Origin of the sequence: Curtobacterium sp. NPDC087080, assembly GCF_044745105.1 — a bacterium.
GTDB lineage: Bacteria > Actinomycetota > Actinomycetes > Actinomycetales > Microbacteriaceae > Curtobacterium.
This window is the reverse complement of sequence record NZ_JBIUZP010000004.1, coordinates 169540-281862: the sequence shown is the minus strand read 5'-3', so window position 1 is coordinate 281862 and position 112323 is coordinate 169540. Positions and strand designations below refer to the sequence as shown.

Here is a 112323-nt window from a genome sequence, read left to right as displayed (position 1 = left end):
ATCAGCGCGTGCTCGTCGAGGTCGAGGCAGACGGCGACGGCGAGCATCACGACCGCGTCGTGTGCAGCGACGAGCAGGCGTTCGGGGCCCTCGAGCCGGTCGACGTCCGTCAGCACGGTGCGGAGGCGGAGCATCACGTCCGCCCAGGACTCGCCGCCGGCGGGGCGGTGGTAGTACTTGCCGAGCCACTGCCGTCGGCGTTCCTCGTCCGGGTAGCGGTTCCGCACGCCGTCGCGGGTGAGCAGGTCGAGGACACCGAGCTCCCGGTCACGGAGCCGCTCGTCGACCCGCTTCGGCGGTTCGGTCAGCCCGCCGGCGTCGAGCGCGATGCCGATCGTCTGCTGCGCCCGACGGTAGGGCGAGACCCACAGCGCCACCGGGACGTCGTCGACGCCGCGGTCGGCGAGCTCCTGCCCGAGCGCTCGGGACTGCTCCTCCCCCAACGGACTCAGCGGGACGTCGGCGTCGCGGTGGTCGACCTCGATGACGTCGGCGCCCGCGGCCTCGGCCCTCGCAGCGGCGACGTTCGCGGTGGACTCCCCGTGGCGGACGAGCCAGATCTCGGTGACAGCCATGAGCGCGACGCTAGCCACGGTGTCCTGAACCGGTTCCCGGCCCCGACGTCCCCGCGGGGGGATGTCCTGATCAGATCGTCAGACCACGCGCGCTGCGGACCGGTCGGGCTCGGCAGGGCAGCCCCGCGGCCCGCAGTCGGAACGAGAGGGCGTCGAGGTCCCACAGGTCACGCCACTCGAGACGGACGATCGCGCGGACGGCCGGGTGTGCACTCAACCGCTCGTGGCGGCGTTTCTCGTCGACGATGACCTGCGCAGCGGTCCTCCCGTTCCGGTACCGCTCTTGCGAGTACTTCACGCGTCCGTCGACCTCCACGATCACGCCTTGCTCCGGGAACCAGAAGTCGACTTCGTGACGGTGCCCGTCCACGTCGAACCGTTGCTGCAGGACAGGAGCTGGCAACCCGAGCTCCCAGAACACTACGCGAGCAAGCGACTCCGCCGGGGATCCTGATCGAGGGTCGGCGAACTCGATCGAGCGAGCGGCGAGAGCTCGCCCTCGGTGGTGGGGCAGCCCGCCCAGGGCGCGGTGGACGTCGTCCTTCCGCAGCCCCTGCCGGAGTGCCGCGTCAGCGAGCACGACAACGGTCCGCACGTCCCCCTGCAGTGCGACGTCGGCGACGGTCCTCGCGACGGACGTGAACTTCAAGCCCGCGTGGCCGATCCCGTCACCGGGTTGCACGGGTCTGGTGTGGAGGACGAGACCCTTCGTCCCGCTGCGGTACTGGGTCTTGGGAACGGTCAGGTGCACGTCCTCCGGCCAGCCGTGGAGCCAGGGCAACCCGTGCACCGCGACAGCGGAGACGTGCGAGCCCACTGCTGCGACGCTCCGACGACCGAGCCTCGCGAAGACCCGTGTCACGTAGCGGCGTCGAGGCCCTGCAGCGTCCCACTCGGCACCGCGCACGAACGCGTTCGGTCCGACGCGCACGAGTCGGTCGGGACCGTCGTCGGCTGCCCGGCGGCGGAGCGTCGCTCCGGAACGTCCGGCGTCGTTCGTGCAGGTGGCGCGGTAGATGGCGAGGGGCACTTCCATGTCTCCCACCGTGGTGAAGGGCGGGACTGCGCAGGCGAGCGTGCTCGCAGAATGTGGACGAGCCTCCCGACCGCTGCGCCTGTGCAGGACGTTCCTTCGAGCCCATCACACGCGCAGTACGAGGCAGGACCGCGCATGAGGAGCGGGAAGGAACGGCTCCCTATGCGCAGTCCGGTTTGCCACGCGCGGATCGGCCTCCTACGCGCGAAAGGTCAGCCCAGCCAGCGCGCGACGCGGCGCCGGGGGAACGCACCCGTGCTCCCCCGGCGCCGCAGCCTCGCCGCCGACCCCGCTGCCCCGGGGCCGGCGTGACCTCAGGCCCGCCGCACCCGCAGCGTGACGATCTCGAACGGGCGCAGCGTGAGCACGACGGGCTCCCCCGCGAGCCACGAACCCGACTCCGGAGCCGACCCCGACCCGAGCGGCCGCTCGAGCAGGTCCACCGCCTCCACCGCGTCGACGTCGAACCCGAACGACACCCCGACGTCCGACGCCCGACCGCCCGACGCCTCGTAGAGCCGCACGACGACGTCACCCGAGCGGTCCTCGGCCAGCTTCACGGCCTCGACGAGCACCTGGGGCGAGGACACGACGACCAGCGGCGACACGTCGGCCGACCCCGACCCCGGCACCGGCACCGGCACCGGCACCGGCACCGGCACCGACCGCACCGGCAGGTTCAGCCGGTACCCGGAGTCCGCCGCGTCGAGCACCGACTCCCCCGTCCGCAGCACCGTCCGGAACACGTGGTGCCCCTGGTCGGCGTGCGGGTCCGGGAACGTGGGTGCGCGCAGCAGGGACTCCCGCACCAACGTCGTCGTCCCGCCGTCCGGACGGGTCGAGCGGGTGATGTCGTGCCCGTACGTCGAGTCGTTCGCGACCGCGACCCCGAACCCGGGCTCCGCGACGTGCACCCACCGGTGCGCGGAGGTCTCGAACCGGGCCATGTCCCACGACGTGTTCTGGTGCGTCGGCCGGTCGATGTGCCCGAACTGGATCTCGCTCGACGCGACGGACGCCCGGACGTCGAGCGGGAACGCGAGCTTGAGGAGCTTCTGCCGCTCGTGCCACTCGACCTCGGTCTCGATGTGCAGCTCGGGCTGCCCCGCGGTCGCCGAGTACCGGGTGGTCACCGACGACGAGCCGAAGGGGCGCGTCACGACGAGCGCATCGCCGACCACCTCGACGGAGGCCGCCGTCAGCACGGTCCCGCTCCGCTGGTAGGCGCGGTCGATGTCCCACGCCTCCCACTGGTTCGGGGTGTCCCGGAACACCGTGTACTGCGCGGCCGCAGCGCCGGGCGCGATCGCGTCGCGTCCGGTCGCGTGGTCGACGAACGACACGACGTGCCCCTCCCCGTCGACGGTCGCGGTGACGACACCGGTGTCGAAGACGAAGTGGTCACCGCTCCGGACGGGAGGCACGGCCTCCTCCGCCGACGCCGCGGAACCACCCAGGGCGGTCACCCCGCCCGCAGCCACCGGCGAGGCGTTGAAACGCACGACGGTCCCGACCTCCGCGCTGCCGCCGGTCCCGACCGGACCCGGGTCCTGCGGAGCGTCGAGCGCGGCCCCGCCGTCCCCGGCGAAGGCGGTCGCGGACGCCCCGACCCCGGCGAGCGCCCGTGCCCCACCGCTCGCGAGTGCGGTGGTCGCCGTGCCGATGAGCTCCTCGAGGACCCCTGCGACCCGGGCGTACTCGGCCTCGGCGTTCTCGTAGACCCACGCGATCGACGACCCCGGCAGGATGTCGTGGAACTGCTGCAGGAGCACGGTGTGCCAGACGGACTCGAGCTCGTCGTACGGGTACTCGGCGCCGAGTCGCACTGCTGCGGTCGCCGCCCAGAGCTCGGCCTCGCGGAGCAGGTGCTCGGAGCGCCGGTTGCCCTGCTTCGTGCGGATCTGCGACGTGTACGTGCCGCGGTGGAACTCGAGGTACATCTCCCCCGACCACACGGCGGGTTCGGGCAGCACGCGCTCGAGCTCGTCGAAGACCTGGGCGGGTGTGCCGAGGTCGACCCGGGGCGAGCCGTCGAGGTCGTGCTGGCGTCGGGCTGCCGCGACCATCTCGCGGGTGGGGCCGCCACCGCCGTCGCCGAAGCCGTACAGGAGCATCGAGGTGTTCGCGACGCCGCGCTCCTTGTTGCCCCGTTCGCCGCGGTGCAGGTCCGCGGCGGAGACGTCCGAGTTGTACGTGTCCGCCGGGGGCAGGTGCGTCAGGACGCGGGAGCCGTCGATGCCCTCCCAGTGGAAGGACGTGTGCGGGATGACGTTCGTCTCGTTCCACGAGGGCTTCTGCGTGACGAACCACCTCGAGCCGGCCGCGCGGACGATCTGCGGCAGGGCGCCGGTGTAGCCGAACGAGTCGGGCAGCCAGGCCTCGGGGGTGTCGATGCCGAACTCCTCGAGGAAGAGCCGCTTGCCGGCGACGAACTGCCGCGCGAGGGCCTCGCCCCCGGGCAGGTTCGTGTCGGACTCGACCCACATGCCGCCGACCGGGATCCACCGCCCCTCGGCGACGCGCTGCTTGATGCGCGCCCAGATCGACGGGTAGCCGTCACGGATCCACGCGTACTGCTGCGCCGACGAGCAGGCGAAGGTGAAGTCGGGGTCCTGGTCCATCAGGTCGAGCACGTTCGAGAACGTGCGCGCGCACTTGCGGATCGTCTCGCGGACGGGCCAGAGCCAGGCGGAGTCGATGTGGGCGTGCCCGACGGCGACGGCGCGCCCGGCGGACCCGGCCGCCCCCACGGCGAGCAGCGGCGCGAGCACCTCACGGGTCGCCGCAGCGCTGCCGGCGACGTCGTCGGGGTCGAGGGCGTCCGCCGCACGCTCGAGGCCGCGCAGGATGTCCGCGCCCCGGGTTCCGTCGGTCGGCAGCTCGGCCATGAGTCCGCGGAGCACCCAGACGTCCTGCTGGAGTTCCCACACGGTGTCGTCCCGCTCGACGAGCTCCAGTGCGCGGAGGCGGTAGATCGGTTCGGTGCCCGCCGTCGAACGCGACCCGAGCGGGGTCGCCCCCTGGAAGTCGTCGCCGCCGATGTCCGGGTTGGACGCGGCCTCGACGTACAGCTCGAACGAGTCGCCGGGGCCGACCTCGACGGGAACGGTGTCGTTCCGCGGCTCGATGCCCTTGATGGTCGAGCCGTCGGTGCGCCAGGCGAGCCCCTCGGCCTGGAACCCGGGCTGGCGCTTCGAGAAGCCGAGGTCGACGCGGAGCTCGACGGTGGTGCCCGGGTCGACCCCGAAGTCCTCCGGCACGGTGCCGCGGACACGGAACCAGGTGGTCCCCCAGGGCCGACCACCCCAGGCCTCGCCGACGGTGAACGGCGTGTACTCGGCGGCGACGGCCTCGGCGAACGGCACCGGTTCGTCCGGCACCTGCCAGGCGTCGACGGTGACCGGGGCCGAGCGACGGTGCACGGCGGGGTCGATGCGGTCGCGGACGAGGCGGGCGATCCGAGCCTCGACGAGGGGTTCGTCGTGGTGCATGGAGGTGGTTCCTTTCCAGCAGGGACGGTCCGTCAGCAGGACGGCCGTCGGCAGGGACGGTCGGGCGCGGGAGGCCCGGAGAGCGTGGGTCGGGGTCAGCCCTTGATGCCTCCGGCGAGGGCGTTGCCCCCACCGAGGCCGCGGGACACGAGCACGTAGAGGGCGATGACCGGCACGGAGTACACGATCGAGAACGCGGCGAGCTGCCCGTACGCGACGGCCCCGTTCTGCCCGAAGAAGTTGAAGATGCTCACCGCGGCGGGCACCTTGTCGGGCGAGAGCAGCAGGACGAACGGGACGAAGAAGTTCCCCCAGGCCTGGATGAACACGAAGATGAACACGACCGCGATGCCGGGGCGCATGAGCGGCACGACGATCCGCGTGAGCGTGGTGAACATCGAGGCGCCGTCGGTCCACGCCGCCTCCTCGAGGGAGATCGGCACCGAGTCCATGAAGTTCTTCGCCATCCAGATCGCCATCGGCAGCGAGGTCGCCGCGAGGAAGAAGATGCACCCCCACACGTTGTCGATGAGGTTGAGCGACACGAACAGCGCGTAGACGGGCACCATCATCGCGGTGATGGGCAGGCCGGTGCCGAACAGGATGCTGTACAGGAACGGCTTGTTCACGCGCATCTTGTATCGGGACAGCGGGTACGCGGCGAGCAGTGCGAACACCACCGTGACGACCGCCGTGCCGCCGGAGAGCAGCAGGCTGTTCGCGAGCGGGATGAACGACAGCTCCGGGGTGAGCACCTGCGTGAAGTTGTCGAGCGTGAACTGCGTCGGGATCTTCACGGACAGCGACGCCTGCGTGTCCACCGAGGCGAGCACGAGCCAGAGCAGCGGCACGGCGAAGCACACGGCGATGACGAGCAGCACGACGTTCGACACCCAGCGCATGGTCCGGCCGCGCGGCGAGGTCATGTGCAGGGCGCCCGGCGCGGTCACGGACCGGGTGACGTCGGACACGGGACGGTCAGCGGTGAGGGCCATGGTCAGTCCACCTCCGGCTTGAGCGCCCGGATGTAGATGATCGAGAACACCGCACCGACGACCAGCAGGATGGTCGCGATCGCGGTCCCGAAGCCGAGCTGCGAGAACTTGAACGCCTCCTGGTAGGCCAGGATCGGCAGGGTCGACGAGTTCGTGCCGGGGCCGCCGCCCGTCATCACGAAGATGAGGGTGAAGACCGACAGCGTCTGCAGCGTCGTGAGCATGAGGTTCGTCGAGATCGACCGGCGGATGACCGGCAGCGTGATGTAGACCAGGCGCTGCCACCCGGTCGCCCCGTCGACCTCGGCGGACTCGGTGATCTCCTCGGGGACCTCCGACACGGCGGCGGAGTACACGAGCATCGAGAACGCGGTCCCGCGCCAGATGTTCGCCAGGATCACGGCGAGCATCGGGTACGTGTAGAGCCAGTTCGCCCCGGTGATCCCGATGGACGCCAGGAACGTGTTGAGCGTGCCGGTGTCGTTGAAGAACGCGTAGGCGGCGAACGAGGCGACGATCTCGGGCAGGACCCAGGCGGCCACGACGAACGTGCCGACGATCGCGCGGACGACCTTGTTCGCGCTGCGCATGAGGAAGGCCAGCCCGAGTCCGAGCACGTTCTGCCCGACGACGGCGGACGCCAGCAGGAACACGATCGTGAGCACCACGGACTTCGGGAAGTCCGGGTCGCGGAACAGCTCGACGTAGTTCGCGAAGCCGACGAACTGCTGGTTCGCGGCGCTCGCGCCGGTCAGGGCCGAGTCGGTGAACGACCCGTAGAACGACGAGATGACGGGGCCGAGCAGGAAGACGACGAGGAGGACCACCGCGGGGAGGAGCGGGACGACCCGCGTCGCGTTCCGCAGCGGTCGCCGCTTGCGCGGCACGGGAGGATCGGTGCGCTTCGGCGCACCGGGCGCCGACAGCGTCGGCGCGAGGGGGGTGCTGGACACGGGGATGCCTTCCGGGTGCGGAGGGGTTCCGAAGGTGGGGAGGGACGGTCTGGAGGCGCGGCGCACGACGTGAGCCGTGCCTCCAGACCGTCAGGTGGTCGCGCCGCTAGCCGGCGTCGACGGTGTTGTCCTTGCCGACGACCTGTTCGACCGACTGGTCGTAGACCTTCGCGGCCTCGGCGGGTGTCTGCTGCCCGGTCATCACCGACTCCATCGCGACCTGGATCGCGTTGGAGACCTGCGAGTAGTCACTCGTCGCCGGACGGAAGTTGGTGTGCTCCACCAGGTCCGAGAAGAACTTGAACGTCGGGTTGGCTCCGGTGTACGCCGGGTCCTCGGCGACGTCCTTGCGGACGGCGATCTGACTGTTCTCGGTGTCGTACTTCAGCGAGCCGTCCTTGTCGAGGAAGGTCGTGATGAAGTCGAACGCCGCCTGCGGGTTCTTCGACTTCGAGCCGACCGCGAGCGTCCAGCCGCCGGACATCGAGTTGTAGCCCGGCTCCTGGCCGTTCTGCGTCGGGAACGCTGCCTGGCCCATGACGTCGTTCCACTCCTTCCACGGAGCGGTGCCGGACTCGAGCCACGTGCCGGACTGCCACGAGCCGTCGAGGTCGATGGCGAGCTTGCCCTCGGGGAGCCACGTCTGCGCGATCGTCGTGCCGACGTTGGTGTCGAGCGCCTGCTGCGGGGTCGGGCCGAGACCGCCCTGGTAGACCTCCTCGACGAACTTGAGCGAGTCCTCGAACTGCTTCGAGCCGACGACCCACTTCTTGTCCTTGTAGAGCGTGTTGCCGTCGCCGTCCGCGCCGTACAGGAGCATCTCGAAGCCCTGCATGGTCGAGGCCTCGCCCTGCGCCTTGCCGGAGTAGATGTTGAACGGGATGACGTTCGGGTCCTTCTCCTTGAGCGTCTTGGCCGCGGCGAGCACGTCGTCCCAGGTCTTCGGCTGCCACGGGACCGGCAGCCCGGCCTTGGCGAAGAGGTCCTTGTTGTACCAGAGCGCACGCGTGTCGGTGCCCATCGAGACGCCGTAGATCTTGCCGTCGTCACCCTGGCCGGCCTGCTTCGCGTTGTCGTAGAACTGGTCCCACTCGTCCCACTTGTCGACGTACTGGTCGAGCGGCAGCAGGTACCCGGCCTCGGCGTCGGACTTGATGAGGAAGGTGTCCTCGTACATGACGTCGGGGGCGGTCGCGGGCGCCTTGTTCATGAGCGCGAGCTTCGTGTAGTAGTCGTTGCCCTGCGCCTGGATCGGGACGAGGGTGACCTTCTTGCCCGGGTTCGCCTTCTCGTACTCGGTCTTGACTTCCTTCATCTGGGCGTCGAGCTGCTGGAAGGCGCCGAACTTCTGGTACGCGATCTTGATCGTGTCGCTCGAGGCGGACGACGAGCTGGAACAACCCGCCAGCCCGACCGCGGCGACTGCCACGGCTGCGAGGCCGGCGATGATTCGGGTGCGGCGTTTCATCGGTGCTCCTTTGCACGGGATGTCCGCGGGCTCCGTCACCCGCGCGCAGGATTAGTACAACGGATGGACTTATTCGTGTCAAGCACTTTTCGTCACGGGTCGGCAACGGTCGCGGGCGCGCGCCTAGGGGGTCGATCCGCGCGTAGGAGGACGATCCGCGCGTGGGAGGACGGGTGGGACGACCCCCTACGCGCGGAAGCGCTTCCCACTGCGCGTGCGATGGGAAGGAACGGGCAGTGAGCCCGGGTCAGGCGATGGGAGTGGCGCCGCCGATCACCGTGATGCCACCGGACTCGGGCACGTCGACGAGCAGCACGCTCGGACGCCCGACGTGTCGACCCTGCCGGATCACCACGCGGCTCCCGGGCGACACCGCTCCGACCGCGCGCAGGTACGCGCCGGTCGAGGCAGCGGCGGAGCCCGTCGCCGGGTCCTCGGTGATGCGGCCGGCGGGGAACAGGTTCCGCGCCTCGAACTCGAGCGGGCCCGTGCGGTGCAGGACCGTGACGGTGCCCTCCCACCCGTACTCCCGCTTCAGTGCGGCGAGCGTGGCAGGGTCGAACCGGAACTGGTGGAAGAGCTCGAGGTCGGCGAGCACGACGACGGGGTGCCGGTTGCCGGCGGAGGACTCGAGCACGGGGAACCCCTCGGCGACGTCGCCGTCGACCAGGCCGAGCACGGCGGCGAGTCGCTCCCACCGCACGGGGTCGATCGGCCGGGTGTCGGGCTCGACGCTCGTCATCGCGACCTGCACACTGCCGTCGGGTGCCGTCGTGGCGTCGACCGCGATGTCCCCGGCCGCGGTGGAGAACACCCGGGAACCGGTTCCTTCGCGCTCGGCGAGCACGACGGCGGTGGCGACGGTGGCGTGACCGCAGAAGGGGACCTCGGCGGCCGGCGAGAAGTAGCGCACCCGAACGCCGTCCGGGGTCCGGGCGACCACGAACGCGGTCTCCGGGTACGCCACCTGCTGGGCGACCGCGAGCATCTCGTCGTCGGTCATCCCCTCGGCGTCGAGCACGATCCCCGCGGGGTTGCCGCCCCCGGGCTCGGCGGCGAATGCGGTGTAGCGGAGGACCTCGGTGCGCATCCACCGACGCTACCGCGGGACGCCGACGCCCCCGCCGACACCGAGGCCCTGCGGGACGCCGACGCCCCCGTCGTCCGGGCGGACGACGGGGGCGTCGGGGTGCGGGCTCCGCGGGTCAGGCCTGCTCGACGGCCGCCCGGCGACGACGCGCCACGAGCACACCGGTACCGGCCGCCAGGAGCAGGAGCGCCGCCGCGATCCCACCGCCCAGCTCGGCACCGGTGACGGCGAGCGCACCCGTCACGGGGTCGACCCGGACGTCCGTCCAGCCGATCAGCGTGCCGTCGAGGGCGGCGACCACGATGCGGTGCTGCCCGGCCGGGACGTCGGCGGGGACGACCACCGTCACCGTGCCGTCCGCGGCGACGACCGGCGTCCCGAGGAGCCGTGGCTCGGAGAACAGCCAGACCGCGACGCGCTGCCCGGCGACCTGCGTCCCGACGGAGATCGTCACCGAGGAACCTGCACGGACCTCCGCCGGTGCCGACACCGAGCCGCGGTTCCCCGCGGTGAGGGTCGAGGCGTCCGGCGCGACCGGCACCGCCGGAGCGACCGGGGCGGAAGGAGACGGGGTCGGGGTCGGCGTGCTGCCACCCGCACCGGGGGGCGGGGCCGGGGTGCTGCCGCCGTCACCCGGAGCAGGCGTCCCGCCGTCACCCGGCGCAGGCGTCCCGCCGCCACCGTCGCCCGGCTCCGTCGTCGCGTCGCACGGGTACGTCCCGGTGCGCAGCGAGGACCCGTTCGTGTCGTTGTCGTCGGCGTAGTAGGTCGCCCGAGCACCGTCCACGCAGCGGCCCGAGATCGCGAAGCCCTCGTTGGCGAGCGTCCGGTCGGCGTTCGCCGGCGCCTCGTACAGCGACGCGAGCGTGAAGGCGCCGTCCTGCACGTCGAACAGCGCCGTGCGCCCGGAGCACGCCTCGTCGCAGACCACCCACAGGGCGTCGAGCGTCGGGTCGAACTGCACCTCGGCCACCAGCGAGAACGGGCTACCGATCGTCGCGACGCGCTGGAACGACCCGTCGGCCATCAGCGCGTAGGCGTAGGCGCTCGCGGTGCCCTCGACCCCGACGACGAAGAGTCCGTCACCGTGCCCGGGGTAGGACGCAGGGGCATAGGCCGCACCGGTGTGCTGGTCGACGAAGCCGCGCGCCGTCAGCCAGGCGTCCGGCACCCAGGTCACACCCTCGAGCCCGGCGTTCGCGCCGAGGCCCGGGAAGTCCGCGGCGAGGTTCCACTCGTCCGTGGCGCGCAGGACCGACTCGGAGCCGTCGGTGGTCGCGAAGCGCAGCACGGCGGGGCGGCTCACCTTCGACACGTCGTTGTCGCGCTCGGTCGACACGTACACCGCGCCGGGGTCGTCGGCCGTGACCGTGACGCCCTCGGCGTCGGGCGTCCCGGTGCCGTCGGCGTACCGGAGGTCGACGCCCGCGGCGTTCGTCGGGGCCCACCCGCCGCGACCGTCCGAGGCCAGGTGGTACAGCAGTCCGTCACCGTTCTGCACCGCCCAGAGCTGCCCGTCGCGCGAGGTCGACGAGGTCGTCCAGTCGAGCCCGCTCAGGTCACCGGTGAAGGTGTCCTCGGCGTCGAGCACCGTCTCGTCCGGTCCGCCCGGCCAGGCCTCGGCGGTCACGACGCCGGCGAAGTGGTTCGCCGCACCCTTCGTCGGTTCGGCGGTCGTGGCGAAGTCGCCGGTGCCGTCCGGGTTCCGGCCGTACGTGGTCGTGGCGTGCGCCGTCCACGAGTACTGGTCGACGAGGAGCCCGCGGGCGTCGGAGAGCCGCACACTGTCGGCCTTCCCGAGCCCGAAGTCGAACCCGGAGCCGGAACCCGTGCCCGTGCCCGTGCCTGCCTGCGCCTCGTCGAGCACCGTGAAGCCGCCGGCCGTGACCGTCGTGCCGGCCGGGATGGTCCAGGCATGGTCGTCCTCGCTGTCCTGCAGCACGTACCCGCCGAGGTCGACCGTGGTCGACCCGACGTTCGTCAGCTCGACCCAGTCGCCGGGGGTACGGTCCTGCGACTCGACCTCGTTGATCCGCACGGGCGAGGAGCAGTCGTTCGGGGCGCCCTTCGTCGACGCGGTGGTGTCGACGAGCGTGCCGGAGCCGTCCGGGCAGCTGCCGTACGTCACGGCGGCGTGCGCCGTCCACGCGTACCGGAGCGTCAGCGTGCCGGAGGGGTCGTAGAGCCGGACGGCGTCGGCACCGCCGAGCCCGAAACCGAAGCCCTGGCGGGTGGTGGTCTCCTCGTCGAGGACGAGGTACCCGCCCGCGGCGACGATCGAGCCGGCGGGCAGCGTGTACGCCGTGTGCTTCGCGTCGGAGTCGAGGAAGCGCCAGCCGCTCAGGTCGACCGGCGCAGACGAGGTGTTGACGCGCTCGAGCCAGTCGTTGTCGTCGCCGTTCGACTCGACCTCGTTGATCGCGAGGCCTGCTGCGGGACCGCTGGTGACGCGGGTCCCGACGGTCGGGTCGTCGTCACCGACCGCGGCGACGGCGGGGGTGGCGGTCAGCACGCCGGCGGCGAGGGCGATGCCCGTCGCGAGGCCGGCGGCGAGGGCGATGCCCGTCGCGAGGCCGGCGCCGAGCCGCAGGGCAGGGGGGCGCATGCAGGGTCCTTCTCGGGGAGGTCAGGGGGGACCTGCACGACTGTTCAGCATCCCGGCGTCCGGGCGGTGGCGACCAGGTGAACGACCGGTGCCGCGTCCTCCCAGCAGGCGTCGGGAGGATGGGACGGACCACGCGAGCGCGTTCGGTCGGAGAGGGAACCGTGACGGACGACACCAGCAAGACCGCACTGCAGTCGATGATCGAGCGGGCCGGACGGCTCACCGCAGAGGAGGCCGAGGCCCTCGACGTCGCCTGGAAGGCCGACGAGCAGATCGTGGTGCCGGTGTCGAGCGCGTCGCTCGCGGTCCAGGGCGGCGCGGACGGCCGGATGGTGACGAACGCCGACCTGCTCGCCGCGTGGCAGCACGCACTCGACGCCGCAGGCACCGCCGGCCGCGTCGACGAGATCGAGGCCGCGCAGGAGGCCGGACGCGCGGTGAAGCACTCCGACGCGCACCTCCGCGACCGCGCGGGGGCCGAGGAAGCCATCCGCTCGGCGGTCCTCGCGACCGGCGTGCGGGACCTCCTGTCGGACGACGAGTACGACACCCTGACGGCGGTCTGGCGGACGGTGCTCGGCGCCGCCTGACGGACGGTGCTGCCGATCAGTCGGCGGGGCGGACGGGAGGCGCGGGGCGCGCCGGCACCGCGCCTCCCGTCAGCGCCGGATCAGCAGCGCGCTCGCACGCGGTGACAGCGCCGCGTCGAGCACCAGGCACGCGGCCCCGACCGCGGCCACGTCGGCACCCCGCCCGCTGTCCACGACCGCGATCGGGTGCTTCGGCACGAGCAGGGGCGATCCCGTGATCGCCTCGCGAGCGGCCGGCAGGGCGACCGGGGCGATCCGTGACCAGAACGGCCCGCCGAAGACCACGCGGTCGATGTCGAGCAGGTTGACGATGACCACCACGGCCCGGCCCATCGCGGTGCCGGCGTCGGCGGCGAGTCCCGTGGCGACCTCGTCGCCGGACGCGATCGCGTCGCCGAGGGCCTCCCAGGCCAGCTGCACCGCGGTGACGTCGTCCGCCGGAGCACCACCGGTCAGGTGCAGCCCGCGGTCGCGTGCGACCTCGACCAGTCGTGCCGGAGCGACCGCTGCGCCGACCTCACCACGGGGACCGGATCCGTCCGGGGTCCCGGCGAGCGCTCCCTGGTCGACCATGATGTGCCCGGCGTCGCCCGCGTTCGACCCGACGCCGCGCACGGGTTCGTGGTCGACGACGAGTCCGACGCCGAAGCCCGTGCCGAAGTAGACGAAGGCGAAGTTCCGCGCCGAGGACTCCCCCGCGAGGAACATCTCGCCGACGACCGCCGCGGTGACGTCCTTCTCGAGCAGCACCGGGAAACCGGTCGCCTCGGCGAGCGCGTCGCGCAGCGGCACGTCCCGCCAGCGGGGAAGGAACGGCGGGTCGAGCACGACACCGGCGTCGACGTCGATCGGTCCGGGGCTCGCGATGCCGACCCCCAGCACGCTGTCCACCGCGACACCGGCGTCCGCCACCAGACCGTCGACGGCGGTCGCGATGGTCCGGACGACTTCGGCCGGGTCGTCGGCGGACGGGGTCGACGTCGTGGTCTCGGCGACGACGCTGCCGGCGAGGTCGAGGAGCACGTACGTCACGACCGCCGGGTCGACGTGCACCCCGACCGCGTACCGGCTCGCGGCCTCGAGCCGCAGGATCGTCCGGGGCTTCCCCCGTCCGGCGACCACCGTGCCGGACTCGACGATCATGCCGGCCTCGATGAGGAACCGTGTGACGTTCGACACCGTCTGCGCGCTGAGGCCCGTGCTCGCGGCGAGCTCCACGCGGCTCAGTCCGTCCGGCGAGCGGCGGACGGCGTCGAGCACGACGGTGCGGTTGAAGCCGCCGATCGACGGCAGGTTCGCCCCACGCCGATGCTCCGCCATGCCGTGACCCTACCGCCGCCCGCGCACCCGGACGGCGCGCACGCAACGGTGCTGCAACGGTCCGGGCGCCCTCCTGGCACCCGGACGGGGTGCACCGCTACCCTGAGCGGCATGACGGACCTCCGCCTCGAAGCCCTCTCCGCGTCGACCGCCGCCGCGGCCAACTCGCTGACGCTCAAGCCCGGGCAGGAGCAGTTCGTGCAGCCGACCACGTACGGCGTCGCCGAGTCCGACGTCAAGCCGAGCTCGGCGTGGACCCGCGTGGTGCTCGACGGGGACCGCGTCGTCGGGATGATCATCGGGACCTTCGACGAGGACAACAGCGAGGAAGAGCTCCGCAGCGCGATCTGGCGCGTGAACGTCGCCGCCGACGCACAGGGCCGTGGCGTCGGACGCTTCGCGGTGCACGGCCTGGCGGACGAGGCGCGGAGCCGCGGTCTCGAGCGGCTGACCGTGGTCTACGAGCCCGGCGGCGACAGCGGGCCCGAGGCGTTCTTCCGTGCCCTCGGGTTCGAGGTCGTGCGCGAGACGCAGTACGGCGACCACTACGCCGTCCTCGCCCTCTGACCCCTGGTGGACGATGCCGACTTCGGGGCCGCCGTCGCCGAGGTGGTCCGGCTGATCCCGGCCGGGCGCGTCATGACGTACGGCGACGTCGCCGCCGCGCTCGGGTCGCGGGCGTCGCGCGCCGTCGGCAAGGTGATGGCCCACGAGGGCGCCGACCTGCCGTGGTGGCGCGTGGTCCGTGCCGGCGGGCTGCCGCCCGTCCGGCACGAGGCCCGGGCGCTCGAGCACTACCGCGCCGAGGGCACGCCACTGGTGGAGCGGTCGTCGGCCGCGTCGGGCACGTCGGCCTGGAGGATCGACATGCGTCGCGCTCGCTGGTCCCCCACCACGGACGCCGACGACCCGTTCTGAGCGCTCAGTCGAAGCGCGCGCCCTTCGGGCTCGACGGCAGCAGGAACAGCACCAGCAGCACGAGCGACCCGATGCCGAACACCACGTGCAGGAACTGCCAGAAGCCGGACAGGTTCGCGTCGTGCAGTCGCCGGGCGCCGAGGGCGAGCGACCCGATCAGCGTCACGAGCCCCCAGAGCACGAACAGGTACGAGCCGACCGGGTTCTCCAGCACCGGGGTCCCGGGGGTGAACACCTGCGGGACGAGCTGCAGCACGAGCCCGACCACGAAGGACGTCAGCCACCACCACCAGAACTCCGAGCGCGAGGCCCGTCCGGTGAACACGGTGTACTTCCGCCAGAACCGTCGGACCGCCTCGGTGAAGGGTGCCCCGTAGAAGGGGTCGCGCAGGGCGACGCCGCCGGGCTGCACGCTGTCGTTGCTCATGGAGTCAGCAAACCACGTGCAGCCCGGTCCGTCAGACGAGCGAGTCCCGCCAGGCCGCGTGCAGCTGGGCGAACCGGCCGGTGCCGGCGATCAGGTCGTCCGGCGTGCCGTCCTCGACGATCCGGCCGTACTCCATCACGAGAACCCGGTGGGCGATCGCGACGGTCGACAGGCGGTGCGCGATGATCACGGCCGTGCGGTCGGCGAGCAGGGTCTCGAGCCCTTCCTGCACGAGCCGCTCGGACGGGATGTCGAGCGACGCCGTGGCCTCGTCGAGGATGAGCACCTTCGGGTCGGCGATGAACGCCCGGGCGAACGACAGCAGCTGCCGCTGTCCCGCGGACACCCGGCCACCGCGCTTGTTCACGTCGGTGTCGTACCCGTCGGGCAGGGCCTCGATGAACGCGTGCGCACCGACCGCCTTCGCCGCGCGGACGATCTCGTCGCGCGTCGCCCCGGGCTTGCCGAGCGCGATGTTGTCCGCGACCGACCCGGAGAACAGGTACGCCTCCTGCGTGACCATGACGATCGCGCGGCGCATGTCCTTCGGGTCGATGTCCCGCAGGTCCACGCCGTCGAGCCGCACGGAGCCCTTCGACGGGTCGTAGAACCGCGCCATGAGCTTGGCGAGCGTCGACTTGCCGGCACCGGTCGACCCGACGAGCGCGATGGTCTGCCCCGCCGGGATGTGCAGCTCGAACTCGGGCAGCACGACCTTGTCGGCGTTGTACGCGAACTCGACGTCGTCGAAGTCCATCGCACCGGTGGCGTCCGGCAGCCGCACGGGCTTCGCGGGGTCCGGCACCGACGGGCGTTCCTCGAGGACGCCGGAGATCTTCTCCATCGCCGCCGAGGCCGACTGGTACCCGTTGTAGAACATCGCGAGCTCCTGCGCCGGGTCGAAGAACCGCTTGGCGTAGAGCGCGACCGCGAGCAGCGCGCCGACCTCGAGCGAGCCGCCGACGATCCGGAAGCCGCCGACGATGACGACCGCCGCGAGCGTGGCGTTGCCGATGAGCACGAGCACCGGGTCGAAGGTCCCGAACAGGTTGAACACCTTCGTGTTCGCCACCCGGTAGTCCTCGACGTAGCGGCCGTACTCGTCGCGGTTGCGGGACTCCTTCCGGAACGCCTGCACCGCCCGGATGCCGGTCATCGTCTCGACGAAGTGCACGATCACCCGGGCCGACGTGACGCGGGTCGCGCGGAACAGCGTCTGCGAGTTCGTCTGGAACCAGCGGATCAGGAACCACAGCGGCACGAGCGACACCGCGAGCACGAGGCCGGAGGTCGGGTCGAGCACCACGAGCGCGATGCCCGTGAACACCATGTACAGCACGCCCTGGATGAGCTGGTTCAGCCCGGAGTCGAGCAGCTCGCGGATCGAGTCGAGGTCGCTCGTCTGGCGGGAGATGATCCGACCCGACGTGTACGTCTCGTGGAACTCGAGCGACAGCCGCTGCGTGTGCAGGAACACCCGCTTCCGCAGGTCGAACAGGATCGCCTGGCTGATCCGCGCCGCGAGCACGGTGTACCAGGCGGTGAGCACCGCGCCGAGCACCGCGACGACGATGTACGTCGCCACGACGCCGAACGCCGGCACCCAGTCGTTCTGGTCCATCACCCGGGGCAGGGCGTTGTCGATGCCCCACGCGATGAGGGCCGGTCCCGCGACGGTGCCCGCGGTGGAGACCACCACGACGACGCCGAGCAGCACCAGACGTGCCTTGAGCGGGGCCGCGAGCGACCCGAGCAGGGCGAGGGAGCGGCGCCGCAGGCGCTTGCTCTCCGCCTTGCTGAAGTCCTCGCGCTCCTCGCCGCGCACGCCGAGCGTGGTGACCGCGGCGGTGACGGGGCCGGCCGCCCTGGTGGCGGAGGTCTCGTCGAGGACGGGATCGGGGCCTCCCGGCCCGGCTGCCGTGTCGACGGGCGGTACCTGGTCCTGCTGGGTCATGCCATCGCCTCCTCTCGGGCGGGTGCGTCGTCCTCGTCGAGCGAGGAGATGACGTAGCGGTAGTGCTCGTTGGTGGCCATCAGCTCCGAGTGGGTGCCGACGGCGGTGATGCGGCCGCCCTCCATGAGCGCCACGCGGTCGGCGAGCGTCACGGTCGAGGGGCGGTGGGCGACGATGAGCGACGTCGTGTCCGCCAGGACGCGGCGGAGGCCCGCCTCCACCCGCGCCTCGGTGTCGACGTCGAGCGCCGACAGCGGGTCGTCGAGCACCAGGACCGACGGTCGGGCGGCGATCGCCCGCGCGAGCGCCAGGCGCTGCCGCTGGCCACCGGAGAGCGACAGGCCCTCCTCGCCGACGCGGGTGTCGACGCCCTCGGGCAGGTCGTCGACGAAGGACGCCTGCGCGATGTCGAGGGCCTCGCGCATGATGCGCTCGGCCTCGTCGCCGGACAGGTCGGGGCGACCGAGCAGCACGTTGTCGCGGACGCTCGTCGAGAACAGGGTGGCGTCCTCGAAGGCGACCCCGACGTGCCGGCGGAGCTCGGCGCGGGTGAGGTCGCGGACGTCGACACCGTCGATCGTGATCGAACCGCCGGTGACGTCGTACAGCCGGGGCACCAGGGACAGCAGCGTCGTCTTGCCGCTGCCGGTCAGGCCGACGAGCGCCATGGTCTCGCCCGGCTGCAGCTGCAGCTCGACACCGTCCACCAGGTCCGGGTACTCGTCCGTCGCGTCCTGGTACCGGAAGTGCACGGCGTTGAACGACAGTGCGCCGTGCGGCTCGTCGATGCGCTTCGGCGACGCCGGGTCCTGGATCGTGTTCTCGGAGTCCATGACCTCGAAGAACCGGTCGACCGCGGTGCGGGTGTCGAACGTCATCGACAGGAAGAACCCGATCGACTCGATCGGGAACCGCAGCACGGTCGCCGTCGCGAAGAACGCGAACAGCTGCCCGACCGTCAGCTCGCCCTGCGACGCCAGCCAGATGCCGGCGAGCAGGCACAGCGCGAACGCAACGTCCGGCACGAGCAGCAGCCACAGCCAGATGCTCGCGATGGCCTTCGCTTTCTCGATCTCCGTGCCGCGCAGCGCCTCGGCCTGCTCGCTGAACTCGTCGAGCTTGAAGCGGCCGCGGCCGAACGCCTTGAGCACGCGGATGCCGTGCACCGACTGCTCGACGCTCGTCGCGAGGTCACCGACCTGGTCCTGGCTGCGGCGCGCGACGACGGAGTACTTCCGCTCGAACAGCAGGCCGTTGATCCACAGCGGGATCGACGCCACCAGGAAGATCAGGCCGAGCAGCCACCCGAAGGTGAACAGCACGACGAAGCCGACGGCGATCGTGACGATGTTCACCACGAGCAGCACCACGCCGAAGGCCAGCCAGCGGCGGATCAGCGACAGGTCGGAGACCGAACGGGAGAGCAGCTGCCCGGACTCCCATCGGTCGTGGAACGCCACCGGCAGGTCCTGCAGCTTGGCGTAGAGCGCGTTGCGCATGCTCGTCTCGATGCGCGTCGACGGGCGCATCACGAGCCGGCGGCGGGACGCGATGAAGAAGGCCTCGAGGGCGCCGAGTGCGAGCACGCCGAGTCCGGCGGGCCAGATGAGCGCGGCGTCGCGCGAGGAGAGCGGCCCGTCGACGAGCCACTGGAGCACGTACGGGATCGCCAGCGCGACGAGCGAGGCGCCCATCGCCGCGGCCATGCCGCCGAACAGTCGCCAGCGGTACGGCTTGACGTAGGGCCAGATGCGCCCGATGGCGCGCAGGGTCGAGGGGCGGTCGGTGGAGGGGGTCGCCTGGTCGGGCGGTGTGGACATGCGGTTGCGTCCTCGTGCGTCGTGCCGCGTCCGCTCGGTCGGGTCGTCCGTCCCGCCGACGGGTCACGTCGGTGGGTGGCGGTCCGGCCGGGAGGCGCGGCGTGGCAGTGCGGTGGTCGTCGGCCGGGCGCGTGGTCGCGCGCCGTCGCCGTCACTCACGTGACGTCGACCGGGCCGGAGGGCACCGGGGACACGGGTCCCCGGGTTCTCAGCAGGTGGTCCGCGCTCGCCGACGGGGTCGTCGGGCGCGAGGCCGTGGGAGGGGCCTGGCTAGACGGCGGCCGCGCCCGGGTACCGGAGCGGCAGGGCCGCTCGGGTCCGGGGGCGCGGAGCGGGAGTGGTCCCCACGAGGGACACGAGACCCGTCCGGGCAGCCGTCGCCACTGTTCCGGTCGTCGCGTCCATCGTCACTCCAGTCGTCGTCTTCGTCACCGTTGTGTCCGCGGGCACGGCCGATCCGGTTGCGATCGTCCGGTGCGGTGCGGAGCCTTACAGACTATTCACAGTCGCTGGTGTCGCGCAATGGTGCCGCCGTTGTTGGACGCCGTCGATCGGAGCGCGGCCGGCGTCCGGGGGCTCAGTCGTTCGTGGGCTCAGTCGTTCGGGGACTCGGTCGTCCGGGGGCTCAGTGGAAGAAGTGGCGCTCGCCCGTGAAGTACATCGTCACGCCGGCCGCCTGCGCTGCCGCGATGACCTCGTCGTCACGGACGCTGCCGCCCGGCTGGGCGACGGCACGGACACCGGCGTCGAGCAGGACCTGCAGGCCGTCGGCGAACGGGAAGAACGCGTCCGACGCCGCGACGCTGCCACGGGCGCGGTCACCGGCGCGGGTCACCGCGAGGTGGCACGAGTCCACCCGGTTGACCTGGCCCATACCGACCCCGACGCTCGCGCCCTGGTCGGCGAGCAGGATGGCGTTCGACTTGACGGCGCGGCTGGCCTTCCACGCGAACGCGAGGTCCGCCAGGGTCGCATCGTCGGCCGGCTCCCCGGACACGAGCGTCCAGGTCGACTGGTCGAAGGCGGTGAAGCGGTCGGCGTCCTGCACGAGGAAGCCGCCGGAGACCTGCTTCAGCTCACGCGTGGCGAGCGCGAAGTCCGCCGGCAGCGTGAGGAGCCGGATGTTCTTCTTCTGCGACAGGACCTCGAGCGCCTCGGGGTCGAACGCCGGGGCGACGACGACCTCGGTGAAGATGTCGCGGACGGTCTCGGCCATCTGCTTCGTGACCGGGCGGTTCGCGGCGATGACCCCGCCGAAGGCCGACAGCGGGTCGCAGGCGTGCGCGGCCGCGTGCGCCGAGGCGATCGGGTCGACGGCGTCGTCCGGGGCGATCGCGATGCCGCAGGGGTTCGCGTGCTTGATGATCGCGACGGCGGGGGTGTCGAAGTCGTACGCGGCCCGGACGGCGGCGTCGGCGTCGACGTAGTTGTTGTACGACATCTCCTTGCCGTGGAGCTGCGTCGCCTGGGCGATGCCCGCCCCACCGGCGGTCGTGTAGAGCGCGGCGGCCTGGTGTGCGTTCTCGCCGTAGCGGAGCGTCGCGGTCAGGCCGGCCTCGATCCGGAGGGTCTCGTCGAACGTGCCCGGCGTCTCGAGGTCGCCGTCGACCGTGGGGGCAGCAGCGTGGTCCGCGACGGCAGCTGCGTGCGGCGCGACGACGTCGGTCGCGAAGTACGACGCGACCGCTGCGTCGTAGGAGGCGGTGTGCGCGAAGGCCTGGGCGGCGAGGCGCTTGCGGAGCTCGAGCGTGGTGCCGCCGGCGCTGACGGCCTCGACGACCTCGGCGTAGGACGACGGCGAGACGACGATCGCGACGTTCGGGTGGTTCTTCGCCGAGGCACGGACCATCGCCGGACCGCCGATGTCGACGTTCTCGACCACGGTGGCGCTGTCGGCGCCCGAGGCGACCGTCTCGACGAACGGGTAGAGGTTCACCACGACGAGCTCGAACGGCGCGATGCCGAGGTCGGCGAGCTGCTGCTCGTGCGACTCCAGCCGCAGGTCGGCCAGGAGCCCCGCGTGCACGGCGGGGTGCAGGGTCTTCACGCGACCGTCGAGCGACTCCGGGAACCCGGTCACGCTCGACACGTCGGTGACGGTGTACCCGGCGTCGCGGATCGTCTGTGCCGTGCTGCCCGTCGACACGAGCTCCACGCCCGCGTCGGCCAGGGCACCGGCGAGTTCGAGCAGGCCGGACTTGTCGCTCACCGAGATGAGCGCGCGCCGCACGGGGACGACGTCGCGGTGGCGGTAGAGGCTGGGGTCGGCGGCGTGCACGCTCATGCGCTCGGGGTGCCCTTCAGGTCGGTGGTGCCGTTGGCGATGTCGAGGATGGTCTGGATGAGCAGGCGGCGCTCGACCGGCTTGATGCGGTCGTGCAGCGTCGACTCGGTGTCGCCCGGCAGCACGGGGACGCGCTCCTGGGCCAGGATCGGGCCGGTGTCCACGCCGTCGTCGACCTGGATCACGCTGGCGCCCGTCTGCTCGACCCCGGCCGCGAGGGCGTCACGGACACCGTGGGCGCCGGGGAACTCGGGCAGGTACGCCGGGTGCGTGTTGATGATCGCGGGGGCGAACTCGGACACGACGGCGTGCGGGAGCAGGCGCATGAGGCCGGAGAGCACGAGCAGGTCGGGCGACCACGGCCGGATCTGGGCGGCGAGCTCGGCGCCCCACTCGTCGCGCGAGGCGAACCGGGAGAACGGCACCGTGAAGGTCGGGACCCCGAACTCCTCGCCCAGACCGAGGCCCTCGGCGTCGCGGTCGGCCCCGATCGCGACCACGCGGGCGGGGTACTCGGCGTCGGTCGTCGCCTCGAGCAGGGCTCGGAGGTTCGAGCCGGTACCGGAGATCAGGACGACCAGTTCGAGCACGGGGACCAGCCTAGCGGCGGTGGGGCGAGCGCTACGCGTCGTGCTTCGGCCGGCGCCACCAGGGCAGCTCGTCCTCGGCGATCTGGTCGGTCTGGTCCCACGGCGACCCGGAGCCCGTGGGGGCCGGTGCGGCGGATCCGGGTGCGGCGCGCTCCCCGCGGGAAGCCTCGGTGTCCGCTGCGTCCCGGACACCGTCGGCGTCGTCGCGCCCGGCGACGAACTCCTCGGTGCTCCACGGGAACGCCGGCTGCTGTTCGGTGCCGGGGGCGTGCGGCAGCGTCTCGTCGCGCTCCGATCGCCCGGACTGCCGGGACTGCTGGGACTGCCCCGAGGGGTCGTGCGACGGGTGGTGGGCCGGGCCGCCGACCCGGTCGCGCAGCTCGCCGGCACGGGCGCGGACGTCACCGGCGGCGCTGCGCAGTCGGTCGCGCAGGCTGCTGGTGCCGCTCCGTGCCGGCTGCGTGCCCGGCGTCGGTGCGGGGGCGACCCGTTCCGCGGCGACGGCGTCCGTCCGGGCCCAGTCGGGCAGGGGGACGTCGTCCGGCTCGGCCGCAGGAGCACGGTCGGGCTCGGCAGCACGGCCGGGCTCGGGAGCACGGCCGGCCACGGGAGCTCGGCCGGGCTCGGGCTCGGAGACCGACGCCGGAGCACGGCTGTCGGTGGACCCGCCGGCGGGCCCGTCGGTCCCACGGGCACGGTCGATCCGTGCAGCCACCGTCGGCGTCGACGCGGGCTCCTCGTCCTCGATCGTCTCGGTCGGCTGGTCGTCCCCGCGGTGCGACCCGGTCGCGGACGCCGGGGTCGCGTGGGTCGCGGAGTCGTGCGCCTCGTGGACCGTGAACCGGTGCGTCGCAGGCACGTGGCCCGCTCCGGCCTCGTCCAGCGCCGCGACGAGCGAGCCCGCACGGGCGTCCTCGGCGGTCGCCTCGGCAGCGGCGTCCTCGGCCTCGACCCAGCGCTCACGACCCAACGACCGCTCGGGCATGCGCACCAGGTCGCTCCCGACGGCCAGTGCGACCGCGGCGGGCAGCCCGACCTCGAGCGCCGCGAAGAGTCCGACGAGCAGTCCGTCCGGCCCGGCCTCGGCGAGCCGACCGGGGCCGAGCGAGCCCGAGGTCAGGCCCGTGGCGACGCCGGTCAGCACCCCTGCCACGACACCGGTGGCGACGCCCGCGAGCGCGCGGCGGAGCGGGGTGTCCTCGTGGCCCAGGGCCCGGACGAGCGCGGGGCGCATGAGGCCGCCGACCACGAACCCGGCGACGACGGGCACGAGCACCCCGAGCAGTCCGAAGGTGTGCCCGGACGCCGGCAGCGCGCCGAACACCGGGACACCGGGGATCGGCCCGAGCGACGTACCGATCGGCGAGACGCTCGACCCGGTGCCGATGGCGAAGCCCGGACCGACCAACCACGCGACCGCCCAGCCCACGAAGTCGGGCAGGAACGCGAGCTGCCCCACGGTGAGCGCGATGCCCCCGACCACGCCGGCGTGGGAGCGCTCGTACAGCGCGATGACCTCGGCGAACGAGGTGACGAGCAGGAACGCGACGACGATGCCCGCGGCGGCGACCACCACGGCGGTCACCGCGGTGCCGGCACGGAGCGCGAAGCCGGCGACGGTGCGCCACAGCGCGGGGATCCGGTCGACCTGGTCGAGCGCCCGTCGTGTGAGCGGGTCGGCCGGCAGTCCACGACGGACCCGGCACACCTCGCTCGTCACCAGGGCGGGGACCGCGAACCAGAGCGCGGGCAGCACGACGGCCTGCCACACCACGGGGTCCGAGGCCGCCGACGTCGACGAGAGCGCGACCGCGAGCCCGAGCAACGCGACGGCGGCGGTGCCGACCAGCAGCCCGGTCGTCCGGTGTTCGGTCTCCGCGAACCGGCGACCGGCGCGCCCGCCGAGCCAGGCGGTCACGACCGCGAAGCCGAGTGCTGCGAGCGTCACGTGGATGGGGTCCGCCGCCCCGTCGACCCCGGAGGCCCCGGCGACGTCGCTGCCGAGCCGGAACGTCACGTCGACGCCGTGGCCGACGAGCCAGACGCTGCCCGCGGCCTTCCAGAAGACGTCCCAGTCGATCTGCAGCCCGTACTCGAAGCCCCAGAGCAGGGTCAGCGGCACGAGGGCGATCCCGACGCCCACGCCGACCGTCACGATCGCCTCGACGGCGGCCAGCAGTGCGGTTCCCAGGCGGTTCATCGTGGTCAGGGTACGTGCCGTCCCACGGTCGCCGAGCGAGCCGCGCGGCACCTGTGGAGACTGACCGACCGTCCACAGCAGGACGGGAGGCACGGTGCCGACCGGCACCGTGCCTCCCGTCCGTCGGGTGGTGCGGACCGCTACGCCGTCGCGGCGGCGACCACCTCGCGCAGCAGCGCGGCCGTCTCGGACGGCGTCTTGCCGACCTTCACGCCCGCGGCCTCGAGCGCCTGCTTCTTCGCCTCGGCGGTCCCGGCCGATCCGGACACGATCGCGCCGGCGTGGCCCATCGTCTTGCCCTCCGGCGCGGTGAAGCCCGCGACGTAGCCGACGACCGGCTTGGTGACGTGCGCCTTGATGTAGTCGGCCGCACGCTCCTCGGCGTCGCCGCCGATCTCGCCGATCATGACGATCGCGGTCGTCTCGGGGTCGGCCTCGAACGCGGCGAGCGCGTCGATGTGCGTGGTGCCGATGACCGGGTCGCCGCCGATGCCGATGGCGGTCGAGAAGCCCAGGTCACGCAGCTCGTACATCATCTGGTAGGTCAGGGTGCCCGACTTCGACACGAGACCGATCGGACCCTTGCCGGTGATCGTCGCCGGGGTGATGCCGACGAGCGACTCCCCGGGGGTGATGATGCCGGGGCAGTTCGGGCCGATGATGCGGGTCTTCCCGCCGAGGGCCTTCGCGTGCGCCCAGAACTCCGCGGAGTCCTGCACCGGGATGCCCTCGGTGATGACGACGACGAGCGGGACCTCGGCGTCGATGGCCTCCATGACCGCGTCCTTCGCGAACGCCGGCGGGACGAAGACGATCGAGACGTCGGCACCGGTGGTGTCGATGGCCTCGCGCACCGAGCCGAACACGGGCAGCTCGACGTCGCCGTGCGTGACGGTGGTGCCGGCCTTGCGGGCGTTCACGCCGCCGACGACCTGCGTGCCGGCCTTGAGCATGAGCGCGGTGTGCTTGGTGCCCTCGCCGCCGGTGATGCCCTGGACGATGACCTTCGAGTCCTTGTTGAGGAAGATCGACATTGCTCTGGTGCTCCTTACGCCGCGGCCGCGGCGAGCTCGGCGGCCTGCTCGGCCGCATCGTCCATGGTCTCGGCGACGGTGACGAGCGGGTGCGCCGCCTCCGCCAGGATCCGGCGACCCTCGTCCACGTTGTTGCCGTCCAGGCGCACGACGAGCGGCTTGGTCGCCGCGTCGCCGAGGATGCCGAGCGCGGCGACGATGCCGTTCGCGACGGCGTCGCAGGCGGTGATGCCGCCGAAGACGTTCACGAAGACGCTCTTCACCTGCGGGTCGCCGAGGATGACGTCGAGGCCGTTCGCCATGACCTCGGCCGAGGCGCCGCCGCCGATGTCGAGGAAGTTCGCGGGCTTCACGCCGCCGTGGCGCTCACCGGCGTAGGCGACGACGTCGAGCGTCGACATGACGAGCCCGGCGCCGTTGCCGATGACGCCGACCTGGCCGTCGAGCTTGACGTAGTTGAGGCCGTGCTGCTTCGCCTTGGCCTCGAGCGGGTCCTCGCTGGCGGTGTCCTCGAGCTGCTTGTGGGCGTCGTGGCGGAAGTCGGCGTTCTCGTCGAGCGAGACCTTGCCGTCGAGGGCCAGGATCTGCCCGTCGCCGGTGCGGACGAGGGGGTTCACCTCGACCAGGGTGGCGTCCTCGCCGGCGAACACGTCGTAGAGCTTCACGAAGACGTCGGCGACCTGGTCCTGGAGCTCGGCGGGGAAGTTCGCCTGCCGGGCGATGTCGAGTGCGGCTTCCTTGTTGATCCCGGTCAGGGGGTTCACCTCGACGCGGGCGAGCGCCTCGGGCTTCTCGACCGCGAGCTGCTCGATCTCCATGCCGCCCTCGACGCTGACGAGCGACAGGTACGAGCGGTTCGCGCGGTCGAGCAGCACGGAGAAGTAGAACTCCTCGGCGATGTCGGCGCCCTGGGCGACCATCACGCGCTGGACGGTGTGGCCCTTGATGTCGAGACCGAGGATCGCCTGCGCGTGCTCGTACGCCTCGTCCGGGGTCTTCGCGACCTTGACGCCGCCGGCCTTGCCACGACCGCCGACCTTCACCTGCGCCTTGACGACGACCACGCCGCCGATCCGCTCGGCGGCCGCCTTCGCCTCCTCAGGGGTGTCGGCGGTGATGCCCTGCAGCACAGGGACGCCGTAGGACTCGAAGAGGTCCCTGGCCTGGTACTCGAAAAGATCCACGCTGTTCTTCTTCCCGCACGGTTCGTGCGATCGGCATCGGTCATCGGGTCGCGCACTCAACGTCGAGGGTCGCTCGATGTCGAGACAACGGCCGCGACCACCCTAGCGCCGCCACATGGACGGCGAGCACGTCCGTCCGGGCGTCGGTCACGAGGACGTCGACACGTCAGCCGGGAGGCACGCCTCACCCCAGTCACGTCCCTCCCGCTCCCGGTGGCCGGGGGACGCAGTCGCCGGATGGTCGGCCAGGCGGCTCGGGGCACGGTCGACGGGTGCAGAAGGAACTCCGTACCCGCGCCGCCGACGTCTTCGGCTGGGACCTCCACCCCGAGCAGGAACAGGTCGTCGACGCCGTCCTCGGCGGTCGCGACGCCCTGGCGCTCATGCCCACCGGCAGTGGGAAGTCCGCGATCTACCAGGTCGCCGCGCTCGCCCTGGAGGGCCCGGTGGTGGTCGTCTCCCCGCTCGTCGCCCTGCAGGAGGACCAGGTCGTCGGCATCGAGGACCACCCGGACGCGCCCCGAGCCGTCACGATCAACGCCACCCGCGGCGCCCGCCAGCTCGAGGAGGCCTGGGACGCCGTCGCCTCGGGCGAGGCACGCTACGTGTTCCTGGCGCCGGAGCAGCTGGCGAAGGACGAGGTCGTCGACCGCCTCCGTGAGGTCGGCGTCGCACTGGTCACCGTCGACGAGGCACACTGCGTGTCGAGCTGGGGCCACGACTTCCGGCCGGACTACCTGGTCCTCGGCGAGGTCATCGAGCGCCTCGGGCGGCCGCCGGTGCTCGCGATGACCGCGACCGGGTCGACGCCGGTCCGCACGGAGATCGTCGAGCGGCTCGGCATGCGGGACCCGTTCGTCGTCGCCACCGGGTTCGACCGGCCGAACCTGCGCTTCGAGGTCGTCCGGCACGCCGACGACGAGTCGAAGCGCGAGGCCGTCGTGGAGCAGGTCGTCGGGCTCGAGGGGGTCGGCATCGTCTACGTCGCCACCCGCGCCGAGACCCTGGTGTACGCGGACGAGCTCGTCGAGAGCGGCCGTCGGGCGAAGGCGTACCACGCGGGGCTCCGCGTCCGGGACCGCGAACGGGTCCACCACGAGTTCCTCGACGGCGAGCTCGACGTCGTCGTCGCCACGAGCGCGTTCGGCATGGGCATCGACAAGCCGGACGTCCGCTTCGTCGTGCACGCCGACGTCCCCGAGTCGGTCGACGCCTACTACCAGGAGGTCGGCCGCGCCGGACGGGACGGCGACGTCGGGCTCGCCACCATGCACTACCGCGCGGAGGACCTCGGGCTCCGTCGCTTCTTCGCGTCCGGTTCGCCGCGACCGGCGACCCTGCGGGCCGTGTTCGACGCCGTCCCGGCCGAGGGCTCGGTCGCCCGTTCCGAGCTCGCCGAGCGCTCCGGGCTCGCCGCACGCACGGCGGGCCGCGCCGCCAACGCCCTGGTCGACGCCGGTGCGCTGGACGACGGCGAGGACGGCCTCCGGCGTCGCGCCGACGGACCGACCGACGCGCAGGCCGCCGCCGACCTCGCCAAGGCGCAGGCGAAGGAGCGCGAGGAGATCGAGGAGTCCCGCATCGCGATGATGCGCCGGTTCGCCGAGACCTCGGGGTGCCGCCGGCAGTTCCTCCTCGGCTACTTCGGCGACGAGCTCGCCGAGCCGTGCGGCAACTGCGACACGTGCACGTCCGGCTCGGCCCTCGACGAGGCAGCACACGGCGCCGACGGCGCGAACGACGACGCCTGGCCGCCGGAGTCGCCCGTCGAGCACGCGCAGTGGGGTCGGGGAACGGTGATGAGCACGGAGGACGACCGGTTGACGGTGTTTTTCGAGTCCGCCGGCTACAAGACCCTCGGACTCGCCGACGTCGAGGAGCGGCACCTGCTCGAGCGCGTCTGACGCGACGGCGTCGGGACTCGGGACGGGGAAGGCGCGGTCGCTCGACCACCCGTCGGCGACCGCGCTCCACTCCCCCGAGCACGGCGAGTGTGACCCGCGATCGTGGCCCGCAGGTGACCTGCAGGTGAACGGGACGCGAAACCGGGCGCGGGGTGCGCAGACCGGACGACCGGTCAGGCGGACGGCGTACACAGGAAGGCCCGACGGCCCCGGTGACCCGCTCCGGAGCCCGACCCTCCACGGAAGGACTGCACCATGAGCGACCCCGGCATCAGCCCCGTCGACGACTTCGACGCCCAGGAGCGCCGCACCGACGACGTGGACCGCGAGCACGTGGGCCCGTACGAGGTCGACGAGTCCGAGGAGTCCCTCGAGACCGTCACGAACGACGCCGTCGCCGGTGAGACCGTCGAGCCCCAGCCGGGCGACGGCTCGGACGACGGCCCGACCGGTGGCGCCCCCCGCGAGGGCTCACCCGACCTGTGGGAGCACGACGACGACACCGAGCGTCCGGACCTCGGCGGCGACCTCGGCACGAAGCCCCTCTGAGCGCTTCCCCCGCACGACCCCCACGGAGCACGGCCCGGTACGATCGGGCCGTGCTCCGTGGCGTCCGCGACCGTGTCCGTGCGACGCCCGCGCTGGCCCGGCTCCTCTCGCTGGCGTCCCTGCTGCTCGTCGCGGCGGCGGCACACTCGGGCGCCCGGACGGGCGGGATCGCCTGGCTCCCGCTGCTCGTCGCCGGTGTCGCGCTCGCCCTGGTCACCGGCGCGACGGCGCACCGCTGGCCCCTGCCGGCGATCTGGCTGGTCGTGACGCTGCTCGCAGCCGCGAGCGGCGCGCTCGTCAGCACGGCGTGGCTCGTCGGCGCGCTGATCGGCGGCGCAGCGGCGCTGGCCCCAGCCCTGTTCGCGGACACCGCAGCGCTGCGGCGGGCCCGGCGGTCCGGGTCACGTCCGTGACGCGACGGCCGGGAGGCCCGACCCACCCCTGCCCCGCCGGCCACGGCGACCGGACGGCGGACGGACGCGGCGCGACGGTCGGGCCACGGGCCTCCCGTCCGGCACACGGTCACGTCGCCGACCGCGACCTGCGTCGGTGGCTGGCGGACAGCACGCCCGTCGCGGCCGGGGGCCGCGCCATCCTGCTCCAGATCGCGGACCCGGTCGTCGCGGCGGGCGTCCGACGGCACTCCGACTTCGCGCGCCGACCGCAGCAGCGGCTGGCCCACACCCTGATGTTCGTCTACGCCGTCGTGATCGGGACCGAGGCCGACGCTGCCGTGGCGACCGCGTTCGTGGACCGGGCGCACCGACCCGTCGCCGGCGCCGACGACGTCGACCGGCAGCGGTGGGTGGCCGCGACGCTGTTCGACTCCGCACGACGGGCGCACGAGCTGTTCGGCGACCCCCTGTCGGCCGGCGACGCCGAACGGGTCCTGGCGGCCTACGCCCCGATCGCGACGTCCCTGCGCGTGCCGGCCGACGGCTGGTTCGACTCGGTGGCCGCGTTCGACGCGTACTGGGAGCGGACCCTGCCGACCCTGCGCGTGACCGACGACGCCCGGGGCATCGTGCGCGACCTCCTGCACCCCCGCTCCGCACCGCTGTGGGTGCGCGCCGCGATGCCGCTCGTCCGGATCGTCACCGTCGGCATGCTGCCGGACGCGCTGCGGACCGCGTACGGCTTCCCCTGGGGGCCGCGCGAGCAACGGCGCTCCCGGCGCGCCGTCGCGCTCGTCCGGCGGGCGCGCAGCCTCGTGCCGGGGTGGGCGCTCCGGCTCCCGGGACCGCTGCTGCTGCGGGCGATGCACCGGATCGCGGCGCGGTACGCCCACTGATCCCGACAAGTTCTTGTCACACCGACAAGAAGAGTGGTACGGTCGGGTCATGGCAGTCGAACTCAGCACCTGGGACGCCCAGGGCACACCGACGACACCGACGTTCTCCACGATGCGGTTCCCCGCGGGCGAGGCACACGTCAAGGTCCGGGACGACGCCGACGCGGGGGCGACCACCGAGATCGCGACCCTGCGCGGCACCGGTGGCGACGACCTGATCCTGCTCGGCATGTGGGCGGACGCCGTCCGACAGCGCGGCGCACGCTCGGTCGCCCTCGTCCCCTACCTGCCCGGAGCGCGGCAAGACCGCGGCCTCCCCTTCGGCGCGAAGGTCTACGCGGACGTCCTGAACGGCTTCGCCATCGACCAGGTGATCGCCTTCGACCCGCACTCGCCCGTGATCGTCGGGCTGGTCGAACGCCTCACAGTGGTGCCGAGCGAGCAGGTCGTGCACGACGCGGTCCTCGCCGGGTCCGAATACAGCGGCATCATCGCTCCCGACGAGGGCGCGGTCGCCCGGGCGTCGCTCGTCGCCGAGGCCGCCGGACTCCCCCTGTTCCGTGCCGAGAAACACCGCAACCCGGACACCGGCAAGCTCGACGGGTTCTCGTGCGAGCCGCTCCCCGAGACCGGTCGGCTGCTCGTCGTCGACGACATCTGCGACGGCGGCGGCACCTTCATGGGTCTCGCCGGCGCGACCGGCCTGCCGAAGGAACGCCTGGGCCTCTGGGTCTCGCACGGCGTCTTCTCCGGCCGGGCCCCGCAGCTCGCCGACCACTACGGCGAGATCGTCACCACCGACTCGTACCCAGCACAGCAGCACATCGACGGTCTGCGCACCGTCGAGCTCAGCCCGTACCTCACGAAGGAGATCCGATGACCACCACCACGGGCCTGGAGCCCCGCACCACCACCGCGAGCCCGATCGCCCCGCTGCTCGCCGTCGACGGCTACAAGCACTCGCACCGGCAGGTCTACCCGGAGGGCACGACCCGGATCCTGATCAACTGGACGAACCGCTCGAACGCCCACATGCCCGAGTCGACGCACGCGGTGGTCTTCGGGCTGCAGGCGTTCGTGCAGCGGTACCTGGTCGAGGCGTGGGAGCCGTTCTTCGCCGCCGACGAGGACGAGGTCGCACGGCTGTTCGAGCAGGCGCTGCAGGGCTACTTCGGCCCGAACCACATCGGCGTCGACCACGTCCGCGCGCTGCACCGCCTCGGCTACCTGCCGCTGGAGATCCGGGCGCTCCCCGAGGGCACCCTCGCCCCGATCGGCGTCGCGACGCTGACGGTCGAGAACACCCTCGACGACTTCTTCTGGCTGCCGAACTACATCGAGACCGCCCTGTCGGCGTCGATCTGGCACCCCTCGACCGTCGCCACGAAGGCACTCGAGTACCGCGACCTCATGGAGGAGTGGGCCGAGCGCACCGGCGCCGACCCGGCGAGCATCGACTTCGCCGCGCACGACTTCTCGTTCCGCGGGCAGACGAGCATCGAGTCCGCGGCCGCCGGCGGCGCGGGCCACCTGCTGTCGTTCCTCGGCACCGACTCGATGCCGTCGCTCGACTTCATCGACCGCTACTACCCGGGCGACAACGGCTGGGTGGCGGCGAGCGTCCCGGCGACCGAGCACAGCGTGATGTGCGTCCGCGGCGCCGACGGCGAGCTCGAGACGTTCGCACAGATCCTCGACGTGTACCCGTCGGGCATCGTCTCGGCGGTGAGCGACGGCTTCGACCTGTTCAAGGTGATCACCGAGACGCTGCCGCAGCTCAAGGACCGCATCACGGCCCGCGACGGCAAGCTCGTCATCCGCCCGGACTCCGGCGACCCGGTGGACATCGTGACCGGCACCGTGCACGGCGTCGACCAGGCGGCGCTGACCGACCCGTCGCGCAGCCACGAGGAGAAGGGCGTCGTCGAGCTCCTCGACGAGCTGTTCGGCCACACGGTCAACGAGCGCGGCATCAAGGTCCTCGACCAGCACATCGGCGTCATCTACGGCGACAGCATCACCCTCGACCGGGCCCGCCGCATCTACGAGCGCCTCGCCGCGAAGGGCTACGCGAGCGACAACGTCGTGCTCGGCATCGGCTCGTACACGTACCAGTACATGACCCGCGACAACCTCGGCAGCGCCGTGAAGGCGACGTGGGCCCTGGTGGACGGCGAACCGGTCGACATCCAGAAGGACCCGAAGACCGGCAGCGGCAAGAAGAGCGCGAAGGGCCGCATCGCCCTGCACCGCGACGAGACCGGCGAGATCCGGCAGACCGACCAGGCGACGCCCGACGACGAGGCGACCAGCCTCCTCCAGCCCGTCTGGGTCGACGGTCGCTTCCGGGTGCACCAGTCCTTCGCCGACGTGCGCGAGACGCTCCGCGCCGAGCGTGCGGCCCGCGCCGCCCGTCGGGCGTCGGCGTGACCGACGTCCCCGCGGCGGCCCGCGACCAGCCGCTCATCGCGATCGACGTCGTCCCGGTGTCGTTCACGGTGGCGGAGGGCCTGCGGGTCGCCACCGCGCGTCGGGCGTACGACCCGTACGCCGGCCGGGAGGCACTGCCCGGCGTCCTCCTGGACGCTGCGGAACGCCTCGCCGACGGTGCACGGCGCGCCCTGCGCACGAAGGCCGGGATCGGTACCGGGGCGGTGCGGCACCTGACGCAGGTCGGGGCGTTCGACGGGCCGTCCCGCGATCCGCGGGAGACCGCGATCAGCATCGCGTTCACGGCCGTCGTGCACCCGGTCCCGACGCCGTTCGCGGCGACGGACCCGGGGGTCGTGTCGGGTCCGGCTGCGGGAGCGGGCGGCGGGTCCGCGGTGTGGCACCCGCTCGGCGGGGGCGACCTGGGCCTCCCGTTCGACCACGACGCGATCGTGGGTGCCGCCCTCGACCAGGTGCGGACCCGCCTGTGGCGGGACGTCCCGATGACGCGCGCGCTGCTCGGTGACGTGTTCCCGACCAGCGCGGCAGCAGCCCTGCACGCGGCGCTCCACGGGACCGCTCCGGACGCCGGCAACCTGAACCGTGCGCTCCGGACGAACCCCGCGCTCGCCCGCACCGACGCCGCGTCGACGGCGACCGGGCGGGGCGGGCGTCCCCCGGCGACCTGGACGTGGACCGCCTGAGCGCGGTTGGGTGGAGGCATGTCCAGTTCGCTCTCCGGTGACGACTCCCTGCACCTGCCCGAGTTCGACGCGCCGCCCGCGTCGCCGTTCGACGTCGCCCGCGCCTGGCTCGACGGCGCATCGGACCGCGAGGTCTCCGAGCCGATGTCGATGACCCTCGCGACCGCCGGCGCCGACGGGCGGGTGTCGGCCCGCACCGTCGACGTGAAGCGGCTCGACGACCACGGGCTCGTGTTCGGCACCTCGACGCTCAGCCCGAAGGGCCGACAGCTCGCCGAGAACCCCCACGCGGCGCTGCAGGTGTACTGGCGCGAGAGCATGCAGCAGCTGCGCTTCGAGGGTCGGGCCGTGCAGCTGTCCGACGAGGAGTCCGACGCGCTGTTCGCCGACCGCTCGCCGAAGTCCCGCGCCGCCACCGCGATCGCCGACCAGTCGGACGTGCTCGAACCGCGCACGCTGCAGGACCTGATCGACGACGCGAACGTGCTGCTCGACGAGAGCGACGACGACGTCCCGCGGCCCGAGGGGTGGGTGGCGTGGCGGCTCGAGCCCGACGTGGTGGAGTTCTGGCAGGGCAGCCGCGACCGGATGCACCGGCGGCTGCAGTACGTCCGCGCCGGCGACGGTTGGGACGTGGCGCGGCTGCAGCCGTAGGGCGGCGCGGCGGCGCGCTCGCGGCTGCGTGCCGTGCCGTGCTGCGGTCACGCGCACAACCGGGAGCACCTCGCGCCACGCGATCCGGTGGCGCGACGTGCTCCGCGCTGTACTGCGGCACGTCGAACCACGGGTTCGACGTCGAACCAGGCGGCCGTGCTGGTTCGACGTCGGCAACGTGGTCCGACGTCGGCAACGTGGTCCGACGCCGGGCGCCGGCCTCGCGGTAGCGTCGCCGGATGGGGACCACGCACGCGCTCACAATCCGACCGGCCGAGGTGCGGGACGCCGACGCCATCGCCGCCGTGCACGTGCAGGCGTGGCGCGAGGCCTACGCCCACCTCCTGCCGGCGGAGTTCCTCGCAGCCCTCGACGTCGACGCCCGCGCAGCACGCTGGCGCGGGATCATCGCCGAGCCCGACGTCGACGCGCTCGTCGCCACCGTCGACGACACGGTGGCCGGGTGGGCCTCGGCGGGGCCCGGACGCGGCGAGCGCCCGCGCGACCGCGAGCTCGAGGGCATCTACGTGCTCGCCGAGCACCACGGGTCGGGCGCCGGCCAGGCGTTGCTCGACGCCGCGATCGGTGCGGCGCCTGCGTTCCTCTGGGTCGCCGACGGCAACCCGCGTGCCGAGGCCTTCTACCGCCGGAACGGCTTCGAGCGGGACGGCACCGTCAAGCACGAACCGATCGGGCCGCACGGGCTCGACGCGGTCCGGATGGTGCGCTGAGCACCGCCGCGCTCGCTGCCGTCAGAGCTTCTCGATCGGGGCGATCTTGATGAGGAGCTTCTTGCGACCCGCGGCATCGAACGCGATCTCGGCGATGCGCTTCGCACCCTGCCCGGTCACCGCCGACACCGTGCCCTCGCCGAAGTCGACGTGCTTGATGCGGTCGCCGGCGACGAGCTCCATGTCGCCGTTGTCGCGGACCTGCCCGGACACCCGGTTCGCCCACTCGGTCTTCGGACGGGTCTTCGCCGCCGCGGCCGCACGGTCGTAGGAGCCGCCGGAGAACCCGCCACCACCGCGGTACCCACCGCCGCCACCGCCGCCGCCGAAGCCACCCGGACCGGCACCGCGGCGGGCGTTCAGCGCGCGGGGCTCGGTGCCGCCGCGGCTGTTCGCCATGCCCGGCGACTGCTTCCAGTCGATCAGGCCCTCGGGGATCTCCTGCAGGAAGCGCGACGGCATCGCCACGTTGACGTCGCCGAACTGTGCACGGGTCATCGCGAGCGACAGGAAGAGCGACTTCTTCGCGCGGGTGATGCCGACGTAGAAGAGCCGGCGTTCCTCGGCCGGGCCGCCCGGCTCGTTCGCGGACATCCGGTGCGGCAGCAGGTCCTCCTCGACACCGGTGAGGAACACCGCGTCGTACTCCAGGCCCTTCGCCGTGTGCAGCGTCATGAGCGACACCGTGCCCGAGGAGTCGTCGAGCTCGTCCGCCGCAGCGACGAGCGAGACCTCGGTCAGGAAGTCGGACAGGGTGCCCTCGGGGTTGTTCTTCTGGAACTCCCGCGTCACCGCGACGAGCTCGTCGATGTTGTCGGCGCGTGCGGCGTCCTGCGCGTCGGGCGACTTCCGCAGGTTCTCGAGCAGCCCCGAGCCGTCGAGCAGCTGCGTCAGGGTGTCGACGACCGGTTGGGTGGCGGCGCGCGACGCGACGTCGTCGAGCAGTCCGGCGAACGAGGTGATGGCGTTCCGCACCTTCGGGCCGAAGCCGAGCTCGTCGGCGTGCCGCAGGGCATCGCGCATCGAGGTCTCGTGCTCGTCGGCGTAGCGCTGCAGGGCGGTCTCCGTGACGGCACCGATGCCACGCTTCGGCACGTTGAGGATGCGACGGAGGGACAGCGGGTCGGCCGGGTTGGCGACGGTGATCAGGTACGCCATGGCGTCCTTGATCTCGGCCCGCTCGTAGAACTTCGTGCCGCCGAGCACCCGGTACGGGATCGCCGAGCGGATGAAGATCTCCTCGAGCGCACGCGTCTGCGAGTTCGTCCGGTAGAACACGGCCATGTCCCGGTACGACGTGCCCTCGTCGTGCAGCCGCTGGATCTCGTCGGCGACGAACTGCGCCTCGTCGTGGCCGGTGTACCCGGTGAAGCCGACGATCTTGTCGCCGGCACCGACGTCGGTGAACAGGTTCTTCGCCTGGCGGTCGAAGTTGTTCGCGATGACGGCGTTCGCGGCGTCGAGGATCGTCTGCGTCGAGCGGTAGTTCTGCTCGAGCAGGATCACCTTCGAGTTCGGGAAGTCCCGCTCGAACTCGACGATGTTGCGGATGTCCGCGCCACGGAAGGCGTAGATCGACTGGTCGGAGTCGCCGACCACCGTGAGCGACGCCGGGGCGATCGACCCGTCGGCCTCACGCATGCGGGCGACGTGCTGCCCGGAGTCCTCGAGCTTGTCGACCTGCTCCACGGGCACCGGGCGGGTGAGTTCGCGGATCAGGGCGTACTGCGCGTGGTTGGTGTCCTGGTACTCGTCGACCAGGACGAACCGGAAGCGACGCTGGTAGAGCGCGGCGACCTCGGGGAAGGCACGGAACAGGAAGACCGTCTGCCCGATCAGGTCGTCGAAGTCGAAGGCGTTCGCACGGCGCAGCTCGTTCGTGTAGCGCCGGAACACCTCGGTGAACATGACCTCCTGCGGGTCGTTCGCGTTGATGTTCCGCGCGTAGGTGTCGACGTCCTGCAGCTCGTTCTTGAGCTTCGAGATCTTCGACGACGCGGCACCGACGGTGAGCCCGAGGGAGTCCGCCTCGAGCTCCTTGATGATCCGCTTGAGGAGCGCACGCGAGTCCGCGGAGTCGTAGATCGTGAACGACTGCGGGAACCCGAAGCGCTCGGCCTCGCGCCGGAGGATCCGCACGCACGCCGAGTGGAACGTCGAGATCCACATGCCCTCGGCGGCCTGGCCGACCAGGGCCTGCACGCGCTCGCGCATCTCGGCGGCGGCCTTGTTCGTGAACGTGATGGCGAGGATCTGCGACGGCCAGGCCTCGCGGTTCGCGAGCAGCAGGGCGATGCGCCGAGTGAGCACGCTCGTCTTGCCCGATCCGGCACCGGCCACGATGAGCAGGGACTCGCCGCGGTACTCGACGGCTTCCTTCTGCTGGGGGTTGAGGCCCGCGGTGAACGGGTCGTCGTACCCGCCGGGGCGGTTGCCCGCGCCCGGCTCGGGGGACTGGTCGAAGGGGTCGAGCACGATCGTCATGACCGGGTCAGTCTAGGCGCGCCCTCCGACAGGCGCAGCGGCTGCGATCCGTGGGCCGCTGGACACACTGTGACCCCCCAGGACCGGGGTCGGGTCGGACGGCGGACAGGCTGTCGGACATGAGGACGTGGACCGCAGGTGACGCCGTGGGGCTCGCGCTCCGGAGCTGGCTCTGGATGGCGTTCGTGACGACGCCGGCCACGACCCTGCTCGGCGCGGCGTGGCTCGCGGCTGCGTCCAGCCCACCGGACGTGGGTTCGGCCGCGCTCACGGTGCTGCTCGTCTCGGTCCCCACCGGGCTCGTGTCGCTCGCCGGAGCGGTCCTCGCGATGCCGTTCACCTTCGTGCTGGGTCGAGTGCTCGTGCACGGTCGGGCCCACCGGCTGACGGCGGTCGTCGCCCACGCGGTGCTCGCCGGCGTACTGGCAGCGCTCGGCATGCAGGTCGTGGTCGCACTGTGGAGCGGCTCGTGGACTCCGCCCCTGAGCTGGCAGTTGTTGGTGTCGGTGCCGGCGGGGCTCGCCGCCGTGATCGGCACGGTGCGGCACACCGCGCCGGTCCGGGTGGCCGCGCCGCAGTCCGCAGTGCCCGACGACAGGGTGATCGGCGGCGACGACCGGACGGTGGTCCCGGTCGACGAGGTCCGGGGCCGAGCGACGTCACCCCCCGACGAGTGACCGCGCCCGCACCGCAAGGTCCGGGTGGTCCGCGAACACCCCGTCGACACCCGTCCGCACGACCGAGGTGAACCACCGCTCCCAGTCGCCGTGCGCCGCCACGTCGCCCCCGCGCCGGAGCGGCGCCGGCAGGAACCGGTTCTCCGGGCGGAGCGTCCACGTGTAGACGGCGAGCCCGGCGGCGTGCGCACGCTCCACGACGACGCTCCGGACCGGCCGCGGGTCGTCGACGGCGACGCTGTCGACCCCGGCCATCAGGGTCTTCAGGTCGACGCTGATGCCGTGGAACTCCTCGGCGAACCCGGCCAGCGCGACGTCCGTGCGCTCCGAGGCCCACGTGGGAGCGGACGATCCGTGGGCGGCGACCTCGTCCGCGGCGCTGCCACGGGCCTCCTGGAGGTACACGAGGCGACCACCCGTGCCGAGCGAGCCGAGCTGCCGGAGCACCGTCTTCTCGAACGACTCGATCGTCAACCGGTCGTCGCCGCGCCACCCGGCGTCCCCGAGCGCGTCGTCGAGCAGCTGCGCCATCGGGAACCCGGCCTGCTCGAAGAAGTGCGCGTGCTTGACCTCGGCGACGAGCCCGACCGGGCGTGGAGCCGCGTCGAGGATGCCGAGCAGGTCCTCGAGCCGCAGCACGCCGTCCTCGCCGTCGTGCGCCGCCGACGCCGGACGCAGCTGGGGCAGCCGCGCCCGGACCCGGAGCGTCCGGAGCTCGTCCCACGTGAAGTCCTCGGTGAACCAGCCCGTGACGCTCTGCCCGTCGACGGTCTTCGTCGTCCGGAGGTGTGCGAACTCGGGGTGGTCGGCGACGTCGGTGGTGCCGGACACCTCGTTCTCGTGCCGCAGCACGAGCACGCCGTCCTTCGTCGGGACGAGGTCGGGCTCGATCGCGTCGGCACCGAGCTCCACGGCGAGTTCGTAGGCGCTCCGGGAGTGCTCGGGACGGTGGCCGGAGGCTCCTCGGTGGGCGATCACACGGGTCATGCGCCGAACCGTAGCCGCTCCGCCCTGCCGGCAGGTGTCCCGCTGGTGTGCCTGTGGACACATCCGTTCAGCCCGAGCCCTCCGTTCCCAGCCGGCCCACGGAGGGTCGCTCCGTGACCGTCCGACACCTGTCCACCGCCGTCGAGGCACGCATCGACCGTGCGGCCCGCCGCCTGCTCGACGCCGGGCACCAGCCACACCGCCCGGTGCGTCTCGCCGTCACCGAGTTCCTGGTGTTCGGGGCGAAGCAGGCGTGGGCGTGCACGTTCGGCGCCCTGCTGCTCGCGACGATGGTGGTGGTGCACCTGACCGTGCTGCCCGGCGCGCGGAACGACGTGCTGACGGTGGCCGCCGCGGCGATCCAGGTCGCCATGCTCGTGTTCGGCCTCGAGACCGTGCGGGAGCTCCGGGTGGTGCTGGTCTTCCACGTGGTCGGCACCGTCATGGAGGTCTTCAAGACCCACGTCGGCTCGTGGCAGTACGGCAGCGACGGCTGGCTCGTGGTCGCCGGCGTCCCGCTCTTCTCGGGGTTCATGTACGGCGCCGTTGGGTCGTACATGGTCCGGGTCGTCCGGCTCTTCGACCTGCACTTCGACCGGTGGCCGCGGCAGTGGCTCCTGGTCGTCGTCGCCGCCGGCATCTACGCGAACTTCTTCGGCCACCACTTCGTGTGGGACGCGCGGTACGTGCTGCTCGCCCTGGTCGTGGTGCTCTTCGCACGGACGACGATGCACGTCCGGGTGCACCGCGCGACGCTGCGGATGCCCGTCCTGCTGGCGATGGCCCTGGTCGCGGTGTTCATCTGGCTCGCGGAGGACGTCGCGACGTGGGCAGGGGCGTGGGCCTACCCGGACCAGGCGGCCGGCTGGGAGCCGGTCGCCCCCACCAAGATCGTGGCCTGGCTGCTCCTCATGGTGATCTCGGTCGCGCTCGTCGCGTGGCTGTACCCGCAGGTGCGGTCGGCTCCTGCCGACCCGGCCTGGAGGCACGACCCACCGCCGCCCCGCCGGCGGCCGTCCGGCGGTCGGCTGGTTCACGACGACCTCGGGGCGCGCACGCAGACCACCCCCATAGTGTTCAGCTGTCGGGCCCGTCGGGCTCGCTTCCGCTCGCCGCGAATCCTCAGCCTTCCGCGACGAAGCGCCCCTAGGCTGAGAGGACTCGAATCTCCAAGGAAGAGGACACCATGGCCTTCAAGCCCGGTTTCGACCAGTCCCCCGCCTTCAACGACCAGGGCCGTGGCGCCTGGGGCGCCGGCGCTGGTCAGCAGCAGGCGGGCTGGGGACGCACCCCACAGCAGGGGCAGTACCCGCAGCAGGGCGGCATGACGCCTGAGCAGCTGCAGTACATGTACGACCGCCCGACGGCGAGCCCGGTCGACACCGACCGCATGTCGTACGAGGACACCATCGTCAAGACGCTCCTCGCGTTCGGCGTGCTCCTCGTCGGCGCCGTCGCCGGGTGGAACCTGCCGCCGATCGTCTGGATCGTCGGCGCGATCGTCGGCTTCGTGCTCGCGCTCGTCAACACCTTCAAGAAGAAGCCGTCGCCGGGTCTCGTGCTGGCGTACGCGTTCTTCGAGGGCCTGTTCGTCGGCGGCATCTCCGCCGCGTTCAACGCTCAGTCCGACGGGATCGTCGCGCAGGCCGTGTTCGGCACGCTCGGCGTCTTCGCCGTGACACTGCTGCTGTTCTCGTCCGGCAAGGTCCGCGCCACTCCCAAGCTGACGCGGTTCTTCCTCATCGCGATGGTCGGCTACCTCGCCTTCTCGCTCGTCAACCTCGTCCTGATGTTCACAGGCGTGACCTCGGGCGCGCAGGGCCTCCGCAGCGAGCCGAGCTTCCTGTTCGGCATCCCGTGGGGCGTCCTGATCGGCGTCTTCGTGGTCCTGATGGCGGCGTACTCGCTGATCCTCGACTTCGACCAGATCAAGACGGGCGTCCAGCGCGGTGCACCCCGCATCTACGCGTGGACCGCGGCCTTCGGTCTCATCCTCACCCTGGTGTGGCTGTACATCGAGATCCTGCGCATCCTCGCCCTGCTCGCGAGCAACCGCGACTAGCTCCCCCACCTGATCGACCCGAAGGGCCCCGGCACATGCCGGGGCCCTTCGTCGTGTCCCCGGGCACTGGGCCCCGCCGGCCCTGCCCGTCGCCCTGAGCGGGCCAGATCCGTCACGCTCGACGCGACTCGCGGCATGTCCTGCACGCTCGAGTAAGGCAGCCGCCCGACCGGACGAGCGGGCCAGATCTGTCACGCTCGACGCGACTCGGCGACGGGAACCGCCCGCTCGACGGACCGCACGCGGCATGTCCTGCACGCTCGAGTGCAGCGTCGGACGGGTCGACGGCGGCACGGACGCGACGAGGGCCCGGCACGCAGTGCGTACCGGGCCCTCGGGCGTCAGGGAGTGACTACTCCCACTCGATCGTCCCCGGCGGCTTGCTCGTGACGTCGAGCACGACGCGGTTCACGTCGGGGACCTCGTTCGTGATGCGGTTCGAGATCTTTGCCAGGGTGTCGTACGGCAGACGCGTCCAGTCGGCCGTCATGGCGTCCTCCGAGGAGACCGGACGGAGCACGATCGGGTGGCCGTAGGTGCGGCCGTCGCCCTGGACGCCCACGGAGCGGACGTCGGCGAGCAGGACGACCGGGCACTGCCAGATCTCCTCGTCGAGGCCCGCCGCGGTGAGTTCCTCGCGTGCGATCTTGTCCGCCGCACGGAGCAGCTCGAGGCGGTCCTTCGTGACCTCACCGACGATGCGGATGCCGAGGCCCGGGCCGGGGAACGGCTGGCGGCCGACGATGACCTCGGGCAGTCCGAGCTCGCGACCGACGGCACGGACCTCGTCCTTGAACAGGGTGCGCAGCGGCTCGACGAGCTCGAACGTCATGTCCTCGGGCAGACCGCCGACGTTGTGGTGCGACTTGATGTTCGCCGTGCCGGAACCACCGCCGGACTCGACGACGTCCGGGTAGAGCGTGCCCTGGACGAGGAACTTGACCTCACCCGCGTCCGAGTCCGAGGCCGCTGCGTCCGCGCGGGCCTCGAGCACGAGGGCCTCGGCCGCCGCCTCGAACGTGCGGATGAACTCGCGCCCGATGATCTTGCGCTTCTGCTCGGGGTCGCTGACGCCGGCGAGGGCGTCGAGGAACTGCTGCTCCGCGTCGACCGTGACCAGGCGGACACCGGTCGAGGCGACATAGTCCTCCTCGACCTGCTTGCGCTCGTCGGCGCGCAGGAGCCCGTGGTCGACGAAGACGCACGTCAGCTGGTCGCCGACGGCCTTGTGCACCAGGGCAGCGGCGACGGCGGAGTCGACACCGCCGGAGAGCCCGGCGATGACCCGTGCGGAGCCCACCTGTGCGCGGATCCGCTCGACCTGCTCCTCGATGACGTTCGCGGAGTTCCAGTCACCGGGGAGCCCCGCGGCGCGGTGCAGGAAGTTCTCGAGCACGGCCTGGCCGTACGCGGAGTGCTTCACCTCGGGGTGCCACTGCACGCCGTAGAGCTTGCGCTCGTCGGAGGCGAACGCCGCGACCGGGGTCGAGGCGCTCGACGCGAGGACCTCGAAGCCCTCGGGAGCCTTCGCCACGGAGTCGCCGTGCGACATCCAGGTGACCTGGGACTCCGGCTGGTCGCCGAGCAGCACGCTGTCGGTGCCGGAGACGGTCACGTCGGTGGCGCCGTACTCGCGGAGACCGGTGTGCGCGACCTCGCCACCGAGCGACTTCGCCATGGCCTGGAAGCCGTAGCAGATGCCGAGCACGGGGACACCGAGGTCGAGGATCTCGCCGTCGAGCGACGGGGCACCGTCCTCGTACACGGACGACGGACCACCGGACAGCACGATCGCCGCCGGGTCCTTCTCGCGGACCTCGTCCGCCGTGATCGAGTGCGGGACGATCTCGCTGTAGACGTTCGCCTCACGCACACGCCGTGCGATCAGCTGGGCGTACTGGGCGCCGAAGTCGACGACCAGGACGGGGCGCTGTTCGGTCTCGCTCACCGAGCGGCCTCCTTCTCGCGCTGCTGGGCAGCGGTCAGCTCGTGGTAGGTGTCCATGGCCTTCTGCTGCATGCGGTGCTCGACCACGAAGGACATGAACGGGATGATGCCGCCGAGGGCGATGAGCAGGAAGCGCGACGGCCTCCAGCGCATGATGCTCCACAGGCGGAAGTCCGTGAACAGGTACAGCACGTAGAGCCAGCCGTGCGCGATGAGGATCGCGATCGACAGGTTGAACGTGCCGGGTGCTTCGCCCGCGGTGCCGTTCGGCACGAAGAACGGGCCGTTGCCGAGCTGCATCTCGAGCTGCAGCGGCGTGTACTTGATGATGACCTCGATCACGAGCGCGAGCAGCAGCACGCCGGTGATGTACGCGGAGACGCGGTACCACTTCACCGCGCCCGGGATCTTCGGGATGTCACGCGTGCGGACGGTCAGGGCCATGCAGTCGATCCTACCGTCGCGCCGGAGCGGGCTCGGCGGGCTCCCCCGTGCCCCCGGCTGCGGCGGTGTCCGTGGCGGCGGCAGCCTCGCGGGCGTCCTCCTGCTCGCGCTCCCAGGCGTCCTTGACGAACCGGTACCAGAGGAACACGGCGAACCCGGCGAAGACGACCCACTCGATCGCGTAGAAGAGGTTCAGCCAGTCGAAGCGGACCTCGCGCGTCGGGGCACGGTCGGCGATGGTGCCGAGGTCGGCGGCCTTCGCCGTGGTGCCGTCGGCGACGACGTACCCGATGTACATCCGGTCGTCGAAGGCCTTCCAGGTGTTCACGAACCGGGCTGGCGCCACCGCCGAGTACTCGCCCTTGCTGTAGGCGTCCTGGTCCGGGGACTCCGCCGGGTAGTAGCGGCCCTGCACCGTGAACTCCTGGCCGTCGGTGAGGCGCTCGCCCCCCGCTTCGGCCTGTCGCCGCTCGTCCGACCAGCCGATGACCACCGGCAGGCTCGCGCCGGTCCCGGTGTCGACGAGGTGCCCGATCGCCTGGTAGGTGCCGCCGCCGGACCGCCCGGTCAGGATCGTCGTGTCACCCGCGACGAACGTGCCGGTCACGGTGATCCGCTGCCCGGCGATGTTCTCGGACGCCGCGCGCCCGGGTTCGGTGACGTCGTCGAGTGCCTTGCGGGTCTCGGTCGTGGCAGGCAGGGGCTTGCCGTTCGCGATGCTCCGCTCGAGCTGCCACTTGCCGAGGCCCGCGAAGACCCCCGCGAGTACGAGCGCCAGCAGGAGCAGTGCGATCCACCTCGGTCGTCGGGCTACGGCCCACATCTGTATCAGTACTCCGGATCGCGCTGGCGGACCGGGCGCTTCGGGCGCTCGGCAGGGACGTCGACCGGCGACGTCACGGGTTCGCTCGTCGTCGGCTCCGGTGACCCATTCTCGCGCTCTTCCCTGCCCGCAGCCTCCACGAGGGCGAACTCCTCGGCGAACTGCCGGTCGCGCTCGGCCCGTCGAGCGGCGGCCGCGGCGTCCTGGTCGGCGACGGCGGCCTCGGCGGCGGTGTCGATCGCCTCGTCGAGGGCCGGTCCGGCCGGGATCCCGGCACCGGCAGCACCAGCAGCACCCGGACGGCCCGGGCGACGACCGAGCCGCGCGCGCAGGCGCTGGCGCAGCCGCGCCACCCGGGCCGGACGCACCACGAGGCGGCCGATCCGGTCCGAGTTCACGGCGAGCAGCGGACCCAGGACGGCCATCACGAGGACGTAGAGGCCCGCGAAGGCGGTGATCCGCGCCTCCAGGCCGGCGGCAGCCGACAGCGTCGCGAGGATGAGCGCGAACTCGCCCCGGTTCACCAGGATGACCGCGGTGTTGATGCCCTGCTGGACGTTGAACCCGTTCATCCGGGCCACGAGCTGCCCCGCGACGGCGTTCAGCACGACCGTCATGCCGATCGCGCCGAGGACGGGCCAGAGCACCTCGCCGAAGGTCGACAGGTCGAGCCCGAGGCCGAAGTTCACGAAGAAGAACGCGGCGAACACGTCACGCATCGGCAGGGCGAGCTGCTCGATGCGGTCCCGGTAGCGGGTCGCACCGCAGAGCAGGCCGATCACGAACGCACCGATCGCATCGGTCACGCCGAGCAGGTCGCCGATGCCGCCGAACATCACGGCGAGGCCGAAGAACAGGACCGTGAACAGCTCGTCGTCGCGGGTCGCGAAGATCTTCGACACCCACTTGCCGGCGAACCGGGCGAGCGTGAACATCACGACGAGGAACCCGAACGCGAGCCCGAGCTTGCCGACCACGGCCCACAGGTTCGTGTCGCCGGAGAGCACGACGGAGACGATCGCCAGGTAGATGGCGATGAAGACGTCCTCGATGACGGTGACACCGAGGATCATCGGTGTCTCGTCGTTCGCCAGACGTCGCAGCTCGATGAGCAGCTTCGTCACGATCGCACTCGACGACGTCGCCGTCATGCCCGCGATGATCAGTGCTTCGCGGGTGCCCCAGCCGAGCGAGAACCCGAAGGCGAAGCCGACCCCCATGTTGATCGCGACGTACGTGCCGCCGGAGACCAGGAGCTTGCCGGCGTTGCCGTAGAACTCCTCCTGGTCGAACTCCAACCCGAGGTTGAAGAGCAGCAGGATGAGTCCGAACGTCGCGATCAGCTCGATCGTGTGCGATTCGACGTTGAGGCCGATCCACGGGGTGTGCGGGCTCGCGATGAGCCCGACCACCATGTAGATGGGGATGGCGGGCAGGCCGATGGTCTTGCCCAGTCGTCCGAGGACGTAGGCGATGATGAACAGGCCGCCGATGGTCAGCAGCTCACCACCCAGGTGCATCCGCTAGCTCCCGGGCGGCGCCTCGGCGGCCGCGGCCGCGAGCTGACCGCTGCGGTAGAAGGAGAACGCCTTCGACACCTTCTCGGGTGCACCGGCGACGACGATGGTGTCACCGGGGAACACGACGAAGTCCGGCGAGGGTGCGGGGTTCGCGCTGTCGCCACGGACGACCGCGACGACCGTCAGGCCGATGAAGCCCGAGTCGTGCAGGTCGCCGAGGGGCTTGCCGGCGATGGCGTCCTCGTAGTCGACGCTGAACCAGTCGATCGACAGGCCGGGGATCTCGTCGAGCTTGTCGAGGCCCTCGGTGATCCGGGTGCCGCCGAGCAGTTCGGCGAGCGTGTGCGCCTCGTCCTCGCTGAGACGCAGCGAGACCTTCTCGGACTTGTCCGCGCCGTCCGAGACGTCCGCGAACGAGATGAGGTCGGAGTGCCCCGACCGGTGCGTGATGACACCGCACTTGCCACCGTCGTCGGTGTAGAAGCTGTGCAGCACGCCGACTCCGGGGAGTTTGACGCGATGGACGTCGACCATGATGGCTCCCTTGGTGAGTACCCCGATGATAACCACCGGGGCGCTCGGGCCATTCCGCACGCTACGGTCGTGCGATGGGGAACACACGGGGGGCCGTCCGCATCGTCGTCGCCGTCGTCGGGGTGGTGGTCGTCGCGGCGTACGCGGCGCTGCTGGCCGTCAACGCGCTCGTGCTCGATCCGCTCGCAGCGGTGCCCGAGGCCACGCTGCCGCAGATCCACGAGCGCATCGAGGCTGCGGGGATGTCCGTCGCCGGCGACGTCCGTGGCGTCGTGGTCGTGGCGTCGATCGGGGTGGCCCTGGCGATCGCCGCGGCGGTCGTCGGACTCGCGGCGCGGCTGCCCGCGACGGTGGTCGCGGTGATGCACCTCGGCGTCCTCGCGGCGGGTGCGCCCGCGACCTTCCAGTCGGGCTTCTGGCTCGGCATGGACGTCGCCGACACGTTCCCGACGGGCGGGGGCGCGCACACGATCTGGGCGGGCGTGCTGTACCTGACGAGCCTCGCGGCGTTCGTCGCGATCCCGGTCGTCCTCGCCGTCACGGCCGTCCGGACCCGCAACACGCAACGTCAGCGACAGCTCGCAGCGGGGTAGCGCTGCGAGGATCCGCCGAGGTTGCGTCTTGCGGGAAGAGCGGGACGTGACGGACGGGAGGCGCGGGGCGGGGCCGCCACGCGCCTCCCGTCCGGTGGCCTACCGCGGTTCGCTCGTCTTCTCGCCCTCGACCTGCTCGTCGGTCGCCTTCGCGCCCTCGGCGCCGCTCGAGCGGCCACCACCGACGACGACGTCGTCCTCGTCGAAGCCGAACGCGATGTCCGGCGCCTCGAGACGCACCCGGTCGGCCGACTCGTCGTCGGGCTGCAGCTGCGACTCGCGTTCGGCGGCGACGCGCTTCAGGTAGTTCGACACCTCGTGCTCGGTCGTCTCCTGGTCCCACCCGAGCACACCCGCCATGAGCTTCGCGGCGACCGGAGCCGCCTCCTCACCGCGGTCCCACGCCTCGATCGAGATGCGGGTGCGGCGCGCGAGGACGTCCTCCAGGTGCAGGGCCCCCTCGTGCGAGGCCGCGTAGACGACCTCGGCGCCGATGTAGTCGTCGGCCTGCGGCAGCGGCTCGGCGAGCGACGGGTCCTGCTCGACGAGCTGCAGCACCTCGGTGGCCTGCGTGCCGTACCGGTTCAGCAGGTGCTCGATCCGCACCTTGTGCACGCCGAACTGCCGCGCGGTGCGGGCCCGACGGTTCCACGCAGCCGGGTAGCCCTCGGCGCCGACCAGCGGGATGTCCTCGGTCGTCGAGGCCGGGATCCTGCCGTCCATCGCGGCGACGGCCTCGTCGATGGCGTCCTTGCCCATCACGCGGTAGGTCGTCCACTTGCCGCCCGCCACCACCACGAGTCCCGGGGCGGTGTGCGCGACGACGTGCTCACGGCTGAGCTGCGACGTCTGGTCGGACTCCCCCGCGAGCAGCGGTCGGAGACCGGCGTAGACGCCCTCGACGTCCTCGCGGGTGAGCGGCACGGCGAGCACCTTGTTGACGTGCTCGAGGATGTAGTCGATGTCCGCAGCGGTCGCCGCCGGGTGCGCCTTGTCGAGGTTCCAGTCGGTGTCCGTCGTGCCGACGAGCCAGTGCCGGCCCCACGGGATGACGAAGAGCACGCTCTTCTCGGTGCGGAGGATCATGCCGGTGTTCGACTGGAAGCGGTCGCGCGGGATGACGAGGTGCACGCCCTTCGACGCCCGCACCTTGAACTGCCCACGGGTGCCGACCATCGCCTGGGTGTCGTCGGTCCAGACGCCGGTCGCGTTCACGACCTGCTTCGCCCGGATGTCGAACTTCTCGCCCGTCTGGATGTCGTGCGCGTGCGCCCCGACGACACGCTCCCCGACCTTGATGAACCCCTCGATGCGGACCCGGCTCGCCGCGTGCGCGCCGTACGACGCGGCGGTGCGGACGAGCGACGCGACGTAGCGGGCGTCGTCGACCTGGGCGTCGTAGTACGTCATGCCGCCGACGAAGGCGTCCTTCTTCAGGCCCGGCATGTTCTTCAGGACCTGCTTGCGGCTGAGGTGCCGGTGGTGCGGGACCCCGGGCGGACGACCGCCGGACCAGCTGAAGACGTCGTACATCGCCATGCCGATGCCGATGTAGAAGCGCTCCCACACGCGGTGGTTGAGCGGGTAGAGGAAGCGCACGGGCTTCACCAGGTGCGGGGCGATCCGCTGCAGCAGCAGCCCGCGTTCGATCAGGGCTTCGCGGACGAGCGCGAAGTTCAGCTGCTCGAGGTAGCGGATGCCACCGTGCACGAGCTTCGACGAGCGGCTCGACGTGCCCGAACCCCAGTCGCGGGCCTCGACGATGCCGACGCTCAGGCCGCGGGTGACTGCGTCGAGCGCACTGCCGCCGCCGACGATGCCGCCGCCGACGACCAGGACGTCGAGCTCCTTGGTCTTCAGCGCCTCGATCGTCGCGGCACGTTCCTCCGGTCCGAGCTTCGCGGACGGGTCGAAGCCGACGCTCGCGCTCGGTACGGCGGCACGCTGGGCGCCCTCGACGGTGCTCTCGGCACCTGCGGTCGTCGCGTCCGTGCTGGTCTGCGTGGTGCTGCTGGCTGGCTTGGCCATCGTCGCCTCCGTGCGGGTTGCGCGCACGGAGCCGGCCTCCGCGCACGGGAGCGCCGAGGCGTCACCCGTGCGGGAGCACGGGTGCCACCGTCACTGCTGGTGGTACGGCGCCACGACCACTTCTACTCGCTGGAACTCCTTGACGTCGGAGTATCCGGTGGTGGCCATCGACCGACGGAGCGCACCGACCAGGTTGGCGCGGCCGTCCCACGACGGGGTCGGGCCGTTCAGCACGTTCTCGAGCGGGGCGATCTGACCGACCTCGACACGACGACCGCGGGGCAGCTCGGAGTGGTGCGCCTCGGCACCCCAGTGGAAGCCACCGCCCGGGGCCTCGGTCGCGCGGGCCAGCGCGGTGCCGAGCATGACCGCGTCGGCGCCGACGGCGATCGCCTTGACGATGTCGCCGGCGGTGTCGAGGCCGCCGTCCGCGATGACGTGCACGTAGCGGCCGCCGGACTCGTCCATGTAGTCACGTCGGGCGCCGGCGACGTCGGCCACCGCGGTCGCCATCGGCGCGTGGATGCCCAGGGCTGCGCGGGTGGTCGAGGCCGCACCGCCACCGAAGCCGACGAGCACGCCCGCCGCACCGGTGCGCATGAGGTGCAGCGCCGACGTGTACGTCGAGGCACCGCCCACGATGACCGGGACGTCGAGCTCGTAGATGAACTTCTTGAGGTTGAGCGGCTCCTGGTTCTGGGAGACGTGCTCCGCCGAGACCGTCGTGCCGCGGATGACGAACAGGTCGACACCGGCGTCGACGACCGTCTGCGAGAACTCCTGCGTGCGCTGCGGGCTGAGCGACCCGGCGACCGGCACCCCGGCGGCGCGGATCTCGGCCAGGCGCGCGGTGATCAGCTCGGCCTTGACCGGCTCGGAGTAGATCTCCTGCATGCGCTTCGTGACGTTGCCGTCCGTGAGGGTCTTGATCTCCTCGTAGTACGGCGTCGGGTCCTCGTACCGGGTCCACAGGCCCTCGAGGTCGAGCACGCCCAGGATCCCGAGCTCGCCCATCTGGATGACCGTCGCCGGCGAGGACACCGAGTCCATCGGCGCCGAGAGGATCGGCGACGCGAAGGTGAACGCGTCGATCGACCACTGCACGCTCACGTCGTGCGGGTCGCGGGTGCGCCGCGAGGGGACCACCGCGATGTCGTCGAACGCGTAGGCCCGACGGCCGCGCTTGCCTGCACCGATCTCGACTTCAGTCACCGGGCAAGCCTAGCGGGCGGGGTCCCGGAGTGGGACGGGTGGACGGTGCAGCCGGTGCGGGGCGCAGCAGCCTCGGTCAGCGTCGGGGCCGTGCCCGTCGCTTCCGCAGCGCCCGCAGGACCAGGCCGAGCAGGAGCGCGAGCACGACGAGGACCGCGAGCAGGGCTGCTGCGACCTTCACGAGCAGTGCGGCGCCGACGAAGAGCACGGCGAAGACGACCCAGACGAGGGCGTCGAGCACGAGGGGGCCGGAGGTGCGCACCTGCGTCACGGTAGCCGACGGGCGGGGAGCCGGGGTGTCGGGACGGGTGCGGCGGGGCGGGGCGGGGTCGTGCCTCCCGGCCGGGTGCGGAGCCGGGGTGCTGGGACACGGGCGGCGGGGCGGGGGTGAGACGCCGGCGTCGACGCGAGACGCACCGGTCGACGCGAGACGCACCCGGATCCGGCGGCGTCCGGCGGCGACCGCGGTGTCTCGACGGCACGCCGGCGTCTCGTGGCGACCACGCATGACGCGAGACGCCGGCGTCGACGTCGGCGTCGACGTCGGCGTCGGCACGAGGACGGGGCCGCGCGGCGCATCAGCAGCCAGCGCGGCCCCGTCGGGGTGCGGGTACCACCCCCACAGCAGTACCCGCGGGTCGACCCCGCTCAGCGAGCGGAGTCGACGTCCTTGGCGAGCGTCCCCAGGTAGAGCTCGATGACCTTCGGGTCGTCGGCGAGCTCACGCCCGGTGCCCGAGTACGCGTTCCTCCCCTGGTCGAGCACGTACCCACGATCGCAGATCTGCAGGCAGCGCCGTGCGTTCTGCTCGACCATGATGATCGACACCCCGGCCTTGTTGATCCGGCGTGTGCGGATGAAGGTCTCGTCCTGGCGCACCGGCGACAGGCCCGCGGAGGGCTCGTCGAGCAGCAGCACCTTCGGGTCCATCATCAGCGCCCGGGCCATCGCGACCGACTGCCGCTCACCGCCGGACAGCGAGCCCGCCCGCTGGGTGCGCCGCTGGCCGAGGACCGGGAACAGGTCGTAGATGACCTCGAGCCGCTCGGCGAACTTCTTCGGGCGCAGGTACAGGCCCATCTGCAGGTTCTCCTCGATCGAGAGCGAGGGGAACACGTTGTTCGTCTGCGGCACGAAGCCGACGCCGGCCTGCACGAGCTTGTTCGCCTTGAGGTTCGTGATGTCCTCGCCCTGCAGGGACACCGAGCCCTCGCGGATGGAGACCAGGCCGAACAGCGCCTTGAGGAGCGTCGACTTGCCCGCGCCGTTCGGGCCGATGATGCCGATCAGCTCGCCCGGGTAGCAGTCGAGGTCGCAGCCGTTGAGGATGTTGACGCCCGGCAGGTAGCCGGCCACGAGGTTCTTCGCGGTCAGGACGGGTTCGACGGTGGCGGTCGTCGCGGGTGCGGCGGTCGCGCTCGTCGCGCCCGTCGCGCCCGTCGCCGGACGGGAGGCGCGGCTCGCGTCCGCTGCGTTCGGTGCGTCGGTCATCGGGTCGCCTCCTGCTCGTCCTGCTTGCGGTCGTCCGCCTTCGGGTGGTCGTCCGCTGCTTCCTCTTCGGCCACTTCTTCGGCCAGCTCCTCGTAGGTCTCCTCGGTGAGGAGCGAGTCGTCGCCCAGGTCGGTGTCGTGGTGCGCACCGAGGTACGCGTCGATGACGGCGCGGTCGTCCATCACCGTGTCGGCCGGCCCCTCGGCGACGACCTTGCCCTCGGCCATCACGACGACCCAGTCCGAGATGTGCCGGACCATGTGCATGTCGTGCTCGACGAAGAGCACGGTCATGCCGTCGTCCCGGAGGGACTGGATGTGCCCGAGCAGCGACTGGGTGAGCGCCGGGTTCACGCCGGCCATCGGCTCGTCGAGCATGATCATCGTCGGGTCGGACATGAGCGCACGGGCCATCTCGAGGAGCTTGCGCTGGCCGCCGGACAGCGACCCGGCGTAGTCGTCCTGCTTCTCGAGGAGCTTGAAGCGGGCGAGCAGGTCCTCGGCCTTCGCCGTGATCTCGCGCTCGCGCTTCCGCCAGAGCGCCGGGACCAGGCCGACGAAGAAGTTCTCGCCCGGCTGGTCGCGGGCACCGAGCAGCATGTTCTGCATCACGGTGAGCCGGCTCAGGGCCTTCGTGAGCTGGAACGTGCGGACCATGCCCTTGTTCGCGATGTGCGTCGCGCTCGTCTTCTGCAGCGTGTCGCCGTTGAAGCGGGTCGTCGCACCGGGGCTCGGCTTGTCGAAGCCGGTGAGCAGGTTGAAGAACGTCGTCTTACCGGCGCCGTTCGGACCGATGAGGGCGGTGATGGTGCCGCGCTGCACCTCGAGGTGGTCGACGTCGACCGCGGTCATGCCGCCGAAGTGCCGGGTGACGCCGTCGACCGTCAGGATCGGGTCGGACTTCGTGTGGGTGTAGGTCTCAGACACTGAACGACAGCTCCTTCTTGTTGCCCAGGAGTCCCTGTGGCCGGAACACGATGAGGAGCATGAGCGCGATGCCGACGAGCACGTAGGAGAACTGCTCCGCCTGCTGCGCGTTCATGATCGAGTCGGGGATGAAGTCCCCGGCGAGGGTGCGGACGAAGAGCCGCACGACGAAGAACAGGATCGCCCCGAGCACCGGGCCGAACACCGTCGCGGCGCCGCCGAGGATCAGCGCGGTCCAGATGAAGAACGTCATCGAGCGGCCCATGGCGTCGGGCTGGACGGAGCTCGGCAGCACGTAGATGACCCCGGCGAGCGCACCGAGCGCGCCACCGAAGACGAGCGCCTGCATCTTGTACGAGTAGACGTTCTTGCCGAGGGAGCGGACGGCGTCCTCGTCCTCGCGGATCGCCTTCACGACGCGACCCCAGGGGCTCCGCATGAGCAGGAAGAGCACGAGGGTGAAGAGCGCCACGAGGCCCCAGGCCGCGATGCGGATCCACCAGCCGTTGACCCCGTTGTTCGAGTAGGTGAACCACAGGATGCTCGTGGTGCCGTCGGGCAGCGGGCTGAGCGCGTTGAACGGGTCGCGGTAGGCCGAGCCGGCGATGCCGTTCGAGCCGCCCGTGGTGTTCGTCAGCAGGCTGGAGCGTCCGACCATGCGGATGATCTCGGCACCGGAGATCGTCACGATCGCCAGGTAGTCCCCGCGCAACCGCAGGGTCGGGATGCCGAGGATGACCGCGAAGACGATCGCGACCGCCAGGGCGACGAGCACCGCCATGACGAAGGGCAGGCCGTTCGTGATCGAGATCGCGAAGCCGTAGGCGCCGAGCAGCAGGAACGCCGCCTGGCCCATGTTGATCAGGCCGGTGAGGCCGAAGTGCACGTTGAGGCCGATCGCGGCCAGGGCGAACGCCGCCGTGGTGGGGGCGAGCGCCTCCTGCGTCAACGAGGACAGCAGGTTCAGGATGTAGTCCATGTCGGTGCTCCCTTAGCCGATGCGCTCGGCGCGACCGAAGATGCCCTGCGGCCGGAACAGCAGGATGAGGATGAGGATCACGAGGGCCGTGGCGTACTTGAAGTCGCCCGGCAGCACGAGGTTCGTGAGCTCGACGACGATGCCGATGATCATCGAGCCGACGAGGGCGCCGTACGCGGTGCCGAGACCGCCGAGCGTGACGGACGCGAACATGAGCAGCAGCAGCTGGAGGCCGGTCTGCCAGTTCACGCCGTTGAGGACCAGGCCGAGCATCACGCCGGACAGGCCCGCGAGGCCGGCGGCGAGCGTCCACACGAAGCGGATGACCCGGTCGACGTCGATGCCGGACGCCGCGGCGAGCGCCGGGTTGTCCGACACCGCGCGGGTGGCCCGACCGAAGCGGGTCTTGGCGAGGAACAGGCCGGTGCCGACGAGCACGACGAGCGCGATGCCCATCGCGACGTAGGACTGCACCGTCAGCGTGAGGCCGGCGAAGGTCACGGTCTCGGGGTTGCCCTGCTGGATGCGGACGGTCGAGGCGCCGAAGAAGTACTGGAACGCGTACTGGGCGGCGATCGACAGGCCGATCGTCACGATCATGAGCTGGGTGAGGCTGATCCTGCGGCGGCGCAGCGGCCTCCAGATCGCGGCGTCCTGCAGGTACCCGGTGGCCGCGCACAACAGCGTGACGACGATGCCGGTGACCCAGATGTTCCACCCGAGCTGGTTCGCGAAGACGTAGGCGAGGAGACCGCCGAGCGTCACCTGCTCACCGTGCGAGAAGCTCGACAGGCCCGTCGTGCCGTAGATGAGCGAGAGGCCGACCGAGGCCAGGGCGATGAGGAGCCCGAGTCGGATGCCCGATGCGAGCTGCTGCCAGGCACGCGCGGCGCTGACGCTGCTCGTGTCGTCGCTGGTGGTGGCGCCCTGCTGGTCGGACAGCTGGAAGATCTGCCCGACGTTGGCGTTCAGCGTCGCGTTCACCTTGCGCTCGGCGTCGGCGGCGTTGGTCAGGTACTGCCCCTTCGGCAGCGAGCCCTGGTCGACGCTGACGGTGTACTGCCCCGCCGTCGTGACCGAGACGGACCAGCGGCCGGAGTCGTCGGTGGTCGCGGTCCGGGCGAACCCGCCGGGTCCCGCGACGTCGACGTCGACCCCGGTCGCGGGCTTCCGCTCGGAGTCGAGGATGGTGCCCCGGATGCAGCCGTTCGTCGGACTGACGGTGCAGGGGCCGTCGGACGTCGACGCGCTGCTGCCGGTGCTCGGGCTGCTGCTGGCGGCGGGACTGCTCGTCGCCGCGTCGGCCGCGGGCGACACTGCCCAGTCGACCGCGAAGGTGGCGAGGAAAGCGAGGAAGAGTACTGCGGCGAGGACCAGACGCTTGCGGCGGTCTGGTGCCCCACGGCGGAGCCGGCGCATGAGCGCTGACCCCGGCGGAGTGATGGAACCCACGGATGAGCCTCTCGTTCGGATAGTCGAGGACCATAGGGATTTTTTGTGTCCCCCGTGTTTCCAGCACGTCTCCTGCACAAATCGTGCTGCATTCGTGACCGACACCCCGTGGATCCGCATGAATCCGCCCGTCCGGCCGGTACAGGACTCTCAGGAACGAGTCCGCGGACCGGTCTCGGCCCGCGCGCGGCGTCTGCCGCGCTCCGGCGACCGGGGGACAGCGGAATGGCGCGAGTACCGCGCGCGTTACCATGGCCCATCGGGAACCCGACGACGCGCCCCGGTGCCACCACTTCACCTCGCCCACGAAGGGGACCCATGGACCAGCCGGATCCGTTCGGATTCATCGGACTCACGTACGACGACGTCATGCTCCTCCCCGGGCACACCGACGTCATCCCGAGCGAGGCGTCCACGACGTCCCGGCTCACCAAGCGCATCGACGTGCACGTCCCGCTGCTGTCGGCGGCGATGGACACCGTGACCGAGGCCCGCATGGCGATCGCGATGGCGCGCCAGGGCGGCATCGGCATCCTGCACCGCAACATGTCGATCGAGGACCAGGCCGCGTACGTCGACAAGGTCAAGCGGTCCGAGTCGGGCATGATCACGAACCCCGTGACCACGAGCCCGGACGCCACCGTGGCCGAGGTCGACGCCGTGTGCGGGCAGTTCCGCGTCTCGGGCCTGCCCGTCGTCGAGTCGGACGGCACGCTCGTCGGCATCATCACGAACCGGGACATGCGCTTCGTCGCCCCGTTCGAGATGGCGACGACCCTCGTCCGCGACGTCATGACGAAGGCGCCGCTCATCACCGCGGCCGAGGGCATCGACCCCGAGGACGCCGTCGCGATCTTCGCGCAGCACAAGATCGAGAAGCTCCCGCTGGTCGACGCCGACGGCAGGCTCCGCGGCCTCATCACCGTCAAGGACTTCGACAAGAGCGAGAAGTACCCGGACGCCACCAAGGACGCCGAGGGCCGCCTGCGCGTCGGCGCTGCGATCGGCTTCTTCGGCGACGCCTGGCAGCGCGCCGAGGCCCTGCGCGACGCGGGCGTCGACGTGCTCGTCGTCGACACCGCCAACGGCGAGAGCGAGGGCGTCCTCGACATGGTCCGCCGCCTCAAGGCCGACCCGTCCTTCGCCGGCATCGACGTCATCGGCGGGAACGTCGCGACCCGACAGGGCGCGCAGGCGCTCATCGACGCCGGTGTGGACGCCGTCAAGGTCGGCGTCGGCCCGGGCTCGATCTGCACCACGCGCGTCGTCGCCGGGGTCGGCGTCCCGCAGGTCACCGCCGTGTACGAGGCGTCGCTCGCCGCGCGTGAGGCCGGCGTGCCGGTCATCGCCGACGGCGGGCTGCAGTACTCGGGCGACATCGCGAAGGCCCTGGTCGCCGGCGCGGACACCGTGATGCTCGGCTCGCTCCTGGCGGGCACCGACGAGAGCCCGGGCGAGCTCGTCTTCGTCGGCGGCAAGCAGTACAAGGCGTACCGCGGGATGGGCTCCCTCGGCGCACTGCAGACCCGCGGCGAGAAGACCTCGTACTCGAAGGACCGCTACTTCCAGGCGGACGTCCCCTCGGACGAGAAGCTCATCCCCGAGGGCATCGAGGGCCAGGTCCCCTACCGCGGCTCGGTCGCGAACGCCGTCTACCAGCTCGTCGGCGGCCTGCGGCAGTCGATGTTCTACGTCGGTGGCCGCACGGTGCCGGAGCTCAAGGCCCGCGGCAAGTTCGTCCGCATCACCGCGGCCGGGCTCAAGGAGTCCCACCCGCACGACATCAAGATGGTCGTCGAGGCCCCGAACTACCGAGGCTGACCCCGGTCCTTCCGCAAGACGCAACGTCGGCGGTTCCTCGCAGCGCTACACCGCTGCGAGGGGCCGTCGATGTTGCGTTTCGCGGGGTGTTTCTCCACAGATCCGGCAGCGGCGCCGTGCACGCGACCCTGCACGGCGATGCTCGTCGCCATGGACGAGCCACCACGACTGATCCTCCTCAGCTCGGACGACCGGGAGTCGCAGCACCGGCTCCGTCGCGGGGAGCTGGTCCGGGTGACCCACGGAGTCGCCGTCGACGGATCGGCCTGGCACGACGCGTCGGTGCGGCAACGCGCTCGCATCGAGCTGGAGGCCGTGGTCACCGCCGTCGGCGAGTGGCGCGTCCTGTCGCACCGTTCGGCCGCGCTGCTGTGGGGACTCCCCGACGTCGACCGGCCGGACCGACGGGTGCACGTCACGGACCCCTTGCTCGGGACGACGCACTCGGGCCGACGCGTGGTCCGGCACGCGGCCGACCTCACGGCAGCGGACACCACCACCATCGACGGTCGGCGGGTCACGTCGCTGCTGCGGACCGTCGTCGACCTCAGCAGGAGCACCTCGTACGAGAACGGGGTCGCCGTCCTCGACCACGTCCTGCGCGAGCAGCTGCTCACCGTCGACGAACTCCGTCGCGCCTTCGCGTCGTGGCCCTCGCCGAGGGGCATGACACGGGCGAGACGGGCACTCCGGTTCGCGGACCCACGCTCCGAGTCGCCCGGCGAGTCGGTCAGCAGGGTCCGGATCGAGGACGACGGCTTCCCGCCCCCGGTCCTGCAGCAGGTGTTCGGCCCGTACCGCGTCGACTTCTGGTGGCCGCGCGCCGGGATCGTCGGCGAGTTCGACGGTCTCGAGAAGTACGACGATCCGGATGCCGTCCGACGCGAGAAGGCCCGGGAGCAGACCCTGCTGCTGCGACCGGAGGTGCGTCGCGTCGTGCGGTGGGGGTGGACGGACGTCCGCACCCCGGGACGCTTGCAGACCGTGTTGCGCACCGCGGGCCTCCCGACCGGCGCATGACGGTGAACCCGCGGAACGCAACCTCCACGGCTGCTCGCAGCGGTACAGCGCTGCGAGGAACCGCCGAGGTTGCGTTTTGCGGGGGAGGTCCCGCCGCCTTAGGCGCTGCGCCAGTCGTCGGACGTGATGTGGCTGCCGCCGTGCGGGCCCATCTGCAGCATGCCGCCGTCGACGGGCAGGGACACCCCGGTGATGTACGACGACGCCGGCGACGCCAGGAACGCCACGGCGGCAGCGATCTCCCACGCGTTCCCCGGCCGTCCGAGGGGGACACCGGGACGATCGATGGTGTGCGGGTCCTCGTTCTCCGCACCCGTCATCCGGGTCGCGATCTCCCCCGGTGCGACGGCGTTCGCGGTGATGCCGTGCTCGGCGAGCTCGATCGCGATGGTCTTGAGGAGCCCGCCGAGGCCGTGCTTCGCCGCGTCGTACGCGCTCGACCCGTAGCGGGGCTGGTGCTCGTGGACGCTCGTGATGCCGATGATCCGCCCGCCGGTGCCCTGTCGCACCATGTGCCGCGCAGCTGCCTGGATCGTGACGAACGCCCCGTCGAGGTCGGTCGCGACCGTGTGCCGCCACTGCTCGAGCGTGATGTCGAGGAACGGCGCGTTGTCACCCGTCCCGGCATCCGCCACCACGACGTCGACGCCACCGAGTTGTGCCACGAGCCGATCGATCACGGCACCTGCCTGGTCGAGCTGCGTCACGTCGATCTGCTCGACGAAGGCCTGTCGCCCGGCCTGCCGGATCTCGGCGGCGGTCTCCTCGGCACGCTCGGGCTCGGACAGGTACGTGATCCCGACGTCCATGCCGGCTGCGGCGAGCGCCACCGCGGTGGCCTTCCCGATGCCGGACTCGGCACCGGTGACGATCGCACGCACGGGACGGAAGGTGGTCGTGGAAGCTGCATCGCTCATGGGCCGGACCGTACGCGCGACCGCCGCTGCGACCTCCCGGAACCGCGCCTCGTGCACAGGACACCGTCCGGACGGACTCCTCATCAGGGGTTCCCGTGCGCCTCCTCAGTTTCGTCACGGGTGTGTAACGAAACGTCCAGGTGATGATCTCGGACACACACGCGAAACACTTCGGCCCTAGTTTTCTCGGCAACCCACGTGGAGGAGACCGCGCTCGACCCGATGCGGTTGGGCCTCCGCGCAGAGAAAGGGCTCCACGGATGACCAGAACCACCCGTGCCACCACGGCACTGGCAGTGGCGGGAGCGGCAGCGCTCCTCCTCGCCGCGTGTTCCACCAGCGGCAGCGCCGAATCCACCTCCTCCGCCTCTGCCGGCGGCGCGAAGAAGGACCCGGCGGCGAGCTGCAAGGCCCCCGACACCCCGGGTACCGATGCGCTGAAGATCGGCACGATCCTCCCGCTGACGGGCACCCTGTCGTACCTCAACCCGCCCGCCGAGTCCGGCGTCGGCCTCGCGGTCGAGGACATCAACTCGGCCGGTGGCGTGCTCGACAAGGACGTCAGCATCGACCCCGCCACCGACTCGGGCGACAGCAACGACATGACCGTGTCGAGCTCGGCCGCGACGAAGCTCGTCAACGCGAAGGTGCCGGTCGTCATCGGTGCCGAGTCGTCCAGCGTCACGCTGAACGTCATCGACCAGCTGACGAGCAACTGCATCGTGCAGATCTCGCCGGCGAACACGGCGACCGACCTGTCCGGCTACTCGTCGCACTACTTCCGCACCGCTCCGCCGGACTCGGTGCAGGGCTCGGCCCTGGGCCAGCTCGTCACGGGTGACGGCAACGCCAAGGTCGCGTTCCTGGTCTTCAACGACACCTACGGCACGGGTCTCCGCGACACCGTGCAGAAGGCGATCGAGGACTCGGGCGGCCAGGTCGTCTACGGCGGCAAGGGCAAGGGCCAGGAGTTCCCGCCCGGACAGACGACGTTCTCGTCCGAGGTGACGGCCGCCCTCGCGGCGAAGCCGGACGCCATCGTGGTGCTCGCCTTCGACGAGACGAAGTCGATCATCCCGGAGCTCAAGTCGCAGAACGCCGACATGGCGAAGATCTACATGTCCGACGGCAACACCGCGGACTACTCGAAGGACTTCGACCCGGGCACCCTCGAGGGTGCGCAGGGCACCATCCCGGGTGCCAGCCCGAAGGACGAGCTCAAGCAGCGCCTGTCCGACTTCTACAAGCAGTCCTCGGGCAAGGAGCTCGCCGACTACTCGTACGCCGCTGAGTCGTACGACGCCACGACCCTCGCCGCGCTGGCCGCGGTGAAGGGCAAGGGCACCGACTCGGGCACCATCCAGGCCAACATGGCTGCGGTGTCCGGCGCCGACGGCGGCACCAAGTGCGAGACGTTCAAGGCCTGCAAGGACCTGCTCGACAAGGGTGAGGACATCCAGTACACCGGCCCGTCCGGCATCGGTCCGTTCGACAGCAAGAACGACCCGTCGAGCGCCTACATCGGCATCTACAAGTTCGACGGCGACAACAAGCCCGTGTACCAGAGCGCCATCCAGGGCTCGGTCTCGAAGTAACACCCAGCACGGCCGACTGGGCCCGAGTCTCGCCTCCGCGGAGCCGAGACTCGGGCCCAGCGTCGTTCCTCGGGGTCGGGAGCGCGAGACGTGTCGCGCAACGCGAGACTCGGGTCGGCCCCGTCCGACCTGCGGCAGCCGGACGGGAGGCGCGGATCGCGCCCGTCAGACCGAGCCGGCCGCCGCGGGTGCGAGCGTCCGGCGCCGCGCTGCCCGGGCCGCCACGAAGCTGTCGACCGTCAGGACCACGAGCGCGACCCACACGATGCCGAAGCCGATCCACCGCGCGGGCGGCATGGCCTCGTGCTGCACGACCACCCCGACCAGCAGCTGCATCACGGGCGCGAGGTACTGCGTCAGCCCGAGCGTCGACAGCGACACCCGCCGCGCGGACGACGCGAAGAGCAGCAGCGGCACCGCGGTCGCCGGGCCGGTCAGCACCGTGACGAGCGCGTGCGGCCACCCCTCGCTCGTGAAGGTCACCCCGCCGCCGAGACCCGTGACCCCGAGCACCACGAGCGCCCCGACCGCGATCGGCAGCAGCCACACGGTCTCGAGCGTCAGCCCGCTCAGCGCATCGACGGTGCCGCCCACCCGCTTCTTCACCAGGCCGTAGAGGCCGAACGAGAACGCCAGGGCGAGCGAGATCCACGGCACCTGCCCGTAACCGACCGCGATGACGACGACCGCGACGACGCTGATGCCGACCGCCGCCCACTGCGCCGCACGCAAGCGCTCGCGGAGGACGACGACCCCGAGGGCGATCGTGACGAGCGGGTTGATGAAGTAGCCGAGCGCGGCCTCGACCGTGTGGCCCGTCGTCGTCGCGGCGACGTACACGGTCCAGTTCACCAGGATGAGGACGGCCGCGAGCCCCATCACGAGCATCACCCGACGCTGGGCGAGCAGGGAGCGTGTCCGGAGCCACGACCGGGTGACGGCGATCGCCACCGCGCAGAACACCAGGCCGAAGACGATCCGCCAGGCGACGATCTCGAACGCGCCCGCGGGAGCCATCGCGGCGAAGAGCAGGGGCATGAGCCCCCAGAGCCCGTACGCGACGATCGCCTGGACGACGCCGACGGATGCCTCGCTGCGTGCCGGACGTGCCGGAGTCGCTTCACTCACGGAACCATCCTAGGAAGCTGGTCGGACGCTGCGGAGCGGCACCGCGCCTCCCGGCCGCCGGACGCACGAACGCCCCGCCGGCTGCGAGCCGGACGGGGCGTTCGTGGCGAGAGCTGCTGGTCTCAGTGCTCGATGACCGCGAGGACGTCGCGCGCCGAGAGGACGAGCAGGTCCTCACCGGAGTACTTGACCTCGGTGCCGCCGTACTTCGAGTAGATGACCTTGTCGCCGACGGCGACGTCGAGCGGCACGCGGTTGCCGTTGTCGTCGATGCGACCCGGGCCCACGGCGACGACCTCGCCCTCCTGGGGCTTCTCCTTCGCGGTGTCCGGGATGACGAGACCGGAAGCGGTGGTCTGCTCCGCCTCGACCTGGCGGATGACGATGCGATCCTCGAGCGGCTTGATGGTGACGGCCACGGTGACCTCTTCTTTCTCGGTACTGACTCGGTACAGATGGGAACCGGTTGGCACTACGCACAGGAGAGTGCCAACGACAACTCTAGGGACAGTCTGGCACTCGGTCAATCCGAGTGCCAGCACGTGTCGGGCGTCCCGGCGACCTGGGAGGATCGTCGGGTGGAAGCCGCCGACCTCGCCCAGCTGTTGACCCCCGAGGGGATGGCCCTGCTCGACCGTACCCCCGGTGTCTCGGACGGGGGCGAGATCGTCCGCGTGGTCTCCCGGCTGCGTGGCGAGGGGCACGATCCCGGCCTCGTCGCCGCGGTGCTGACCCAGGCGAAGCTCCGGCAGAAGGCCCGCGCCAAGTTCGGGGACTTCGCCGGGCGGATGCTCTTCACCGAGGCCGGGCTCGAGCAGGCCACGCGGCTGCAGGTCGCCGCGCAGCACGCCGGCCGGTTCGCCGCTGCGGGGCTCACCCGGGTCGCCGACCTCGGGTGCGGCATCGGCGGCGATGCCATGGCGATGGCGGCGCTCGACCTCGACGTCACCGCGGTCGACCGTGACGAGGTGACCGCCGCGGTCGCGACGCACAACCTCGCGCTCTGGCCGAACGCGCGGGTCGAGCTCGGCGACGCGGCATCCTTCGACCTGTCCCGGGTCGACGGCGTGTGGATGGACCCCGCCCGACGGACTGCCGGGCACGCGAACACGAGACGCCTGGCCGACCCGGACGACTGGTCGCCGTCCCTCGACACCGTGTTCGCCGCGGCGACGACGACCCCGACCGGGGTGAAGCTCGGGCCCGGCATCGACCGCGACCTGATCCCGGACACGCTCGAGGCGCAGTGGGTGTCCGTCGACCGCGAGGTCGTCGAGCTCGTCCTGTGGTCCGGCCCCCTCGCCCGCGACGGTGTCCGCCGTGCGGCGACCGTCATCGGCGCGCACGGGATCGCCGAACTCACCGGTCCGGCCGACGCCGAGGACGTCGAGATCGGTCCCGTCGGTGCCTACCTGTACGAGCCGGACGGGGCCGTGATCCGCGCGCGCCTGATCGGGGACCTGGCGCGCTCGATCGACGGGCGCATGCTGTCCGAGGGCATCGCGTACGTCACGTCGGACCGCGCGGTGACGACGCCGTTCGCACAGGGGTTCCGGGTGCTCGACACGATGCCGCTCGACGTGAAGCAGCTCGCGGCACGCCTGGCGGCGGACGACGTCGGCACGGTGGAGATCAAGAAGCGCGGCGTCGACGTGGATCCCGCACAGTTCCGGAAGCGGCTGCGGCTGCGGGGGCGGCGGTCGGTCACGCTCGTGCTCACCCGCCTGGAGGGACGGCACACCGCGCTCCTGTGCGAGCGGCTCACCGACGCGGCCGGCTAGCCCGCGGGGCGGGGCGGTGCGACCCGCCGGGCTGCACGGGCGCCCGCGCGTTCGGCGTGCATCGCCGTCGCGATCAGGTCCGCGGAAGCGACAGACCCCCGCCGGACATCGGCGGGGGTCTGTCGCTCTCGCGGAACTCAACGTGCAGTGCAGCACGGCGCGGGTCAGCGGATGAAGGCACCCGAGTCGTAGTCGTACGGGTCGGAGTACCCGCCGCCGGAGTTGGCGAGCACCACGAAGAACACGATGACGCCGATCAGGGCGATGCCCGTCGCGATCCACCCGACGATGATGCCGGCGAGCGCCAGGCCGCGCCCGGACTCCCCCGTCGTCTTCGTCTTGCCGAGTGCCACGTGCCCGAGGATCGCACCGGCGGGGCCCGCGAGCACCGCGAAGAACGCGAAGACGAAGGTCAGCAGGGACAGGCCGGCGACACCGCTGAACACGATCGACAGGATCGCGAGGGTGTTCGTCTTCGGGCGCTGGGCGTACGGCTGGTACCCGGTCGTGGCGTACGGAGACGCGTAGGGGTTGTTGCCCTGCTGCGGCGCGTAGGGGTTGTGCTGGGGACCCGAGGAAGCGTAGGGGTTGCCCTGCTGCGGCTGCTGCTGCTGCCCGTAGGGGTTCCCCGGCTGCGCGTACGGGTTCTGCTGCTGCGGCTGCTGGCCGTACGGGCTGCCCGGCTGCGAGGACTGCGCGTACGGGTTCTGCTGCGACTGCTGGGGCTGCGCGAACGGGTTCGTGGGCTGGTGCGCCTGGGCCGAGGGCGCGCCCGGCGCCGGCTGCGCGTAGGGGTTGCCCTGCGACGGCTGACCGTACGGGGTGCCCGGCTGCTGGCCGGTCGACTGCGACGCGCCCGACTGCTGCGATGCACCCGACTGCTGCGACGCACCCGACTGCTGGCCGTCGTGCTGCGGCCGGCCGTCGTCGCTCGCGTTCGACTCGCCCGGCTTCGGCCACTGGTTCTGATCGGACACCGTCCACCCCTCCTGGCACCCGGTCGGTCGGTGCCTGCTGAGCATCCTCCCACACGGGCCGGAAGCGGGTTCAGCAGTCGCTCGCCGCCCGGGAGCGCGTCTCAGACCTGGACGGTCGTCACCGGCAGCGTGGAGTCCGCCGCGATGCCGAGGTCGCTCGGGGCGTGACCCTCGGCCACCAGGCGTGCCCCGACCGCAGCGATCATGGCGCCGTTGTCGGTGCAGAGGTCGAACGGCGGGATCCGCAGCGCGACGCCGGCGGCCGCGCAGCGTTCCTCGGCCACGGCTCGCAGCCGAGCGTTGGCGACGACCCCACCGCCGAGCAGCAGTCGGTCGACACCGGTGTCCCGGCACGCGGCGAGCGCCTTCGTGAGGAGCACGTCGACGACGGCCTCGCGGAACGATGCCGCGACGTCGGCGACCGGGACCTCCCGGCCCTCGTCGCGGCACTTCTCGACCCACCGTGCGACCGCGGTCTTCAGCCCGGAGAACGAGAAGTCGTACCGGTGCTGCGCCATGTCCTTCGGCAGCGTCAGGCCCCGCGGGAACCGGATCGCGGTCGGGTCGCCGTCCGCCGCGGCCCGGTCGATCTGCGGCCCGCCCGGGTACGGCAGACCAAGCAGGCGTGCGACCTTGTCGAACGCCTCGCCCGCCGCGTCGTCGATCGTCTCGCCGAGCAGTTCGACGTCGCCGACCAGGTCCCGCACGAGCAGCAGCGACGTGTGCCCGCCGGAGACGAGCAGTGCCACGGTCGGCAGCTCGATCGCGCTGCCGTCCGCACGCAGCACGTCCGCGCCGACGTGCCCGACCAGGTGGTTCACCCCGTAGAGCGGCTTGCCCGTCGCGACCGCCAGGGCCTTGGCCGCCCCCACACCGACCATCAGGGCACCGGCGAGCCCCGGGCCGGCGGTGACGGCGACGGCGTCGAGCTCGTCGAGGGTCACGCCGGCACGCTCGAGGGCCTCGTGCAGGGTCGGGGTCATGGCCTCGAGGTGCGCCCGCGCAGCGACCTCGGGCACGACGCCGCCGTACCGGGCGTGCTCGTCCATGCTCGACGCGATGACGTTGGCCAGCAGCGTGGTCCCGCGGACGATGCCCACGCCCGTCTCGTCGCAGCTCGTCTCGATGCCGAGCACCAGGGGTTCAGTCGCGCTCACCGAGGGTCTCCTGTCCGATCGGTCCGACGCCGCCCGACGCACCGGGCGTGACGGGGAGCTCCGCCCGCATCACCCACGCGTCGACACCGTCGGGCTGGTAGTAGCGGGGACGCACGGCGATCCGCTCGAAGCCGGCCGCGGTGTACATCGCCTGCGCCACGGGGTTGTCCGCACGCACCTCGAGGAACACCTCGTGCACGTCGCGGCGTCGGGCCTCGTCGAGGAGCTCCGTGAAGAGCACCTTCCCGATGCCCCTCCCCCGCTGTTCCGCGCTGACCGCGATCGTCTGGACGTCGGCGACGGGGTTGCCCGCGAGCGAGGACAGTCCCGCGTAGCCGACGACCGTCGGCGCCCCGTCCTCCGTCGTCTCCACGACGACGTAGTACCCGTGCGGCGACCACAGCTCCCCCGCCATCTGCGATGACGACCACGCATCGGTGGGGAAGGACGCGTGCTCCAGGAACATGACGTCGTCGAGGTCCTGCGGAACCGCGCGGCGCAGCCGCAGCCCCTCGGGGAGCGCGGGCAGTCCGGTCACCGGACGACCCGCTTCGGGGCTCCCGGGACGGTGACGTCGGGGTCACGCAGGTAGAGGGGGGTGTCATCGGCGAAGCGCGCGCCGGAGGCGAGCCGGTCTGTGGCCAGCGCCCCGAGCCTCCCGGCCGGGACGGTCGCGACGGTCACGCGGGGCCGGTCGACGGCATCCGGACGGGAGGCACGGATCGCCTCGTCCAGCTCGGCCGGCTTCGCGAGCCCCGGACCGGCGACGCGCGTGCCGGCCTCGTCGTACGCGCTCCAGTAGACCTCACGGCGTCGCGCGTCCGTCAGGACGACGAACGGTCCGTCCTGGTCCTGGTCGGCCGCGATGGCGTCGTGGCTGACGAGCGGCAAGAACGGGACGCCGCGTGCGGCGGCGAAGGTGCGGGCGGCGGCGATGCCGACGCGCAGACCGGTGAAGGGGCCGGGGCCCATGCCGGCGACGACCCCGGTGACGCCGGAGCCGGTGATCCCGGCCTCGGCGAGGACGTCGGCGAGGAACGGGCCGACCACCTCCGCGTGCCGGCGGGAGTCGTCGGTGCTGCGCTCGGCGACGGCGCGGCCGGTGGCCGGGTCGACGACGGCGACGGAGGTACCGGCGGACGTGTCGATGGCGAGGAGCACCCGTCCATCGTAGGCGCGACGCAACCTTCAGCGTCCCACCCGGACGGACCTCGCACCTCTGGGCGACTCGAGCAGGAAGCGGATCGTCGCGAGGGCTCTGTGGTGCTGGAGTTCGTCCGACCTCGACAAGCAGGATTCGAGCATCGCGAGGTCCACAGGATTCGGATCGAGACCCTCCCGATGAGCCGAGTCGATCCGCTGGACGACGGCACGTAGATCGGCGATCGCGTCGTCTCGCCCCGAAAGGGCGTACGAACGCACCAGTTCGACCACGGCGAGCACCGGCAGCACCAGCGGGAGCCACATCACGGACAAGCCCAGGAACAGCCGGAGCACGGCCACGTCCCAGAGGTACCAGGAGCTCCCTTCGTCGACGCCCCACATCGCCTGCTTCGCATGCATCCCGACGGCCAACAGGAGCGGGATCGCGGCGAGCGCGATCACCCAGAGGAGGGGAACCAGCGAGCGCTCGACGCTGACGAGGACCCCGAGGCTGATCGTCGCGAGCACGGCCAGGCCGCTGTTGCCGCCCGGCCGCGCGAGCACCGTGACCGCGGCGGCGGCGAAGATCGCCAGGACGGCGGGTAGCCACTGCCGTTCGCCGCTGCCGAGCCACTCGGGCAGATCGACCATCCAGCCGGGTGCGGAGAGGCCGAAGGCACCCGCCATCGATGCGAACCAGCCGATCGGATCGCGCGAACCGGTCGCGAACAAACCGCAGTACAGCCACAACGCCGCGCAGCCAGTGGTCAACCACGACAGCATGACTCGCCAGTCACCATCGAGGAAGCCCTCGATCCATTGCGCGATCTCCGGTCTGGCTCTGGAAAGTCCTTCGGTCCCCATGCGCGAACACTACGAAGGGGCACCGACACTGATGTATTCGTACAGGCACCGGCCGGCTTCACCGAAGAGCTCGATGCCATGAGCACACGCCGAGAGACCGTGGAACGTCGAAGAGGGATACTCTCCGGTGATGTTCCGCCGTACACGTGGGAAGGAGAGGCAGCATGCCCTGGACGCCCCGATCGGCAGCGCACCGCGACCCCGAGCAGTGGCGCCGCCGAGGCCTGCTGCCACCCGCGGAGCTCGACGCACTCGTGCACGCCCGACTCGGGTGGCTGCCCGTCGACGACCCGACCTACGCCGACTTCTTCGTCGAGCCGCCGGCCTGACCGCCGCGAAGGTGGCCGAGACCCCGGTCAGAGGGTGACGTCGGCCCAGCGGCCGCCGGTGCCGGTGACGACCACCCGTCGGGGCTCGTCCGGCACGTCGTCGGGATCGAGCTCGTCGGCTCCGGAGTCGGTCGCACCGGCTCCGGTCGCGCGGACGATCTCGATGTCGAGCACGTCGTCCGAGATGCCGTCCACGAACCCGCGCCCCCACTCGACGACCACGATCGAGGTGTCCCAGTCGAGGTCGAGGTCGTCGAGCTCCACCGGGTCGCTCAGCCGGTAGGCGTCGACGTGCACCAGGTCCGGTCCGGCCGCGGTCGGGTGCGTCCGGGCCAGGACGAACGTCGGGCTCGACACCTGTCCCCGTGCGCCGAGCGCTGCGCCGAGCCCGCGCGTCAGGGTGGTCTTGCCGGCGCCGAGCGGGCCGGTCAGCACGACGAGGTCCCCGGCGCGCAGGACCGCGGCGAGTCGGGCGCCGAGCGCCCCCATCTCGTCGGTCGTCGACACCGTCCTGTCGAGCAGCACGCGGGCGTCGGTCACGGCTGTTCCCGCAGGTAGTCGCCGACGCGACCCTCGACCTGGTGCCCGACGACCTCGCGCGGGACCCGGGCGCCGATCCGGCACGTCACCTCTTCACCGATGGTGCCGAGCGCCTCGCCCCACTCGAGCACCGTCATCTCGCCGTGCTCCCCCGTGCCGAACAGGACGACCTGGTCACCGACGCGAACGTCGTCGTCGCCCACGTCGACCAGGAACTGGTCCATCGCGACACGACCGGCGATCGGGTACCGCTTGCCGCCGATGGTCACCTCGACGCGGCCCTGTGCACGGCGCGGGACCCCGTCCGCGTACCCGACGGGCACGAGCGCGAGGGTCGTCTCCGACGCGGTGCGGTACGTGTAGTCGTAGGAGACGCCGGTGTCGATGGGCACACGCTTCGTCTTCGCGACCGAGGCGGTGAGCGTCATCACCGGCTCGAGGCCGAGGTCGGCGGCGGACACACCGTCGGCACCCGGGATGCCGAACAGGTTCGCGCCCATGCGGACCATGTCCTTGCGGAACTCCTTGCGCTCCAGGCCCGCGAGGGACGCGGCGACGTGCTCCGTCGGCAGGTCGAGCCCGAGGTCCTCCGCGGTCTCGACGGCCCGGTCGAAGGCGGCGACGGCGGCGCTGTCGTCGTCGTCGGAGGACTCGGCGAGGTGCGTGTAGGCCGCGACGACCTCGATGCGTCCGGCGCGCTGGGCGTCGACCGCGAGCGACACCAGCTCGGGCCACACGTCGGGAGTGGCGCCGTCGCGGTGCAGCCCCGAGTCCACCCCGAGGTGCACGCGTGCGGGACGCTGGTCGACGGCGTCGACGACGCGCTGCAGCTCGGCGACGTTCGAGACGCCGAGGTCGATCGCGGAGTCGATCGCGTCGCGGAAGTCGAGCGCCGGGTCGTGCTGCCAGGTGAACAGGTGGACGTCCTCGCCGACGCCGATCGCCCGGAGGCGCAGCGCGGCGGGCACGGTCAGCACACCGATCCAGCGGACCCCCGCGTCGACGGCGGCGAGCGCGATCGGCTCGAGGCCGTGCCCGTAGGCGTCGGCCTTCATGATCGCCATGACCTCGACGGGGTGCATCCACTCCCGAACGAGGTCGAGGTTCGACCGGTAGGCGTCGAGGTCGATCCGGGCCCGGCGCAGCGGCGCGTTCACGTCGTCCTCCGTTCCACGCTGCGGCCGACCCTGGCGACCACCTCGTAGTTGATGGTGTCGATCGCCGCCGCCCAGTCCTCGACCGCGGGGTCGCCGTCCGCCGGGTCGCCCCAGAGCACGACCTCGTCACCGACCCGGACGTCGGCGTCGCCGATGTCGATGTGCATCGCGTTCATCGCGACGCGGCCGACGACGGAGAACATCCGGTCGCCGATGCGCACCGACACCCGGTTGCCGAGGTCGCGGTCGAAGCCGTCCGCGTACCCGAGTCCGATCACCGCGAGCCGCGTGTCCGTCGCCGCGCGCCAGGTGTAGCCGTAGCTGACACCCTCGCCCGCCGCGACCGGCACGGTCCGGAGCACCGCGGTGGTCACCCGCATCGCCGGGCGCAGACCGAGGTCGGCCGCAGTGCGGTCGGCGAAGGGGCTGAGGCCGTAGAGCGCGAGACCGACCCGCGCGGCGTCGTGCCGGGTCTCCGGGACGGCGATGCTGCCGGCGCTCGCGGCGAGGTGCACCACGTCGGGCACGATCCCGTTCGCCGCCAGGCCGTCGAGCGCCCGCTGGAGTGCCGCGTCCTGGTCGAGGTCGTCCGCGCGGGACGCGTTCGACAGGTGCGACATGAGCCCCTCGACCCGGGTCCGACCGCCGGAGCGCGCGATCCGACCGGCGGTCGCGAAGAGTTCGGCCCACTCGGACTCGACGGCGCCGTTCCGGCTCAGCCCGGTGTCGACGCAGACGTGCACCGCGGGCACCTCGGAGTCGGCGGCGGCGGCGAGCTGCGAGACGCTCGACACCGCCGGGGTGATGGCGTACTGCGCGGCGCGGCGGAAGTCCTCGTCGGGGGCGTGCAGCCACGCGAGGATCCGGACGCCCTCGTCGATGCCGGCGCGGCGGAGCGCGATGCCCTCGTCGACGTCGGCGACCCCGAGCCACTCGGCGCCGGCGTCGACGAACGCCCGTGCGGCGTCGACTGCCCCGTGGCCGTACGCGTTCGCCTTGACGACCGCGATGACACCGGCCGGTGCCACGCGCTCGGACACCGTCGCGTAGTTCGCGATGAGGGCCTCGCGGTTGACCGTGATCCCCGTGAACGCACTCATGCGCCCCCTCCTTCGATGACGACGAACGCCGTCGCGATGCCGCCGTCGTGCGACAGCGACAGGTGGACGTTCGTGACACCGCGGTCGGCAGCCACCCGTCGAGCCCCTTCGTGCAGGGTGAGCGACGGGTTCCGCTGGTCGTCCGCGACGACCTCGAGCTCCTGCCAGCTCAGCCCGGCGCTCGAGCCGAACGCCTTGATGAGCGCTTCCTTCGCAGCGAACCGGGCCGCGAGCGACGTCACCGGCCGGGGTTCACCGTCGCGCAGCTGCTCGCCCGGGGTGAACAGCCTCGTCCGGAGCGCCGGGGTGCGCTCGAGCACACCCCGGAACCGCTCCGTGTCGACGACGTCGACCCCGATGCCGATGATCACGTCGGGTGCTACTCGACGGTGACCGACTTCGCCAGGTTGCGCGGCTGGTCGACGTCGAGGCCCTTGGCGGCGGCGAGCTCCATGCCGAACATGTGCAGCGGCGCGACGGCCAGCAGCGGCTCGAACAGCGGCGTCGCGAGCGGGATCCGCAGGACCTCGTCCGCGAAGGGCAGCACGGCGGCGTCGCCCTCCTCCGCGATGGCGATCACCCGGGCACCGCGCGCGCGGATCTCCTGGATGTTCGAGACGACCTTCGGGTGCAGCGACCGGGCGTCACGCGGCGACGGCACGATGACGAAGACGATCTGCCCCGGCTCGATGAGCGCGATCGGGCCGTGCTTGAGCTCACCGGCGGCGAAGCCCTCGGCGTGGATGTACGCGAGCTCCTTGAGCTTGAGGGCACCCTCGAGCGCGATCGGGTACCCGACGTGGCGACCGAGGAACAGCACGCTCCGGGTGTCGGCCATCCAGCGTGCGAGCTCGGCGACGCCGGACGCGTCGTCGATGGTCTGCTGCAGCTTCGGCGCGAGGCCCTCGAGCTCGGCGACCTGCTCGGCGATCTGCTCGGCGGTCAGCGTGCCCTTGAGCGTCGCCAGGTGGAGCCCGAGCAGGTACAGCGCGACGCCCTGGGCGATGAACGCCTTCGTGGACGCCACCGCGACCTCGGGACCGGCGTGCGTGTAGATCACCGCGTCGGACTCACGGGGGATCGTCGCGCCCTGGGTGTTGCAGATGGAGAGCACCTGGGCACCCTGCTCGTGGGCGTACTTGACGGCCATGAGCGTGTCCATGGTCTCGCCGGACTGGCTGATCGAGACGACCAGCGTCCGGTCGTTCAGCACCGGGTCCCGGTAGCGGAACTCGTGGGCGAGCTCGACCTCGACGGGGACGCGTGCCCACTGCTCGATGGCGTACTTCCCGAGGATGCCGGCGTAGGCCGCGGTGCCGCAGGCGATGACGATGACGCGGTCGACCTGCTGCAGGCGCTCGGCGATCGGGTCGAGGTCGGTCAGGGTGACGGCGCCGTCGTGCACGCGGCCGAGGATGGTCTTGGCGACGGCCTCGGGCTCCTCGGAGATCTCCTTCGCCATGAAGGAGCTCCAACCGCCCTTGTCGGCGGCGGAGGCGTCCCAGCTGACCTCGAACTCCTCCGGGGTCGCCGGGGAGCCGTCGAAGTGGACGACCTCGACACCGTCGGGACGGATCGTGGCGATCTCGTCCTGGCCGATCGCGAGGGCGCGCTGCGTGTACGCGACGAACGCGGCGACGTCGGAGCCCATGAAGTTCTCGCCGTCGCCGAGGCCGACCACGAGCGGGGAGTTGCGACGGGCACCGACGACGACGCCCGGCTGGTCGGCGTGCACGACGAGGAGCGTGAACGCCCCTTCGAGCCGCTGCACGACCTGCTGCATGGCGGCGGTGAGGTCGCCGGTCGCACGGAACGCACGACCGACCATGTGCGCGGCGACCTCGGAGTCGGTCTCGCTGGCGAACTCGACGCCCTCGGCGAGGAGCTCCTGCTTGAGCTCGGAGAAGTTCTCGATGATGCCGTTGTGGATGAGCGCGAGCTTGCCGCCGTCCGCCAGGTGCGGGTGGGCGTTGCCGTCGGTCGGGCCGCCGTGGGTCGCCCAACGGGTGTGTCCGATGCCGGTGCCGCCGTCCGCGATCGGGTGCGACTCGAGCTCCTCGATCAGGGCCTGCAGCTTGCCCGCCTTCTTCGCCGAGACGAGGTCACCCGGCCGGTCGACGACCGCGACGCCCGCCGAGTCGTAGCCGCGGTACTCGAGACGACGGAGCCCACCGAGGAGGACCTCCTGGCTGCTCTTGCTGCCGACGTAGCCCACGATTCCACACATGCGTTCGATCCTACGGCCTGGCCGACCACCAGCCCTGCAAGGCGATCGGTTCGCGGTGCGTCGTCCTCTGCTGATCTCTCCGGTAGTCTGATGTCCAGTACAGACACTGGGAGACTCCTCGAGATGCACGCAGAGCTCAACCCCTACGCGCCCGGCGCCGGTCTGCGCCCGCCGGTCCTCGTCGGCCGCTCGGCCGAGGTCGATGCGTTCGACCTCCTCGTCGCGCGGTCACGCCGCGCCATGGCCTCCCGGAGCATCGTCCTGCACGGGCTGCGCGGTGTCGGCAAGACGGTGCTCCTGAACCAGTTCCGATCGCAGGCCGACGCGGCCGGCTGGCTCGTCGTCGACGTCGAGGGACAGCTCTCGGACGCCGGACAGCTCGTGACCCGCCGACGCCTCGCACGGGAGCTCGCACTCGCAGCACGGCGCCTCCTCCGAGGTCGGACGGTGAGCGAGGCGGTCCGCCGGGCGCTCGGGACGGTCAGGTCCTTCGGCGCGCAGTTCGGAGGTGTCGGCCTCAGCGTCGAGATCGAGCCTGTGGCGGGGAGGGCGGACTCCGGTGTGGTGGAGATCGACCTCGAAGAACTGGTCGAGGACCTCGCTCCGGCGCTGCGGGAGCAACAACGCACCCTCGCGCTCTTCGTCGACGAGCTCCAGGACGTCGAGCCCGGACTGCTCGCAGCGCTGCTCTCGGTGCAGCACCGGGCCGGCCAGCGGAACTGGCCGTTCCTGCTGATCGGTGCCGGTCTGCCGAACGTGCCCGCGACCCTCACCGCGGCGAAGTCGTACGCCGAGCGACTCTTCGACTACCGGGAGATCGGATCCCTGCCGACCGCTGCGGCTGCCGAGGCCCTCGTCGTCCCCGCCGAGCGAGCAGGCGTTTCCTGGGACCCGTCGGCGCTCGACCTCGTGGTCGACACGTCGAGCGGGTACCCCTACTTCCTCCAGACGTACGGCGCCGCCGCCTGGGACCTCGCGGAGGATCGCCGCATCACCGAGGCCGACGCGGTCGCGGGGCTCGAGCGTGGCAACGCCGAACTCGACGCCGGGTTCTTCCCGGGGCGGTGGGCCACAGCAACTCCTGCCGAGCGTCAGTACCTCGTCGCGATGTCGGACGACATCGAACCGGACTCCTCGACGAGCACCGTTGCCGAGCGGCTCGGTGTCGCGCCGAAGGCCACGAGCCAGGCGCGTCACAACCTCATCCGGAAGGGCATCGTCTACGCCCCGCAGCGTGGCCGCATCGCGTTCACGGTGCCGCACATGCGGGACTTCGTCCGACGTCAGGCCGAGCTCGACCTCGTGGACTAGCGTCGCCGCCATGGGACGCTTCGACGACATCGAGATCACCACGCTGCACGGGGAGCACACCACCTTCGGGCAGTACGCCGACAAGGCCGTCCTCGTCGTGAACGTTGCGTCGCGCTGCGGGCTCGCGCCCCAGTACGAGCAGCTCGAGGCACTGCAGAAGGCCTACGGCGACCGCGGGTTCACGGTCCTCGGGTTCCCGAGCAACCAGTTCCTGCAGGAGCTCGGCTCCTCCGAGGCCATCGACGAGTACTGCTCCACCACGTGGGGCGTCACGTTCCCGATGTCCGAGAAGGTCAAGGTGAACGGCAAGGGCGCCCACCCGCTCTACCAGGCCCTCAAGGAGACGCCGGACGCGTCCGGCAAGGCCGGTCGCGTCAGCTGGAACTTCGAGAAGTTCCTCGTCGCCCCCGACGGCACCGTCACGCGCTTCCGTCCGACCACGAAGCCGGACGCCCCCGAGGTCGTCGCCGCCATCGAGGCGGCCCTGCCCGCCTGACCGGCGGAGCGGCCCGGCTGACCGGCGGAGCGGCCCGCCTGACCGGCGGAGTCGCGGCCCGGCGGTCGCGTCGCGCGGACGGGCACCGGGCTCCGGACGGGAGGCACGGTGCCGGTGGGCCGGTCTGCCCACGTCCGCCGCGCCTCCCGTCTGTACGCTCGTGCCCATGCCGATCACGGAAGCCGCCGTCGCGCACCCGACCCCGTTCGTGGAGATCCCGCGCGACGAGTGGTCCCAGCTCGCGCCGAAGGAGCACCTGTCGCTCACCGAGACCGAGATCGTGCAGCTGCGCGGTCTCGGCGACCGGCTCGACATGCAGGAGGTGCAGGAGGTCTACCTGCCCCTCTCCCGCCTGCTGACGCTGTACGCGGCCGGCGCCAGGGACCTGCACGCCGAGACGAGCCGGTTCCTCGGCGAGCGGGCCGGCCGGACGCCCTTCGTGATCGGTGTCGCCGGGTCGGTGGCGGTCGGCAAGTCGACCGTCGCGCGCCTGCTGCGGGAGCTGACGAAGCGCTGGCCGGACACCCCGCGGGTGGAGCTCGTGACGACCGACGGGTTCCTGTACCCGAACGCGGAGCTCGAGCGCCGCGGGATCATGGACCGCAAGGGCTTCCCGGAGTCGTACGACCGACGCGCGCTGCTGCGGTTCGTCAGCCAGGTGAAGAGCGGGGCGGCCGAGGTCCGCGCTCCGTACTACTCGCACCTGGTCTACGACATCGTCCCGGACGCCGAGATCGTAGTGCGGCAGCCGGACGTCCTCATCGTCGAGGGCCTCAACGTGCTCGCGCCGCCGGTGCACGGGCGGCTCGCGCTGTCCGACCTGTTCGACTTCACGATCTACGTCGACGCGAAGACGAAGGACATCGAGTCCTGGTACGTCGACCGCTTCCTGGCCCTGCAGGAGGAGGCCTTCTCGAGCCCGGACTCGTTCTTCCACCGGTTCGCGTCGCTGTCCCGGGAGGACGCGGTCCGCACCGCGACGGACGTGTGGCGGGCGATCAACGAGCCGAACCTGCTCGAGAACGTGCTGCCGACGCGCTCCCGGGCGACGCTCGTGCTCAAGAAGGGCGCGAACCACAAGGTGAACTCGGTGCTGCTCCGCAAGATCTGACGCGAGCGGCGCGGGTCTCGACCGGACAGCCCGCGAAACGCAACGAGGGCGGTTCCTCGCAGCGGTACTCCGCTGCGAGGAACCGCCCTCGTTGCGTCTTGCGGGGCCTGGAGTGCCCTACGCGGCGGCGTCGATCGCCAGCCGGTCGCGCACGACGTCGGCGAGCTCCTCGGCGACGCGCTGGGCGTCCTCCTGCGAGGCGGCCTCGACCATGACACGGACGACCGGCTCGGTGCCCGACGGACGCAGCAGCACGCGGCCGGAGTCGCCCAGCGCCTCGGTCGCCGCGGCGATCGCGTCCTGGACGCCCTGGTCGGACAGCCCGTGCCGGTCGACACCGCGCACGTTGAGGAGCACCTGCGGGAAGACGGTCATGCACGACGCGAGCTCCTGCAGGGTCTTGCCCGTGCGCGCCATCTCGGCCACCAGGTGGAGGCCCGTCAGGACCCCGTCGCCCGTGGTCGCGTAGTCGTTGAAGATGATGTGGCCGGACTGCTCGCCACCGAGCGAGAACCCGCCCTCGTTCATCTTCTCGAGCACGTAGCGGTCGCCCACGCCGGTCTCGAGCACGGTGATGCCCGCGTCCGCCATGGCACGCTTCAGGCCGAGGTTCGACATGACGGTGGCCACCAGGGTGTCGGAGGCCAGCTGCCCGCGTTCCTGCAGCGACAGCGCGAGGATCGCCATGATCTGGTCGCCGTCGATCGCGTTGCCCGCGGCGTCCACCGCGAGGCAGCGGTCCGCGTCGCCGTCGTGCGCGATGCCGACGTCGGCACCGTGTTCGAGGACGGCACGGGCCAGGTTGTCGATGTGCGTCGAGCCCACCCCGTCGTTGATGTTCATGCCGTCCGGGTCGGCACCGATCAGGGTGACCTTCGCCCCGGCGTTGACGAACACCTCGGGCGAGACACCGGCGGCGGCACCGTTCGCGCAGTCGAGCACGACGTGCAGGCCGTCGAGCCGGTGCGGCAACGTGCCGAGCAGGTGCACGACGTAGCGGTCCTCGGCGTCGGCGAAGCGCGTGATGCGGCCGACGTCACCGCCGGTCGGCGTCGGCGCGGACTGGTCGTGCATGGCCGCTTCGATGCGGTCCTCGACCTCGTCGGGGAGCTTGCGACCACCGGTGGCGAAGAACTTGATCCCGTTGTCGGGCGCCGGGTTGTGCGACGCGGAGATCATCACGCCGAAGTCGGCGTCGATGTCCGCGACGAGGAACGCCGCAGCGGGGGTGGGGATGACCCCGGCGTCGAGCACGTCGACGCCGGCGGAGGCGAGCCCGGCCGCGACCGCGGCACCCAGGAACTCACCGGATACGCGCGGGTCGCGCGCCAGGACCGCGCGGGGGCGCGGTCGACCGGACGCCCGGCGGGCGTCCGCATGGTGTCCGTGCGTGAGCACGGCCGCGCTGGCCTGGGCGAGACCCAGTGCCAGCGCGGCCGTCAGCTCGCCGTTGGCGAGTCCACGAACACCGTCGGTACCGAACAGACGCGGCATTGCGATCGGGTTCGTCGAGCGACTAGCGCTTCGAGAACTGCGACGCCTTGCGGGCCTTCTTGAGACCGGCCTTCTTGCGCTCGATGACGCGGGCGTCACGGGTGAGGAAGCCGGCCTTCTTGAGGGTGGCGCGGTTGTTCTCGCGGTCGATCTCGTTCAGCGCACGGGCGATCGCGAGGCGGAGCGCACCGGCCTGACCCGAGGGGCCACCGCCCGTGATGCGGGCGACGACGTCGTAGGCGCCGAGGAGCTCGAGCACCTTGAACGGGTCGTTGATCAGCTGCTGGTGCAGCTTGTTCGGGAAGTAGTCCTCGAGCGTGCGGCCGTTGACCGTGAACGCGCCGCCACCGGGGACGAGGCGCACGCGGGCGATGGCCTCCTTGCGGCGCCCGACGGCACCGCCCGAGACGTTGAGGATCTGGCGGGGAGCGGCCTCCGAGGACGCCGGGGCGCTCTCGGTGGTGAAGCTCTCCGGGGTCTGGTCGAGGGAGTCAGCGATCTGAGCCATGAGTGTTATCAGTCCTTGAAGTCGTCGTGGCCGTCGTTACTGCGCGACCTGGTCGAAGGTGTACGCCTTGGGCTGCTGCGCGGCGTGCGGGTGCTCCGCGCCGGCGTAGACCTTCAGCTTCTTGAGCTGCTCACGGCCGAGGGTGTTCTTCGGCAGCATGCCGCGGATCGCCTTCTCGACGGCGCGGGTCGGGTGCTTCTCGAGCATCTCCGGGTAGGAGGTCGCCGTGAGGCCGCCCGGGTAGCCCGAGTGACGGTAGTAGACCTTCTTGGCGAGCTTGGAGCCGGTGAGGGCGACCTTGTCCGCGTTGATGATGATGACGTAGTCACCCATGTCCATGTGCTGGGCGAAGGTGGCCTTGTGCTTGCCGCGCAGGAGCGCCGCGGCGTGGGTGGCGAGACGGCCGAGGACGACGTCGGTCGCGTCGATGACGATCCAGTCGTGCTGGACGTCTGCCGGCTTCGGGGAGAACGTACGAGTCACAGGAGTGCTGCTTTCGTGTCGAGGTGAGGAGTCCGTGAATCCCGCTCCGGTGGGTGTTCCGCGGGCGATGCTCGTGGAACTGCCCGGTGGAGGGCTCATCTGACTGTCCGGCGCACGGGGCGCACAGACCAAGGTGAGAGCCTACCCGACGCGGCGCACCTTGTCGAACGCGGGCCGTGCCGGACGGGAGGCGCGGGGCGGCACCGCCACGTGCCTCCCGTCCGTCCGTGGTCCGGATCGCCGCGCGGGACGCGACATCGCACCCGTCGGTCGACGGGTGCGATGTCGCAGATCGGGAGTCGGCGCGGTCAGTCCGTGCGCGCCGCCCGGCGACGACGTGCCACGACCAGGCCGGTACCGGCCGTGAGCAGGAGCAGCGCCGCGACGAGGCCGCCGGTCAGCTCGGCGCCGGTGAACGCGAGCTCGCCGGTCGCCGGGTCGATCCGGATGTCGGTCCACCCGACGAGCGATCCGTCGGCAGCCGTGACGGCGAGGCGGTGCTGACCCGTCGTCGTGCTCGGCGGGATCGTCACGCGCACGGTGCCGTCCGCGGCGACGACCGCGGTGCCGAGGAGCACCGGGTCGGAGTACAGCCACACCGAGACCCGCTGCCCGGCGAGCGCCGAGCCGACGCCGACGGTGATGGTCTCGCCCGCTCGCGCCGAGGCGGGCGCCGTGACGCCGCCGCGGTTCGCCCCCGTCAGCGAGGACGCCGAGGGTGCCGCGGGTGCCTGGCCCACGCCGGTGCCGGGGGCCGGCGTGGTGCCGGTGCCGGTGCCGGGGGCCGGCATCTCGCCGTCACCGGGGGTCGGGGTCTCGTCGGCCGCCAGGTCGAAGCCGACCAGGATCGGGTCGTGGTCGCTCGCCCGGTACACGTCGTCGCGGTACAGGTCGGACACGTTCACGTTGTGGCGGCTGTACTCCAGGCCCACCGACTCGGTCGAGTTGATGTTCCAGATGTCCACGCCCGTGACGGCGGCGAGCGCAGCCGGGGACGCGAGCACGTGGTCGAGGGAGCCGCTCAGGCCGCTGAAGACGTAGGAGTACTCCGAGGAGTCCTCGGCCGGCGCCAGGTCGGTGTACCCGGCGTCGCGCAGGACGACCATCGGGTCCTCCTCGCTGTAGGCGTTGAAGTCGCCGATCAGGAACACGCGGTCGGTGCCGTACTGCTGCTGCATCGACGTCGAGAACGTCGCGAGTGCCGTCGCCTGACGGACGCGGTCGGCGTTCGATGCTCCCTGCCCGTCTCCCTGGTCGGCGTTCTCGCCGATGCCCGAGCCCTTGGACTTGAAGTGGTTGGCGATCACGAGGAAGTCGTCGGCGGCGGTCCCGCCGACCGGGCGGAAGGCGTCGGCGACGGGCTGCCGCTGGAAGACGTCGGAGTCCGTCAGGATCGTGGACTCGCCGGTGGGCGCGACCCGGTCCTTCTTGTAGATGAGCGCGAGGCGGATGACGTCCTCGTTCGCGGCGAGCTTCGCCGGGGACTTCGCGTAGGCCCAGGTGTCCTGCCCGGTGGCCCGGTTGAGCGCCGCCACGAGGGTCGCCACGGCCGCGTCGCGGTCCTGGCCGAAGGCGGCGGAGTTCTCGATCTCCTCGAGCGAGACGACGTCGGCGCCGAGGGCGTTGATCGCCTTGACGATCTTCACCTGCTGCCGCTCGAGGTCGTCGGCATTCGCGGCACCGCGGGCGTTGCAGCCGGAGTTGACCGTGAGCGGGTTGCCCGCGCGGTCCACGTAGTACTTGCACCCCGTGAGCTGGTCGCCCGTGGTCGGGAAGTAGTTCAGCACGTTGAAGCCGGCGAGCCGGAGGCCGCCACCGACGTCCTCCGGCGCCGCGGTGCGGACGTCCGAGAACGACGCGGGCAGGTCGGCCGCCGGGGTCGCGCCGGTGATCGGCGTGGTCGGCTGGAACTTCCACGTGTCGTTCCGGTAGTCGAGGACGACCGGCTGCGTGAAGGTCGCCGCGGCGCCGACCGTGACCGGACCCTGGGTGAGCCAGGACACCGGGATCGACTGGTTCGCGGCGCTCAGGAAGTTGGTGCTCGCACCGTCGTCGAGGACGACCTTGCGCGCAGCGTTGTCGGCGGCGACCTCGGCTGCCTCGGCGCTCCCCGGACGGGCGACCTCGGTCGGCTGGACCAGGCGCTCCGTCCCCGCGGCGAGCGCGATCTCGCCGTACTGGTTCGTCGTGTAGTTGTCGGCGACCGTGTAGTCGCCCTGCGGTGCGACGAGCATGCTCTCGAGCGACTCACGCTGGGCGTCCGTGCGCGGCAGCGTCAGCGTCGCCGGGACCGGCTGCACGACGCCCGCGCCGGGGAGCTTCTCGACGTCCGCGGTCGAGGCGACCTCGAGCTCGGTGAGGCCGTCGTACTCGGCGACCGTGCCCGTGAGGCGCACGGCGTCGCCGATGGCGACGCTGCCCGCGGTCGCGGCGGAGAACACGAACACGGCGTCCGACGCGGTGTGGGTGGCGAGGTCGACCGCGCCGCCGGTGCCGGCGGTCTGGACCGTGTAGCCGTTCAGGCCACCCGTGGCGTAGACGGCGGTCACGACGCCGTCGGTGACGACGCGCGTGCCGACGTACGGCGAGGCGGAACCCGTGCCCTGCAGCTGGGCGATGGTGACCGCCTCGGCGGGACCGGCCGGTGTGCCGGGGTCGGTGGGCTCGGGATCTGCCGGGGTGGCGCCACCGGTCTCGCCCGCGGCGTTCGTCGGGGTCAGGGCCTCCGTGACGGAGAAGTCGGTGCCGTTGACGTCGGTGTCCGTCGTCCCGGTCCGGGTCAGGCCGTTCGGCACGTTGTTCGCACCCGGCACGGTCCGGACGGTGCCCTCGAAGGTGTTCGACGCACCGTAGCCGAGCAGGTCCACGACGCCGGGCGTCCCGTTCGCCACGGGGCCTGCGGGGAGCGCGAGCGCGCGGGTGCCGTCCGAGAGCGCGAGCGTCCCGGTGGTGCCCGACGGGTTGATCGAGGCGGTGTCGTCCGCGGCCGGCAGCGCGGCTCCGACGGCGGTCGCACCACCGTTGCCGGCCATCGACACGAGGAACGTGCCGTTCGCGGGCACGGTGCCCTCGAGAGCGCTCACCGAGAAGTTCCCGGTGGCGGTCGCGGACCGGTACTGGAGCGACCAGCCCGCGAGCGACACCGGCGTTGCGGTGGGGTTCGCGATCTCGACGAACTTCTCCTTGTAGAAGGCGTTCGCGCTGCCGCCCTTCAGGTAGGCCTCGGAGATGACGAGGCCGGTACCCGCGGGGTTCGCGACGGCGGTGGTGACGGAGACGAGTGGGGCGGCGACGATCGTCGCTGCGACCGTGGCGCACAGCACGGTGCGCCGCAGGAGGTTGGGCATGCTGACCTTCGGCAGGAGGAGGGGGACTGCACCACGCTAGACACCTGATCGGTCGCTCAGGTTTCGGGCAGATGAACGATCCGGTCCACCCCAGAGGTGGGGTCACTCAGTCGGCGACCGGCACCCACCCGCTGCCGACGCGGTGCACGGCGGGCCCGTGCCCGGGGAGCACGATCTCCGGGATCGGCAGCGCCCGAGCCGACTCGAGCGCCGTCGTCTGGTCCGCGGTGAAGAACGACGTGATCATGCGCGGCCGCGGCTGCCACGACCCGGGGAGCGTGTCGTGGTGCGACACCACCGCGTCGCCGGTGACGATCGCGTTCGCCGCCGGCAGCAGGTAGGCCGTCGACCCCGCCGTGTGCCCGACGGCGGGGAACGGTGTCATCGCGTGCCCCTCGAAGTCGTGCGCGGTGAAGGCCCGGGCGGCCGGGACGGTCACCGGTCGCAGGGCGTCGGAGCCGAGCGCCCGGGCCAGCCAGCGGAGGGTCCGCGGTGCGGCCAGGCGCCCGCCGATCTCCGCCGGTCGGACCTGCTGCCGGTCCGGTCCGCGCACGTTGTCGAGCTCGTCGGCGTGGGCCAGGACCTGCACGTGCGGGTACCGCTCGAGGATCGCGGGGATACCGCCGACGTGGTCGACGTGCCCGTGCGTGACGTAGACGCGGCGCAGGTCCTCCGGGTCGTGGCCGGCCCAGCGCACGGTGTCGAGGACGAGGTCGCTGTCCGCCGGGTAGCCGGCGTCGATCAGCGCGACGCCGTCCTCCTCGGCGAGCACGACCCAGTTCGACACCGGTCCCTCGACGAACACCACCCCGGGTGCGACGGAGACGACGGACCGGGGCCTGCGGGAGCTCATCCCCCGACGGTACCGGCGTCCGGCTCGTCGTCCGTCCGGCGCGCACGGGTCTGCGCCGCCCGGGCCGCGAGCTCGTCGTCCCCCGGGTAGCCGACCTCGGTGAGCGTCAGACCGGCCGCGGGTGCGACCTTGAACGCGCTCGTGCGCTGCTGCGCGACCCGCAGCTCCTCGAGGCGGTCCGGGCCGAAGCGGCCCTCGCCGACGGCGATGGTCGCCCCGACCATCGCCCGCACCATGGAGTGGCAGAACGCGTCGGCCTGGAGGCGCGCCACCAGCACGCCGTCCGGCTCGCGGTCCCAGCGGAACTCCTGCAGCGTCCGGATCGTGGTCGCGCCCTCGCGCGGCTTGCAGAAGGTCGCGAAGTCGTGCAGCCCGAGCAACGTCAGCGCACCGCGCTCCATCGCCGCCGGGTCCAGGCGCGTCGGGTGCCAGAGCGTGTGCCCACGACGACGCGGGTCGCGCGGGGCGTCGGCGTCCGCCACCCGGTACTCGTACCGCCGCCAGAGCGGGGAGAACCGGGCGTCGAACCCGTCCGGCGCGACCGACGCCCGCGTGACGACGACGTCACCCGTCGCCCCGGCGAGCCCGTTCACGCGCTTGACGAGTCCGTCGAGCGAGGTCCGAGGCGGTCCGTCCGGCGACGACCGCCGCGGCCGGGTGAGCGCACCCCACTGCTCCGCGGTCAGGTCGAGGTGGGCGACCTGACCGGTGGCGTGCACCCCGGCGTCGGTCCGGCCGGCGACCGTCAGCTGCGGCGGCTCGCCCCACCGGGTGAAGACCGTGGCGAGCGCGGACTCGAGCGCACCCTGCACCGTCCGCAGCCCGGGCTGCCGGGCCCAGCCGGAGAACGCGGCGCCGTCGTACGCGACGTCCAACCGCAGGCGCACGGCAGCGGCGCCGGTGTCCGAGTCGTCCGTCCCTGCCACGGGAGCGAGCGTACCGGGGCCGGGGCGGGCCTCCCGTCCGACCGCGCTGACGGCGAGCACCCACTCGTGTCAGCGCCACGTCAGTGCCGCGTGAGCGGCCGGCGACACGATCGTCCCGACATCGACGAAAGGACCTGTGCGATGACCACCACACCACTCGCCGTCGAGGCGACCGGCCTCGTGAAGACGTTCGGCAGCAACCGCGCCGTGGACGGTGTCGACCTCCGCGTCGAGGCCGGCACGGTCTACGGCGTGCTCGGCCCGAACGGCGCCGGCAAGACGACCACCATCTCGATGCTCGCGACCCTGCTCCGGCCGGACGGCGGCGAGGCCCGCGTCTTCGGGCACGACGTCCGCCGCGAGCCGCAGACCGTCCGCTCCCTGATCGGGGTGACCGGGCAGTACGCGAGCGTCGACGAGACCCTGAGCGCCACCGAGAACCTCGTCATCTTCGCGCGACTGCTCGGGCTGTCCCGCGGCGACGCGAAGCGCAAGGCACACGAGCTGCTCGAGCGCTTCGGGCTCACCGAGGCCGCGTCGCGCCCGCTCAAGGCGTTCTCCGGCGGCATGCGGCGCCGACTGGACCTGGCGGCGAGCCTCATCGCGCAGCCGCCGCTGATCTTCCTCGACGAACCGACCACGGGGCTCGACCCGCGGACCCGCGCGCAGATGTGGGACACGATCCGCGAGCTCGTCGCGACCGGTTCGACCGTCCTGCTCACGACGCAGTACCTCGACGAGGCCGACCAGCTCGCCGACCGCATCGCCGTCATCGACCACGGGCGGGTGGTCGCCGAGGGCACCGCCGACGACCTGAAGTCCTCGGTGGGCACCGCCTCGCTGCAGCTCCGCCTGGCGGACGCGGAGCCGGACGCCCTCGCGACCGCGGCCGCGCTCGTCGAACGCGTGCTCGGCACCCCGGCGGTCGTCAGCCCGGAGGGCGCTCGGCTGACCGCCCCGATGACCGCCCCCGACCGCGTCACCGACCTGCTCGTCTCGTTCCGCGACGCGGGGGTCTCGCTCGCCGAGATGAGCGTGCAGAAGCCGACCCTCGACGAGGTCTTCCTCACCATCACCGGCGCACCGGCCGACGCCGACACCACCACGACCGACCGCGCGCTCGAAGGGAGCCTCGCATGACCGCCACCACCCTCACCCCGACCACCACGCCGTCCTCGGCGCCGCGCGTCACCCCACGCCCCGGGGTCGGCGGCTCCGGCCTCGCCGCCACCGTCCGCCAGTCGTTCACGATGGCGTACCGCGGGCTCGTGAAGATCCGCAGGACGCCGGAGCAACTGTTCGACGTGACGCTCATGCCGATCGTCTTCACGGTGATGTTCACGTACATCTTCGGCGGCGCGATCTCCGGCGACGTCGGGAGCTACCTGCCGGTGATCATCCCCGGCATCCTCGTGCAGACGGCGATCACGTCGTCGGTCGTCACCGGGGTGCAGCTCCGCGAGGACATGGACAAGGGCGTGTTCGACCGCTTCCGGTCGCTCCCGATCGCGCGGATCGCCCCGCTCGCCGGCGCGCTGCTCGCCGACACCGTCCGGTACGCCATCGCGACGACGATCACGTTCGTCGTGGGCATCATCATGGGGCTGCGTCCCGCCGGTGGCCTCGGTGCCGTGCTGCTCGCGGCGCTGCTCGTCATCGTGGTGGCGTGGGCGATCAGCTGGGTCTTCGCCTACTTCGGGGTGATCGCCCGGACCGCGTCGAGCGTGTCCGGCATCGCGAACCTCGTGCTGTTCCCGCTGACGTTCCTGTCGAACGCGTTCGTCCCGACCGACACCCTGCCCGCCTGGCTGCGCTGGTTCACCGAGGTCAACCCGGTCTCGCACCTCATCACCGCCGTCCGCGACCTCGTGAACCACGGCGTCGTCGGCGGTGACCTCTGGCTCAGCCTGCTCGGCGCGGCCGTCGTCGTCGTGGTGTTCGCCCCGCTGACGGTCCGCGCGTACATGCGGAAGGCCTGACGGGGGCTCGGACCTCGGACGGCCCGGCGCTCCGCTCGGCGTCCGGGTCAGCCGGGCAGGCGGGCGTCCTCGAGCACACCGCGCACCCACGAGACGGCCTCGGCCCGGTCCCTCCCGGCCGCGGCCGTCTCGGCGTCGGCGAGCGCCTGCTCCCCCACGGCCTCGGCGAGCACCGGTCGGAGCCGGGCGTGGGCCAGGACCGCGAAGTCCTGGCGCGACCCGATCCTGGTGAGCGTGCCCCAGCACGCGGCAGCCGCCTCCGGACGTCCGGTGCGGACGTAGGCGATCGCGAGGCCGGCGAGCGCCGTGCCGATCACGGGCACGTCCCGGCGGACCTGCCGCAGCCGCAGCTGCACGAGCGCGCCGGTCCGGATCCGACGCGCGACGGCCAGCTCCGCGGGCGGCAGCGACACGGACGGCAGCGATGCGGGCGGCTGCGATGCCGACGGCTGCGGTCCGCTGGCCGGTCCCGCCCGTCCCGCCCGGGCTGCCGTCGCCTCGTCGACCGCGGCGATCCGAGCAGCACCCGCCATGAGCGCCCACTGCGCGGCGGGACCGCGGGCCGGCTGGACGACGTCCCACGCCTCGGTGTACCCGGCCGCCGCCGCGTCGAGGTTCCCCTCGTGACGGTCGCACTCCGCCGTGATCGCGACCGCGAGCACCGCGATGAGCCCACGGTCCTCGAAGCCCCCGCGGCCGCCCGTAGGCCGGTGCCGCAGGTCCGCGGCGATCGACCGGGCACGCTCGACGTCCCCGGTCGCGGCGGACGCGAGGCCCACGGTCCAGCCGATCTCGTACAGGTCGTCGTCGGCACCGAAGCGTTCCAGGTGCTCGCGGGCGCTGATCGCCTCGGCCAGGGACTCCGCGTAGCGGCCGGACTGGGCGAGCAGCTGGGTGAGCGTGACCGCCACCGTGCCGGTGGTCCAGGCCTCGCCCGTCGCCACCGCCAGCTCCTTCGCCCGACGTGCGTACCGCAGGGCCCCGACGGGGTCACCGGCGTTCTCGGCCAGCGGCGCGCTCAGCATCGTGCCGAGGCACGCCACGGCGGGGTCCGGGTCGGCACGCAGACGTGTCAGTTCGGCGAAGCCCTGCTCGGGACGCCCGATCGAGAGCAGCAGCGTCGCGAGCGCGTCGACGACCGGGTCCTCGGCACGACCGGTCGCGTGCAGGGTCCGCAGGCCCGAGATCGCCCGCGCCGTGGTGCGGAGGTCGGTGAACGCCGACGTGGCTCCGCAGAGCACGAGCCCGACGATCGCGGCGGTCCGGTCCGCGGGGCCCGGGACGCAGGAGCGCAGGGCGGCGACGACGTCCGGCGCCGTCCCGACCAGCTCGCGGTGCAGCCCGCGCAGGGTCCAGTACCCGCCGAGCGCAGCGAACACGTGCGTGACCGTCGGGACGTCGTCGGCCCGGAGCGCCCAGCGGAGCAGGGTGACGAGGGTGTCGGCCTCGCGGCGGACCTCGGTGAAGGCGACGAGCTGCGCCGGCCCCCGCAGCGCGAACAGGTTCCGCGCAGCCGACAGGTCCCGGCCCCATGCGGTCATCGCCGCGCGGACGTCCTCGGTCGTACCCCGCTCCGTCAGGCGTGCGGCACCGAACTCCCTGACGGTCTCGAGCAGGCGGTAGCGGACCGGTTCCCCCTCGGTCTCCACGAGCTGCACGAGCGACTGCTCGACGAGGTCGGCGAGGTCGTCGAGCGCGTCCTGGCGCCGTCCGGGCTCGGCCACCGCCTCGACGGCGTCGACCGCGACCCCGTCGGGGAACAGCGCCAGCCGGGTCAGCAGGTCCTGGGCGCCCTCGTCGAGGAGCCGCCAGCTCCACTCGATGACGGCGAGCAGCGTGCGGTGCCGTTCCGGGGCGCTGCGGTCACCACCCCGCAGGAGGGCGAAACGGTCGTCGAGTCGTCGTTCGACCTCGTCGACGGACATGCCGCGGATCCGGGCGGCGGCGAGCTCGATGGCGAGCGGCGACCCGTCGAGCCTGGTGCAGATCCGGCGGACGGCGTCGACCGGCAGGACCGCTCCGGGCCGGGCGGCACGGGCTCGTTCGGTGAACAGCCGGACGGCGGCCCCGTCCGCCTCGACCGGCAGCGGACCGAGGGGCGCGACGACCTCGCCGGCGATCGCGAGGGGAGCCCGGGACGTCGTGAGCACCCGCAGCCCGGGCACGGCGGCGAGCAGGTCGGCCGTGCAGCGGGCCACGGCCTGCAGCAGGTGCTCGCAGTTGTCGAGCACGAGCACGGTCGGGCCGTCGTCGAGGGCCCGGACCACCCGTGCCCACAGGTCGGTGACCACCGCGTCCTGCAGCATGCGGGCCGTCCGGACCTCGGCGATCCCGAGCAGGGCGCCGAGCGCGGGGAGCAGGTCCTCGGCGTCGCCGATCGGCGCGAGCTCGCAGACGACGACGCCGGTGGTCGGGGGCAGCTCGGTGGCGACGGCCTGCGCGAGCCGGGTCTTGCCGAGCCCGCCCGGTCCGAGCACCGTGACCAGGCGGTGCTCGCCGAGCAGTGCGGCGACGTGGGCGACGTCGTCCCCTCGTCCGACGAGCTCGTTGGGCGCGGCGCGGAGTCCGATGCGCCGGACGGGGTGGTCCTCCACGGCCGTCGATCGCCTGAGGAGTTCCGTGTTCAGCCGGACGAGCTCCGCGGACGGATCGGCCCCGAGTCCGTCCGCCAACCGTTCCCGGTACGCGGCGAACACCGCCAGTGCCTCGGAGGTGCGCCCGTCGGCGTCGAGGGCGCGCATCGCTCCACCGGCGGCCGCGTCGTCGTAGGGCGCGGCGTCGACCTCGGCGAGCCAGGCGGCGGCCGACGCGGCCGGGTCGCCGTCGGCGAACAGCAGGGCCGCGAGGCGTCGACGCAGCGCGTGCTCGGCAGCAGCGGCCCGGTCGGCCAGCGCGACGCCGAGGTCCCCGTCGACGTCGACACCCGGGGCGCCGCGCCACCGGTCGAGGGCGGCGCGGACGGTGCCGGTGTCGGCGGCCGGGTCGAGCGCCGTCCGCTCCGCCGCCACCAGGTCGACGTCGGACGGGTCGCCACCGAGTGCGTACCCGGTGCTGGTCGACACGACGACTCCCTCGGCCGTCGTCCGGCGCAGGCGGGACACGAGCGTCTGCAGGGCTGCACGAGCGCCCTTCGACCGGTCCTCGCCCCAGAGCTCGTCGATGAGCGTCGCGGTGCCGAGCGTGTGGCCGGGTGCGAGCACCAGGGCGGTCAGGAACGACCTGGCCAGGGCCCCCGGGACCACGAGCGGAGCGCCGTCCGGGCCGGCGACCGACACCGGTCCGAGGACGGCGACACGGGGCGCGACGGGCACCCTCGGATCCTACCGACGACCCGCACCGGACCGCGACGACGGCACGGGGTCAGCCGCGCCTGCCCGACGGACCGGTCTCGGTGTCGACGTCGGAGGTCGCGCGCTTCTCCGACTCGAGCACGCCGCGCAGCGCGACGATCGCGCTCGAGGTCACCGTGACCTGCGACGGGTCCGCGTCGCTGGCGTCGAGCGCCCGTTCGAGGTCGGCGATGGACTCGTCGGCACCGTCCTCCGGGCAGTCGCCCCGGACCACGCAGGCGACCTTCCGGAGCGCGGCCGCGAACGGCTCCGCGAACGCCGGGTCCGGCCGGCCGAGGTTCTCCGCGACGGGGCCCGACCGCGCGACCAGTTCCGTGAGGTCGGTCGTGTACCAGGCGACGCGCTCGAGCGCCCGGAAGCGCGCCCCGTCGGTCTGCAGTCGTGCCCTCGGTCCGCGCAGCACGCTCCGCGGGTTCATCCGGCGGGCCTCCTGCGCCGTCGACACACGGTCCCGCACGTCCGCGATCGCCTTGTCCAGCCGCTCCTGCTGGCGGTCCCACGCCCCGGTGTCGGGCTCCCCCTCGTCGAGCACGTCCGCCAGGTCGTCGAGCTGCTGCGCGAGCACGCCGTTCACCTGGTCGATGCGCCGCTCGGCGTCCCAGAAGTGCAGCGGCGGCACCACCGCGAAGTTCACCGCAAGCCCGATCGCGATGCCGATCGCCATCTGCACGACGTAGGCGAACGAGTAGCCCTCGGCGTTGCCGCCGCCGATGAGCAGCACGAAGAGCGCCGCCATCGGCACCCACGAGTACCCCTCGCCGAGGATCCGGAACCCGGACACCAGGACGCCCAGCCCGACGACGAGCGCGACCGCGACGACGCCGGGGGCGTCGACGAGCATGGTGAACCCGGCGATGAGGATGCCGAGGGTGATGCCGACGAGCGTCTGGACACCGGCGCGGATCCCCGCGAAGACCGTGGTGCGCATCGCGACGATCGCGCCGAGCGGCGCGTAGTACGGGTACTCGGCGGCGATGCCCGGCGCGTACTTCGCGAGGGTCCACGCGATCGTGGCGGCGAGTGCCGCCTTGCCGGCGAGCAGCAACCGCGGTTGGGTGCCGGAGTCCCGACTCCACCGCCACAGTCGGCGCCCTGCGCCGGTGATCCGTTCCGCTCTCGCCATGTCGCGATCACCGTACGGCGGTGACGCTGGGAGGGCACGCGGGTGCGCTCCGGACGGGAGGCCCGTGGCGGCGCCGTCCCGACCCTCCCGTCCGACGGCGGTGCCCCGCAGGGACGACGGAACCCCCGCGACGTGCGTCGCGGGGGTTCCGTGTGGTGGCGCTGGACCTACTTGGCGTCGTCCGACTTGGCCTCGGCGTCGGCCTCGACCTCGGCGGCAGCCGGGGTCTCGGTCTCGGCCTCGACCGGAGCGGACTCCTCGGTCGTCTCCGTGGACTCGACCGGGGCCTGCTCGGCCGGGGTCTCCTCGGCCGGAGCGGCAGCAGCCGGAGCCGAATCGCGCTTGACCGGGGCCGGCGTGCTGGACACCGGCTCGAGGACGAGCTCGATCGAGGCGAGCGGCGCGTTGTCACCCTTGCGGAAGCCGAGCTTCGTGATGCGGGTGTAGCCGCCCTGACGGTCCTCGACCTGCGGGGCGATCTCGGTGAACAGCGTGTGCACGACGGACTTGTCGCGCAGCTGAGCGATCACACGACGACGCGCGTGCAGGTCGCCACGCTTCGCGAACGTGATGAGACGCTCGGCGACGGGACGCAGGCGCTTGGCCTTCGTCTCGGTGGTCGTGATGCGACCGTGCGTGAAGAGGGCGTTGGCGAGGTTGCTCAGGAGCAGGCGCTCGTGGGCGGGGCCGCCACCGAGGCGGGGGCCCTTGGTGGGCTTCGGCATGTCAGTTCTCCAGTGGTGATGGTGGTGCGCACCGACTCATCGGCGCGCGTGCGCGTGAGCGCGAGGTCAGTTGTTGGACTCGTCCTCGTCGTACCCGCTGTAGAAGTGGGCGCCGTCGAATCCGGGGACGGTGTCCTTGAGGGACAGGCCGAGCTCGGTGAGCTTGTCCTTGACCTCGTCCACCGACTTCTGACCGAAGTTGCGGATGTTCATGAGCTGCGTCTCCGACAGGGCGACGAGCTCGGACACCGTGTTGATGCCCTCCCGCTTGAGGCAGTTGTAGCTGCGGACCGACAGGTCGAGGTCCTCGATCGGGGTCTGCAGCTCGTTCGAGAGCACCGCGTCGACCGGCGCGGGGCCGATCTCGATGCCCTCGGCCGCCGTGTTCAGCTCGCGGGCGAGACCGAACAGCTCGACCAGCGTGCGGCCGGCCGAGGCGATGGCGTCGCGCGGCGAGATCGCCGGCTTCGACTCGACGTCGACGACCAGGCGGTCGAAGTCCGTGCGCTCACCGGCACGCGTCGCCTCGACGCGGTAGGTGACCTTGAGGACCGGCGAGTAGATCGAGTCGATCGGGATCTGACCGGCCTCGCTGAACTCGGAGCGGTTCTGCGTCGCCGAGACGTAGCCGCGGCCACGCTCGATCGTCAGCTCGAGCTCGAACCGCGCGGTGTCGTTCAGGGTCGCGATGACGAGGTCCGGGTTGTGGATCTCGACGCCGGCCGGGGCGGAGATGTCCGCCGCGGTGACCTGACCGGCACCCTGCTTGCGCAGGTACGCGGTGATCGGCTCGTCGTGCTCGCTGGAGACGACGAGGCTCTTGATGTTGAGGATGATCTCGGTGACGTCTTCCTTGACACCGGGGACGGTGCTGAACTCGTGGAGGACGCCGTCGATGCGGATGCTGGTGACAGCCGCGCCGGGGATCGAGGAGAGGAGCGTGCGGCGCAGCGAGTTGCCGAGGGTGTAACCGAAGCCCGGCTCGAGCGGCTCGATGACGAAGCGCGAGCGGTACTCGGAGATCGACTCCTCGGTCAGGGTGGGGCGCTGTGCAATGAGCACTGTGGGATTCCTTTCGGCGGAGTGTCCGCTATATGACACTCGGCGGTACGACGGGGCCGACCGGGCCCCGACGGGTCTGTTGAGTTGTGATCACGCGCAGCGCGGGGCCGGGAGGGCCCGACGTGCGCGATCGAACGACCAGGAATGGCCGGCCCCGCTCGCCCCGGTCAGGGGACGAGCGGGGAACGGCCGGTTGCTCCTCGCGTCAGACGCGGCGACGCTTCGGCGGGCGGCAGCCGTTGTGCGCCTGCGGGGTGACGTCGTTGATCGAGCCGACCTCGAGGCCAGCGGCCTGGAGCGAACGGATCGCGGTCTCGCGACCCGAGCCCGGGCCCTTGACGAAGACGTCGACCTTCTTGACGCCGTGCTCCTGCGCCTGACGCGCAGCGGACTCGGCGGCGAGCTGCGCCGCGAACGGCGTCGACTTGCGCGAACCCTTGAAGCCCACGGCACCCGAGGACGCCCAGCTGAGGACGGCACCCGACGGGTCGGTGATGCTGACGATGGTGTTGTTGAACGTGCTCTTGATGTGGGCCTGGCCCACGGCGACGTTCTTCTTCTCCTTGCGACGCGGCTTGCGCGCGGCAGTCTTGGGGGTAGCCATGATGATCTCCTATCGGGCCTTCTTCTTGCCTGCCACGGTGCGCTTCGGTCCCTTGCGGGTACGCGCGTTGGTCTTGGTGCGCTGACCACGCACCGGGAGACCACGACGGTGGCGGAGACCCTCGTAGCTACCGATCTCGACCTTGCGGCGGATGTCGGCGGCGACCTCGCGGCGGAGGTCACCCTCCACCTTGAAGTTGCCCTCGATGAAGTCACGGAGGGCGACGAGCTGGTCGTCGGTCAGGTCCTTGACGCGGATGTCACCGGAGATACCGGTCTCGGCGAGTGCCTGGACCGCGCGGGTACGGCCGACGCCGTAGATGTACGTGAGTGCGATCTCCACGCGCTTCTCGCGCGGGATGTCGACGCCTGCTAGACGTGCCATGTGCTGGCTGCTCCTGTTTTCGGTGGAGGTGTGGCGCAGTACCGGTGCCCGGGCCTCCGCCCCGAGGTGTCCCCCCGCCGACGACCGAGGTCGGGGCGGGGTTCTGGTACTGCGTGTGCAGTGTTGAGTTGTGGGTCCTGCTGGGAGCTCAGCCCTGGCGCTGCTTGTGGCGCGGGTTGCTCTTGCAGATCACCATGACGCGGCCCTTGCGGCGGATGACACGGCAGTGCTCGCAGATGGGCTTGACGCTGGGGTTGACCTTCATGATTGCTTCCTGTTGCTCGCTGGCTTCGTGCCCGGCGGGTTCGCCGAGCCGTTCCTTTCCAGCTCGCGGATCACTTGTAGCGGTAGACGATCCGGCCGCGGGTCAGGTCGTACGGGCTCAGCTCCACGATCACGCGGTCCTCGGGGAGGATGCGGATGTAGTGCTGGCGCATCTTCCCGGAGATGTGCGCGAGGACCTTGTGTCCGTTGGTCAGCTCAACGCGGAACATCGCGTTGGGCAGAGCTTCGAGCACCGAGCCCTCGATCTCGATGACGCCGTCTTTCTTGGCCATAGCCTCACTGTCGCTTGGTTGGATTACCGGTGTGATCCCCGAGCCGGTCTGCGGGTCGGGCGCCACGCCGAAGGGCATGACACACCAAAGATCAATCGTATGGGATCGAGCGCAGATTGCCAAGTGCCGGCGGGTTCCGGGCCGCGCCGGGTCCCTCCGTCTGGGGCTGTCGGGCCCCGGGCTGAACGGTCCAGAGTGGATCCTCGGTCGCTTCCCGGTTGCGGACCGGGCCCACCGCCGTAGCCTGGCGATCGCTGACCGTCCGGCACCTGCGCCGGAGAACCGATCGGAGACCACGTGCCCGAAGCACCCCGCCGCCCCCTCGCCCGCCACGGCCGGCTGCCGCGCCGTCGCGGATGGGGCACGCTGCTGGGGTTCGTCGCCGCCGCCGTCGCCGTCGTCCTGGTCAGCGGCACGAGCGTCGCGGCCATCGCCGGCGCGCAGCTCGCCGCCGCACCGCACACCGTCGAGCTCAGCAAGGACGACCAGAACACCGCGAAGACCGCCGACATCACCGCGATGCAGGGCGGGGCGAACATCCTGCTCCTCGGCAGCGACACCCGCGTCGGGCAGTTCGACTCCGACGAGGACGTCGAGGGCGCCCGCAACGACGTCACGATCCTCGTCCACATCTCGCAGGACCACCAGCAGCTCACGGCGGTCAGCTTCCCCCGCGACCTCAAGGTGCCGATCCCGGCGTGCACGAACCCCGAGACGGGCACCTCGTACCCGGCCGTCGACCGGGAGCTCATCAACGAGTCGCTCGGGCGCGGCGGGATCTCCTGCGCCGTGGACACGGTCGAGAACCTCACCGGGCTCACCATCCCGTACGCCGGCCTCATCACGTTCGACGGTGTGATCGAGATGTCGAACGCCCTGGGCGGCGTCGACGTCTGCGTGGCGAAGCCGATCGACGACTCGTACACGGGCCTGCACCTCGCGGCCGGACAGCACACGCTCGAGGGCCAGGACGCGCTGGCGTTCCTGCGCAGCCGACACGGCGTCGGCGACGGCAGCGACCTCGCCCGCATCAGCTCGCAGCAGGTGTTCCTGTCGGCCCTGCTCCGCAAGGTGGCCTCGGACGGCACCCTGTCGAACCCGGTGACCCTGTACAAGCTGGCCGGTGCGGCACTGTCGAACATGACGCTGTCGGACGGTCTGGCGCAGACCCGGACGCTCGTCGGCCTCGCCTCGACGCTCCGCGGCATGAGCACGTCCGACATGCTGTTCGTGCAGTACCCGGTCGTGGACGACCCGTCCGACACCGCGCACGTGCTCGTCGACGAGGCGGCTGCGCACGAGCTCAACGTCGTGCTGCAGCAGGACCGCAAGACCTCGCTCAGCGACTCCAGCACCGGCCGGGCGTCCGAGGAGTCACCGACCGCGGGCAGCACGCCGGGCACGGACACGGCGCCGAGCGAGGCGTCGGCCGGCAGCGGAGACGCCTCGGGCGGTGCGCCGTCCGGTGCTGCATCCGGTGCTGCGCCGGCTGCCGGCACGCCGACGGCGACGCCGCTGCCCTCGAACATCTCCGGGCAGTCCGCCTCCGAGCAGACCTGCTCCGTCGGGAACTGAGCCCGTCGGGAACCGGCACCGGCGCGGTCACCCGGACCGGAGCCGGTAGCGGCCAGCGTCGGTGACGGGAGACGACCCGCGGCGTCGGGACGAGCCTCCCGGCCGGGCGTGCGGAAGGACCCGCCGCGGCGGAGTGCCGGCGGTCGGCCCTACGGGACGGGGACCGGCGTGACGCCGAGCGGTACGAGACCGGAGGCGCCGCCGTCGGAGGCGGTGAGCACCCAGATGCCCTCCGCGTGCACGGCGACGGAGTGCTCCCAGTGCGCCGCGTCGGAGCCGTCGAGCGTCCTGATCGTCCACTCGTCGTCGTCCGTCGAGCTGTCGATCGTCCCGGCCGTCACCATCGGTTCGATCGCGACGACCAGCCCGGGTCGGACGGCCGGGCCGGCACCGCGGACACGGTAGTTGAAGACGGGCGGGTCCTCGTGCATCGAGCGGCCGATCCCGTGCCCCGTGAAGTCCTCCACGATGCCCCAGGTCCCCGTCTCGTCGACGGCGTCCTCGATGACGCCGCCGACCTCGTTGAGGTTCCGCGCGTGCGCGAGCGCGGCGATGCCGTGCCAGAGGGCGCGCTCCGTCGTGTCGCAGAGCGTCTGCCGAGCCGTGGTGGACGTGGCGTCCCCGCCGGGCAGCACGGTCGTGAAGGCGCTGTCACCGTTCCACCCGTCGACCTCGGCGCCGGCGTCGACCGAGACGATGTCGCCCGGTGCGAGGACGCGGTCCCCGGGGATCCCGTGGACGATCTCGTCGTTCACCGACACGCACAGGGTGTGCCGGTAGCCCGGGACGAGCTGGAAGTTCGGCACACCGCCACCGTCACGGATCGTGCGCTCGGCGATCGCGTCGAGCTCGCCCGTGGTGATGCCGGGACGCATCGCGGCACGGACCGCACCGAGGGCGGCCTCGGTGAGCAGCCCGGGGCGGACCATCGCCCGGAGTTCCTCCGGCGACTTGTAGATCGAGGGCTTCCGACGCCGCACGACGGGAGTCAGACGCCCGCGGTGAGGCCGCGCGACGTCAGCGCCGCCTGGATGCGGTCACCGACCTCGTCGATCCCGCCGAGCCCGTCGACGTCGACCACGAGACCGCGCTCGGCGTAGGCCGCCACGATCGGGGCCGTCTGCTCCGTGTAGACCTCCTGGCGACGACGGATCGTCTCCTCGTTGTCGTCGCTGCGGCCCTGCTCCTCGGCACGCTTCAGGAGTCGCGCCACGAGCGCGTCCTGGTCGGCGACGAGCTGCACGACGGCGTCGATCCCGGTGCCCTGCTCGGCGAGCAGCGCGTCGAGGTACTCGACCTGCCCCACGGTGCGCGGGTAGCCGTCGAGCAGGAAGCCCTGCTCCGCGTCCGGCTCGCTCAGCCGCGACTTGACGAGTTCGTTCGTCAGCTCGTCGGGCACGTAGTTACCCGCGTCCATGATCGCCTTCGCCTGCACGCCCAGCGGGGTGCCCTCGGAGACGTTCTTGCGGAAGATGTCACCCGTGGAGATCGCGGGGACGCCGAAGCCCTCGGCGATCCGACCGGCCTGGGTGCCCTTCCCGGCTCCGGGAGGTCCGACGATGATGAGACGTGCGCTCAACGGAGAAGCCCTTCGTAGTGACGTTGCTGCAGCTGCGAGTCGATCTGCTTCACGGTCTCGAGACCGACACCCACGATGATGAGGATGCTCGCGCCGCCGAACGGGAAGTTCTGGTTCGCGCCGAACAGCGCCAGTGCTGCCAGCGGGATGAGCGCGATGAGACCGAGGTAGAGCGAGCCGGGCAACGTCACCCGGGTCAGGACGTAGTCGAGGTACTCGGCCGTCGGACGACCGGCCCGGATGCCCGGGATGAAGCCGCCGTACTTCTTCATGTTGTCGGCGACCTCTTCGGGGTTGAAGGTGATCGCGACGTAGAAGTACGTGAACCCGACGATGAGCAGGAAGTACAGGACCATGTAGAACCAGTTGTCACCCGAGGTCAGGTTGTTCTGGATCCAGGTCACCCACGCGGCCGGCTCGGAGCCGTCCGAGGGCTGGTTGAACTGCGCGACCAGGGCCGGCAGGTACAGCAGCGACGAGGCGAAGATGACGGGCACGACGCCGGCCATGTTCACCTTGATCGGGATGTAGGTGTTGTTGCCGCCGTAGGTGCGGCGACCGACCATGCGCTTGGCGTACTGCACCGGGATGCGCCGCTGCGACTGCTCGACGAAGACGACGGCCATCATGATGACCAGGCCGACCAGGATGACGAACAGGAAGAGCTCGAAGGACTGCGACTGCTCGATCGCCCAGAGCGCGGACGGGAACTGCGCGGCGATGGACGTGAAGATCAGCAGCGACATGCCGTTGCCGATGCCGCGCTCGGTGACGAGCTCGCCCATCCACATGATCAGGCCCGTGCCGGCGGTCAGCGTCACGACCATGAGCATGATCGCGTACCAGCTGTCGTTCGAGATGATCGACGAGCAAGAGGCGGAGGCGTTCGTGCCGAACAGGGCACCGGAGCGCGCGACCGTGATGAGGGTGGTCGACTGCAGGACACCGAGCGCGATGGTGAGGTAGCGCGTGTACTGCGTCAGCTTCGCCTGGCCGGACTGGCCCTCCTTGTAGAGGGCGTCGAAGTGCGGGATGACCACGCGCAGCAGCTGCACGATGATCGACGACGTGATGTACGGCATGATCCCGAGCGCGAAGACCGAGAGCTTGAGCAGCGCGCCGCCGGAGAAGAGGTTGATCAGATCGTAGAGGCCGCCGGAGGACGACGCGCTGGCGAGACAGCTCTGCACGGCGGCGTAGTCGACGAACGGCGCGGGGATGTACGACCCGAGACGGAACAGCGCGATGATCGCGAGGGTGAAGCCGATCTTCTTCCGAAGATCTGGGGTGCGCATGATGCGCGCGACCGCTCTGAACACGAGGACTCCGAACTTCTGGGACCGGCGACCCGATCGGGGTCATCACGGTGTCGATCGGCAGCGCCGACCTGGCCGACGGACGCCGGCCACTGTCAAGGAAACCGTAACGGCGGCCCGTGCGCAAACGCACGGGCCGCCGACGGGGGTTACTGGGAGACGGTTCCGCCAGCAGCCGCGATCTTCTCGGCGGCGGACGCCGAGACCTTGTCGACCGAGACCGTGAGCTTCACGCTGATGTCACCCTGACCGAGAACCTTGACCTTCTCGTTCTTGCGGACGGCGCCCTTGGCGACCAGGTCCGCAACGGTGACGTCGCCACCGTTCGGGTAGAGCTCCGCGATCTTGTCCAGGTTCACGACCTGGTACTCGACGCGGAACGGGTTCTTGAACCCGCGGAGCTTCGGAGTGCGCATGTGCAGCGGCATCTGCCCACCCTCGAAGCCGACCTTGACCTGGTAGCGAGCCTTCTGGCCCTTGGTACCACGGCCGGCGGTCTTGCCCTTCGAGCCCTCACCACGGCCGACACGGGTGCGGTCCTTCTTGGAACCGGCAGCCGGGCGGAGGTGGTGCAGCTTCAGCACCTGGACCCGCTCGTTCTTCTCGTCGCTCATGCGTCGACCTCCTCGACCTTCACGAGGTGCGCCACCGTCGCGATGTACCCGCGGTTCTGGGCGTTGTCCTCACGCAGGACCGTACGGCCGATGCGCTTGAGGCCCAGGCTGCGCAGGGTGTCGCGCTGGTACTGCTTCTCGCTGATAACGGACTTCGTCTGCGTGATCTTCAGCATCGCCATCACGCACCTGCCTTCTCGGTCGCGGCACGCAGCGCCGCAGCCTCGGCGTGGAGCAGACGGGCCGGGACGACCCGGTCGACGTCGAGGCCACGACGGCTCGCGACGGCGCGGGGCTCCTCGAGCTGCTGCAGCGCCTCGACGGTCGCGTGCACGATGTTGATGGTGTTCGACGAACCGAGCGACTTGCTCAGGACGTCGTGGATGCCGGCGCACTCGAGCACGGCGCGGACCGGACCACCGGCGATGACACCGGTACCGGCAGCGGCCGGACGCAGCAGGACGACGCCCGCAGCGGCCTCACCCTGCACCGGGTGCGGGATGGTGTTGCCGACGCGCGGGACGCGGAAGAAGTTCTTCTTCGCCTCCTCGACGCCCTTCGAGATCGCGGTCGGGACTTCCTTCGCCTTGCCGTAGCCGACACCGACGAGGCCGTTGCCGTCACCGACGACGACGAGCGCCGTGAAGCTGAAGCGACGACCACCCTTGACGACCTTCGAGACGCGGTTGATGGTCACCACGCGCTCGAGGAACTGGCTGTCGCCACCGCGGTTGTTGCGGTCACGACCCTGCTGACGGTCACGTCCACCGCCACGACGGCCGCGCTGGTCGGCGTTGTCGCGGTTGTTCGACGCGGAACCAGCGGCGGTCTCGACCGGACGCTCGGCGACGGCAGGGGCTTCCGCTTCCTTGCCGGCCGCGGCCTTGGCGACGGTCTCCGTCGCAGCAGCGGTCTCGGTCTCGGCCGCTTCGTTGTTGTTCGCGATGTCGCTCACAGGTTCAGCCCTCCTTCACGGGCACCATCGGCGATCGCGGCGACGCGACCGGCGTACTTGCTCCCACCGCGGTCGAAGACCACGGCCTCGACGCCAGCGGCCTTCGCGCGCTCGGCGACGAGCTCGCCGATGCGACGGGCCTTGGCCGTCTTGTCGCCGTCGAACGAACGGAGGTCGGCCTCCATCGTCGACGCGCTGGCCAGGGTGTGGCCCTTCGCGTCGTCGATGACCTGGACGAACACGTGACGCGACGAACGGGTGACGGCGAGACGCGGACGCGCCTCGGTGCCGGTGATCTTCTTGCGGAGACGGTTGTGACGGCGCGCCTTGGCGGCCGACTTGCTCTTTCCTCGGATACCGAGAGCCATGATCACTTACCTGACTTTCCGGCCTTGCGGCGCACGATCTCGCCCGCGTAGCGGACACCCTTGCCCTTGTAGGGCTCGGGCTTGCGCAGCTTGCGGATGTTGGCAGCCACCTCGCCGACGGCCTGCTTGTCGATGCCCGACACGGTGAGCTTGTTGTTGCCCTCGACGGCGAAGCTGATGCCCGCCGGCGGCTCGACCGTGATGGGGTGGGAGTAGCCGAGCGCGAACTCGACGTTGCTGCCCTTCGCCGCGACGCGGTAACCGGTACCGACGACCTCGAGGCCCTTGGAGTAGCCCTGGGTCACGCCGACGATGTTGTTCGCGATGAGGGTGCGGGTCAGGCCGTGCAGCGCACGCGAGCTGCGCTCGTCGTCCGGACGGGTGACGAGGACCTGGTTCTCCTCGACCTTGGCCTGGATGGGCTCCGCGACGGTGAGCGCGAGCTCGCCCTTCGGGCCCTTGACCGCGACGGTCTGGCCGTCGATGGCGACGGTCACACCCGCGGGGATGTCAATGGGAAGACGTCCGATTCGAGACATTGTCGATCACCACACGTAGGCGAGGACTTCCCCACCCACGCCCTTCTGCTCGGCTTCACGGTCGGTGAGCAGTCCCGACGAGGTCGAGAGGATCGCCACGCCGAGGCCACCGAGGACCTGGGGGAGCTCCGTCGACTTCGCGTAGACCCGGAGACCGGGCTTCGAGACGCGCTTGATCCCGGCGATCGAACGCTCGCGCTCGGGGCCGTACTTCAGGTCGATCGTGAGGGTCTGCCCGACGCGGGCGTCCTCGATCTTCCACTCGCTGATGTAACCCTCGCGCTTGAGGATCTCGGCGATGTTCTTCTTCAGCTTGGAGCTGGGGAGCGAGACGGCGTCGTGGTGCGCCGAGTTCGCGTTCCGCAATCTGGTCAGCATGTCTGCGACCGGATCGGTCATCGTCATGATGGTCGTCCATTCTTCGCCTGGTTTCGACACCCGTTCCACGAATGCCGACCTGAGCGATCGGGTGGTCTCCGAGCGGATCCCGGAGACCTGGGGGCCGGCGGCTGTCGCCGTCGGCCGGTGTTCGTGCGTGCGGGCCGGAGGACGTGAATCCTCCGGCCCGCAGCGCCCGGACTATCTTAGACCGTCTGGTCGGCCGAACGGAACGGGAAGCCGAGCTGGCGGAGCAGCGCGCGGCCCTCGTCGTCCGTCTTCGCGGTGGTCACGACGGTGATGTCGAAGCCACGCACGCGGTCGATGCGGTCCTGGTCGATCTCGTGGAACATCGACTGCTCCGTGAGACCGAACGTGTAGTTGCCGTTGCCGTCGAACTGCTTGTCGCTGAGACCGCGGAAGTCGCGGATGCGGGGCAGGGCGAGGGTGACGAGGCGGTCGATGAACTCCCACGCGCGGTCGCCACGGAGGGTGACGTGCGCACCGATGGCCTGGCCCTCACGCAGCTTGAACTGCGCGATGGACTTGCGGGCCTTCGTCACGACCGGCTTCTGACCGGTGATCGCGGTGAGGTCCTTGACGGCCCCGTCGATCACCTTGGAGTCACGAGCGGCCTCACCGACACCGGTGTTCACGACGACCTTGACCAGGCCGGGGACCTGGTTGACGTTCGCGTACCCGAACTGCTCGGTGAGAGCGGTCTTGATCTCGTTCTTGTACTTCTGCTTGAGGCGCGGCTCGACCTTGGTCTCCGGCGCGGCAGTCGTGTCGGTCATCAGAGCTTCTCACCCGACTTCTTGGCGTAGCGGACGCGGACGGTCTTCTTCACGCCGTCCTTCTCCACCTCTTCGGTACGGAAACCGACGCGGGTCGGCTTCTTGGTCTTCGGGTCGACGATGGCGACGTTCGACACGTGGATCGGAGCCTCGTGCTGCTCGATGCCACCGGTCTTCGACCCGCGCTGCGTCTGGCCGACTCGGACGTGCTTCGTGACGAAGTTCACGCCCTCGACGACGACGCGGTTCTTGTCCTTGAGGACCTCGATGACCTTGCCCTGCTTGCCACGGTCGCCGCCACGCTCCTGCTTGGCGCCCGTGATGACCTGGACGAGGTCACCCTTCTTGATGTTCGCCATGGCTTACAGCACCTCCGGCGCGAGCGAGATGATCTTCATGAACTTCTTGTCACGGAGCTCGCGACCGACCGGACCGAAGATGCGCGTACCGCGCGGGTCGCCGTCGGCCTTGAGGATCACTGCCGCGTTCTCGTCGAACTTGATGTAGGAGCCGTCCTGACGACGGGTCTCCTTCTTGGTGCGAACGATGACCGCCTTGACGACGTCACCCTTCTTCACGTTGCCGCCGGGGATGGCGTCCTTCACCGTGGCGACGATGACGTCACCGAGACCGGCGTAGCGACGACCCGAGCCACCGAGCACGCGGATGGTCAAGATCTCCTTGGCACCCGTGTTGTCGGCGACCTTCAGGCGGGATTCCTGCTGAATCACTGCTGTCTCCTATTCCGAAGCAGGCCGGGGCCTACTTGGCCTTCTCGAGGATCTCGACCAGGCGCCAGCGCTTGGAGGCGCTGAGGGGACGGGTCTCGCTGATCACGACGAGGTCGCCGACACCAGCGGTGCCGAGCTCGTCGTGGGCCTTCACCTTGGACGTGCGGCGGATGATCTTGCCGTAGAGCGCGTGCTTCACGCGGTCCTCGACCTCGACCACGATGGTCTTGTCCATCTTGTCGCTCGTCACGTAGCCGCGACGCGTCTTGCGGTAGCCGCGGGTCGAGGCGGCGGAGTTGTTCTCTTCGTTCGCCATCAGTTCTCCTCGGCGGTAGCGGCCTCGGTCGACTCGGCCGGCTTGTCAGCCTTCTTCGTCTTCTTGGCCTTGGTGGCGGTCTCGACGGGCGCGGGGGTGGCACGGATGCCGAGCTCGCGCTCGCGGAGGACGGTGTAGATGCGTGCGATGTCGCGCTTGACGGCACGGAGACGACCGTGGCTCTCCAGCTGGCCGGTGGCCGACTGGAAGCGGAGGTTGAAGAGTTCCTCCTTGGCCTTCTTCAGCTCGTCAGCGAGACGCTCGTTCTCGAACGTGTCGAGCTCCGTGGGACGGAGCTCCTTGGAACCGATCGCCATTACGCGTCGCCCTCCTCGCGCTTGATGATGCGTGCCTTGAGGGGCAGCTTGTGGATTGCACGGGTCAGCGCCTCGCGGGCGATGTCCTCGTTGACGCCGGAGAGCTCGAAGAGCACACGACCCGGCTTGACGTTGGCGACCCACCACTCGGGCGAGCCCTTACCGGAACCCATGCGGGTCTCAGCCGGCTTCTTGGTCAGCGGACGGTCCGGGTAGATGTTGATCCACACCTTGCCGCCACGCTTGATGTGACGCGTCATCGCGATACGAGCGGACTCGATCTGACGGTTGGTCACGTAGGCCGGGGTGAGGGCCTGGATACCGTAGTCGCCGAAGCTGACCTTGGTACCGCCGGTGGCCTGACCCGAGCGCTTCGGGTGGTGCTGCTTGCGGTGCTTGACTCGACGGGGAATAAGCATGGTTACGCCTCAACTCCTGCGCCGGCCGGCGCGTCCTGCGGGGCCTGCTGCTGACGGCCGCCACGGTCGCCGCCACGACGGTCGCCGCGCTCGCCACGGGGGCCGCCACGACGCTCCGGGCGCGACGAACGCTGGTTCGCCTGCTCGCGAGCGAGCTCCTTGTTCGTGATGTCGCCCTTGTAGATCCAGACCTTCACGCCGATGCGACCGAAGGTGGTGCGCGCCTCGTAGAAGCCGTAGTCGATGTTGGCGCGGAGCGTGTGCAGGGGCACGCGGCCCTCGCGGTAGAACTCCGAGCGCGACATCTCGGCACCGCCGAGACGACCCGACACCTGGATGCGGACACCCTTGGCGCCGGCGCGCTGTGCACCCTGCAGGCCCTTGCGCATGGCGCGACGGAACGCGACACGAGCGGAGAGCTGCTCGGCGATGCCCTGCGCGACGAGCTGGGCCTCGGTCTCGGGGTTCTTGACCTCGAGGATGTTGAGCTGGATCTGCTTCTTGGTGAGCTTCTCCAGCTCGCCACGGACGCGCTCCGCCTCGGCGCCACGGCGACCGATGACGATGCCCGGACGCGCGGTGTGGATGTCCACGCGGACGCGGTCACGGGTGCGCTCGAGCTCGATGCGGGCGACACCGGCGCGGTCGAGGGTCTTCTTCAGGTACTCGCGCACCTTGATGTCCTCGGCCACGTAGTCGGCGTAGCGCTGACCGGCCTTCGTGCTGTCGGTGAACCAGTGCGAGACGTGGTCCGTCGTGATCCCGAGACGGAAGCCGTACGGGTTGACCTTCTGGCCCATTACTTGCTCGCCTTCTTGCTCGTCGCGGCGACCTCGGCCTCGTCCGGCGTCGCGAGGACGACCGTGATGTGGCTGGTGCGCTTGTTGATGCGGAAGGCCCGGCCCTGGGCACGCGGCTGGAACCGCTTCAGGGTCGTGCCCTCGTCGACGAAGACGCGGCTCACGTAGAGGTCGCGCTCGTCGAGGAAGCTGTTCGTCGAGTCCGCCTTGACACGTGCGTTGGCGATCGCCGAGGCGACCAGCTTGTACACGGGCTCCGAAGCGCCCTGGGGGGCGAACTTCAGGATGGCGAGGGCCTCGTGAGCCTGCTTGCCGCGGATCAGCTCGATGACGCGACGGGCCTTCTGAGGCGTGACGCGGATGTGTCGCACGCGTGCGATCGACTCCACCATTTCGTTCCTCCTCTTCGTCCCCGCCTTAGCGGCGACGGCCCTTCTTGTCGTCCTTCACGTGACCACGGAAGGTGCGGGTCGGCGCGAACTCGCCGAGCTTGTGACCGACCATCGACTCGGTGACGAACACCGGGATGTGCTTGCGGCCGTCGTGCACGGCGATCGTGTGCCCGAGCATGTTCGGGACGATCATCGAGCGACGCGACCAGGTACGGATCACGTTCTTGGTGTTGGCCTCGTTCTGCGTGACGACCTTGCGGAGCAGGTGCTCGTCGACGAAGGGGCCCTTCTTCAGACTGCGTGGCATCTTCTGAACTCCTACTTGCGCTTCTTGCCGGCGTTACGGCGACGGACGATGAGCTTGTCGCTCGGCTTGTTCGGCTTGCGCGTACGACCCTCGGCCTGGCCCCAGGGGCTGACCGGGTGACGACCACCGGACGTCTTGCCCTCACCACCACCGTGCGGGTGGTCGACCGGGTTCATCGCGACACCACGCACGGTCGGGCGGACGCCCTTCCAGCGCATGCGGCCGGCCTTGCCCCAGTTGATGTTGGACTGCTCGGCGTTGCCGACCTCGCCGATGGTGGCGCGGCAGCGGGCGTCGACGTTGCGGACCTCGCCCGACGGCAGACGGAGCTGCGCGTAGGGGCCGTCCTTGGCGACGAGGCGGACCGAGGCACCGGCCGAACGCGCCATCTTCGCGCCGCCACCGGGGCGGAGCTCGATGGCGTGGATGACCGTACCCACGGGGATGTTGCGCAGCGGCAGGTTGTTGCCGGGCTTGATGTCGGCGCCGGGGCCCTGCTCGATGACGTCGCCCTGCTTGAGCTTGTTCGGCGCGATGATGTACCGCTTCGTGCCGTCGACGTAGTGCAGGAGCGCGATGCGCGCGGTGCGGTTCGGGTCGTACTCGATGTGTGCGACCTTGGCGTCCACGCCGTCCTTGTCGTGACGACGGAAGTCGATCACGCGGTACTGGCGCTTGTGGCCACCACCGATGTGGCGGGTGGTGATGCGGCCCGAGCTGTTGCGGCCACCGGTCTTCGGCAGCGGACGAAGCAGCGACTTCTCCGGCGTCGAACGGGTGATCTCAGCGAAGTCGGCGACCGACGAGCCGCGACGACCGGGGGTCGTCGGCTTGTAGTTACGAATAGCCATGATTTATCCCTCTGGTCCTCAGCCGACAGCCGTGAAGATGTCGATCGAACCGGACTTGAGCGTCACGATGGCGCGCTTGGTGTCCTTGCGCTTGCCCAGGCCGAACTTCGTGCGACGGGTCTTGCCCGGACGGTTCAGCGTGTTGATGCTCGCGACCTTGACGTCGAAGATCTTCTCGATGGCGAGCTTGATCTCGGTCTTGTTCGAGCGGGGGTCCACGATGAACGTGTACTTGCCCTGGTCGATCAGACCGTAGCTCTTCTCCGAGACGACCGGCGAGATGATGATGTCGCGCGGGTCCTTGTTGAAGCCGCTCATGCGGAGATCTCCTTCGCGGTCTTCGACGCGATGAAGGCGTCGAGTGCGCTCTTGCTGAAGACGAGGGCATCGGCCTTGAGCACGTCGTAGGCGTTGAGCTGGCCGTACGAGAGCGCGTGGACGTTCGGCAGGTTGCGGACCGACTTGAGCGTGAGCTCGTCGGCCGACTCGAGCACGACGAGCACGTTCTTGACGGGCGCGACCTTCTCGATGAGCGTGCGAGCGGTCTTCGTCGAGGGCAGTTCAGCCGGGACGAAGGACTCGACAGCGGCGATGCGGCCACCGCGGGCGCGGTCCGAGAGCGAGCCGAGCAGAGCAGCGGCGATCATCTTCTTCGGGGTGCGCTGCGAGTAGTCGCGCGGGGTCGGTCCGTGGACGACGCCACCGCCGGTGTGCTCCGGAGCGCGGACCGAACCCTGACGGGAGCGGCCGGTGCCCTTCTGCTTGAACGGCTTGCGACCAGCACCGCGGACCTCGCCGCGGTTCTTGGTCTTGTGGGTGCCCTGACGCGCGGCGGCGAGCTGCGCGGTGACGACCTGGTGGATCAGCGGGACGTTCGTCTCGACGTCGAAGAGCTCGGCGGGCAGCTCGATGCTGCCGGCGACGGCTCCGGTCGCGTCGAGGACGTCGATCGTGGTTGCGGTCTCGGTGGCCATGATCACTTACCCTTCACGGCGGTGCGGACGAAGACGGAGCGACCGCGAGCACCGGGGACGGCGCCCTTGACGAGCAGCAGACCCTTCTCGGCGTCGACGGCGTGCACCGTGAGGTTGAGGACGGTCACGCGCTCGCCACCCATGCGGCCGGCCATGCGCATGCCCTTGAAGACACGCGACGGGGTCGACGAAGCACCGATCGAACCGGGCTTGCGGTGGTTGCGGTGAGCACCGTGCGAAGCGGACACACCGGCGAAGCCGTGGCGCTTCATGACACCGGCGAAGCCCTTGCCCTTCGACGTCCCGACGACGTCGACCTTCTGGCCGGCCTCGAAGGTGTCGACGGTGAGCTCCTGGCCGAGCGTGTACTCGGCGGAGTCGTTGGTGCGGATCTCGGTGAGGGTGCGACGCGGGGTCACACCAGCAGCCTCGAAGTGGCCGGCGGCCGGCTTGTTCACCTTGCGCGGGTCGATCGCGCCGGCGGCGATCTGGATCGCCTCGTAGCCGTCGCGCTCGACGTTGCGGATCTGGGTGACCACGTTCGGGCCGACCTCGATCACGGTGACGGGGATGAACTTGTTGTTCTCGTCCCACACCTGGGTCATCCCGAGCTTCTTGCCGAGGAGGCCCTTGACGGTCTTGGTTGAGTTCGCCATCAGTCAGTCCCCCTTACAGCTTGATCTCGATGTTGACGTCGGCCGGGAGGTCGAGTCGCATGAGCGAGTCGACGGCCTTCGGCGTCGGGTCGACGATGTCGATGACCCGCTTGTGCGTGCGCTTCTCGAAGTGCTCGCGCGAGTCCTTGTACTTGTGGGGAGAACGGATCACGGTGACCACGTTCTTCTCGGTGGGGAGCGGCACCGGGCCGACCACGGTCGCACCGGCACGGGTCACCGTGTCGACGATCTTCCGGGCCGACGTGTCGATGACCTCGTGGTCGTACGACTTGAGCCGGATGCGGATCTTCTGTCCCGCCATGTGTCTCTCTGTCCTCTCTGCGCCGCGCACCCTCGGGCCGCCTGACGCCGCCGTCACCGTGCATTCCTGCAGGGCTTGGCTGTTTTCCTGAACCAACCGGCCGCATCCTCGGGGGATGACCGCTGTTCTCCTGTCAACCGCGCAGGGCGACCGTGGCCGTCCAGCGTGGGCATGTCGCTTCCCCGCACTCCGGGCACAGCTGCACCCGAGGTGGTGGTGGGGACTCGATCGTGTTCTGCTGCCTGCGGCCCAACCCAGCTCCGCTGGACGGAGGGATTGTGCACTGCCAGAGCAGTGATCCTGCGCGCGCGAACGCCCGCGGAATTCGGAACCGGACAAGTCTCGCATAGGCACGGCATCCGTGCAACCCGGGCGTGTCGTCGGGTTCTGGGGGGTTCGCGACGGCGCGCTCGCCCGGAACGGCGCGGTTCTGCCCGGCCTGGAGGCGCGGCGCACCCCGGGCGCGTCGCGCACCTTCACGAGGTGCTCGGTCCGCCCTCGGCACCCTCCTCGACCCGACAGGCCGGGGCCCGCTGCGTCGGGCCCGGCGTCGGTCCGCGAGCGGGCAGGACACGCCGCGCGCCGAGCACCGCGCGGGTGGGATCGGTCGGGTCCGGGTGCTGAGCGTGACGGATGTCGCCCGCTCGGCACGGCCAGACGGGACCCGACACCTTCCGTCGAGTGACTCCGCCGAGGGCGGCGGAACGGATCGTGCCCGCTCGGCGAGGCCGAGCGGGCACGATGGCAGGGAGGTCGTCCGACCGGGTCAGAACTCCTCGGGCACCGGCGGGACGAACCACGGCGGGAAGACCGCGACCCGGGGACCGGTCACGCGGTGCTCGGCGAGCAGCGTCTTGACCTGCTGCCGGACGCGGTCGTTCGGCACCCCGATGACGGCGATCGACGAGAACGGCACGCGGGGCCCCGCGAGCAGCTCGAGGCCGTGCATCTCCGGGTCGGTGAAGTCCGTCCGGCGGATCAGGTTCGTCGCTGCCTCCGGTCCGACCGCGAAGCGCACGTCGTCGGCCTCGGCGTCCTGGTCGGCGACGATCACGGAGGCGCCGAACGCGGACACCGGCACGACGAGCACGACGTACTCGGTCGCACGCGTGCGTCGGGCGGCGTCGGACCAGCGGTCACCCTCGGCGCCGCGGCGGAGCTCGTCCCAGCGAGTGGCGTCCGGCGAGAGCGTGAACGGGACGTGGCCCGACACGGAGCCACCGTCGGGAGCGGTCGCCTCGGCGCGCGCGGCACGCGTCTCGGCGGAGCTGACGTCGACGGCCGGAGTGGCCGCGTCGGCGGCGAGGATCGCACCCTCGCCGACGATCGACGCCAGGTTCTCGACGTGGGTGGCGTGGTGCGCCCGGAGCGACGCGAACACGCGCGGCTCCGGCAGTTCGGGAGCTGCCGGCGACCGGAGCGACGAGGAGCCGCGCGCGGGGGCCGGGGTGGAACGGAGGTCGGTGGTGATGCGGGTCCGACGGGGTGTCGGCGTGGAGGGGACTGCAGGCACCTCGGCCTGTCGGGGGGAGCAGATGTCGCAGAGTTCGGTGGGGAAACCGTGGATGCACTCGTCGGTCACGACTGGGAGGGGTCCTTCCGTGCCCGGGTGGGGGAGGTCGGGCACGGTGTCCAACCGTACGTCATGATCCGCCCCCTCAGGTCACTGTCGGTAGAGCAGGGCACGCACCTCGGACTCGGCGGCGTGGAGGCGTTCGGGGTCGATGGTCTCGCCGTGCTGGTACGCGTCGAGCAGGCGCGGGTCGATGTAGCTCTGCCGGCACACCGTCGGGGTATTGCCCAACTCCTCGCTCGCGGCCTTCACGGCGTGCGAGACGGCCTTCTTGCGCTTCGCCTCACTCGACTGCGGGCCGGTACGCGCCAGGTCCACCGCGGCCGCGACGGTTCCGTGCAGGGTGCGGAAGTCCTTCGCGGTGAACTCGTCGCCGGCTCGCTCCTTCACGTACTCGTTGATGTCCTCGGCGGCGAGCGGCTCCCATTCGGCACCGCGCTCGGCACGGAAGGACAGCAGGCGCGCGTTCGGTCCGCGACGCTTCATCCCGGCGATCACCCGCGCGAGGTCGTGGTCGTGGATCGTGGACGACCACTCCTGCCCGCTCTTGCCCGGGAAGTCGAGCTCGATGTCGTCGCCCGACACGTGGGCGTGCGCGCACAGCAGCGTCGACAAGCCGCGGCTGCCGTGTTCGGTGGCGTAGCGCTCGGAGCCGACGCGGAGCGAACCCTGGTCGAGCATCCGGAACGCCGCGGCGAGAGCACGCCGCCGGTCGGGCTCGGGTCGCCGCAGGTCCTGCGTGACCATCCGTCGCGCGGACGGCAGCGACTCCGCGAGAGCGAGTGCCCGGTCGTACTTGATCCGGTCCATCCGCTCGCGCCACCCGGGGTGGTACATGTACTGACGCCGGCCGACGCCGTCCTTGCCGGTCGCGAGGATGTGCCCGTTCTCGTACGGCGAGATCCACACGTCGTCCCAGGCCGGAGGGATCACGAGGTCGTCGAGGCGCTGTCGGACGACGGCGTCCGTGACGGTCTTCCCGTCCGGGTCGCGGTACGAGAACCCCGTGCCGCTGCGGACACGGTGGTAGCCACGACCGTTGGTCGCGGAGCGGCGGAGACGGGTCACTCCGACGATGTTGCCCGTCGACGCCTGGGACCCGTCACCGGGAACGCCCCCGGACTGACCGGACGTCCGCCAGGGACGACGAAGCGGGGCCGGACCCGAAGGCCCGACCCCGCTGGCGCAGTGTCTTCCGGAGAACCGGGAGTTACTTGACGATCTCCTCGACCGTACCGGCGCCGACCGTGCGGCCACCCTCACGGATGGCGAAGCGGAGGCCGGCCTCCATCGCGATCGGCTGGATCAGCTCGACCGACATGGCGACGGTGTCGCCGGGCATGACCATCTCGGTGCCCTCGGGCAGCGTGATGACGCCGGTGACGTCCGTGGTGCGGAAGTAGAACTGCGGACGGTAGTTCGCGTAGAACGGGTTGTGACGACCGCCCTCTTCCTTGGTCAGGATGTACGCGTTCGCCTTGAACTCGGTGTGCGGCGTGACCGAACCCGGCTTCACGACGACCTGGCCGCGCTCGACGTCCTCGCGCTTGAGGCCACGGATGAGGAGACCGGTGTTGTCGCCCGCCTCAGCCTTGTCCAGCAGCTTGCGGAACATCTCGATGCCCGTGACCGTGGTCTTCTGCGTCGGGCGGATGCCGACGATCTCGACCTCGGAGTTGAGGTCCAGCGTGCCACGCTCGACACGACCGGTGACGACGGTGCCACGACCGGTGATCGTGAAGACATCCTCGATCGGCATGAGGAACGGCTGGTCGGTGGCGCGCACCGGGTCCGGGACGTTCTCGTCGACGGCGGACATCAGGTCCTGGACGGACTTGACCCACTTCTCGTCGCCCTCGAGCGCCTTGAGCGCCGAGACCTGCACGACGGGGGCGTCCTCGTCGAACTCCTGCGAGCCGAGGAGCTCACGGACCTCGAGCTCGACGAGCTCCAGGATCTCCTCGTCGTCCACCATGTCGGACTTGTTCAGCGCGACGACGATGTACGGGACGCCGACCTGGCGGGCGAGCAGGACGTGCTCACGCGTCTGGGGCATCGGGCCGTCGGTGGCGGCGACCACGAGGATCGCGCCGTCCATCTGGGCCGCACCGGTGATCATGTTCTTCACGTAGTCGGCGTGACCAGGAGCGTCGACGTGCGCGTAGTGGCGCTTGTCGGTCTGGTACTCGACGTGGGAGATGTTGATCGTGATGCCGCGGTCGCGCTCCTCGGGAGCGCTGTCGATCTGAGCGAAGTCACGGGCCTCGTTGAGGTCCGGGTACTGGTCGTGCAGAACCTTGGTGATCGCCGCCGTGAGCGTGGTCTTGCCGTGGTCGACGTGACCGATGGTTCCGATGTTGACGTGCGGCTTGGTCCGCTCGAACTTGGCCTTGGCCACTGTGGGTCCTCCTCAGGACTCGGAGAGCATGCCCCCGGTTCCGTGAACCGTTGGCGTGCAGGGTGTGTGTCTAACTGTACTTGGTGACGAGGGGCCCGTCGCCGGGCACCCTCGCCTGTGGAGAGAACGCCGGAGCGTTACTCTCCGCTGTTCTTCGCGATGATCTCCTCGGCGACCTTGGCCGGGACCTGGCTGTAGGTCTCGAAGGTCATCGAGTAGACCGCACGACCAGAGGTCTTGGACCGGAGGTCCCCGACGTAGCCGAACATCTCGGACAGCGGCACGCTCGCGCGGACCACCTTGACGCCCGAGGCGTCCTCCATCGAGGCGATCTGGCCACGACGGGAGTTCAGGTCACCGATCACGTCGCCCATGTACTCCTCGGGAGTACGCACCTCGACGGCCATGATCGGCTCGAGGATGGCGGGACCGGCCTTGCGGGCGGCCTCCTTGTAGGCGATCGAACCGGCGATCTTGAACGCCATCTCGGACGAGTCGACGTCGTGCGCCGCGCCGTCCTTGAGGATGGCCTTCACGCCGACGGTCGGGTACCCGGCGAGGATGCCGACCTGCATGGCGTCCTGGATACCGGCGTCGACCGACGGGATGTACTCACGCGGGACGCGACCACCGGTGACGGCGTTCTCGAACTCGTAGACCTTCTCGGCCGTGACTTCCATCGGCTCGAGGGCGATCTGCACCTTCGCGAACTGGCCGGAACCACCGGTCTGCTTCTTGTGCGTGTAGTCGTAGCGCTCGACGACCTTGGTCAGGGTCTCGCGGTAGGCCACCTGCGGCTTGCCGACCGACGCCTCGACCTTGAACTCGCGCTTCATGCGGTCGACGAGGATGTCGAGGTGGAGCTCGCCCATGCCCTTGATCGTCGTCTGACCGGTCTCGGCGTTGAGCTCGACGCGGAACGTCGGGTCCTCTTCCGCGAGCTTCTGGATGGCCGTGGAGAGCTTCTCCTGGTCGGCCTTCGTGTTCGGCTCGATGGCGACCTCGATCACCGGCTCCGGGAACGTCATCGACTCGAGGACGACCTGGTCGGTCGGGTCGCAGAGCGTGTCACCGGTGGTGGTGTCCTTGAGGCCGATCACCGCGTAGATGTGGCCCGCGGT

General features: G+C 71.2%; 112 protein-coding genes (2 of these 112 cut by a window edge). 27 read left to right on the top strand and 85 right to left on the bottom strand.

Going from position 1 to position 112323, the window contains the following annotated elements:
- From ACIPEQ_RS12825 to ACIPEQ_RS12790, 8 genes are all read right to left on the bottom strand, one after another.
- Positions 1-575: the 5' portion of a histidine phosphatase family protein gene (locus ACIPEQ_RS12825; RefSeq protein WP_402715450.1), read on the bottom strand. Its footprint begins 166 nt before the window's first position; only the first 575 of its 741 coding nucleotides appear in the window; the start codon lies at positions 573-575; its stop codon lies beyond the left edge, outside the window.
- A gap of 70 nt (positions 576-645) precedes the next feature.
- A complete protein-coding gene (locus ACIPEQ_RS12820) occupies positions 646-1611 on the bottom strand; it encodes a hypothetical protein (protein ID WP_402715449.1) in 966 nt (321 codons plus the stop codon).
- A 314-nt stretch (positions 1612-1925) separates the two neighbouring features.
- Positions 1926-5102: an alpha-mannosidase gene (locus ACIPEQ_RS12815; RefSeq protein WP_402715448.1), complete on the bottom strand. Its 3177-nt coding sequence runs from the start codon at positions 5100-5102 to the stop codon at positions 1926-1928.
- A gap of 95 nt (positions 5103-5197) precedes the next feature.
- Positions 5198-6028, bottom strand: a complete 831-nt coding sequence (locus ACIPEQ_RS12810) for a carbohydrate ABC transporter permease (RefSeq protein ID WP_402715617.1) — start codon at positions 6026-6028, stop codon at positions 5198-5200.
- Between the two features lie 71 nt (positions 6029-6099).
- Positions 6100-7050: a carbohydrate ABC transporter permease gene (locus ACIPEQ_RS12805; protein ID WP_402715447.1), complete on the bottom strand. Its 951-nt coding sequence runs from the start codon at positions 7048-7050 to the stop codon at positions 6100-6102.
- A 106-nt stretch (positions 7051-7156) separates the two neighbouring features.
- The gene (locus ACIPEQ_RS12800; protein ID WP_402715446.1) at positions 7157-8518 is read right to left on the bottom strand and encodes an extracellular solute-binding protein; all 1362 of its coding nucleotides are present in this window, start codon (positions 8516-8518) and stop codon (positions 7157-7159) included.
- A 247-nt stretch (positions 8519-8765) separates the two neighbouring features.
- Complete coding sequence (locus ACIPEQ_RS12795; protein ID WP_402715445.1) at positions 8766-9608, bottom strand: PhzF family phenazine biosynthesis protein; 843 nt, start codon at positions 9606-9608, stop codon at positions 8766-8768.
- A 115-nt stretch (positions 9609-9723) separates the two neighbouring features.
- On the bottom strand, positions 9724-12213 hold the full coding sequence (locus ACIPEQ_RS12790; RefSeq protein WP_402715444.1) for a lamin tail domain-containing protein: 2490 nt from the start codon (positions 12211-12213) through the stop codon (positions 9724-9726).
- A gap of 161 nt (positions 12214-12374) precedes the next feature.
- On the opposite strand from ACIPEQ_RS12790, the gene ACIPEQ_RS12785 reads away from it, so the two are divergent.
- Positions 12375-12803 carry a hypothetical protein gene (locus ACIPEQ_RS12785; RefSeq protein WP_402715443.1) on the top strand — a complete coding sequence of 143 codons (429 nt, stop codon included), beginning with the start codon at positions 12375-12377 and terminating at the stop codon, positions 12801-12803.
- A gap of 69 nt (positions 12804-12872) precedes the next feature.
- Here ACIPEQ_RS12785 and ACIPEQ_RS12780 read toward each other — a convergent pair whose 3' ends face one another.
- On the bottom strand, positions 12873-14123 hold the full coding sequence (locus ACIPEQ_RS12780) for an ROK family protein (protein ID WP_402715442.1): 1251 nt from the start codon (positions 14121-14123) through the stop codon (positions 12873-12875).
- 111 nt (positions 14124-14234) lie between these two features.
- Here ACIPEQ_RS12780 and ACIPEQ_RS12775 point away from each other — a divergent pair, with 111 nt between their 5' ends.
- A complete protein-coding gene (locus ACIPEQ_RS12775; protein WP_209675503.1) occupies positions 14235-14690 on the top strand; it encodes a GNAT family N-acetyltransferase in 456 nt (151 codons plus the stop codon).
- 6 nt (positions 14691-14696) lie between these two features.
- Positions 14697-15041: an MGMT family protein gene (locus tag ACIPEQ_RS12770; protein WP_402715441.1), complete on the top strand. Its 345-nt coding sequence runs from the start codon at positions 14697-14699 to the stop codon at positions 15039-15041.
- Between the two features lie 4 nt (positions 15042-15045).
- Here the strand turns inward: ACIPEQ_RS12770 and ACIPEQ_RS12765 are convergent, their stop codons facing one another.
- The 8 genes from ACIPEQ_RS12765 to sucC form a co-directional block, all read right to left on the bottom strand.
- A complete protein-coding gene (locus ACIPEQ_RS12765; RefSeq protein ID WP_402715440.1) occupies positions 15046-15468 on the bottom strand; it encodes a DUF805 domain-containing protein in 423 nt (140 codons plus the stop codon).
- A gap of 31 nt (positions 15469-15499) precedes the next feature.
- Positions 15500-17422: an ABC transporter ATP-binding protein gene (locus ACIPEQ_RS12760; RefSeq protein WP_402715439.1), complete on the bottom strand. Its 1923-nt coding sequence runs from the start codon at positions 17420-17422 to the stop codon at positions 15500-15502.
- Positions 17419-19242 (bottom strand): ABC transporter ATP-binding protein, encoded by a 1824-nt coding sequence (locus tag ACIPEQ_RS12755; RefSeq protein ID WP_250366206.1) that lies wholly within the window; start codon positions 19240-19242, stop codon positions 17419-17421. Before ACIPEQ_RS12755 ends, ACIPEQ_RS12760 begins: the two co-directional genes overlap by 4 nt.
- A gap of 625 nt (positions 19243-19867) precedes the next feature.
- Positions 19868-21526: a bifunctional phosphoribosylaminoimidazolecarboxamide formyltransferase/IMP cyclohydrolase gene (gene purH / locus ACIPEQ_RS12750; protein WP_402715438.1), complete on the bottom strand. Its 1659-nt coding sequence runs from the start codon at positions 21524-21526 to the stop codon at positions 19868-19870.
- Positions 21523-22116 carry a phosphoribosylglycinamide formyltransferase gene (gene purN, locus ACIPEQ_RS12745; RefSeq protein ID WP_126892360.1) on the bottom strand — a complete coding sequence of 198 codons (594 nt, stop codon included), beginning with the start codon at positions 22114-22116 and terminating at the stop codon, positions 21523-21525. The genes purH and purN overlap by 4 nt, the downstream gene beginning before the upstream one ends.
- A gap of 31 nt (positions 22117-22147) precedes the next feature.
- Positions 22148-24316 (bottom strand): DUF6350 family protein, encoded by a 2169-nt coding sequence (locus tag ACIPEQ_RS12740; protein WP_402715437.1) that lies wholly within the window; start codon positions 24314-24316, stop codon positions 22148-22150.
- Positions 24317-24456: 140 nt separating this feature from the next.
- A complete protein-coding gene (gene sucD, locus ACIPEQ_RS12735) occupies positions 24457-25350 on the bottom strand; it encodes a succinate--CoA ligase subunit alpha (protein WP_402715436.1) in 894 nt (297 codons plus the stop codon).
- 14 nt (positions 25351-25364) lie between these two features.
- Positions 25365-26534 carry an ADP-forming succinate--CoA ligase subunit beta gene (gene sucC / locus ACIPEQ_RS12730; protein WP_402715435.1) on the bottom strand — a complete coding sequence of 390 codons (1170 nt, stop codon included), beginning with the start codon at positions 26532-26534 and terminating at the stop codon, positions 25365-25367.
- 272 nt (positions 26535-26806) lie between these two features.
- Between sucC and ACIPEQ_RS12725 the strand changes: the two genes are divergently transcribed.
- From ACIPEQ_RS12725 to ACIPEQ_RS12685, 9 genes are all read left to right on the top strand, one after another.
- Entirely contained in the window at positions 26807-28438 is a 1632-nt protein-coding gene (locus ACIPEQ_RS12725; protein ID WP_402715434.1) for a RecQ family ATP-dependent DNA helicase, read from the top strand.
- Positions 28439-28693: 255 nt separating this feature from the next.
- Positions 28694-28987, top strand: a complete 294-nt coding sequence (locus ACIPEQ_RS12720; RefSeq protein ID WP_250366211.1) for a hypothetical protein — start codon at positions 28694-28696, stop codon at positions 28985-28987.
- Positions 28988-29037: 50 nt separating this feature from the next.
- Positions 29038-29400: a hypothetical protein gene (locus ACIPEQ_RS12715; protein WP_402715433.1), complete on the top strand. Its 363-nt coding sequence runs from the start codon at positions 29038-29040 to the stop codon at positions 29398-29400.
- Positions 29397-30278: an oxygenase MpaB family protein gene (locus ACIPEQ_RS12710; protein ID WP_402715432.1), complete on the top strand. Its 882-nt coding sequence runs from the start codon at positions 29397-29399 to the stop codon at positions 30276-30278. The genes ACIPEQ_RS12715 and ACIPEQ_RS12710 overlap by 4 nt, the downstream gene beginning before the upstream one ends.
- Positions 30279-30327: 49 nt before the next feature.
- Complete coding sequence (locus ACIPEQ_RS12705) at positions 30328-31158, top strand: ribose-phosphate pyrophosphokinase (protein ID WP_402715431.1); 831 nt, start codon at positions 30328-30330, stop codon at positions 31156-31158.
- Positions 31155-32708 (top strand): nicotinate phosphoribosyltransferase, encoded by a 1554-nt coding sequence (locus tag ACIPEQ_RS12700; protein WP_402715430.1) that lies wholly within the window; start codon positions 31155-31157, stop codon positions 32706-32708. Before ACIPEQ_RS12705 ends, ACIPEQ_RS12700 begins: the two co-directional genes overlap by 4 nt.
- A complete protein-coding gene (locus tag ACIPEQ_RS12695) occupies positions 32705-33412 on the top strand; it encodes a hypothetical protein (protein WP_402715429.1) in 708 nt (235 codons plus the stop codon). Before ACIPEQ_RS12700 ends, ACIPEQ_RS12695 begins: the two co-directional genes overlap by 4 nt.
- A gap of 18 nt (positions 33413-33430) precedes the next feature.
- Positions 33431-34066 carry a pyridoxal 5'-phosphate synthase gene (locus ACIPEQ_RS12690; RefSeq protein WP_402715428.1) on the top strand — a complete coding sequence of 212 codons (636 nt, stop codon included), beginning with the start codon at positions 33431-33433 and terminating at the stop codon, positions 34064-34066.
- 239 nt (positions 34067-34305) lie between these two features.
- Positions 34306-34797 (top strand): GNAT family N-acetyltransferase, encoded by a 492-nt coding sequence (locus ACIPEQ_RS12685; RefSeq protein ID WP_402715427.1) that lies wholly within the window; start codon positions 34306-34308, stop codon positions 34795-34797.
- Between the two features lie 21 nt (positions 34798-34818).
- Here the strand turns inward: ACIPEQ_RS12685 and ACIPEQ_RS12680 are convergent, their stop codons facing one another.
- Positions 34819-37281, bottom strand: coding sequence for an ATP-dependent helicase (locus tag ACIPEQ_RS12680; RefSeq protein ID WP_402715426.1), 2463 nt, complete (start codon positions 37279-37281; stop codon positions 34819-34821).
- Between the two features lie 119 nt (positions 37282-37400).
- Between ACIPEQ_RS12680 and ACIPEQ_RS12675 the strand changes: the two genes are divergently transcribed.
- On the top strand, positions 37401-37958 hold the full coding sequence (locus ACIPEQ_RS12675) for a hypothetical protein (protein WP_402715425.1): 558 nt from the start codon (positions 37401-37403) through the stop codon (positions 37956-37958).
- Here the strand turns inward: ACIPEQ_RS12675 and ACIPEQ_RS12670 are convergent.
- Positions 37941-38945, bottom strand: a complete 1005-nt coding sequence (locus ACIPEQ_RS12670; protein WP_402715424.1) for a glycerophosphodiester phosphodiesterase family protein — start codon at positions 38943-38945, stop codon at positions 37941-37943. The two genes, ACIPEQ_RS12675 and ACIPEQ_RS12670, sit on opposite strands and share 18 nt — an antisense overlap.
- 113 nt (positions 38946-39058) lie before the next feature.
- On the opposite strand from ACIPEQ_RS12670, the gene ACIPEQ_RS12665 reads away from it, so the two are divergent.
- Positions 39059-40273 carry a DUF817 domain-containing protein gene (locus ACIPEQ_RS12665; protein WP_402715423.1) on the top strand — a complete coding sequence of 405 codons (1215 nt, stop codon included), beginning with the start codon at positions 39059-39061 and terminating at the stop codon, positions 40271-40273.
- Positions 40270-41007, top strand: coding sequence for a Bax inhibitor-1/YccA family protein (locus tag ACIPEQ_RS12660; RefSeq protein ID WP_402715422.1), 738 nt, complete (start codon positions 40270-40272; stop codon positions 41005-41007). The genes ACIPEQ_RS12665 and ACIPEQ_RS12660 overlap by 4 nt, the downstream gene beginning before the upstream one ends.
- Before the next feature lie 352 nt (positions 41008-41359).
- Here ACIPEQ_RS12660 and guaA read toward each other — a convergent pair whose 3' ends face one another.
- Genes guaA through ACIPEQ_RS12635 form a run of 5 tightly spaced genes read right to left on the bottom strand, consistent with a single transcriptional unit; the run spans position 41360 to position 46275 of the window.
- The gene (gene guaA / locus ACIPEQ_RS12655; RefSeq protein WP_402715421.1) at positions 41360-42955 is read right to left on the bottom strand and encodes a glutamine-hydrolyzing GMP synthase; all 1596 of its coding nucleotides are present in this window, start codon (positions 42953-42955) and stop codon (positions 41360-41362) included.
- Complete coding sequence (locus ACIPEQ_RS12650; RefSeq protein WP_071292490.1) at positions 42952-43398, bottom strand: DUF3817 domain-containing protein; 447 nt, start codon at positions 43396-43398, stop codon at positions 42952-42954. The genes guaA and ACIPEQ_RS12650 overlap by 4 nt, the downstream gene beginning before the upstream one ends.
- 10 nt (positions 43399-43408) lie before the next feature.
- Entirely contained in the window at positions 43409-44221 is an 813-nt protein-coding gene (locus ACIPEQ_RS12645; protein WP_402715420.1) for an SURF1 family cytochrome oxidase biogenesis protein, read from the bottom strand.
- A 5-nt stretch (positions 44222-44226) separates the two neighbouring features.
- Positions 44227-45741 carry a cation:proton antiporter gene (locus ACIPEQ_RS12640; protein WP_250366226.1) on the bottom strand — a complete coding sequence of 505 codons (1515 nt, stop codon included), beginning with the start codon at positions 45739-45741 and terminating at the stop codon, positions 44227-44229.
- Between the two features lie 3 nt (positions 45742-45744).
- A complete protein-coding gene (locus ACIPEQ_RS12635) occupies positions 45745-46275 on the bottom strand; it encodes a cation:proton antiporter regulatory subunit (RefSeq protein ID WP_126890769.1) in 531 nt (176 codons plus the stop codon).
- A gap of 74 nt (positions 46276-46349) precedes the next feature.
- Between ACIPEQ_RS12635 and ACIPEQ_RS12630 the strand changes: the two genes are divergently transcribed.
- On the top strand, positions 46350-46868 hold the full coding sequence (locus tag ACIPEQ_RS12630) for a hypothetical protein (RefSeq protein WP_402715419.1): 519 nt from the start codon (positions 46350-46352) through the stop codon (positions 46866-46868).
- A gap of 99 nt (positions 46869-46967) precedes the next feature.
- On the opposite strand, the gene ACIPEQ_RS12625 is transcribed toward ACIPEQ_RS12630, so the two are convergent.
- From ACIPEQ_RS12625 to ACIPEQ_RS12595, 7 genes are all read right to left on the bottom strand, one after another.
- Positions 46968-48896: a glycerol-3-phosphate dehydrogenase/oxidase gene (locus ACIPEQ_RS12625; protein WP_402715418.1), complete on the bottom strand. Its 1929-nt coding sequence runs from the start codon at positions 48894-48896 to the stop codon at positions 46968-46970.
- A 90-nt stretch (positions 48897-48986) separates the two neighbouring features.
- Positions 48987-50108 (bottom strand): GuaB3 family IMP dehydrogenase-related protein, encoded by a 1122-nt coding sequence (locus ACIPEQ_RS12620; protein WP_126890766.1) that lies wholly within the window; start codon positions 50106-50108, stop codon positions 48987-48989.
- 76 nt (positions 50109-50184) lie between these two features.
- The gene (locus ACIPEQ_RS12615; protein WP_126890765.1) at positions 50185-50370 is read right to left on the bottom strand and encodes a hypothetical protein; all 186 of its coding nucleotides are present in this window, start codon (positions 50368-50370) and stop codon (positions 50185-50187) included.
- Positions 50371-50756: 386 nt separating this feature from the next.
- Positions 50757-51599 (bottom strand): ABC transporter ATP-binding protein, encoded by an 843-nt coding sequence (locus ACIPEQ_RS12610; RefSeq protein WP_402715417.1) that lies wholly within the window; start codon positions 51597-51599, stop codon positions 50757-50759.
- Entirely contained in the window at positions 51596-52525 is a 930-nt protein-coding gene (locus ACIPEQ_RS12605) for an ABC transporter ATP-binding protein (protein ID WP_209823801.1), read from the bottom strand. The genes ACIPEQ_RS12610 and ACIPEQ_RS12605 overlap by 4 nt, the downstream gene beginning before the upstream one ends.
- On the bottom strand, positions 52518-53504 hold the full coding sequence (locus ACIPEQ_RS12600) for a branched-chain amino acid ABC transporter permease (protein WP_354026572.1): 987 nt from the start codon (positions 53502-53504) through the stop codon (positions 52518-52520). Before ACIPEQ_RS12600 ends, ACIPEQ_RS12605 begins: the two co-directional genes overlap by 8 nt.
- A gap of 12 nt (positions 53505-53516) precedes the next feature.
- Positions 53517-54956, bottom strand: a complete 1440-nt coding sequence (locus ACIPEQ_RS12595) for a branched-chain amino acid ABC transporter permease (RefSeq protein ID WP_402715416.1) — start codon at positions 54954-54956, stop codon at positions 53517-53519.
- Positions 54957-55274: 318 nt separating this feature from the next.
- Here ACIPEQ_RS12595 and guaB point away from each other — a divergent pair, with 318 nt between their 5' ends.
- Together guaB and ACIPEQ_RS12585 are read left to right on the top strand one after the other, a co-directional pair.
- The gene (gene guaB, locus ACIPEQ_RS12590; RefSeq protein WP_354026574.1) at positions 55275-56777 is read left to right on the top strand and encodes an IMP dehydrogenase; all 1503 of its coding nucleotides are present in this window, start codon (positions 55275-55277) and stop codon (positions 56775-56777) included.
- A 150-nt stretch (positions 56778-56927) separates the two neighbouring features.
- Positions 56928-57797, top strand: coding sequence for a hypothetical protein (locus ACIPEQ_RS12585; protein WP_402715415.1), 870 nt, complete (start codon positions 56928-56930; stop codon positions 57795-57797).
- 98 nt (positions 57798-57895) lie between these two features.
- On the opposite strand, the gene ACIPEQ_RS12580 is transcribed toward ACIPEQ_RS12585, so the two are convergent.
- Positions 57896-58714: an SDR family oxidoreductase gene (locus ACIPEQ_RS12580; protein ID WP_402715414.1), complete on the bottom strand. Its 819-nt coding sequence runs from the start codon at positions 58712-58714 to the stop codon at positions 57896-57898.
- A 260-nt stretch (positions 58715-58974) separates the two neighbouring features.
- On the opposite strand from ACIPEQ_RS12580, the gene ACIPEQ_RS12575 reads away from it, so the two are divergent.
- The gene (locus ACIPEQ_RS12575; protein ID WP_402715413.1) at positions 58975-60309 is read left to right on the top strand and encodes an ABC transporter substrate-binding protein; all 1335 of its coding nucleotides are present in this window, start codon (positions 58975-58977) and stop codon (positions 60307-60309) included.
- A 165-nt stretch (positions 60310-60474) separates the two neighbouring features.
- On the opposite strand, the gene rarD is transcribed toward ACIPEQ_RS12575, so the two are convergent.
- Together rarD and groES are read right to left on the bottom strand one after the other, a co-directional pair.
- Positions 60475-61437 (bottom strand): EamA family transporter RarD, encoded by a 963-nt coding sequence (gene rarD, locus ACIPEQ_RS12570; RefSeq protein ID WP_402715412.1) that lies wholly within the window; start codon positions 61435-61437, stop codon positions 60475-60477.
- A 122-nt stretch (positions 61438-61559) separates the two neighbouring features.
- A complete protein-coding gene (gene groES / locus ACIPEQ_RS12565; RefSeq protein ID WP_056121496.1) occupies positions 61560-61856 on the bottom strand; it encodes a co-chaperone GroES in 297 nt (98 codons plus the stop codon).
- Positions 61857-62015: 159 nt separating this feature from the next.
- Between groES and ACIPEQ_RS12560 the strand changes: the two genes are divergently transcribed.
- The gene (locus tag ACIPEQ_RS12560; protein ID WP_402715411.1) at positions 62016-63218 is read left to right on the top strand and encodes an SAM-dependent methyltransferase; all 1203 of its coding nucleotides are present in this window, start codon (positions 62016-62018) and stop codon (positions 63216-63218) included.
- Positions 63219-63382: 164 nt separating this feature from the next.
- On the opposite strand, the gene ACIPEQ_RS12555 is transcribed toward ACIPEQ_RS12560, so the two are convergent.
- The 5 genes from ACIPEQ_RS12555 to ACIPEQ_RS12535 form a co-directional block, all read right to left on the bottom strand.
- Positions 63383-64195, bottom strand: a complete 813-nt coding sequence (locus tag ACIPEQ_RS12555; protein ID WP_402715410.1) for a DUF4190 domain-containing protein — start codon at positions 64193-64195, stop codon at positions 63383-63385.
- Positions 64196-64296: 101 nt separating this feature from the next.
- Positions 64297-65352: a tRNA (adenosine(37)-N6)-threonylcarbamoyltransferase complex transferase subunit TsaD gene (gene tsaD / locus ACIPEQ_RS12550; RefSeq protein ID WP_209823796.1), complete on the bottom strand. Its 1056-nt coding sequence runs from the start codon at positions 65350-65352 to the stop codon at positions 64297-64299.
- The gene (gene rimI, locus ACIPEQ_RS12545) at positions 65339-65890 is read right to left on the bottom strand and encodes a ribosomal protein S18-alanine N-acetyltransferase (RefSeq protein ID WP_402715409.1); all 552 of its coding nucleotides are present in this window, start codon (positions 65888-65890) and stop codon (positions 65339-65341) included. The genes tsaD and rimI overlap by 14 nt, the downstream gene beginning before the upstream one ends.
- Positions 65887-66513 (bottom strand): tRNA (adenosine(37)-N6)-threonylcarbamoyltransferase complex dimerization subunit type 1 TsaB, encoded by a 627-nt coding sequence (tsaB, locus tag ACIPEQ_RS12540; protein WP_402715408.1) that lies wholly within the window; start codon positions 66511-66513, stop codon positions 65887-65889. Before tsaB ends, rimI begins: the two co-directional genes overlap by 4 nt.
- Positions 66514-66540: 27 nt before the next feature.
- On the bottom strand, positions 66541-67359 hold the full coding sequence (locus ACIPEQ_RS12535; RefSeq protein WP_402715407.1) for a hypothetical protein: 819 nt from the start codon (positions 67357-67359) through the stop codon (positions 66541-66543).
- Between the two features lie 164 nt (positions 67360-67523).
- On the opposite strand from ACIPEQ_RS12535, the gene ACIPEQ_RS12530 reads away from it, so the two are divergent.
- Entirely contained in the window at positions 67524-67688 is a 165-nt protein-coding gene (locus ACIPEQ_RS12530) for a hypothetical protein (protein WP_402715406.1), read from the top strand.
- A gap of 27 nt (positions 67689-67715) precedes the next feature.
- Here ACIPEQ_RS12530 and tsaE read toward each other — a convergent pair whose 3' ends face one another.
- Genes tsaE through glmS form a run of 5 tightly spaced genes read right to left on the bottom strand, consistent with a single transcriptional unit; the run spans position 67716 to position 72712 of the window.
- Positions 67716-68228, bottom strand: coding sequence for a tRNA (adenosine(37)-N6)-threonylcarbamoyltransferase complex ATPase subunit type 1 TsaE (tsaE, locus tag ACIPEQ_RS12525; protein ID WP_402715405.1), 513 nt, complete (start codon positions 68226-68228; stop codon positions 67716-67718).
- Positions 68225-69385, bottom strand: coding sequence for an alanine racemase (alr, locus tag ACIPEQ_RS12520; RefSeq protein ID WP_402715404.1), 1161 nt, complete (start codon positions 69383-69385; stop codon positions 68225-68227). The genes tsaE and alr (ACIPEQ_RS12520) overlap by 4 nt, the downstream gene beginning before the upstream one ends.
- Entirely contained in the window at positions 69382-70485 is a 1104-nt protein-coding gene (gene alr / locus ACIPEQ_RS12515) for an alanine racemase (RefSeq protein WP_402715403.1), read from the bottom strand. Before alr (ACIPEQ_RS12515) ends, alr (ACIPEQ_RS12520) begins: the two co-directional genes overlap by 4 nt.
- Positions 70482-70856, bottom strand: a complete 375-nt coding sequence (locus ACIPEQ_RS12510) for a holo-ACP synthase (RefSeq protein ID WP_250366243.1) — start codon at positions 70854-70856, stop codon at positions 70482-70484. The genes alr (ACIPEQ_RS12515) and ACIPEQ_RS12510 overlap by 4 nt, the downstream gene beginning before the upstream one ends.
- 8 nt (positions 70857-70864) lie before the next feature.
- Complete coding sequence (glmS, locus tag ACIPEQ_RS12505) at positions 70865-72712, bottom strand: glutamine--fructose-6-phosphate transaminase (isomerizing) (protein ID WP_402715402.1); 1848 nt, start codon at positions 72710-72712, stop codon at positions 70865-70867.
- A gap of 123 nt (positions 72713-72835) precedes the next feature.
- Here glmS and ACIPEQ_RS12500 point away from each other — a divergent pair, with 123 nt between their 5' ends.
- From ACIPEQ_RS12500 to coaA, 3 genes are all read left to right on the top strand, one after another.
- A complete protein-coding gene (locus ACIPEQ_RS12500; protein WP_402715401.1) occupies positions 72836-74023 on the top strand; it encodes an AAA family ATPase in 1188 nt (395 codons plus the stop codon).
- A 10-nt stretch (positions 74024-74033) separates the two neighbouring features.
- On the top strand, positions 74034-74519 hold the full coding sequence (locus ACIPEQ_RS12495) for a glutathione peroxidase (RefSeq protein WP_402715400.1): 486 nt from the start codon (positions 74034-74036) through the stop codon (positions 74517-74519).
- A gap of 166 nt (positions 74520-74685) precedes the next feature.
- Entirely contained in the window at positions 74686-75630 is a 945-nt protein-coding gene (gene coaA / locus ACIPEQ_RS12490) for a type I pantothenate kinase (protein WP_126890746.1), read from the top strand.
- A gap of 117 nt (positions 75631-75747) precedes the next feature.
- Here coaA and glmM read toward each other — a convergent pair whose 3' ends face one another.
- The 6 genes from glmM to truA all read right to left on the bottom strand — a co-directional run bounded on the left by glmM (position 75748) and on the right by truA (position 83241).
- A complete protein-coding gene (gene glmM, locus ACIPEQ_RS12485) occupies positions 75748-77124 on the bottom strand; it encodes a phosphoglucosamine mutase (RefSeq protein WP_126890745.1) in 1377 nt (458 codons plus the stop codon).
- A 22-nt stretch (positions 77125-77146) separates the two neighbouring features.
- Positions 77147-77632: a 30S ribosomal protein S9 gene (gene rpsI / locus ACIPEQ_RS12480; RefSeq protein WP_126890744.1), complete on the bottom strand. Its 486-nt coding sequence runs from the start codon at positions 77630-77632 to the stop codon at positions 77147-77149.
- 36 nt (positions 77633-77668) lie between these two features.
- The gene (gene rplM, locus ACIPEQ_RS12475) at positions 77669-78115 is read right to left on the bottom strand and encodes a 50S ribosomal protein L13 (RefSeq protein ID WP_022904636.1); all 447 of its coding nucleotides are present in this window, start codon (positions 78113-78115) and stop codon (positions 77669-77671) included.
- Between the two features lie 308 nt (positions 78116-78423).
- On the bottom strand, positions 78424-81462 hold the full coding sequence (locus ACIPEQ_RS12470; protein ID WP_402715399.1) for an ExeM/NucH family extracellular endonuclease: 3039 nt from the start codon (positions 81460-81462) through the stop codon (positions 78424-78426).
- A 106-nt stretch (positions 81463-81568) separates the two neighbouring features.
- Positions 81569-82315 carry an MBL fold metallo-hydrolase gene (locus ACIPEQ_RS12465; protein ID WP_402715398.1) on the bottom strand — a complete coding sequence of 249 codons (747 nt, stop codon included), beginning with the start codon at positions 82313-82315 and terminating at the stop codon, positions 81569-81571.
- The gene (gene truA, locus ACIPEQ_RS12460; protein WP_402715397.1) at positions 82312-83241 is read right to left on the bottom strand and encodes a tRNA pseudouridine(38-40) synthase TruA; all 930 of its coding nucleotides are present in this window, start codon (positions 83239-83241) and stop codon (positions 82312-82314) included. The genes ACIPEQ_RS12465 and truA overlap by 4 nt, the downstream gene beginning before the upstream one ends.
- 141 nt (positions 83242-83382) lie before the next feature.
- Here truA and ACIPEQ_RS12455 point away from each other — a divergent pair, with 141 nt between their 5' ends.
- Together ACIPEQ_RS12455 and ACIPEQ_RS12450 are read left to right on the top strand one after the other, a co-directional pair.
- Positions 83383-84381 (top strand): ATP-binding cassette domain-containing protein, encoded by a 999-nt coding sequence (locus ACIPEQ_RS12455; RefSeq protein WP_402715396.1) that lies wholly within the window; start codon positions 83383-83385, stop codon positions 84379-84381.
- Positions 84378-85220 carry an ABC transporter permease gene (locus ACIPEQ_RS12450; RefSeq protein ID WP_402715395.1) on the top strand — a complete coding sequence of 281 codons (843 nt, stop codon included), beginning with the start codon at positions 84378-84380 and terminating at the stop codon, positions 85218-85220. Before ACIPEQ_RS12455 ends, ACIPEQ_RS12450 begins: the two co-directional genes overlap by 4 nt.
- Before the next feature lie 47 nt (positions 85221-85267).
- Here ACIPEQ_RS12450 and ACIPEQ_RS12445 read toward each other — a convergent pair whose 3' ends face one another.
- The 8 genes from ACIPEQ_RS12445 to infA all read right to left on the bottom strand — a co-directional run bounded on the left by ACIPEQ_RS12445 (position 85268) and on the right by infA (position 93025).
- On the bottom strand, positions 85268-88531 hold the full coding sequence (locus ACIPEQ_RS12445) for a BTAD domain-containing putative transcriptional regulator (protein ID WP_402715394.1): 3264 nt from the start codon (positions 88529-88531) through the stop codon (positions 85268-85270).
- A gap of 49 nt (positions 88532-88580) precedes the next feature.
- Positions 88581-89693, bottom strand: coding sequence for an aromatic acid exporter family protein (locus tag ACIPEQ_RS12440; RefSeq protein WP_402715393.1), 1113 nt, complete (start codon positions 89691-89693; stop codon positions 88581-88583).
- Positions 89694-89860: 167 nt separating this feature from the next.
- Positions 89861-90418 carry a 50S ribosomal protein L17 gene (rplQ, locus tag ACIPEQ_RS12435; protein WP_402715392.1) on the bottom strand — a complete coding sequence of 186 codons (558 nt, stop codon included), beginning with the start codon at positions 90416-90418 and terminating at the stop codon, positions 89861-89863.
- A gap of 66 nt (positions 90419-90484) precedes the next feature.
- Complete coding sequence (locus ACIPEQ_RS12430; RefSeq protein ID WP_058728275.1) at positions 90485-91480, bottom strand: DNA-directed RNA polymerase subunit alpha; 996 nt, start codon at positions 91478-91480, stop codon at positions 90485-90487.
- A 205-nt stretch (positions 91481-91685) separates the two neighbouring features.
- A complete protein-coding gene (gene rpsK, locus ACIPEQ_RS12425; RefSeq protein ID WP_017885507.1) occupies positions 91686-92084 on the bottom strand; it encodes a 30S ribosomal protein S11 in 399 nt (132 codons plus the stop codon).
- Positions 92085-92093: 9 nt separating this feature from the next.
- Complete coding sequence (gene rpsM / locus ACIPEQ_RS12420; protein WP_058728274.1) at positions 92094-92468, bottom strand: 30S ribosomal protein S13; 375 nt, start codon at positions 92466-92468, stop codon at positions 92094-92096.
- Between the two features lie 148 nt (positions 92469-92616).
- Entirely contained in the window at positions 92617-92733 is a 117-nt protein-coding gene (gene rpmJ, locus ACIPEQ_RS12415) for a 50S ribosomal protein L36 (protein ID WP_022903266.1), read from the bottom strand.
- 70 nt (positions 92734-92803) lie between these two features.
- Positions 92804-93025, bottom strand: coding sequence for a translation initiation factor IF-1 (gene infA, locus ACIPEQ_RS12410; RefSeq protein WP_017885509.1), 222 nt, complete (start codon positions 93023-93025; stop codon positions 92804-92806).
- Between the two features lie 297 nt (positions 93026-93322).
- Here infA and ACIPEQ_RS12405 point away from each other — a divergent pair, with 297 nt between their 5' ends.
- Complete coding sequence (locus tag ACIPEQ_RS12405) at positions 93323-94600, top strand: LCP family protein (RefSeq protein WP_402715391.1); 1278 nt, start codon at positions 93323-93325, stop codon at positions 94598-94600.
- Positions 94601-94749: 149 nt separating this feature from the next.
- On the opposite strand, the gene map is transcribed toward ACIPEQ_RS12405, so the two are convergent.
- From map to fusA, 27 genes are all read right to left on the bottom strand, one after another.
- Positions 94750-95580, bottom strand: coding sequence for a type I methionyl aminopeptidase (map, locus tag ACIPEQ_RS12400; protein WP_402715390.1), 831 nt, complete (start codon positions 95578-95580; stop codon positions 94750-94752).
- Between the two features lie 8 nt (positions 95581-95588).
- Complete coding sequence (locus ACIPEQ_RS12395; RefSeq protein ID WP_126890955.1) at positions 95589-96179, bottom strand: adenylate kinase; 591 nt, start codon at positions 96177-96179, stop codon at positions 95589-95591.
- Positions 96176-97498 carry a preprotein translocase subunit SecY gene (gene secY, locus ACIPEQ_RS12390; RefSeq protein WP_111227404.1) on the bottom strand — a complete coding sequence of 441 codons (1323 nt, stop codon included), beginning with the start codon at positions 97496-97498 and terminating at the stop codon, positions 96176-96178. Before secY ends, ACIPEQ_RS12395 begins: the two co-directional genes overlap by 4 nt.
- A gap of 146 nt (positions 97499-97644) precedes the next feature.
- Entirely contained in the window at positions 97645-98109 is a 465-nt protein-coding gene (gene rplO / locus ACIPEQ_RS12385) for a 50S ribosomal protein L15 (RefSeq protein WP_220456166.1), read from the bottom strand.
- Positions 98106-98291: a 50S ribosomal protein L30 gene (gene rpmD / locus ACIPEQ_RS12380; RefSeq protein WP_031273241.1), complete on the bottom strand. Its 186-nt coding sequence runs from the start codon at positions 98289-98291 to the stop codon at positions 98106-98108. The genes rplO and rpmD overlap by 4 nt, the downstream gene beginning before the upstream one ends.
- Positions 98291-99064, bottom strand: a complete 774-nt coding sequence (gene rpsE, locus ACIPEQ_RS12375) for a 30S ribosomal protein S5 (protein WP_081985128.1) — start codon at positions 99062-99064, stop codon at positions 98291-98293. The genes rpmD and rpsE overlap by 1 nt, the downstream gene beginning before the upstream one ends.
- A complete protein-coding gene (gene rplR, locus ACIPEQ_RS12370; protein WP_066657014.1) occupies positions 99061-99432 on the bottom strand; it encodes a 50S ribosomal protein L18 in 372 nt (123 codons plus the stop codon). Before rplR ends, rpsE begins: the two co-directional genes overlap by 4 nt.
- A 2-nt stretch (positions 99433-99434) precedes the next feature.
- The gene (rplF, locus tag ACIPEQ_RS12365; protein WP_066657016.1) at positions 99435-99971 is read right to left on the bottom strand and encodes a 50S ribosomal protein L6; all 537 of its coding nucleotides are present in this window, start codon (positions 99969-99971) and stop codon (positions 99435-99437) included.
- 6 nt (positions 99972-99977) lie between these two features.
- Complete coding sequence (gene rpsH / locus ACIPEQ_RS12360) at positions 99978-100376, bottom strand: 30S ribosomal protein S8 (protein ID WP_065960021.1); 399 nt, start codon at positions 100374-100376, stop codon at positions 99978-99980.
- A 179-nt stretch (positions 100377-100555) separates the two neighbouring features.
- Positions 100556-101146 carry a 50S ribosomal protein L5 gene (rplE, locus tag ACIPEQ_RS12355; RefSeq protein WP_126890952.1) on the bottom strand — a complete coding sequence of 197 codons (591 nt, stop codon included), beginning with the start codon at positions 101144-101146 and terminating at the stop codon, positions 100556-100558.
- A complete protein-coding gene (rplX, locus tag ACIPEQ_RS12350) occupies positions 101146-101505 on the bottom strand; it encodes a 50S ribosomal protein L24 (RefSeq protein WP_126890951.1) in 360 nt (119 codons plus the stop codon). The genes rplE and rplX overlap by 1 nt, the downstream gene beginning before the upstream one ends.
- A 3-nt stretch (positions 101506-101508) precedes the next feature.
- Positions 101509-101877 (bottom strand): 50S ribosomal protein L14, encoded by a 369-nt coding sequence (rplN, locus tag ACIPEQ_RS12345; RefSeq protein ID WP_017885523.1) that lies wholly within the window; start codon positions 101875-101877, stop codon positions 101509-101511.
- 31 nt (positions 101878-101908) lie between these two features.
- The gene (rpsQ, locus tag ACIPEQ_RS12340; RefSeq protein WP_066657023.1) at positions 101909-102193 is read right to left on the bottom strand and encodes a 30S ribosomal protein S17; all 285 of its coding nucleotides are present in this window, start codon (positions 102191-102193) and stop codon (positions 101909-101911) included.
- Positions 102193-102510: a 50S ribosomal protein L29 gene (rpmC, locus tag ACIPEQ_RS12335; RefSeq protein WP_058728265.1), complete on the bottom strand. Its 318-nt coding sequence runs from the start codon at positions 102508-102510 to the stop codon at positions 102193-102195. The genes rpsQ and rpmC overlap by 1 nt, the downstream gene beginning before the upstream one ends.
- Positions 102510-102929 carry a 50S ribosomal protein L16 gene (gene rplP, locus ACIPEQ_RS12330; protein WP_022906346.1) on the bottom strand — a complete coding sequence of 140 codons (420 nt, stop codon included), beginning with the start codon at positions 102927-102929 and terminating at the stop codon, positions 102510-102512. The genes rpmC and rplP overlap by 1 nt, the downstream gene beginning before the upstream one ends.
- Before the next feature lie 2 nt (positions 102930-102931).
- Entirely contained in the window at positions 102932-103729 is a 798-nt protein-coding gene (gene rpsC, locus ACIPEQ_RS12325) for a 30S ribosomal protein S3 (protein ID WP_022903280.1), read from the bottom strand.
- Complete coding sequence (gene rplV, locus ACIPEQ_RS12320; protein WP_035809257.1) at positions 103729-104121, bottom strand: 50S ribosomal protein L22; 393 nt, start codon at positions 104119-104121, stop codon at positions 103729-103731. The genes rpsC and rplV overlap by 1 nt, the downstream gene beginning before the upstream one ends.
- Positions 104122-104146: 25 nt before the next feature.
- Positions 104147-104428, bottom strand: coding sequence for a 30S ribosomal protein S19 (rpsS, locus tag ACIPEQ_RS12315; protein ID WP_017885529.1), 282 nt, complete (start codon positions 104426-104428; stop codon positions 104147-104149).
- Positions 104429-104439: 11 nt separating this feature from the next.
- Entirely contained in the window at positions 104440-105279 is an 840-nt protein-coding gene (rplB, locus tag ACIPEQ_RS12310; RefSeq protein ID WP_058728264.1) for a 50S ribosomal protein L2, read from the bottom strand.
- 18 nt (positions 105280-105297) lie between these two features.
- Positions 105298-105597, bottom strand: coding sequence for a 50S ribosomal protein L23 (gene rplW, locus ACIPEQ_RS12305; RefSeq protein WP_058742338.1), 300 nt, complete (start codon positions 105595-105597; stop codon positions 105298-105300).
- Positions 105594-106253, bottom strand: coding sequence for a 50S ribosomal protein L4 (rplD, locus tag ACIPEQ_RS12300; RefSeq protein WP_402715389.1), 660 nt, complete (start codon positions 106251-106253; stop codon positions 105594-105596). Before rplD ends, rplW begins: the two co-directional genes overlap by 4 nt.
- A gap of 2 nt (positions 106254-106255) precedes the next feature.
- Positions 106256-106909: a 50S ribosomal protein L3 gene (rplC, locus tag ACIPEQ_RS12295; protein WP_022903285.1), complete on the bottom strand. Its 654-nt coding sequence runs from the start codon at positions 106907-106909 to the stop codon at positions 106256-106258.
- Positions 106910-106922: 13 nt separating this feature from the next.
- On the bottom strand, positions 106923-107231 hold the full coding sequence (gene rpsJ, locus ACIPEQ_RS12290) for a 30S ribosomal protein S10 (RefSeq protein ID WP_022903286.1): 309 nt from the start codon (positions 107229-107231) through the stop codon (positions 106923-106925).
- Positions 107232-107997: 766 nt separating this feature from the next.
- On the bottom strand, positions 107998-108612 hold the full coding sequence (locus tag ACIPEQ_RS12285) for a DarT ssDNA thymidine ADP-ribosyltransferase family protein (RefSeq protein WP_402715388.1): 615 nt from the start codon (positions 108610-108612) through the stop codon (positions 107998-108000).
- Between the two features lie 282 nt (positions 108613-108894).
- Entirely contained in the window at positions 108895-109872 is a 978-nt protein-coding gene (locus tag ACIPEQ_RS12280) for a DNA topoisomerase IB (protein WP_250366258.1), read from the bottom strand.
- Between the two features lie 142 nt (positions 109873-110014).
- Complete coding sequence (tuf, locus tag ACIPEQ_RS12275; RefSeq protein WP_058728450.1) at positions 110015-111202, bottom strand: elongation factor Tu; 1188 nt, start codon at positions 111200-111202, stop codon at positions 110015-110017.
- Positions 111203-111339: 137 nt separating this feature from the next.
- On the bottom strand, positions 111340-112323 hold the end of the coding sequence (gene fusA / locus ACIPEQ_RS12270; protein WP_126890947.1) for an elongation factor G. Its footprint extends 1131 nt past the window's final position; the window shows 984 of its 2115 coding nt (coding positions 1132-2115); its start codon lies off the right edge, out of view; its stop codon occupies positions 111340-111342.

Excerpts from the sequence above, each read along its gene's own strand:
- ACIPEQ_RS12700 (WP_402715430.1), top strand. The coding sequence starts at position 31,155 with ATGACCACCACCACGGGCCTGGAGCCCCGCACCACCACCGCGAGCCCG.
- ACIPEQ_RS12790 (WP_402715444.1), bottom strand. The coding sequence starts at position 12,213 with ATGCGCCCCCCTGCCCTGCGGCTCGGCGCCGGCCTCGCGACGGGCATC.
- ACIPEQ_RS12465 (WP_402715398.1), bottom strand. The coding sequence starts at position 82,315 with ATGAGCTCCCGCAGGCCCCGGTCCGTCGTCTCCGTCGCACCCGGGGTG.
- ACIPEQ_RS12635 (WP_126890769.1), bottom strand. The coding sequence starts at position 46,275 with ATGGTCGACGTCCATCGCGTCAAACTCCCCGGAGTCGGCGTGCTGCAC.
- ACIPEQ_RS12680 (WP_402715426.1), bottom strand. The coding sequence starts at position 37,281 with ATGACGATCGTGCTCGACCCCTTCGACCAGTCCCCCGAGCCGGGCGCG.
- ACIPEQ_RS12455 (WP_402715396.1), top strand. The coding sequence starts at position 83,383 with ATGACCACCACACCACTCGCCGTCGAGGCGACCGGCCTCGTGAAGACG.
- ACIPEQ_RS12755 (WP_250366206.1), bottom strand. The coding sequence starts at position 19,242 with ATGTCCACACCGCCCGACCAGGCGACCCCCTCCACCGACCGCCCCTCG.
- rplX (WP_126890951.1), bottom strand. The coding sequence starts at position 101,505 with ATGGCGAACATCAAGAAGGGTGACCTCGTCCAGGTCATCACGGGCGCC.
- ACIPEQ_RS12650 (WP_071292490.1), bottom strand. The coding sequence starts at position 43,398 with ATGGCCCTGACCGTCCGCACGCGTGACATCCCGAAGATCCCGGGCGCG.
- ACIPEQ_RS12720 (WP_250366211.1), top strand. The coding sequence starts at position 28,694 with ATGAGCGACCCCGGCATCAGCCCCGTCGACGACTTCGACGCCCAGGAG.
- ACIPEQ_RS12765 (WP_402715440.1), bottom strand. The coding sequence starts at position 15,468 with ATGAGCAACGACAGCGTGCAGCCCGGCGGCGTCGCCCTGCGCGACCCC.
- ACIPEQ_RS12580 (WP_402715414.1), bottom strand. The coding sequence starts at position 58,714 with ATGAGCGATGCAGCTTCCACGACCACCTTCCGTCCCGTGCGTGCGATC.
- ACIPEQ_RS12645 (WP_402715420.1), bottom strand. The coding sequence starts at position 44,221 with ATGTGGGCCGTAGCCCGACGACCGAGGTGGATCGCACTGCTCCTGCTG.
- ACIPEQ_RS12450 (WP_402715395.1), top strand. The coding sequence starts at position 84,378 with ATGACCGCCACCACCCTCACCCCGACCACCACGCCGTCCTCGGCGCCG.
- ACIPEQ_RS12600 (WP_354026572.1), bottom strand. The coding sequence starts at position 53,504 with ATGGACTACATCCTGAACCTGCTGTCCTCGTTGACGCAGGAGGCGCTC.
- ACIPEQ_RS12640 (WP_250366226.1), bottom strand. The coding sequence starts at position 45,741 with ATGCACCTGGGTGGTGAGCTGCTGACCATCGGCGGCCTGTTCATCATC.
- rpsM (WP_058728274.1), bottom strand. The coding sequence starts at position 92,468 with ATGGCACGTCTAGCAGGCGTCGACATCCCGCGCGAGAAGCGCGTGGAG.
- ACIPEQ_RS12675 (WP_402715425.1), top strand. The coding sequence starts at position 37,401 with ATGAGGACGTGGACCGCAGGTGACGCCGTGGGGCTCGCGCTCCGGAGC.
- ACIPEQ_RS12535 (WP_402715407.1), bottom strand. The coding sequence starts at position 67,359 with ATGGGGACCGAAGGACTTTCCAGAGCCAGACCGGAGATCGCGCAATGG.
- alr (WP_402715403.1), bottom strand. The coding sequence starts at position 70,485 with ATGAGTGCGTTCACGGGGATCACGGTCAACCGCGAGGCCCTCATCGCG.
- ACIPEQ_RS12820 (WP_402715449.1), bottom strand. The coding sequence starts at position 1,611 with ATGGAAGTGCCCCTCGCCATCTACCGCGCCACCTGCACGAACGACGCC.
- ACIPEQ_RS12575 (WP_402715413.1), top strand. The coding sequence starts at position 58,975 with ATGACCAGAACCACCCGTGCCACCACGGCACTGGCAGTGGCGGGAGCG.
- ACIPEQ_RS12775 (WP_209675503.1), top strand. The coding sequence starts at position 14,235 with ATGACGGACCTCCGCCTCGAAGCCCTCTCCGCGTCGACCGCCGCCGCG.
- ACIPEQ_RS12810 (WP_402715617.1), bottom strand. The coding sequence starts at position 6,028 with ATGACCTCGCCGCGCGGCCGGACCATGCGCTGGGTGTCGAACGTCGTG.
- ACIPEQ_RS12625 (WP_402715418.1), bottom strand. The coding sequence starts at position 48,896 with ATGGCCAAGCCAGCCAGCAGCACCACGCAGACCAGCACGGACGCGACG.
- rpsC (WP_022903280.1), bottom strand. The coding sequence starts at position 103,729 with ATGGGCCAGAAGGTCAACCCGTACGGCTTCCGTCTCGGGATCACGACG.
- ACIPEQ_RS12780 (WP_402715442.1), bottom strand. The coding sequence starts at position 14,123 with ATGGCGGAGCATCGGCGTGGGGCGAACCTGCCGTCGATCGGCGGCTTC.
- rplW (WP_058742338.1), bottom strand. The coding sequence starts at position 105,597 with ATGAGCGGCTTCAACAAGGACCCGCGCGACATCATCATCTCGCCGGTC.
- coaA (WP_126890746.1), top strand. The coding sequence starts at position 74,686 with ATGCCGATCACGGAAGCCGCCGTCGCGCACCCGACCCCGTTCGTGGAG.
- rplB (WP_058728264.1), bottom strand. The coding sequence starts at position 105,279 with ATGGCTATTCGTAACTACAAGCCGACGACCCCCGGTCGTCGCGGCTCG.
- ACIPEQ_RS12795 (WP_402715445.1), bottom strand. The coding sequence starts at position 9,608 with ATGCGCACCGAGGTCCTCCGCTACACCGCATTCGCCGCCGAGCCCGGG.
- rplR (WP_066657014.1), bottom strand. The coding sequence starts at position 99,432 with ATGGCTCTCGGTATCCGAGGAAAGAGCAAGTCGGCCGCCAAGGCGCGC.
- rpmJ (WP_022903266.1), bottom strand. The coding sequence starts at position 92,733 with ATGAAGGTCAACCCCAGCGTCAAGCCCATCTGCGAGCACTGCCGTGTC.
- rpmC (WP_058728265.1), bottom strand. The coding sequence starts at position 102,510 with ATGGCGATCGGTTCCAAGGAGCTCCGTCCCACGGAGCTCGACACGTTC.
- ACIPEQ_RS12630 (WP_402715419.1), top strand. The coding sequence starts at position 46,350 with ATGGGGAACACACGGGGGGCCGTCCGCATCGTCGTCGCCGTCGTCGGG.
- rplO (WP_220456166.1), bottom strand. The coding sequence starts at position 98,109 with ATGAGCGACGAGAAGAACGAGCGGGTCCAGGTGCTGAAGCTGCACCAC.
- ACIPEQ_RS12610 (WP_402715417.1), bottom strand. The coding sequence starts at position 51,599 with ATGACCGACGCACCGAACGCAGCGGACGCGAGCCGCGCCTCCCGTCCG.
- rplE (WP_126890952.1), bottom strand. The coding sequence starts at position 101,146 with ATGACCGACACGACTGCCGCGCCGGAGACCAAGGTCGAGCCGCGCCTC.
- ACIPEQ_RS12500 (WP_402715401.1), top strand. The coding sequence starts at position 72,836 with ATGCACGCAGAGCTCAACCCCTACGCGCCCGGCGCCGGTCTGCGCCCG.
- ACIPEQ_RS12815 (WP_402715448.1), bottom strand. The coding sequence starts at position 5,102 with ATGCACCACGACGAACCCCTCGTCGAGGCTCGGATCGCCCGCCTCGTC.
- rpsK (WP_017885507.1), bottom strand. The coding sequence starts at position 92,084 with ATGGCTACCCCCAAGACTGCCGCGCGCAAGCCGCGTCGCAAGGAGAAG.
- rpsH (WP_065960021.1), bottom strand. The coding sequence starts at position 100,376 with ATGACGATGACCGATCCGGTCGCAGACATGCTGACCAGATTGCGGAAC.
- ACIPEQ_RS12670 (WP_402715424.1), bottom strand. The coding sequence starts at position 38,945 with ATGACCCGTGTGATCGCCCACCGAGGAGCCTCCGGCCACCGTCCCGAG.
- purH (WP_402715438.1), bottom strand. The coding sequence starts at position 21,526 with ATGAGCGTGCACGCCGCCGACCCCAGCCTCTACCGCCACCGCGACGTC.
- ACIPEQ_RS12690 (WP_402715428.1), top strand. The coding sequence starts at position 33,431 with ATGTCCAGTTCGCTCTCCGGTGACGACTCCCTGCACCTGCCCGAGTTC.
- rpsI (WP_126890744.1), bottom strand. The coding sequence starts at position 77,632 with ATGGCTCAGATCGCTGACTCCCTCGACCAGACCCCGGAGAGCTTCACC.
- rplD (WP_402715389.1), bottom strand. The coding sequence starts at position 106,253 with ATGGCCACCGAGACCGCAACCACGATCGACGTCCTCGACGCGACCGGA.
- ACIPEQ_RS12800 (WP_402715446.1), bottom strand. The coding sequence starts at position 8,518 with ATGAAACGCCGCACCCGAATCATCGCCGGCCTCGCAGCCGTGGCAGTC.
- ACIPEQ_RS12760 (WP_402715439.1), bottom strand. The coding sequence starts at position 17,422 with ATGACCCAGCAGGACCAGGTACCGCCCGTCGACACGGCAGCCGGGCCG.
- glmS (WP_402715402.1), bottom strand. The coding sequence starts at position 72,712 with ATGTGTGGAATCGTGGGCTACGTCGGCAGCAAGAGCAGCCAGGAGGTC.
- ACIPEQ_RS12530 (WP_402715406.1), top strand. The coding sequence starts at position 67,524 with ATGCCCTGGACGCCCCGATCGGCAGCGCACCGCGACCCCGAGCAGTGG.
- guaB (WP_354026574.1), top strand. The coding sequence starts at position 55,275 with ATGGACCAGCCGGATCCGTTCGGATTCATCGGACTCACGTACGACGAC.
- rpsQ (WP_066657023.1), bottom strand. The coding sequence starts at position 102,193 with ATGGCGAACGAAGAGAACAACTCCGCCGCCTCGACCCGCGGCTACCGC.
- ACIPEQ_RS12740 (WP_402715437.1), bottom strand. The coding sequence starts at position 24,316 with ATGAACCGCCTGGGAACCGCACTGCTGGCCGCCGTCGAGGCGATCGTG.
- ACIPEQ_RS12705 (WP_402715431.1), top strand. The coding sequence starts at position 30,328 with ATGGCAGTCGAACTCAGCACCTGGGACGCCCAGGGCACACCGACGACA.
- rplP (WP_022906346.1), bottom strand. The coding sequence starts at position 102,929 with ATGCTTATTCCCCGTCGAGTCAAGCACCGCAAGCAGCACCACCCGAAG.
- rpsS (WP_017885529.1), bottom strand. The coding sequence starts at position 104,428 with ATGCCACGCAGTCTGAAGAAGGGCCCCTTCGTCGACGAGCACCTGCTC.
- infA (WP_017885509.1), bottom strand. The coding sequence starts at position 93,025 with ATGGCCAAGAAAGACGGCGTCATCGAGATCGAGGGCTCGGTGCTCGAA.
- ACIPEQ_RS12440 (WP_402715393.1), bottom strand. The coding sequence starts at position 89,693 with ATGGCGAGAGCGGAACGGATCACCGGCGCAGGGCGCCGACTGTGGCGG.
- ACIPEQ_RS12585 (WP_402715415.1), top strand. The coding sequence starts at position 56,928 with ATGGACGAGCCACCACGACTGATCCTCCTCAGCTCGGACGACCGGGAG.
- sucD (WP_402715436.1), bottom strand. The coding sequence starts at position 25,350 with ATGTCGATCTTCCTCAACAAGGACTCGAAGGTCATCGTCCAGGGCATC.
- ACIPEQ_RS12685 (WP_402715427.1), top strand. The coding sequence starts at position 34,306 with ATGGGGACCACGCACGCGCTCACAATCCGACCGGCCGAGGTGCGGGAC.
- rplF (WP_066657016.1), bottom strand. The coding sequence starts at position 99,971 with ATGTCTCGAATCGGACGTCTTCCCATTGACATCCCCGCGGGTGTGACC.
- rpmD (WP_031273241.1), bottom strand. The coding sequence starts at position 98,291 with ATGGCGATGCTGAAGATCACGCAGACGAAGTCCGTTATCAGCGAGAAG.
- glmM (WP_126890745.1), bottom strand. The coding sequence starts at position 77,124 with ATGCCGCGTCTGTTCGGTACCGACGGTGTTCGTGGACTCGCCAACGGC.
- rplQ (WP_402715392.1), bottom strand. The coding sequence starts at position 90,418 with ATGCCGAAGCCCACCAAGGGCCCCCGCCTCGGTGGCGGCCCCGCCCAC.
- ACIPEQ_RS12470 (WP_402715399.1), bottom strand. The coding sequence starts at position 81,462 with ATGCCCAACCTCCTGCGGCGCACCGTGCTGTGCGCCACGGTCGCAGCG.
- rplV (WP_035809257.1), bottom strand. The coding sequence starts at position 104,121 with ATGGTGGAGTCGATCGCACGCGTGCGACACATCCGCGTCACGCCTCAG.
- ACIPEQ_RS12660 (WP_402715422.1), top strand. The coding sequence starts at position 40,270 with ATGACGCCTGAGCAGCTGCAGTACATGTACGACCGCCCGACGGCGAGC.
- ACIPEQ_RS12495 (WP_402715400.1), top strand. The coding sequence starts at position 74,034 with ATGGGACGCTTCGACGACATCGAGATCACCACGCTGCACGGGGAGCAC.
- rpsJ (WP_022903286.1), bottom strand. The coding sequence starts at position 107,231 with ATGGCGGGACAGAAGATCCGCATCCGGCTCAAGTCGTACGACCACGAG.
- rplC (WP_022903285.1), bottom strand. The coding sequence starts at position 106,909 with ATGGCGAACTCAACCAAGACCGTCAAGGGCCTCCTCGGCAAGAAGCTC.